This is a genomic window from Peribacillus deserti, assembly GCF_016909175.1.
Classification (GTDB): Bacteria; Bacillota; Bacilli; order Bacillales; family DSM-1321; genus Paraperibacillus; species Paraperibacillus deserti.
The window spans coordinates 1-113913 of sequence record NZ_JAFBFI010000002.1; the positions used below are offsets into that span (position 1 = coordinate 1).

At 38.2% G+C, this 113913-nt stretch carries 122 protein-coding genes, 2 tRNA genes, 4 pseudogenes, 1 riboswitch and 1 other annotated feature (1 of these 130 only partly in view); of the genes and pseudogenes, 91 read left to right on the forward strand and 37 right to left on the reverse strand.

Features of this window, described 5'->3' with window-relative positions; translation table 11 throughout:
- The first annotated feature begins 260 nt into the window (after window positions 1-260).
- Window positions 261-1150, forward strand: a pseudogene (locus tag JOC77_RS02145) (DMT family transporter).
- A gap of 81 nt (window positions 1151-1231) precedes the next feature.
- A complete protein-coding gene (locus tag JOC77_RS02150) occupies window positions 1232-1912 on the forward strand; it encodes an NAD-dependent epimerase/dehydratase family protein (RefSeq protein WP_204537954.1) in 681 nt (226 codons plus the stop codon).
- A gap of 69 nt (window positions 1913-1981) precedes the next feature.
- On the opposite strand, the gene yppF is transcribed toward JOC77_RS02150, so the two are convergent.
- Entirely contained in the window at window positions 1982-2158 is a 177-nt protein-coding gene (gene yppF / locus JOC77_RS02155; RefSeq protein ID WP_204537956.1) for a YppF family protein, read from the reverse strand.
- A gap of 629 nt (window positions 2159-2787) precedes the next feature.
- Here yppF and JOC77_RS02160 point away from each other — a divergent pair.
- The 4 genes from JOC77_RS02160 (at window position 2788) to JOC77_RS02175 (ending at window position 5504) form a co-directional block, all read left to right on the forward strand.
- Entirely contained in the window at window positions 2788-3495 is a 708-nt protein-coding gene (locus JOC77_RS02160) for a Na-translocating system protein MpsC family protein (RefSeq protein ID WP_204537958.1), read from the forward strand.
- Between the two features lie 99 nt (window positions 3496-3594).
- Window positions 3595-4287 carry a Na-translocating system protein MpsC family protein gene (locus tag JOC77_RS02165; RefSeq protein WP_204537960.1) on the forward strand — a complete coding sequence of 231 codons (693 nt, stop codon included), beginning with the start codon at window positions 3595-3597 and terminating at the stop codon, window positions 4285-4287.
- 129 nt (window positions 4288-4416) lie between these two features.
- Window positions 4417-4785 (forward strand): DUF2512 family protein, encoded by a 369-nt coding sequence (locus tag JOC77_RS02170; RefSeq protein WP_204537962.1) that lies wholly within the window; start codon window positions 4417-4419, stop codon window positions 4783-4785.
- Window positions 4786-4946: 161 nt separating this feature from the next.
- On the forward strand, window positions 4947-5504 hold the full coding sequence (locus JOC77_RS02175; RefSeq protein ID WP_204537964.1) for a histidine phosphatase family protein: 558 nt from the start codon (window positions 4947-4949) through the stop codon (window positions 5502-5504).
- 79 nt (window positions 5505-5583) lie between these two features.
- On the opposite strand, the gene JOC77_RS02180 is transcribed toward JOC77_RS02175, so the two are convergent.
- Window positions 5584-6243 (reverse strand): lysozyme family protein, encoded by a 660-nt coding sequence (locus tag JOC77_RS02180; protein WP_204537966.1) that lies wholly within the window; start codon window positions 6241-6243, stop codon window positions 5584-5586.
- Between the two features lie 293 nt (window positions 6244-6536).
- On the opposite strand from JOC77_RS02180, the gene JOC77_RS02185 reads away from it, so the two are divergent.
- The 3 genes from JOC77_RS02185 to JOC77_RS02195 all read left to right on the forward strand — a co-directional run bounded on the left by JOC77_RS02185 (window position 6537) and on the right by JOC77_RS02195 (window position 8217).
- A complete protein-coding gene (locus JOC77_RS02185) occupies window positions 6537-7022 on the forward strand; it encodes a nitroreductase family protein (protein ID WP_204537968.1) in 486 nt (161 codons plus the stop codon).
- Window positions 7023-7544: 522 nt separating this feature from the next.
- Window positions 7545-7724: a hypothetical protein gene (locus JOC77_RS02190; protein ID WP_204537970.1), complete on the forward strand. Its 180-nt coding sequence runs from the start codon at window positions 7545-7547 to the stop codon at window positions 7722-7724.
- A gap of 115 nt (window positions 7725-7839) precedes the next feature.
- Window positions 7840-8217 carry a YuzC family spore coat inner layer protein gene (locus JOC77_RS02195; protein WP_204537973.1) on the forward strand — a complete coding sequence of 126 codons (378 nt, stop codon included), beginning with the start codon at window positions 7840-7842 and terminating at the stop codon, window positions 8215-8217.
- A gap of 43 nt (window positions 8218-8260) precedes the next feature.
- Here JOC77_RS02195 and JOC77_RS02200 read toward each other — a convergent pair whose 3' ends face one another.
- Complete coding sequence (locus JOC77_RS02200; RefSeq protein WP_204537975.1) at window positions 8261-8779, reverse strand: two pore domain potassium channel family protein; 519 nt, start codon at window positions 8777-8779, stop codon at window positions 8261-8263.
- Between the two features lie 487 nt (window positions 8780-9266).
- On the opposite strand from JOC77_RS02200, the gene JOC77_RS02205 reads away from it, so the two are divergent.
- Window positions 9267-10616 carry a GntP family permease gene (locus JOC77_RS02205; protein WP_204537977.1) on the forward strand — a complete coding sequence of 450 codons (1350 nt, stop codon included), beginning with the start codon at window positions 9267-9269 and terminating at the stop codon, window positions 10614-10616.
- A 72-nt stretch (window positions 10617-10688) separates the two neighbouring features.
- On the opposite strand, the gene JOC77_RS02210 is transcribed toward JOC77_RS02205, so the two are convergent.
- Window positions 10689-11534: a MurR/RpiR family transcriptional regulator gene (locus JOC77_RS02210; RefSeq protein ID WP_204537979.1), complete on the reverse strand. Its 846-nt coding sequence runs from the start codon at window positions 11532-11534 to the stop codon at window positions 10689-10691.
- Between the two features lie 146 nt (window positions 11535-11680).
- Between JOC77_RS02210 and gnd the strand changes: the two genes are divergently transcribed.
- The 5 genes and pseudogenes from gnd to JOC77_RS02235 all read left to right on the forward strand — a co-directional run bounded on the left by gnd (window position 11681) and on the right by JOC77_RS02235 (window position 17084).
- Window positions 11681-12574 (forward strand): phosphogluconate dehydrogenase (NAD(+)-dependent, decarboxylating), encoded by an 894-nt coding sequence (gnd, locus tag JOC77_RS02215; protein WP_204537981.1) that lies wholly within the window; start codon window positions 11681-11683, stop codon window positions 12572-12574.
- 36 nt (window positions 12575-12610) lie between these two features.
- Window positions 12611-14155, forward strand: a complete 1545-nt coding sequence (gene gntK / locus JOC77_RS02220; RefSeq protein WP_204537983.1) for a gluconokinase — start codon at window positions 12611-12613, stop codon at window positions 14153-14155.
- Between the two features lie 237 nt (window positions 14156-14392).
- Window positions 14393-14606 (forward strand) — a binding site (T-box leader).
- A 100-nt stretch (window positions 14607-14706) separates the two neighbouring features.
- Window positions 14707-15896 (forward strand): annotated as a pseudogene (tyrS, locus tag JOC77_RS02225) (tyrosine--tRNA ligase).
- 229 nt (window positions 15897-16125) lie between these two features.
- Window positions 16126-16509 carry a hypothetical protein gene (locus tag JOC77_RS02230; protein WP_204537985.1) on the forward strand — a complete coding sequence of 128 codons (384 nt, stop codon included), beginning with the start codon at window positions 16126-16128 and terminating at the stop codon, window positions 16507-16509.
- A gap of 32 nt (window positions 16510-16541) precedes the next feature.
- Complete coding sequence (locus JOC77_RS02235; RefSeq protein ID WP_204537987.1) at window positions 16542-17084, forward strand: cysteine hydrolase family protein; 543 nt, start codon at window positions 16542-16544, stop codon at window positions 17082-17084.
- A 141-nt stretch (window positions 17085-17225) separates the two neighbouring features.
- On the opposite strand, the gene JOC77_RS02240 is transcribed toward JOC77_RS02235, so the two are convergent.
- Window positions 17226-17399 (reverse strand): hypothetical protein, encoded by a 174-nt coding sequence (locus JOC77_RS02240; RefSeq protein ID WP_204537989.1) that lies wholly within the window; start codon window positions 17397-17399, stop codon window positions 17226-17228.
- Between the two features lie 410 nt (window positions 17400-17809).
- The gene (locus JOC77_RS02245) at window positions 17810-17977 is read right to left on the reverse strand and encodes a hypothetical protein (RefSeq protein WP_204537991.1); all 168 of its coding nucleotides are present in this window, start codon (window positions 17975-17977) and stop codon (window positions 17810-17812) included.
- Window positions 17978-18258: 281 nt separating this feature from the next.
- Between JOC77_RS02245 and JOC77_RS02250 the strand changes: the two genes are divergently transcribed.
- Window positions 18259-19677: a Na+/H+ antiporter NhaC family protein gene (locus tag JOC77_RS02250; protein WP_204537992.1), complete on the forward strand. Its 1419-nt coding sequence runs from the start codon at window positions 18259-18261 to the stop codon at window positions 19675-19677.
- Window positions 19678-19853: 176 nt separating this feature from the next.
- Here the strand turns inward: JOC77_RS02250 and JOC77_RS02255 are convergent, their stop codons facing one another.
- The 5 genes from JOC77_RS02255 to JOC77_RS02275 all read right to left on the reverse strand — a co-directional run bounded on the left by JOC77_RS02255 (window position 19854) and on the right by JOC77_RS02275 (window position 25599).
- Window positions 19854-21062, reverse strand: a complete 1209-nt coding sequence (locus tag JOC77_RS02255; protein ID WP_204537994.1) for a sensor domain-containing diguanylate cyclase — start codon at window positions 21060-21062, stop codon at window positions 19854-19856.
- A 248-nt stretch (window positions 21063-21310) separates the two neighbouring features.
- Entirely contained in the window at window positions 21311-22132 is an 822-nt protein-coding gene (locus JOC77_RS02260) for an STAS domain-containing protein (protein ID WP_204537996.1), read from the reverse strand.
- A 361-nt stretch (window positions 22133-22493) separates the two neighbouring features.
- Entirely contained in the window at window positions 22494-23222 is a 729-nt protein-coding gene (locus tag JOC77_RS02265; RefSeq protein WP_204537998.1) for a YwaF family protein, read from the reverse strand.
- A gap of 300 nt (window positions 23223-23522) precedes the next feature.
- On the reverse strand, window positions 23523-24167 hold the full coding sequence (locus JOC77_RS02270) for a class D sortase (protein ID WP_204538000.1): 645 nt from the start codon (window positions 24165-24167) through the stop codon (window positions 23523-23525).
- A gap of 1 nt (window position 24168) precedes the next feature.
- The gene (locus JOC77_RS02275) at window positions 24169-25599 is read right to left on the reverse strand and encodes a processed acidic surface protein (protein ID WP_204538002.1); all 1431 of its coding nucleotides are present in this window, start codon (window positions 25597-25599) and stop codon (window positions 24169-24171) included.
- A gap of 214 nt (window positions 25600-25813) precedes the next feature.
- Here JOC77_RS02275 and JOC77_RS02280 point away from each other — a divergent pair, with 214 nt between their 5' ends.
- Window positions 25814-26251 (forward strand): GNAT family N-acetyltransferase, encoded by a 438-nt coding sequence (locus tag JOC77_RS02280; RefSeq protein ID WP_204538004.1) that lies wholly within the window; start codon window positions 25814-25816, stop codon window positions 26249-26251.
- A 74-nt stretch (window positions 26252-26325) separates the two neighbouring features.
- A complete protein-coding gene (locus tag JOC77_RS02285) occupies window positions 26326-27375 on the forward strand; it encodes a dipeptidase (protein ID WP_204538006.1) in 1050 nt (349 codons plus the stop codon).
- A gap of 192 nt (window positions 27376-27567) precedes the next feature.
- Here JOC77_RS02285 and JOC77_RS02290 read toward each other — a convergent pair whose 3' ends face one another.
- Window positions 27568-27738: a hypothetical protein gene (locus tag JOC77_RS02290; RefSeq protein WP_204538008.1), complete on the reverse strand. Its 171-nt coding sequence runs from the start codon at window positions 27736-27738 to the stop codon at window positions 27568-27570.
- A gap of 180 nt (window positions 27739-27918) precedes the next feature.
- Between JOC77_RS02290 and JOC77_RS02295 the strand changes: the two genes are divergently transcribed.
- The 5 genes and pseudogenes from JOC77_RS02295 to JOC77_RS21130 form a co-directional block, all read left to right on the forward strand.
- Window positions 27919-28329 carry a hypothetical protein gene (locus JOC77_RS02295; protein WP_204538010.1) on the forward strand — a complete coding sequence of 137 codons (411 nt, stop codon included), beginning with the start codon at window positions 27919-27921 and terminating at the stop codon, window positions 28327-28329.
- Between the two features lie 135 nt (window positions 28330-28464).
- Window positions 28465-29001, forward strand: a complete 537-nt coding sequence (locus JOC77_RS02300; protein WP_204538011.1) for a DinB family protein — start codon at window positions 28465-28467, stop codon at window positions 28999-29001.
- A gap of 492 nt (window positions 29002-29493) precedes the next feature.
- Complete coding sequence (locus JOC77_RS02305; protein ID WP_204538012.1) at window positions 29494-30171, forward strand: DUF975 family protein; 678 nt, start codon at window positions 29494-29496, stop codon at window positions 30169-30171.
- A gap of 202 nt (window positions 30172-30373) precedes the next feature.
- Window positions 30374-31183 carry a zinc transporter ZupT gene (gene zupT, locus JOC77_RS02310; protein WP_204538013.1) on the forward strand — a complete coding sequence of 270 codons (810 nt, stop codon included), beginning with the start codon at window positions 30374-30376 and terminating at the stop codon, window positions 31181-31183.
- Between the two features lie 163 nt (window positions 31184-31346).
- Window positions 31347-31594, forward strand: a pseudogene (locus JOC77_RS21130) (VOC family protein); the annotation flags it as partial.
- A gap of 113 nt (window positions 31595-31707) precedes the next feature.
- Here the strand turns inward: JOC77_RS21130 and JOC77_RS02315 are convergent.
- On the reverse strand, window positions 31708-32184 hold the full coding sequence (locus JOC77_RS02315; protein ID WP_204538014.1) for a YndM family protein: 477 nt from the start codon (window positions 32182-32184) through the stop codon (window positions 31708-31710).
- 241 nt (window positions 32185-32425) lie between these two features.
- Between JOC77_RS02315 and JOC77_RS02320 the strand changes: the two genes are divergently transcribed.
- Window positions 32426-32923: a GNAT family N-acetyltransferase gene (locus tag JOC77_RS02320; protein WP_204538015.1), complete on the forward strand. Its 498-nt coding sequence runs from the start codon at window positions 32426-32428 to the stop codon at window positions 32921-32923.
- Between the two features lie 30 nt (window positions 32924-32953).
- Here JOC77_RS02320 and JOC77_RS02325 read toward each other — a convergent pair whose 3' ends face one another.
- Window positions 32954-34072, reverse strand: a complete 1119-nt coding sequence (locus JOC77_RS02325; protein WP_204538016.1) for an NAD(P)/FAD-dependent oxidoreductase — start codon at window positions 34070-34072, stop codon at window positions 32954-32956.
- 540 nt (window positions 34073-34612) lie between these two features.
- Between JOC77_RS02325 and JOC77_RS02330 the strand changes: the two genes are divergently transcribed.
- The 3 genes from JOC77_RS02330 to JOC77_RS02340 are packed head-to-tail and all read left to right on the forward strand — an operon-like array spanning window position 34613 to window position 37036.
- On the forward strand, window positions 34613-35368 hold the full coding sequence (locus JOC77_RS02330) for a GTP cyclohydrolase II (RefSeq protein ID WP_204538017.1): 756 nt from the start codon (window positions 34613-34615) through the stop codon (window positions 35366-35368).
- Window positions 35361-36476: a bifunctional diaminohydroxyphosphoribosylaminopyrimidine deaminase/5-amino-6-(5-phosphoribosylamino)uracil reductase RibD gene (gene ribD / locus JOC77_RS02335; RefSeq protein WP_204538019.1), complete on the forward strand. Its 1116-nt coding sequence runs from the start codon at window positions 35361-35363 to the stop codon at window positions 36474-36476. Before JOC77_RS02330 ends, ribD begins: the two co-directional genes overlap by 8 nt.
- Window positions 36473-37036, forward strand: a complete 564-nt coding sequence (locus JOC77_RS02340) for a 5' nucleotidase, NT5C type (RefSeq protein ID WP_204538021.1) — start codon at window positions 36473-36475, stop codon at window positions 37034-37036. Before ribD ends, JOC77_RS02340 begins: the two co-directional genes overlap by 4 nt.
- A gap of 509 nt (window positions 37037-37545) precedes the next feature.
- Here JOC77_RS02340 and JOC77_RS02345 read toward each other — a convergent pair.
- Window positions 37546-37827, reverse strand: a complete 282-nt coding sequence (locus JOC77_RS02345) for a hypothetical protein (protein WP_204538023.1) — start codon at window positions 37825-37827, stop codon at window positions 37546-37548.
- A gap of 812 nt (window positions 37828-38639) precedes the next feature.
- On the opposite strand from JOC77_RS02345, the gene sigH reads away from it, so the two are divergent.
- Window positions 38640-39293 (forward strand): RNA polymerase sporulation sigma factor SigH, encoded by a 654-nt coding sequence (gene sigH / locus JOC77_RS02350; protein WP_204538025.1) that lies wholly within the window; start codon window positions 38640-38642, stop codon window positions 39291-39293.
- A 348-nt stretch (window positions 39294-39641) separates the two neighbouring features.
- Window positions 39642-39767 (forward strand): DUF6954 family protein, encoded by a 126-nt coding sequence (locus JOC77_RS21795; RefSeq protein ID WP_377337111.1) that lies wholly within the window; start codon window positions 39642-39644, stop codon window positions 39765-39767.
- A 159-nt stretch (window positions 39768-39926) separates the two neighbouring features.
- Here the strand turns inward: JOC77_RS21795 and JOC77_RS02355 are convergent, their stop codons facing one another.
- Both JOC77_RS02355 and cdaS read right to left on the reverse strand, forming a co-directional pair.
- A complete protein-coding gene (locus JOC77_RS02355; protein ID WP_204538027.1) occupies window positions 39927-40289 on the reverse strand; it encodes a hypothetical protein in 363 nt (120 codons plus the stop codon).
- A 187-nt stretch (window positions 40290-40476) separates the two neighbouring features.
- Window positions 40477-41100 carry a sporulation-specific diadenylate cyclase CdaS gene (gene cdaS / locus JOC77_RS02360; RefSeq protein WP_204538029.1) on the reverse strand — a complete coding sequence of 208 codons (624 nt, stop codon included), beginning with the start codon at window positions 41098-41100 and terminating at the stop codon, window positions 40477-40479.
- Window positions 41101-41304: 204 nt separating this feature from the next.
- Here cdaS and JOC77_RS02365 point away from each other — a divergent pair, with 204 nt between their 5' ends.
- Together JOC77_RS02365 and JOC77_RS02370 are read left to right on the forward strand one after the other, a co-directional pair.
- The gene (locus JOC77_RS02365; protein ID WP_204538031.1) at window positions 41305-41880 is read left to right on the forward strand and encodes a LemA family protein; all 576 of its coding nucleotides are present in this window, start codon (window positions 41305-41307) and stop codon (window positions 41878-41880) included.
- A gap of 1 nt (window position 41881) precedes the next feature.
- A complete protein-coding gene (locus JOC77_RS02370) occupies window positions 41882-42604 on the forward strand; it encodes a TPM domain-containing protein (RefSeq protein ID WP_239558554.1) in 723 nt (240 codons plus the stop codon).
- Between the two features lie 68 nt (window positions 42605-42672).
- Here JOC77_RS02370 and JOC77_RS02375 read toward each other — a convergent pair whose 3' ends face one another.
- Together JOC77_RS02375 and JOC77_RS02380 are read right to left on the reverse strand one after the other, a co-directional pair.
- Window positions 42673-43254, reverse strand: a complete 582-nt coding sequence (locus JOC77_RS02375; RefSeq protein WP_204538033.1) for a DUF2238 domain-containing protein — start codon at window positions 43252-43254, stop codon at window positions 42673-42675.
- 18 nt (window positions 43255-43272) lie between these two features.
- Window positions 43273-43839, reverse strand: a complete 567-nt coding sequence (locus JOC77_RS02380) for a DUF2238 domain-containing protein (RefSeq protein ID WP_204538035.1) — start codon at window positions 43837-43839, stop codon at window positions 43273-43275.
- A gap of 285 nt (window positions 43840-44124) precedes the next feature.
- Window positions 44125-44168: riboswitch (PreQ1 riboswitch) on the forward strand.
- A 57-nt stretch (window positions 44169-44225) separates the two neighbouring features.
- Between JOC77_RS02380 and queC the strand changes: the two genes are divergently transcribed.
- Genes queC through JOC77_RS02400 form a run of 4 tightly spaced genes read left to right on the forward strand, consistent with a single transcriptional unit; the run spans window position 44226 to window position 46630 of the window.
- Window positions 44226-44885, forward strand: a complete 660-nt coding sequence (gene queC / locus JOC77_RS02385) for a 7-cyano-7-deazaguanine synthase QueC (protein WP_204538038.1) — start codon at window positions 44226-44228, stop codon at window positions 44883-44885.
- 1 nt (window position 44886) lies between these two features.
- Window positions 44887-45363 (forward strand): 6-carboxytetrahydropterin synthase QueD, encoded by a 477-nt coding sequence (gene queD / locus JOC77_RS02390; protein WP_204538041.1) that lies wholly within the window; start codon window positions 44887-44889, stop codon window positions 45361-45363.
- Window positions 45356-46084: a 7-carboxy-7-deazaguanine synthase QueE gene (queE, locus tag JOC77_RS02395; RefSeq protein WP_204538044.1), complete on the forward strand. Its 729-nt coding sequence runs from the start codon at window positions 45356-45358 to the stop codon at window positions 46082-46084. Before queD ends, queE begins: the two co-directional genes overlap by 8 nt.
- Window positions 46085-46096: 12 nt before the next feature.
- Window positions 46097-46630, forward strand: coding sequence for a VUT family protein (locus JOC77_RS02400; protein WP_204538047.1), 534 nt, complete (start codon window positions 46097-46099; stop codon window positions 46628-46630).
- 411 nt (window positions 46631-47041) lie between these two features.
- Here the strand turns inward: JOC77_RS02400 and JOC77_RS02405 are convergent, their stop codons facing one another.
- The gene (locus JOC77_RS02405) at window positions 47042-47215 is read right to left on the reverse strand and encodes an asparagine synthase (protein WP_204538050.1); all 174 of its coding nucleotides are present in this window, start codon (window positions 47213-47215) and stop codon (window positions 47042-47044) included.
- Between the two features lie 139 nt (window positions 47216-47354).
- Between JOC77_RS02405 and JOC77_RS02410 the strand changes: the two genes are divergently transcribed.
- Window positions 47355-48365 (forward strand): serine hydrolase domain-containing protein, encoded by a 1011-nt coding sequence (locus JOC77_RS02410; protein ID WP_204538053.1) that lies wholly within the window; start codon window positions 47355-47357, stop codon window positions 48363-48365.
- A gap of 16 nt (window positions 48366-48381) precedes the next feature.
- Here JOC77_RS02410 and JOC77_RS02415 read toward each other — a convergent pair whose 3' ends face one another.
- Together JOC77_RS02415 and JOC77_RS21800 are read right to left on the reverse strand one after the other, a co-directional pair.
- The gene (locus JOC77_RS02415) at window positions 48382-48873 is read right to left on the reverse strand and encodes a methylated-DNA--[protein]-cysteine S-methyltransferase (protein WP_204538056.1); all 492 of its coding nucleotides are present in this window, start codon (window positions 48871-48873) and stop codon (window positions 48382-48384) included.
- Window positions 48874-49169: 296 nt separating this feature from the next.
- On the reverse strand, window positions 49170-49403 hold the full coding sequence (locus JOC77_RS21800) for a DNA glycosylase (RefSeq protein WP_377337113.1): 234 nt from the start codon (window positions 49401-49403) through the stop codon (window positions 49170-49172).
- Between the two features lie 369 nt (window positions 49404-49772).
- On the opposite strand from JOC77_RS21800, the gene JOC77_RS02420 reads away from it, so the two are divergent.
- Complete coding sequence (locus JOC77_RS02420; protein WP_204538059.1) at window positions 49773-50795, forward strand: NADH:flavin oxidoreductase/NADH oxidase; 1023 nt, start codon at window positions 49773-49775, stop codon at window positions 50793-50795.
- Between the two features lie 501 nt (window positions 50796-51296).
- Here JOC77_RS02420 and JOC77_RS02425 read toward each other — a convergent pair.
- On the reverse strand, window positions 51297-52826 hold the full coding sequence (locus tag JOC77_RS02425; RefSeq protein ID WP_204538062.1) for a DHA2 family efflux MFS transporter permease subunit: 1530 nt from the start codon (window positions 52824-52826) through the stop codon (window positions 51297-51299).
- A 336-nt stretch (window positions 52827-53162) separates the two neighbouring features.
- On the opposite strand from JOC77_RS02425, the gene JOC77_RS02430 reads away from it, so the two are divergent.
- The 8 genes from JOC77_RS02430 (at window position 53163) to JOC77_RS02465 (ending at window position 58945) form a co-directional block, all read left to right on the forward strand.
- Window positions 53163-53705: a hypothetical protein gene (locus tag JOC77_RS02430; protein WP_204538065.1), complete on the forward strand. Its 543-nt coding sequence runs from the start codon at window positions 53163-53165 to the stop codon at window positions 53703-53705.
- A gap of 116 nt (window positions 53706-53821) precedes the next feature.
- Window positions 53822-54175 carry a four-helix bundle copper-binding protein gene (locus JOC77_RS02435; protein ID WP_204538068.1) on the forward strand — a complete coding sequence of 118 codons (354 nt, stop codon included), beginning with the start codon at window positions 53822-53824 and terminating at the stop codon, window positions 54173-54175.
- Between the two features lie 542 nt (window positions 54176-54717).
- Window positions 54718-55413: a 2-phosphosulfolactate phosphatase gene (locus tag JOC77_RS02440; RefSeq protein WP_204538071.1), complete on the forward strand. Its 696-nt coding sequence runs from the start codon at window positions 54718-54720 to the stop codon at window positions 55411-55413.
- Window positions 55410-56189 (forward strand): phosphosulfolactate synthase, encoded by a 780-nt coding sequence (locus JOC77_RS02445; protein ID WP_204538074.1) that lies wholly within the window; start codon window positions 55410-55412, stop codon window positions 56187-56189. The genes JOC77_RS02440 and JOC77_RS02445 overlap by 4 nt, the downstream gene beginning before the upstream one ends.
- Entirely contained in the window at window positions 56186-56584 is a 399-nt protein-coding gene (locus tag JOC77_RS02450; protein ID WP_204538077.1) for a VOC family protein, read from the forward strand. Before JOC77_RS02445 ends, JOC77_RS02450 begins: the two co-directional genes overlap by 4 nt.
- A gap of 128 nt (window positions 56585-56712) precedes the next feature.
- Window positions 56713-57021, forward strand: a complete 309-nt coding sequence (locus JOC77_RS02455) for an iron-sulfur cluster assembly accessory protein (RefSeq protein WP_204538080.1) — start codon at window positions 56713-56715, stop codon at window positions 57019-57021.
- A 366-nt stretch (window positions 57022-57387) separates the two neighbouring features.
- Entirely contained in the window at window positions 57388-58266 is an 879-nt protein-coding gene (locus tag JOC77_RS02460) for a carbon-nitrogen hydrolase family protein (protein ID WP_204538083.1), read from the forward strand.
- 10 nt (window positions 58267-58276) lie between these two features.
- Window positions 58277-58945 (forward strand): GNAT family N-acetyltransferase, encoded by a 669-nt coding sequence (locus tag JOC77_RS02465; RefSeq protein WP_204538086.1) that lies wholly within the window; start codon window positions 58277-58279, stop codon window positions 58943-58945.
- Between the two features lie 105 nt (window positions 58946-59050).
- Here JOC77_RS02465 and JOC77_RS21490 read toward each other — a convergent pair whose 3' ends face one another.
- Window positions 59051-59182 carry a hypothetical protein gene (locus tag JOC77_RS21490; RefSeq protein WP_275585039.1) on the reverse strand — a complete coding sequence of 44 codons (132 nt, stop codon included), beginning with the start codon at window positions 59180-59182 and terminating at the stop codon, window positions 59051-59053.
- Window positions 59183-59633: 451 nt separating this feature from the next.
- On the opposite strand from JOC77_RS21490, the gene JOC77_RS02470 reads away from it, so the two are divergent.
- Both JOC77_RS02470 and JOC77_RS02475 read left to right on the forward strand, forming a co-directional pair.
- Window positions 59634-60434 (forward strand): EcsC family protein, encoded by an 801-nt coding sequence (locus tag JOC77_RS02470; protein ID WP_338047175.1) that lies wholly within the window; start codon window positions 59634-59636, stop codon window positions 60432-60434.
- A 313-nt stretch (window positions 60435-60747) separates the two neighbouring features.
- A complete protein-coding gene (locus JOC77_RS02475) occupies window positions 60748-62094 on the forward strand; it encodes a TrkH family potassium uptake protein (RefSeq protein ID WP_204538092.1) in 1347 nt (448 codons plus the stop codon).
- A 38-nt stretch (window positions 62095-62132) separates the two neighbouring features.
- On the opposite strand, the gene JOC77_RS02480 is transcribed toward JOC77_RS02475, so the two are convergent.
- Entirely contained in the window at window positions 62133-62888 is a 756-nt protein-coding gene (locus tag JOC77_RS02480) for a L,D-transpeptidase family protein (protein ID WP_204538094.1), read from the reverse strand.
- A 325-nt stretch (window positions 62889-63213) separates the two neighbouring features.
- On the opposite strand from JOC77_RS02480, the gene JOC77_RS02485 reads away from it, so the two are divergent.
- The 7 genes from JOC77_RS02485 to JOC77_RS02515 all read left to right on the forward strand — a co-directional run bounded on the left by JOC77_RS02485 (window position 63214) and on the right by JOC77_RS02515 (window position 70831).
- Window positions 63214-64149, forward strand: coding sequence for a manganese-dependent inorganic pyrophosphatase (locus JOC77_RS02485; RefSeq protein WP_204538097.1), 936 nt, complete (start codon window positions 63214-63216; stop codon window positions 64147-64149).
- 202 nt (window positions 64150-64351) lie between these two features.
- Entirely contained in the window at window positions 64352-65263 is a 912-nt protein-coding gene (locus JOC77_RS02490; RefSeq protein WP_204538100.1) for an ABC transporter ATP-binding protein, read from the forward strand.
- Window positions 65256-66080 (forward strand): ABC transporter permease, encoded by an 825-nt coding sequence (locus tag JOC77_RS02495; protein ID WP_204538104.1) that lies wholly within the window; start codon window positions 65256-65258, stop codon window positions 66078-66080. Before JOC77_RS02490 ends, JOC77_RS02495 begins: the two co-directional genes overlap by 8 nt.
- A gap of 193 nt (window positions 66081-66273) precedes the next feature.
- Window positions 66274-67824 carry a glycoside hydrolase family 55 protein gene (locus JOC77_RS02500; protein ID WP_239558555.1) on the forward strand — a complete coding sequence of 517 codons (1551 nt, stop codon included), beginning with the start codon at window positions 66274-66276 and terminating at the stop codon, window positions 67822-67824.
- A gap of 107 nt (window positions 67825-67931) precedes the next feature.
- Window positions 67932-68585, forward strand: coding sequence for a YetF domain-containing protein (locus JOC77_RS02505; RefSeq protein ID WP_204539141.1), 654 nt, complete (start codon window positions 67932-67934; stop codon window positions 68583-68585).
- A gap of 142 nt (window positions 68586-68727) precedes the next feature.
- Window positions 68728-69198 carry a hypothetical protein gene (locus JOC77_RS02510; RefSeq protein ID WP_204538110.1) on the forward strand — a complete coding sequence of 157 codons (471 nt, stop codon included), beginning with the start codon at window positions 68728-68730 and terminating at the stop codon, window positions 69196-69198.
- Window positions 69199-69751: 553 nt separating this feature from the next.
- Complete coding sequence (locus JOC77_RS02515; protein ID WP_239558556.1) at window positions 69752-70831, forward strand: sensor histidine kinase; 1080 nt, start codon at window positions 69752-69754, stop codon at window positions 70829-70831.
- Window positions 70832-71032: 201 nt separating this feature from the next.
- Here JOC77_RS02515 and JOC77_RS02520 read toward each other — a convergent pair whose 3' ends face one another.
- On the reverse strand, window positions 71033-71446 hold the full coding sequence (locus JOC77_RS02520) for a hypothetical protein (protein ID WP_204538116.1): 414 nt from the start codon (window positions 71444-71446) through the stop codon (window positions 71033-71035).
- A gap of 257 nt (window positions 71447-71703) precedes the next feature.
- Between JOC77_RS02520 and JOC77_RS02525 the strand changes: the two genes are divergently transcribed.
- Window positions 71704-72474 (forward strand): STAS domain-containing protein, encoded by a 771-nt coding sequence (locus JOC77_RS02525; protein ID WP_204538119.1) that lies wholly within the window; start codon window positions 71704-71706, stop codon window positions 72472-72474.
- A gap of 146 nt (window positions 72475-72620) precedes the next feature.
- Here the strand turns inward: JOC77_RS02525 and JOC77_RS21495 are convergent, their stop codons facing one another.
- Window positions 72621-72746, reverse strand: a complete 126-nt coding sequence (locus JOC77_RS21495; RefSeq protein ID WP_275585040.1) for a hypothetical protein — start codon at window positions 72744-72746, stop codon at window positions 72621-72623.
- 216 nt (window positions 72747-72962) lie between these two features.
- On the opposite strand from JOC77_RS21495, the gene JOC77_RS02530 reads away from it, so the two are divergent.
- Window positions 72963-73841 (forward strand): STAS domain-containing protein, encoded by an 879-nt coding sequence (locus JOC77_RS02530; protein ID WP_204538122.1) that lies wholly within the window; start codon window positions 72963-72965, stop codon window positions 73839-73841.
- A 221-nt stretch (window positions 73842-74062) separates the two neighbouring features.
- On the opposite strand, the gene JOC77_RS02535 is transcribed toward JOC77_RS02530, so the two are convergent.
- Complete coding sequence (locus tag JOC77_RS02535) at window positions 74063-74800, reverse strand: YhcN/YlaJ family sporulation lipoprotein (protein WP_204538125.1); 738 nt, start codon at window positions 74798-74800, stop codon at window positions 74063-74065.
- A gap of 500 nt (window positions 74801-75300) precedes the next feature.
- Here JOC77_RS02535 and JOC77_RS02540 point away from each other — a divergent pair, with 500 nt between their 5' ends.
- From JOC77_RS02540 to JOC77_RS02565, 6 genes are all read left to right on the forward strand, one after another.
- Window positions 75301-75921: an NUDIX hydrolase gene (locus JOC77_RS02540; protein WP_204538128.1), complete on the forward strand. Its 621-nt coding sequence runs from the start codon at window positions 75301-75303 to the stop codon at window positions 75919-75921.
- A gap of 177 nt (window positions 75922-76098) precedes the next feature.
- Window positions 76099-77361 (forward strand): LysM peptidoglycan-binding domain-containing protein, encoded by a 1263-nt coding sequence (locus tag JOC77_RS02545; protein ID WP_204538131.1) that lies wholly within the window; start codon window positions 76099-76101, stop codon window positions 77359-77361.
- A gap of 164 nt (window positions 77362-77525) precedes the next feature.
- The gene (locus JOC77_RS02550) at window positions 77526-78221 is read left to right on the forward strand and encodes a response regulator transcription factor (protein WP_204538134.1); all 696 of its coding nucleotides are present in this window, start codon (window positions 77526-77528) and stop codon (window positions 78219-78221) included.
- The gene (locus JOC77_RS02555; RefSeq protein WP_204538136.1) at window positions 78221-79282 is read left to right on the forward strand and encodes a sensor histidine kinase; all 1062 of its coding nucleotides are present in this window, start codon (window positions 78221-78223) and stop codon (window positions 79280-79282) included. The genes JOC77_RS02550 and JOC77_RS02555 overlap by 1 nt, the downstream gene beginning before the upstream one ends.
- Before the next feature lie 110 nt (window positions 79283-79392).
- Window positions 79393-80172: an ABC transporter ATP-binding protein gene (locus tag JOC77_RS02560; protein ID WP_204538138.1), complete on the forward strand. Its 780-nt coding sequence runs from the start codon at window positions 79393-79395 to the stop codon at window positions 80170-80172.
- On the forward strand, window positions 80147-82021 hold the full coding sequence (locus tag JOC77_RS02565; RefSeq protein ID WP_204538141.1) for an ABC transporter permease: 1875 nt from the start codon (window positions 80147-80149) through the stop codon (window positions 82019-82021). Before JOC77_RS02560 ends, JOC77_RS02565 begins: the two co-directional genes overlap by 26 nt.
- A 109-nt stretch (window positions 82022-82130) precedes the next feature.
- Here JOC77_RS02565 and JOC77_RS02570 read toward each other — a convergent pair whose 3' ends face one another.
- Window positions 82131-82283: a hypothetical protein gene (locus JOC77_RS02570; RefSeq protein ID WP_204538142.1), complete on the reverse strand. Its 153-nt coding sequence runs from the start codon at window positions 82281-82283 to the stop codon at window positions 82131-82133.
- Window positions 82284-82459: 176 nt separating this feature from the next.
- Here JOC77_RS02570 and JOC77_RS02575 point away from each other — a divergent pair, with 176 nt between their 5' ends.
- The 4 genes from JOC77_RS02575 (at window position 82460) to JOC77_RS02590 (ending at window position 84916) form a co-directional block, all read left to right on the forward strand.
- A complete protein-coding gene (locus tag JOC77_RS02575; protein WP_204538144.1) occupies window positions 82460-82630 on the forward strand; it encodes a hypothetical protein in 171 nt (56 codons plus the stop codon).
- An 82-nt stretch (window positions 82631-82712) separates the two neighbouring features.
- Window positions 82713-82786 (forward strand) — tRNA-Arg (locus JOC77_RS02580).
- A 150-nt stretch (window positions 82787-82936) separates the two neighbouring features.
- Window positions 82937-83956, forward strand: a complete 1020-nt coding sequence (locus tag JOC77_RS02585) for a tyrosine-type recombinase/integrase (protein WP_204538146.1) — start codon at window positions 82937-82939, stop codon at window positions 83954-83956.
- A gap of 258 nt (window positions 83957-84214) precedes the next feature.
- Window positions 84215-84916, forward strand: a complete 702-nt coding sequence (locus JOC77_RS02590) for a dCTP deaminase domain-containing protein (protein ID WP_204538148.1) — start codon at window positions 84215-84217, stop codon at window positions 84914-84916.
- Window positions 84917-84997: 81 nt separating this feature from the next.
- Here JOC77_RS02590 and JOC77_RS02595 read toward each other — a convergent pair whose 3' ends face one another.
- Window positions 84998-86113 (reverse strand): Shedu immune nuclease family protein, encoded by a 1116-nt coding sequence (locus JOC77_RS02595; protein WP_204538150.1) that lies wholly within the window; start codon window positions 86111-86113, stop codon window positions 84998-85000.
- Between the two features lie 584 nt (window positions 86114-86697).
- Between JOC77_RS02595 and JOC77_RS21135 the strand changes: the two genes are divergently transcribed.
- The 5 genes from JOC77_RS21135 (at window position 86698) to JOC77_RS02620 (ending at window position 89195) form a co-directional block, all read left to right on the forward strand.
- Entirely contained in the window at window positions 86698-86829 is a 132-nt protein-coding gene (locus tag JOC77_RS21135) for a type II toxin-antitoxin system HicB family antitoxin (RefSeq protein WP_239558587.1), read from the forward strand.
- 127 nt (window positions 86830-86956) lie between these two features.
- Window positions 86957-87478: a hypothetical protein gene (locus JOC77_RS02605; protein WP_204538152.1), complete on the forward strand. Its 522-nt coding sequence runs from the start codon at window positions 86957-86959 to the stop codon at window positions 87476-87478.
- Window positions 87479-88023: 545 nt separating this feature from the next.
- The gene (locus JOC77_RS02610; RefSeq protein ID WP_204538154.1) at window positions 88024-88254 is read left to right on the forward strand and encodes a hypothetical protein; all 231 of its coding nucleotides are present in this window, start codon (window positions 88024-88026) and stop codon (window positions 88252-88254) included.
- A gap of 15 nt (window positions 88255-88269) precedes the next feature.
- Window positions 88270-88695: a hypothetical protein gene (locus JOC77_RS02615; protein ID WP_204538156.1), complete on the forward strand. Its 426-nt coding sequence runs from the start codon at window positions 88270-88272 to the stop codon at window positions 88693-88695.
- 8 nt (window positions 88696-88703) lie between these two features.
- Window positions 88704-89195 carry a hypothetical protein gene (locus JOC77_RS02620; RefSeq protein ID WP_204538158.1) on the forward strand — a complete coding sequence of 164 codons (492 nt, stop codon included), beginning with the start codon at window positions 88704-88706 and terminating at the stop codon, window positions 89193-89195.
- Between the two features lie 405 nt (window positions 89196-89600).
- Here the strand turns inward: JOC77_RS02620 and JOC77_RS02625 are convergent, their stop codons facing one another.
- The gene (locus JOC77_RS02625) at window positions 89601-90149 is read right to left on the reverse strand and encodes a tyrosine-type recombinase/integrase (protein WP_204538160.1); all 549 of its coding nucleotides are present in this window, start codon (window positions 90147-90149) and stop codon (window positions 89601-89603) included.
- A gap of 905 nt (window positions 90150-91054) precedes the next feature.
- A complete protein-coding gene (locus tag JOC77_RS02630) occupies window positions 91055-91903 on the reverse strand; it encodes a hypothetical protein (RefSeq protein WP_204538162.1) in 849 nt (282 codons plus the stop codon).
- Window positions 91904-92828: 925 nt separating this feature from the next.
- Between JOC77_RS02630 and JOC77_RS02635 the strand changes: the two genes are divergently transcribed.
- The 5 genes from JOC77_RS02635 (at window position 92829) to JOC77_RS02655 (ending at window position 95917) form a co-directional block, all read left to right on the forward strand.
- Window positions 92829-93911: a hypothetical protein gene (locus tag JOC77_RS02635; protein WP_204538164.1), complete on the forward strand. Its 1083-nt coding sequence runs from the start codon at window positions 92829-92831 to the stop codon at window positions 93909-93911.
- 69 nt (window positions 93912-93980) lie between these two features.
- On the forward strand, window positions 93981-94601 hold the full coding sequence (locus JOC77_RS02640) for a hypothetical protein (RefSeq protein ID WP_204538166.1): 621 nt from the start codon (window positions 93981-93983) through the stop codon (window positions 94599-94601).
- A gap of 218 nt (window positions 94602-94819) precedes the next feature.
- Window positions 94820-95281, forward strand: a complete 462-nt coding sequence (locus JOC77_RS02645) for a helix-turn-helix domain-containing protein (RefSeq protein ID WP_204538168.1) — start codon at window positions 94820-94822, stop codon at window positions 95279-95281.
- A gap of 42 nt (window positions 95282-95323) precedes the next feature.
- Window positions 95324-95464 carry a hypothetical protein gene (locus tag JOC77_RS02650; protein WP_204538180.1) on the forward strand — a complete coding sequence of 47 codons (141 nt, stop codon included), beginning with the start codon at window positions 95324-95326 and terminating at the stop codon, window positions 95462-95464.
- Between the two features lie 379 nt (window positions 95465-95843).
- Window positions 95844-95917: transfer RNA gene (locus JOC77_RS02655), tRNA-Arg, on the forward strand.
- Window positions 95918-95993: 76 nt separating this feature from the next.
- Here JOC77_RS02655 and JOC77_RS02660 read toward each other — a convergent pair.
- On the reverse strand, window positions 95994-96242 hold the full coding sequence (locus tag JOC77_RS02660) for a hypothetical protein (RefSeq protein WP_204538183.1): 249 nt from the start codon (window positions 96240-96242) through the stop codon (window positions 95994-95996).
- A gap of 211 nt (window positions 96243-96453) precedes the next feature.
- Here JOC77_RS02660 and JOC77_RS02665 point away from each other — a divergent pair, with 211 nt between their 5' ends.
- Window positions 96454-96756, forward strand: coding sequence for a DUF3219 family protein (locus JOC77_RS02665; protein WP_204538186.1), 303 nt, complete (start codon window positions 96454-96456; stop codon window positions 96754-96756).
- Window positions 96757-96840: 84 nt separating this feature from the next.
- Window positions 96841-96987, forward strand: a complete 147-nt coding sequence (locus JOC77_RS02670; protein WP_204538188.1) for a hypothetical protein — start codon at window positions 96841-96843, stop codon at window positions 96985-96987.
- 637 nt (window positions 96988-97624) lie between these two features.
- On the opposite strand, the gene queF is transcribed toward JOC77_RS02670, so the two are convergent.
- A complete protein-coding gene (gene queF, locus JOC77_RS02675; protein ID WP_101641647.1) occupies window positions 97625-98122 on the reverse strand; it encodes a preQ(1) synthase in 498 nt (165 codons plus the stop codon).
- Between the two features lie 325 nt (window positions 98123-98447).
- Here queF and JOC77_RS02680 point away from each other — a divergent pair, with 325 nt between their 5' ends.
- Window positions 98448-98708 (forward strand): hypothetical protein, encoded by a 261-nt coding sequence (locus JOC77_RS02680; protein WP_204538191.1) that lies wholly within the window; start codon window positions 98448-98450, stop codon window positions 98706-98708.
- 35 nt (window positions 98709-98743) lie between these two features.
- Here JOC77_RS02680 and JOC77_RS02685 read toward each other — a convergent pair whose 3' ends face one another.
- Entirely contained in the window at window positions 98744-99637 is an 894-nt protein-coding gene (locus tag JOC77_RS02685) for an EamA family transporter (protein WP_204538194.1), read from the reverse strand.
- 173 nt (window positions 99638-99810) lie between these two features.
- Here JOC77_RS02685 and JOC77_RS02690 point away from each other — a divergent pair, with 173 nt between their 5' ends.
- A complete protein-coding gene (locus tag JOC77_RS02690; protein ID WP_204538197.1) occupies window positions 99811-100371 on the forward strand; it encodes an Ada metal-binding domain-containing protein in 561 nt (186 codons plus the stop codon).
- Window positions 100372-100754: 383 nt separating this feature from the next.
- Here JOC77_RS02690 and JOC77_RS02695 read toward each other — a convergent pair.
- Window positions 100755-101512, reverse strand: a pseudogene (locus tag JOC77_RS02695) (AAA family ATPase).
- Between the two features lie 258 nt (window positions 101513-101770).
- On the opposite strand from JOC77_RS02695, the gene JOC77_RS02700 reads away from it, so the two are divergent.
- The 5 genes from JOC77_RS02700 to JOC77_RS02720 all read left to right on the forward strand — a co-directional run bounded on the left by JOC77_RS02700 (window position 101771) and on the right by JOC77_RS02720 (window position 106450).
- The gene (locus JOC77_RS02700; protein ID WP_204538200.1) at window positions 101771-102031 is read left to right on the forward strand and encodes a hypothetical protein; all 261 of its coding nucleotides are present in this window, start codon (window positions 101771-101773) and stop codon (window positions 102029-102031) included.
- Window positions 102032-102527: 496 nt separating this feature from the next.
- A complete protein-coding gene (locus tag JOC77_RS02705; protein WP_204538203.1) occupies window positions 102528-103145 on the forward strand; it encodes an NUDIX hydrolase N-terminal domain-containing protein in 618 nt (205 codons plus the stop codon).
- Window positions 103146-103290: 145 nt separating this feature from the next.
- The gene (locus JOC77_RS02710) at window positions 103291-103701 is read left to right on the forward strand and encodes a phosphotransferase (RefSeq protein WP_204538206.1); all 411 of its coding nucleotides are present in this window, start codon (window positions 103291-103293) and stop codon (window positions 103699-103701) included.
- Window positions 103702-103775: 74 nt separating this feature from the next.
- Window positions 103776-104000: a hypothetical protein gene (locus JOC77_RS02715; protein WP_204538209.1), complete on the forward strand. Its 225-nt coding sequence runs from the start codon at window positions 103776-103778 to the stop codon at window positions 103998-104000.
- Window positions 104001-104101: 101 nt separating this feature from the next.
- Window positions 104102-106450, forward strand: coding sequence for an FdhF/YdeP family oxidoreductase (locus tag JOC77_RS02720; protein ID WP_204538225.1), 2349 nt, complete (start codon window positions 104102-104104; stop codon window positions 106448-106450).
- 164 nt (window positions 106451-106614) lie between these two features.
- Here the strand turns inward: JOC77_RS02720 and JOC77_RS02725 are convergent, their stop codons facing one another.
- Window positions 106615-107112, reverse strand: a complete 498-nt coding sequence (locus JOC77_RS02725) for a GNAT family N-acetyltransferase (protein WP_204538228.1) — start codon at window positions 107110-107112, stop codon at window positions 106615-106617.
- A gap of 115 nt (window positions 107113-107227) precedes the next feature.
- Here JOC77_RS02725 and recQ point away from each other — a divergent pair, with 115 nt between their 5' ends.
- The 6 genes from recQ to JOC77_RS02755 form a co-directional block, all read left to right on the forward strand.
- The gene (gene recQ, locus JOC77_RS02730) at window positions 107228-109363 is read left to right on the forward strand and encodes a DNA helicase RecQ (protein WP_204538231.1); all 2136 of its coding nucleotides are present in this window, start codon (window positions 107228-107230) and stop codon (window positions 109361-109363) included.
- 192 nt (window positions 109364-109555) lie between these two features.
- On the forward strand, window positions 109556-110008 hold the full coding sequence (locus tag JOC77_RS02735) for a hypothetical protein (protein ID WP_204538234.1): 453 nt from the start codon (window positions 109556-109558) through the stop codon (window positions 110006-110008).
- A 60-nt stretch (window positions 110009-110068) separates the two neighbouring features.
- On the forward strand, window positions 110069-110980 hold the full coding sequence (locus JOC77_RS02740) for an HD-GYP domain-containing protein (protein WP_204538236.1): 912 nt from the start codon (window positions 110069-110071) through the stop codon (window positions 110978-110980).
- Window positions 110981-111490: 510 nt separating this feature from the next.
- Window positions 111491-111949: a GNAT family N-acetyltransferase gene (locus JOC77_RS02745; RefSeq protein WP_239558558.1), complete on the forward strand. Its 459-nt coding sequence runs from the start codon at window positions 111491-111493 to the stop codon at window positions 111947-111949.
- Between the two features lie 73 nt (window positions 111950-112022).
- Window positions 112023-113420, forward strand: coding sequence for an aldehyde dehydrogenase (locus JOC77_RS02750; protein WP_204538239.1), 1398 nt, complete (start codon window positions 112023-112025; stop codon window positions 113418-113420).
- 97 nt (window positions 113421-113517) lie between these two features.
- Window positions 113518-113913, forward strand: partial view of an NUDIX domain-containing protein gene (locus JOC77_RS02755; RefSeq protein ID WP_204538243.1) — the 5' portion only. It continues 51 nt past the right edge of the window; only the first 396 of its 447 coding nucleotides appear in the window; its start codon is at window positions 113518-113520; the stop codon falls past the right edge of the window.

The following is a 113913-nucleotide window of genomic DNA, read 5'->3' on the forward strand; positions in this document are numbered from 1 at the left end:
GATTAAATAAAATGACCCCGGTACAATACCGGGATCATTTATTAGCAGCATAGGGCCTTTTTATTAAACTGTCCATTTTAGGGGTTACAGTTCAATTACGAGGGCCTTTTTATTCTGCAAACGGTTCTTGGCGTATAAACCTGCACAATACCTAACGCTTAGATCCTTATTAAATGAAAACAAAAATATGAGCAAATACCTTGGGATTTTTCCACATAGGAGTAAGATGAGATACGTATTGACTTCATGGAGGGGACAAAGTGGGAAATCTTTCACGAACACGAACAGTACTTATTTTTGCTTTTCTAGTCACTGTATGGGGCATAAACTGGCCTTTATCAAAGCTTGCCCTTTCGTATACTCCACCGCTGCTTTTTGCCGGTATAAGAACCTTATTAGGCGGTTTTATTTTATTATTCGCTGCCATTCCGAGGTATAAAAGATTAAGATTAAAAGAAACATCGCATTATTACGTAATATCTGCATTATTGAACATTGTAATTTTTTACGGACTCCAGACTGTTGGACTTTCCTATATGCCTGCAGGGCTTTTTGCAGCGATTGTTTTCATTGAGCCAGTGCTACTGGGCATATTCTGCTGGCTCTGGCTTGGAGAACAAATGTATGGTCTAAAAATTATCGGGTTATTCCTAGGCTTTGCCGGAGTGTTAGTCATAAGTACTGGAGGTTTTAGCGGTGAAATTTCTCCTATAGGAATTATGCTTGCATTAGGATCAGCGGCCGGCTGGGGATCAGGAACTGTATATGTGAAGAAAATCGGGGAAGAATGGATTCTATCTGGTTGGTTACTCTTCAGCTTTTAATAGGTGGTACGTGCTTAATTTCAGCAGGATCGGCAGTTGAAAGCTGGACAAACATAAACTGGGAAATTCCCTTTATTATGAATCTTTTATTTATTTCAATCTTTGTTATTGCATTAGGCTGGCTGGCTTTTTTTACATTAGTTGGGTCTGGAGAAGCCAGTAAAGTAGGATCTTTTACTTTTCTTATTCCAATAATAGCGATTTTGTTCAGTACTTTTTTATTGAATGAAGCCATTACGATCCAATTAATAATTGGCTTATTATTAATTGTGATAAGTATTTGCTGTGTTAACATTAATTTGCGTAAACAAAAGTCTAAGAGCTGAACATTATAACTTCTAATGGTTTGATCAGCCTTTTTAAGAGTTCATTTGTAACCGTTTATAAAGCAGGAGGGGGTAGTTTAGTTGAAAGAAAAAACAGCTTTAATTGCCGGAACTTCCGGTTTAATAGGAAGCGAGCTGCTTCAAATTTTATTAAATTCCAGAGAATATGGAGAAGTAATATCCTTAGTCAGAAAACCACAGAAAATTCATCATTCTAAGCTGACGGAGAAAGTCGTGAGTTTTGACCAATTAAACACTTATGATGAGGTGTTTTCTGTGGACGATGTATACTGCTGTTTGGGAACCACTATTAAAAAAGCTAAATCAAAGGATGCCATGTATAAAGTGGATGTCGAGTATCCATTATCTATTGCCCGGCTTTCAAGCAGTAAAGGGGCAAAACAATTTCTTATAGTGAGCTCAATGAATGCTAATCCCGATTCATTTATATGGTATTCCAAAATGAAGGGCCAACTAGAACAAGAAATCAAAGCAGTGCCATTTCCATCCATCTCCATATTTCGTCCTTCCTTGCTTTTGGGCAGCCGGAAAGAATTCAGGCTGGGAGAAAAAGTAGGGGCCGGAATGTATAGGGCTGCAAGCTTCCTTTTTAAAGGGCCACTTAGAAAATACAGAGCCATACATGGAAAGACGGTAGCTTTAGCCATGTATGAAACGGCTCAAATAGGCATGGATGGGATAACTGTGTACCTGTCGGAGGATATTGCAGCAAAAGCAAATGAACGATTCAATAGAATTTGATAAAAACAGCGTGCTGACGCAGATGGTTAATATTTATGCTGAATACCATCCGCTGCCGCATTAATCAATCTATGGCTTTTTTGCTCCTCGTTTATCCAGTTCACAAAAAATAAGTTTATATTCCCATATTGATATTTTTCCAATAATATACTGATTCTGAATATAATCAAGCAATTCATTAACATGTACGGGCTTACGGCTTTTAACATACTTAAACTGAAAAATTAATGCGTTTAACAGCAGCATACAATTCCTCCGAAATAATCGATTTTGGGCGCCGGAAACATCATAACATGGAAGATTTAAGAAATCTTTTTTTAGAAAATTTTAACTTCAGACAAAAAATTACAATTTTCACACATCCGCTTTTTCTCTTCCTTTTTGCAAAAAAAATCCTTTCCATATGATAAAATTGCATATATAATACATCAGTATACATAAAGGTGTGTAAAGCAAAAACATTAAAAAAACCGTTGAAAAGTTACTCATTTATCAATAAACTGTACTAGGATGAAAGAATAAATCGCTTTGATCTAAATGTAGAACATTTACTTACACAGCTTCTTGGATTTTGAATATTGGCGGAAAAGAACTAGACTATAGAGCTAGACTTAAGCCAAATAGAGGGCAGTAATTAATTACTCCTTCTATTTGGCTTTTTTGTTTTTTTTGGCGATGTTAAAGTTCAATGTTGTTTTCCTCACTAAGTTGATCTTCGTTTCAGGTACGAGACTACTGCGGGAAAAGCAGGTTAAGGGAGACCCCGCAGGCGTACACGTGAGAGGAGGCTCCCGGACCGCCCGCGGAAAGCGAGGCCTGTAGCGGAAATCAACAGACAAGTTTAACAGAGCTTTTTATTTAGAAAGGAGGCCAGGATGAAAGACATGTCTAAAAATATTCAAACTGAATTTAGCAGCTATATAGGCAAGCTGTTTAGAAACCAGTTTGGAAAAGGACCAGAGTCGGTATTCATTACTATTAGCGATTCTTTTTTATCCATCTACCTGAGAAACTTTTTATCACCTCTTGAAAAGGCGCTCCTGGTTCAACGGCAGGATCAAACTGTTTACCAGACAAGGGATATTATTATGAAGATATTAATACCTGAAATAAAGCTTCATTTTCATTCAGTGACTGGTTTAGAGATAAATGAAGTGTATTACGATTGGGACTTATTTAATAGAACAGGATTTATGGTAGGTCTTATTTCAGACCATGAAATAGATGCACGAACTTACCCAGGTCATGAAAAGGTGAACCAACTTATTGGAAACCTAAGTGAAAAGATTCAAAAAAGACCAATGAACATAACGTCTGCCTTTTTAAATCCCAAAACGCTTTTAATCACCAGACAAGGTGTTTTAACCATGGTTGAAAAAGAATTAATTTCGTCTGGATACATGGAAACATTAAGATATACAAAAAAAAATCTTGAGAGAACCATATTTTATAATAATGCGTTCAATTTTGATGAACTTCTGGATCAAAGGGTAGCTGACGTTTTTGTAGACTGGAATTTTCGTAACGATGAAAGCCATATAGTTCTTATACTAAGTCCAAATAGAAAGATTAAAACTGAGTAAATAATACGGGTTTAAGAATACCTGATTAGGGAAAACTTCATAGGAAACCTTATAAATATGGATGAAAGAAATAATGCTTTTATCTTAAGGGGAATCTTGATGGAAAATAAACCACCTGAAATAGCAATTGCAAGCTATGTAGGCAAACTACTGCGCGATAATTTTGGAAAAGGCCCAGAATCCGTTTATGTCTCAATTGCCGGTCCATTTATCATTATTCATATCCGAAATTTCATTTCACCGATGGAAGAAGCACTATTAAAGCAGGAAAATGAAAATGTTGTACAAAACACTCGAGAAATTGTCTTCCAAAGCCTTGTACCAGAGATTAAAGCCTTTATCAAGGGGCTTACCGGAATAGACATTAATCAATTTTATTTTGATTGGGGAATGAGTAACAAGTCCGGCGTCTTTGTAGGAATAGGCAACCCGTTAGACGAAAAGAGCGGTGTAATCAAGGAAGATTTTCCTGAAAAAGAAACACTGAACAGAAAAATTGTCGACATTAGCGCTGAAGCACAAAAAGCTCCCGAGTCGATGAAAACATTTTTAATGAATGATCGAATCCTGTTGTTCATACGTGACGGGATCCTTGTTACTATTGAAAAAGAACTGATTCGGCAAGGATACGGGAAGATCTTAAAGACGACAAAAAGGATTCTGGAAAAAAAGTTCTTACATAATTACGATTTTGAATCGGTAATAGACAGGAAAATTTCAGATATTTTTGTTGACTGGGATTTCGCTCTTGATAGAAGCGTAATCGTTTTTATATTAAAACCCAATATTTAAAGGCGGTAATGGGCTAGACTAATAATTAGGGCTAGACATAAGCCAAAACAGATTAGGTTACCTTCCTTCTGTTTTGGCTTTTTTTATGTCAATAACTTCAAGGAACAACAAATTCATGGAGGAGAAAACATGGAACATCTTAGACACTTATTTTATAAAGCACTCATCATTTTTCCCTTATTGGCGGCTTCACTGCTAACGACTACCCATATCCCCCTTCCTAAAATTTTTGTATTATGCACGATTATTTGGATTAGTAGTTATACTATAAGTGATTTAATGGTGCTGCCTAAAGAGGGTGTATTTGGAGCGATTCTAGTCGATTTCTTTTTAGTTTTCTTTATCGTTGGAATAGGTCTTGATATTTTTGGGATATTTGGATACAAAAATATACTTCTCACGATGCTAATCACTCTCCTAATCACCACAATAGAGGGAATTTATCATAAATACGCAGCCAAAGCTGTATCGAAAAATAAAGATTTATATGTTAATTAACTTGAATACAAGCAAGTCCGTCATTTTCAAAAGAATGACGGATTTTTTTTGAAAAAGGGAAGGCACCTAATAAATATTTCCGTTTTTATTACTCTACGCCTGATTTATATTAATGTATAGGTACAACACTTAGATTAAAAGGAAAGCTCGGTGAAGAATAAATGACCATCTTATATTTTGTTCGGCATGCTCATTCGGTATATAACTCAAATGAACTGCGCAGACCCTTATCGAATAAAGGAGCGATGGATTCCATTAGTGTTTGCGAATTATTAAAAAATGAAAGGGTAGACCACATAATTTCCAGTCCATATAGAAGAGCTGTTGAAACAGTTGAAACTCTCTCAATCTACCTGAAAAAAGAAATAGTCATTGAAGAATCTCTAAGGGAGCGTACTCTCTCAGAGGAGCCAGTAGAAGATTTCAACTATGCAGTTGAACAAGTATGGAAGAATGTTCATTTTTCGTGGGAGGGGGGAGAGTCCAATATTCAAGCGCAGCTAAGAGGAGTCCAGGCTATTTTACATATTCTGAATAAGTACGAGGGTGAACGTGTTGTTGTTTCTACACACGGCAACATCATGGTATTAATGATGAATTACTTCGATTCTACATATGGCTTTGATTTTTGGAAACAACTTGATATGCCTGACATTTATAAACTTACATTTGAAGGTGAAAAAATGACTGATGTTGAACATATCTGGACGAGACAGTAAGTAAAATAGGGAGCGAGCCTCTGGATCTAATTCACAAAATCGAACCTTCATGCAAGCTCTTAATCTCCCTTGAATTGCATTAAATAGCTTCATCCTCTACAAGCTTTGCCAGTGTAAGGCCAGGATTAATCGATTTAAGATTTTCTGCAACTTTTGTGCTGTAAGTAAAGTCTCCATAGCAGTAAGGATAGCGGAAATTATTCTTATTGCCTCTGCAGTTATATACATCAGGATTCTTTTTGACTTGCAGCATGGAAAATTGTTTGGCTAGATCTTCACTATGTTTACCGCCATGTTCTGCTACAAAATTGATATACCCTTTGCCCATATTGTAGGCTTGTATTATAGTAGGAAAATCAACTTGTTTCTTTCTTCCATATTCAAGGGTTTGTTCAAAATGTTTCACTCCCTGCTGAATACTTGTTTGAGGACTGGTTATTGTATTTGGTGCGAGGCCGGCTGATTCGGAAGACTGCATGGGATCACCGCCTTTGCCCTTGCTTTCCTGCTGCATTAGAGCTAAAAGGACAGGAGTAAAGCTATCTAATTTATACTTTTTAAGCTCAAGCTCTACTTGAGGGGAATACTTTTTCACTCCACTGAAAGGGTCATGCTTATAGGCTGAGATCCGGGTTTTGGTACTTGTTACCTCAATGATCCGCATAACTCCTGTAAATATCAATAAAATAAGGAGTATCGCAAAAAGGGGTTTAAGAGATTTCCGTTTTCGTTTTTTCATAGTTTTCACCCCAGTACTTTGCTTATAAAAATAGTATAATCCAAGTCTTATGCAGTTTGCATGAAATGTTATAAAAAGATGAACAGGATTCCCTCTATGTAACAGATTTTATCCACCTTTAATTTAATATCACCATATAGTAAAGTAACTTTATAGAAGTGAATCTGTGAACGGAAGTCTTTGGGAACTGAACATAAAATAGGAAACCAGAAGTAAGAGTGGACTTAGTTTAGAGATGTATACATATGTTTAGAATAAAATCGGAAGTTATCCGAAATAAAGGAGCAGATAGCATGGATATAGAAAAGCTTATAAGCAGCCGGCGAATAATAAAAAAATTTAAAGCAGAACCAATTGATCAAAATTTGCTGCTTTCCTGGCTCAAGACAGCAAGTATGGCACCTAATCATAGAATGACAGAGCCTTGGGAGATTGTGTTTATCGGCAGTGAAACTAGAGCTAAGTTAAATCATAAAACTGATTTTGGAAATGCCCCGACAGTGTTTGCTGTACTGTCTAACATAGGCTCCTTACAGCTGGTGCGGGATGAAAATATGGTGGCCGTTTCTTGCTTTATCCAAAACTTCATGCTGCTTGCCTGGTCAGCGGGAGTAGGGTGCTTCTGGTCTTCACTTGGTGTCTCAGCCCCGGTTAGACATATTTTAAATGTTTCTGATGAATATGAAGTAATCGGTATATTTGGTGCAGGTTATCCAGAAGAAATACCCGAAGCTAAAAAAAGAACGGAAATGGATGCGAAGATTACGTACTTATTATAAGATGCTCTCGGAAAATAAAGCACACTTTTACACTCTTGAAAGGATCAGTGATGATCCTTTTTTGGTTTATAATAAATTACATTCATTAACTTTCTATTCATGCAGAAAACCCATTAAAAATGAAAAATCCCTCTTAAATTTTGGAAAGTCCTCTTATATTTGGAATTTCCCCCTTAGTTTTCGATTTCCCCTCATAATTTGGTGAAAAACCCTCTTAAACGGCTGACGGCCATGTAGAAGTTTTGTATTGACTCCTTTAAATGACATATTTGTTGAAAAAAATGCTTTTCTTGACCATATGATAGGTGCTAATTACCGTTTCTCCTCTAACCAGCCTAATATTTTTCAATTCCTATAGACATAAAGCTATTTGCTAATACTTTTTGTATAGTGATTTAACGGGGCTTAGTAATTAGAACCCAGTTGTATTATAGATCATTCTTTTTTAAGAAGTAGTCCATGAATGGTTAAGTAATTTTTGAGGAAGATAATAAGGAAGATATAGTGAAGGGAGATATTTCAATGGAAAAAGATCAGCGTAAATCACATCTGATTCATTCAGAGGAACAGGACTTTAACATGATTACAGGAGAAGAAGATCCTCCAGGTGTTACGGGTTCCCTGTTAAATAACGAAAAACTGGCACATGAAATTAACGTAAAAAATGATCCTCGCTATGCTGAATATTATGACTCCTTATAAGGGCGGCCCAAAAGGCTGTCTTTTTTTTCGGAAATTATTTACTCTGTTTTCCTGAAAGTACCTTTCGCCCATTAACACATATAATGTGAAGAAGTGCGGCAAAGGGGAGTGTAAAATGTATTGGTATCACAATCAAAATCAAAATCATCAGGGAAATGTCAGTATGCCTATATCGGATTACTACTATATTAGGCAGCCGGCGTCACAGGACCCTTCTGATGTTAAAGCTTTACAAGCTTCTGCGGCCAGCTTCATTCCTTTAACCAAAGAAATACATCAGCTATTAACTGCAATTGCATACAAACCGCAATTCGCCCGTCAATTAAAGGAAGCGGGGGCACAGGGGAATGTTACCCGGGTCCAGAACCTGATCCGTTCCATACCGGTAGGCACTCCCTTTAGAGTCCATATTAACCCGGACGGAATTTCGGTTATATTTCTGTCTCCAACAGGGAAAACCTGCTTTGGAATAAATGTTTCACTCTGCTGGTAAACAAAGAGCCTGTGTGTATTATACTCACAGGCTTAATTGCAGTTTATTTCATTTTACTTACCAGCTTTGTTGTTAATATAGCCATAAAAATAGTATTGCTTATGAATCCAAGCAGCATTTCAGTTGCAGCAACAGAATTAGACAGGAGACCTACTGAAGTTATGTCGCCATAGCCAGTAGTTGTAAAGGTGGTGATGCTATAATAGAGAAAATCCTGGCCATTTAACCCTTTACCGGTAAAGGCCTGCCCCCCTTTAATCATATACACCTGAAGATATAAATTCGCATATGTAATGAGAATTAAGCACAAAAGCAAGCCTGAGCCTATAAAAATATTGGTCATCCGGGCTGAAGTAGAAGGTATTAACACAATGAATTCATATAGAAGATATATACAAATTAAAAGCATGAACAACAAGGCTGTTAAAATTACATAATTCCAATTTTCCAGTTTAAACTCAAAAACAGAAGTTAGAGTTAGAACTAAGATGAGGAGAATATTTAAAAAAAGGTACATATAAATTCTATTTTTTTTAAACTCTTTTTTATTGGACAACTTCATGCCGTTTCTCCCAGAAATAGTAGTTAACATAGGATTTACTAAAATAAGGATTTCATTCTGTTCTGCAATAAATTTTCATAGAGATCCGAATTCTATAAGGAGAAACTTGCTTACATTTAGAGATATCAACCATCTTATTTAATCCCTTGGCTAACTTAATATTGTCCCTAAGGATGTTATCAAATGACCTAAACACAGGATAGAAAGCTCTATTGTCTGAAAAGTAAGGGTGTATGAACTCTGTGTGGTCCTGCTGACTAAAGAGAGTCAGGTGAGCAAGGCTGTTATAAAGAGCAGAAGGCGGCTGGCATAGTCAGCGGCTTTTTTTTGAATTGGTCTAAATTGAGGGTTTTATAAAAATAAATATTTTTTCAGAAATAACTATTGATTTAAAAAATATTTTTTCATATAATCAAACAGAGATGAAAGTGCTTTCAAAAATTACTTGTTTTAAAAAACAGCTTAGGAGTTTAATAGGGGGATTATCATGTTATTAGTTATCGTATTGGCAGCAATTGTGGCTCTTTTGCTTTTAATAACAGTTGCGAAATTAAATCCGTTTGTAGCTTTGATTATTACTTCAATCGGGGTAGGACTTGCTACTGGGATGCCGTTGATCTCGGCAAATCCAGCGGAACAGCCTGGTATTATAGATTCTATTAAAACAGGTTTAGGTAATACTCTTGGGTTTCTTGCTATCGTTTTAGCATTAGGAACCATGCTTGGCAAGATGATGGCTGAATCCGGCGGGGCAGAGCGGATTGCCAAAACTCTGATTGCACGTTTCGGAGAAAAAAATGTTCATTGGGCGATGATGTTTGTCGCATTTATCGTTGGGATTCCTGTATTTTTCCAGGTGGGCTTTGTATTATTAATTCCTTTAGTATTTACAATCGCCCGTCAAACTGGTGTTTCATTAGTTAAAATAGGAGTTCCTTTAGTTGCGGGCCTCTCAGTGGTTCACGGTCTTGTTCCTCCACATCCGGCTGCAATGGCTGCTGTAGGAATCTTTAAAGCAGATGTAGGCCTTACGATTCTTTACTCCATTATTGTCGGGCTGCCAACCGCTATCCTTGCAGGCCCGCTTTATGGGAACTGGATTGGAAAAAGAATTCACAAAGAAGTGCCTAAGGAAATGGGAGACCAGCTGGTGTACTCGGAAGCAAGACAGCTTCCAGGCTTTGCAAATACAGTATTTACTGTGCTAGTACCTGTATTCTTAATGCTTGCTGCTTCTGTAGCAGACCTTGCTCTTACAAAGGGAAGCACAGCTTATCAATTCTTAAAATTCTTGGGTGATCCTGTTGTTGCTTTGTTAATTGCAACCGTTTACTCTTTCTTCAGCTTAGGATTCTTCCGGGGGCTTAGCCGTGAGAATGTATTGAAATTCACGAACGACTGCCTGGCTCCTACGGCTGGCATTCTCTTAGTTATCGGTGCAGGCGGTGCATTCAATAGGGTTCTTCTTGACTCAGGAATTGGGGAGTATATAGCAGAGCTTGCTAATGAATCTAGTATTTCACCTATTCTTTTAGGCTGGGGAATCGCAGCGATGATCCGTATCGCTACTGGATCCGCAACGGTTTCTATGATGACTGCTGCAGGAATTGTCGCGCCAATTGCTGCGGCAATGCCAGGTGTAAATATTGAACTTCTGGTGCTGGCAACTGGTGCCGGTTCACTCATCTTGTCCCATGTAAATGATTCTGGCTTCTGGCTTATTAAGGAATACTTCGGAATGACCGTTAAAGAAACGCTTCAAACGTGGACAGCTTTAGAGACCATTATTTCTGTTGCAGCACTTGCCTTCATTATGATTCTCGATTTATTCGTTTAAACTCTAAACTCTTGAAATAGGGTGTTAAATTAAAGAACCGCAGGTGCATGTTTGCATCCTGCGGTTCTTAATTTACATCCTCGTGTCAGAAATAGTATCTCTTATTTTGTCCAATGCTTTCTTTGCTTTATCTTTGTTAGCAATCATTAAATTGACGTATAAGGCATCAATTAAGCTTAATTGACCAATCCTAGAAGCAAGTGCTTCAGAGCGGTACTCGGTTTCTTCAGAGCTTGTATACAGCGCTACATTGACGTTTTGACTGATTGGAGATTTTGCAAACCCCGTAATGCCAATGGTTTTGGCACCGTTTTCATTTGCGGTTTTTAAGATGCGGATAGTATCTTTATTTGTTCCAGAGTGTGATATGACCACGGCCACATCTCTTTTGGTAAGCTGTGAAGCAGACATTAATTGAAAATGTGAATCTAAAAAAGAAAATGCTTTTATGCCCGTCCGCAGGAATTTATGGTAGGCATCCATAGCAATAACAGCTGATCCACCCGTACCGTAAAATTCTACTCTTTCAGCATTCCTTAGTAATTCAACGGCTGTTTGAATGGAGTTGTTATCCAAAAACTGAAGAGTGTTTTCTAAAGTTCTAATATTAGAGTGAAAAATTTTTTCAGCTATTGTCTTCTCGTCATCCTGCTCATGGATTTCCTCATGAATCTGCTGGATAGGGGACATCACTTCAGTGGCCAGGGCAATTTTCATAGCCTGGTAGCCCTTAAATCCCAGCCTTTTGCAAAAACGGAATACCGTTGCATCGGCCACCTTCAGGTCATCTGCTACTTCATTAATCGTACTATGAATAATTCGTTCTGGTTTATCGATTATATAATTAGCTATCTTTTTTTCTTTCTCGCTGAACCCAGCATAGAAAGATCGTATTTTTCCGATACAATTTTGGCTCATAAAGTGTTCACCCTTTAATTATTCATAAAAATAGTATAGCATATAATAGGATGCGAAAAAATATTTCTTGAAAACGATTGCAGAAAGAAAAAAATTTCGTATAATAAAATCATTGTGAAAAATTTTTTCAAAAAGAGGCGTATATAATGAAAATAGGATTAATTGGATTAGGCAAGATGGGTTATAACTTGTCATTAAATTTACTGGATAATAAGCATGAAGTAGTTGCTTTTGATGTAAATGCAGAAGCAGTTCAAAATATTTCAAAAGAAGGCGCAGAAGGTGCAGGTTCTATTGCTGAATTAGTAGAGAAGCTTCCGTCTCCAAAAGCTGTATGGATTATGGTTCCTGCAGGCCAGATTACTGAGCAGGTCATTACTGAACTAAAAGGGCTTCTTCATGCAGGAGATATTATAATAGATGGTGGAAACTCCAACTATAAGGAATCCATCCGCAGAGCTAAAGATGTTAAGGAAAACGGAATTCATTTTCTTGATACAGGTACAAGCGGCGGAATGTCCGGAGCTAGAAACGGAGCTTGTACAATGGTTGGGGGAAATAAAGAAGCTTTCGAGACAGTTGAACCTATTTTTAAGGATATTTGTGTTGAAAACGGGTACCTGTATGCGGGTGAAAGCGGAAGCGGACACTTTTTAAAAATGGTACATAATGGTGTAGAATATGGAATGATGCAGAGCATAGCTGAAGGCTTTGATGTATTGGAAAAAAGCCAATTTGACTTTGATTACGAGCAGGTAGCAAAAGTGTGGAATAACGGTTCAGTAATCCGGTCTTGGCTGATGGAACTTACTGAAAATGCCTTCTCTAAGGATGCACGTTTAGAAGGATTAAAAGGGGTTATGCATTCTTCAGGTGAAGGGAAATGGACCCTCGAAGAAGCTCTTGACCTGCAGGTTGCAACACCGGTAATCGCCCTATCGCTAATGATGAGATACCGTTCACTAGAAGAAGATACTTTCTCTGGAAAAGTAGTGGCAGCCCTAAGAAATGAATTCGGCGGACATGACGTCGTTAAGTGATTGATGAGTTATAAAGAGAGTAAGAGGAGGGAAGAAATGGGGAACTCCAAATATGTAATTGGTGTTGATATTGGGACAACCAGTACAAAATCTGTTTTATTTTCCGCTGAAGGATCCGTTATTTCAAGCTTTGGTATTGAGTATCCTCTTTTTTCTCCAACACCAGGCACGGCGGAGCAAGATCCTGAAGAGATTTTTCAGGCTGTAATTGGATCGATTAAGAAAACGGTTGAGATTAGCAGAGTAAATCCAGAAAGCATCATATGCGTATCATTCAGTTCAGCCATGCATAGTGTCATAGCAGTGGATGAAGAAGGAAGACCGTTGTCCCGATGTATTACTTGGGCTGATAATAGAAGCTCATCCTGTGCAGAAAAAATTAAAAAAGAGCTGAACGGACATGAAATTTATCTTCGAACTGGAACTCCGATTCATCCGATGTCTCCGCTCTCAAAACTTGCCTGGCTAAAGCATGAGAACGAAGAGCTGTTTTTGAACACTCATAAATTTATCGGAATTAAAGAATATGTTTTTTACAAGCTTTTTAAACAATATGTGGTAGATTACTCAATTGCCTCAGCGACAGGAATGTTTAATTTAAATGATCTAGCTTGGGATGCAGAAGCTCTGAATATTGCCGGTGTAACTCCAGAGCAATTATCAACTCCAGTTTCTACTACTCACAGCCTGACAGGGTTGGATGAAGACTATGCGAGTGCAATGAATCTGCTGCCTTCCACACCGTTTGTGGCGGGGGCTAGTGATGGGGTTCTTTCTAACCTCGGTGTAAATGCAATAGAGCCAGGTTCTGTAGCAGTAACCATCGGTACAAGCGGTGCTATTCGAACAGTTACTGACCGCCCTGTGACAGATCCAAAGGGAAGAATCTTCTGTTATGCGCTGACAGAAAATCATTGGGTAATCGGCGGCCCGGTTAATAATGGAGGAATGATCTTCAGGTGGGTAAGGGATCAGCTGGGTTCTGCAGAAGTGGAGGCAGCGAAGCGGCTGGGCAAGGATCCATACGAATTGCTGACAGAAATAGCAGCAAGGGTAAAACCTGGTTCAGACGGGCTGCTGTTCCATCCTTACCTCGCCGGAGAGCGTGCACCTCTTTGGGATGCCAATGCGAGAGGGTCATTCTTCGGCTTAGGTCTTCATCACAAAAAGGAGCATTTGATCCGCGCAGTACTTGAAGGAGTTATCTTTAATTTATATACCGTTCTGCTTGCATTAGAAGAATTAATCGGCGAGCCTGTGAAAATTCAGGCAACAGGCGGTTTTGCAAGATCAGAGCTATGGAGACAGATGATGGCAGATATCTTTAACCAGGAAGTATATGTGCCAGAAAGCTTTGAAAGCTCCTGCCTTGGTGCCGCCATACTTGGCCTCTACAGCCTGGGCGAAGTAGAATCTCTTGAAGTTGTGTCTGAAATGGTAGGTGCCAGCCATTATCACAAACCTATAAAAGAAAACGTAGAAGTCTATACAGAACTAACCCCGATATTCATTGAACTATCCAGGGTACTAACAGACGAATACAAACGCATTGCAGCCTTCCAGCAAAAATGGGTTCAATGAAAGAAAGCCGCTCCTTACCGAGCGGCTTTCTGTTTATGGGGACTGTCCCCATTTCCCGGATTATTTCCCGTATTTAAAAACAGGTGTGGTTAAAGGCTAAGAATGTCATAAGAGCTGCAAAGTAAAAACTAAACAGTTTGGGTTCATGGCTGGTTGATGTATATTTATCTGAATTATTTTCCAATTCATATTGTATCTCCTATGATTGATTAGGTAGAATAGTAAAAAATCAATAGCAGACAAGTTATGACAGGAATCAGTAGTATCTTATCTCCATGTTATAGAGAGCCGATGGGTGGTGGGAATCGGTACAAAGATAAGTATGAATTACCTCCTTGAACTTTCTTTGTGAAAAAAGTAGCTAAGAACGGCCCGAACCGTTATTCGAACTGAGCGGAAGAACATGTTCTTCAATAAGGGTGGTACCGCGTGAGTAAGCCACGTACCTTTTTAAGGGGCGTGTTTTTTTGTGTAAAAAAAGCAGGAGGGGATCAAAAGGATCGCATCATAGATAATTACCAGCAGACAAAAGAGATGAATTAGAAAGACAGATGGCCATTTATACAAACGGAGTGCACGAGATTCTACCTGTTAATGAATTAAAGGGGAAGATTGCTGCATCCCTGGCTGCGAATACACCGCTGAAGGTAAAATTGGGATTAGACCCGTCAGCACCCTGATGTTCACATAGGCCATACTGTAGTTCTTAACAAACTGAAACAGTTTCAAACGGGCATATCATCCAGCTGATTATCGGGGACTTTACTGGAAAAATAGGAGATCCGACAGGAAAGTCTACTGTTAGAAAGCAGTTAACGGATGAAGAAGTCAAGCACAATGCGAAAACCTACTTTGAGCAATTCAGCAAGATTCTAGATATGACTAAAGTAGAACTCTATTATAATTCTAGTTGGCTTTCTTCATTAAATTTTGAGCAGATTATTCATCTGGCAGGAAAGATTACTGTTGCCCGGCTGATGGAACGAAACGACTTTTCTGAGCGTTATACAGCTGGTAAGCCTTTATCGCTTCATGAATTTTTTACCCCTTAATGCAGGGATATGATTCGGTAGAATTAGCGAGCGACATTGAACTTGGAGGGACAGATCAGCACTTTAATCTCTTAATGGGAAGACATCTTCAAGAAAGCTTTAAGAAAGAAAAACAAGTGGTTATTTTACTACCGCTGCTTGAGGGCCTGAACGGAGTGGAAAAAATGTCCAAGTCAAAAGGTAATTATATTGGAATTGATGAACAGCCCAATGAAATGTATGGAAAATTTATGTCTATACCTGATGAGTTAATTGTAAAATATTTTAATCTTGTTACTGATTTACCTTTAAAGGAAAAGCAGGGCATACATCAAGGCTTGACGGAAGGCACACTTCACCCAAAGGACGCAAAAATGAGTCTAGCCAGAACCATTGTAGAAATGTACCAGGGGAAAAGCCGCAGCCATCTTAGCAGAAACGAACTTCACAACAATTTTTCAGAAAAAAGCAATCCCGGAAGATATTCCAGAGATTGAATGGAAGGGAGAAAACAGCATTTTGATCATAGATTTTCTGGTTAAATACAGGGACTCCAGCCTTCAAAAAGTGAAGCAAGAAAAATGATAGTAAACGGCGGAATAAAAATTAATGGGGAAAGGATTACAGATATAGCTTTTATCTTGAAAGTTGAACGTAACATGGTGATTCAGGTTGGAAAAAGAAAATTTATAAAGATAACAAAGAAATAGTCATTTAGACCAATTGAGGGGAAAAAGATATAAGATTATTTTAGATATAATCTAAGGTTCAAGGTCATGTTTGAATTTTTAATGGGAGGCATTTCTCTAGTTCTTTACATAGTGGAGTTCCGTTTATTTTCAGCAGAAATCTAAGATCCTTCTAACTAAATTACACATAAACGCGCCCCATTTGAGGAATAGTGAGTTGTAAATAAAACTCAGCATGATGGAGGTTATTATGAAGGGCTCTGAATTAAATACTGCACTGGATTTTAAAAAATTGACTATCATTCAGCTGCAGATCGTTTTAGATGAATTACAGAACCAACAGCCTGAAGAAAGAAAAAAATTAAAAATTCTTACAGCTGGCTCGATGATCGAAGCAGAGATCAGGACTCATGAGCCAGAAGAGAGGGAGACGGAGAAGCCCTTGTCAAAAGCTTTGATACAATCGGAAAAAAAGCCGCTGCTTGATATAACAAGTAAAGAAATGATTAATGTGCATGCAAATTTGTATCTGAAAAATGTGACACTTACACCATTTTCAGACCCCCGCTCAAGTGTCCAATTAGATGAGTTCGTGCTTTTCACCGATCATATTCTGGGAATAACTTTAACATAACGTCAAAATCATTTTGAGGGAGGGGACAAATTATGGGGAACGAAGCACTGCTCATAGTGGATATGAGCAACGATTTTGTAGCAGACGAAGGAACTTTAACAGTAGGAAAAGGGGCACAGGAGATCGTTCCGTATATTCTTAGTTTAGCAGACAGATTTCTGGCTGAAGGAAAAATAGTAGTAGTAACGATGGATGCACATGAGGAAAATGATCCGCATTTTGATTTATGGCCTGTACATAATGTTGCAGGAACGAAAGGGCAGCAACTCTATGGAGAGCTCCACGAATGGTTTCTACAGCAAAAAAATTCAGGCAAGGTATGGTACATTCCAAAAACGAATTACAATGCTTTTTTTAAAACTCCGCTTGCAGATCAACTGCGTAAGGCTGATATTGATACAGTACATGTAGTCGGTGTTTGTACGGATATCTGCAATTACCAGACTATTGCTGGAGCCAATGCGGAAGGATTCCATACTAAAATTCATAAACGGGGAGCAGCAACTTTTACAGACTTAGGAGAGACATTCATTAATCACATGAAGCTGTGTTTTCATACGGAAATTATTGAGTAGGATAAAAGAACCCCTCATGTTTTAAGCATGAGGGGTTCTTTTATAAGGGTACTTTTTCTGTCGTTTGCATAGACGTTAATGCTGAAGGGTGCGCAGATGTTTTGACCAAAGTCAACTTGAATGGAAGTTTCTTTTTTTAATTTATTTTTCACTTTCCCTGGAAGAGTCATTATTACCAGAAACGGCATTTCGCACACCGTACACAAGTGCATCTGTTGTCTGGTCCGCAGTCTTCATAACGCCGCCGTGGACCTGTTTGTTGGATTCATTACTTTTACTTCGTTTACTTTCTTCCTTGTTTTTTTGGTATTCCATATATTCACCTCCTGTATACTATGCTGTGCTAATTAAGGCGGGATATCCACAACGTATTAGATCAGGTCGGAATCCTAGTGGCAGGGTCTTTAAATTCCTGTTTTTCTAGGAATAATAGAAAAAATGAATCGTAAAAGTTCGTATAGCAGTATTCCGAAAAAAGGGATCAAAGTTGAATTGATGTGTGCAAAAAGGGAAGATAACGGATCAGTCTAATGTCTAGGAGATTGAATATTTGTAGAGTAGATGGATTCGAATTGAATAGCCCGGAATTCTGACAAAGCTGCTGGAATTTTAATCGAAGGTATTTTGATGAAAAGTAGATATGTCTTATTGGGATTATAGGGCAAGTGACTATTGGGTCTAGTGATCCTGCTGGGCTGGGTATAGGTCTTATACAAAAGAGGAGTTTAATCAGAACTGCTGGAAACCATTGTATTCGCTTTTAATTGTTCCTCGTTTTGCACGTAATCCATAGAATGTCGTCTTGAATTGGCTCCGGAGTATCTGTCACCAATGATCCAGATTAATAGTGCTATTAATATCAAGGATATAATGCATACCGCTGCCCAAATCATGTTATTCCTCCTATAAAAAGTATTCTTTAAATACAATATGCGCCTGGCTTTTGGATAAGTTCCTTTTTTTCTATATTTAAAGTTCATTGTTGGATTTGGCACTATTTTGATTGGAGCGTAAGGCTCCCGGACCGCCCGCGAAAAAGCGAGTCTTAGGAGGAAATCAACGGACACATTTAGACTTTAATAGAGCTAATACTCATTCGACACTCCTGCTTTTGCATAATTTTGTGCATCCTTCGCAATCTATCCATAGAACCTAAAAGGCAGGGTGAAGATTTTTGCAGAATGAATGGCTATCCATAATCCCGTTTTTAATTGTTATTCCCATAGCAATCATGACCAAGCAGGTGCTTCCAGGGCTGTTCGCAGGTTTACTAACCGGTTCATATTTACTAAAGCCAACGCTTTCCGGCGGGCTTGAATCAATGATAGGATTCTTGGTCAGGGGACTGGTAGATTCCGGTAATATTAGAATATTACTTTTCCTGTATGCATTTTCAGGATTGATTGGAATGATCAAAATTTCTGGAGGAATCAGGGGGTTTGTAGAAGAAGCTTCGACCAGAATACATACAAAAAGGCAGGCTTTAATTCTTACCTATTTGTCGACTCTTGGTACGTTTGCAGCACCGAGTTTTCGTTTTGTTACAATTGCACCCATTATGCGGGCACTGTTGAAAAAGGTAAAAATGTCCACCCAGGAACTGGGCTTTGTTATAGAAACGACTGCCACGCCCGTTATCGTTGTGATTCCTATTGCTACAGCATTTGTCGGGTATATGACTTCAATCGTAGATATTGCTGTGAAGAACGAACATATACAAGCGGACCCATATAAACTTTTTATCCAAAGTATCCCTTTTAATTTTTTTTCTTATGTCATGATTTTAGTAGGGATCTACTTAAGTTTTTTTCACCGTTCTCAATCCACGGAAGAAAGTGATCCAGACAAGATTGGGGAACAAACGGGTACGGATGAAGAAGACTGGCATGGCTGTGACCCGGCAGTAGGGAGAGAGCTGCCTTCTAAACCCTGGAATTTGCTAATCCCTTTATTTTTGGTCGTATCGTTAACACTCCTTTTCACATGGTGGGATGGTTATCAAAAGGAAAAGGCTCTCTTTGCAGCATTTATTAAAGCCGATGTGATGCAAGCAATGCTTGTCGCACTTTTATTAACGTCCATTATTTGCTTTGTTTTCTTAAGAATGCAAAAAATGAAAACCGCTGAGCTCATTAACAGCTTTCTAATGGGCGGTAATGAAATGATGAGTGTTATTGTTCTGCTGGCAGTTGTCTGGGGACTGTCGTCCGTTACAGAACAGCTTGGCTTTACCGAATTCATTACAAATCATGCTGGATGGATACCGCCGTCTATCGTTGTTCCGTTATTGTTTCTGTTTGGAGGCGCAGTTTCCTATTTTATAGGGTCAGCCTGGGGAACATGGGGGATTCTAATGCCTTTGGGTGTTTCTATGTCTTATGCAGCCGATATATCTTTGCCCCTGGTGATAGGTGCTGTTTTTGCAAGCGGCACGTTTGGAGCTTTTGCCTCCCCATTAAGTGATGATACCAATACCATTGCAAGAATCCTTAATTTATCCGTGATGAAATATGCACGGTATAAATTTAAGCCAGCGTTAATTGCAGCTGGAATCACTGCCATTTTATACAGTATCACCGTTTTTTTTATTTAGCATGAGAGGAAGTCCTGCATATTCAGCATATGAAAGCTTTAAGTAATATTGCGGGTTATGAGAGGATCTATACAGATAGGGAAAGACACAGGTAAATGGGTTTTATTGCAATGTAAGAGAACTGTTTAAAAAGCAGGCAGCGCATACATTCTGTAAAGAATGTATGCGCTGATTTTTTATTTTTTATTACTGCATCCCTTTTCATTTGAATATAAAACAAATTGATTCTTGCCGGTTCTCTTCGCCTTATATAAAGCGATATCTGCATTTTTCTTCAAGGTTTCGGAAGAATGAGCATGTAAAGGGTAGATGGCGCCGCCGCCGCTAATGGATACAATTATAGCTGTTTCACGGATATATATAGGATTTTGGTTTAAATAGGAGCATAAATCTTTAAACAGGGTGCTAAGTTCAATGGTTTCGGCGTTGGGAATGATAAACATAAACTCATCTCCGGCATAGCGGTAAGCTCTTGCCTTGCTGCCGCATAAGCTTTTCATGCCATTTGCAATAGCTTTCAAATATAAATCTCCTGCATGATGTCCATATTGATCATTAATATTCTTAAGTCCATCTGAATCTATCATCAAGAGGGAAACGGGAGCATCACTATTTTGAATAGTAGCCTCTAAGTCCGAATGGAAGGCTCTGTAGTTTCCTAATCCAGTCATTTCATCAGTAAGCGACATTTCATAATTCATGGTATACAGTCTGGCGGTAATAATGGAACTGATAACCTGATTGCCGATAATCTGCAGCAGATCCTCATGTTCTTTTCGGTAGGCAAATTCACGATTGCTTTGGGCTGATATAACTCCCTTAACTTGATCATCTATAACAAGTGGGACATATATGCAGGTATTTCCTTCTCCTTTGCCTATTATGTAATTAAATTCGTCTAATTCCTGAGCTGTTTTTCCATGGATCGTTTCTTTCGATTTAATTACTTTAACTGTAAAGCTGTTGTCATCAAAGGGAATTTCAACTGAATTCAAAAACTCTCCATCATCCATCATAAAAGGGATTTGAATTTTCTGATTTCCTTCCTCGTATAAAGCGATAAAAAAAGAATCTGTCGGCATTACTCGTGAAACGAGATGATAGGCTTTTTCCATAAGAACTTTTTCATTAAGAGTCTGCGAGCATGTACGCCCAAAATCATGAAGAATCCGCAAGTGCTCATTCAGCCAGGTCATATCGATTATTTTTTCATTAATATTGCTTAATTCATTCAAAATAGCAGAGAGGAGACTGCTGATATCTGTATCTTTTTGTCCCTCGTGAAGGATTTTAAAGGCAGACTCTTGTCTTCTATAATCAGTAGAACCAACTGACCGAACCAGGCTTAGAAATTCTTTATATTGCTCTATAGTTTTGCTTGCCATTTTTACACATCCATGTCTGAAACTTCTTTTAGTAGATTAGCAATAAGTTAATTTTCTATTAATTATAACATTTATTACCATGCTAAAACTATTAATATTGTTTTAATACAGCACTAAAGATACAGAAGAAGCCACTGCATTATTTCATTTAAATCGAATGACTAGCAAGAAACCTTTTATGTTACTCAAATCTTATTTTTTTTTGAAAACAAAGACTCTGCATGGAACCTTTACCGAAAAATGATCTGCTATTTATTTAAGGACTTTATGGCAAGATGAAGACTGGAGAAGGTGTGTACATCCTGAAAATCAATACCCAGGTTGACCATGGTCTGGGCTATTTCTGGACGGATGCCTGTTAGTTTCGCATCAATGCCAATCAGCTTAAGGGCAGAAATAACTTTAAACAGCTGAGCCGCCACCATTGTGTCTATTATAGGTACCCCTGATAAATCAATAATAATATACGAAAGATTCAATTCAGTTCCTTGGGATAAGGCCCTTTCCATTAATTGCTGGGCTCTTAGTGTATCAATATCACCAATAAGGGGAAGAACACCAATTTCTTCTGTCACCCGTACAATCGGAATGGTTAGATCATCCATCTCTTTTTCGGCTGCCTGCAGCAGCGCAGCATGGGTGCGTGAGTAAGACAAACTAAGCCAATGAACAGCCCGGTCTACCACGGAATCGAAACGAGATATGACATCATAAAGGGAGTCTAAAGAGAAATTCAGATTTTTTGCTTCATCTCTTATTATAATACCAATTGTCTCACGATAAAATCGGACTTCCTCAATAGCCAGATCAAGCGGAATCTGTAAATCTACGAGCAGGTTTACAATATTATCACCCCAATTTTTAAGGTGAAGATATGTCTCATCAAGATCTCTAGTGATAGAATTTGCATAAATTTCTATAAGATTCTCTCTCCAAATGGAAAGAAAATGATTTGTTTTAGCAGAATAAATGTGTTCATCCGCATTTTTTCTTTGTTCCGCAAGCTCTGCTTTCTTATTTAAAACAAGGTCAGCAATCGTTTTCAGCTGTTCATTTATTAATAGGCTCATATTTAGACTCCTTATAATCTATTAACATTCCTTATTTTACAAAATGTTTACAGTTTTTGTAAAAAACCACCAATACTTTTATTCTCCTTAAATTTATTTTTTCCTTTAGGTATATTAAATTTTCTACATTCTTAAAAAGGTGCCTAAATAGATTCTTAGTTTGGTAAAATAGTGTAAAAATATTTGCTATTTGGAAAATGCATCTAACCTTTTCCCGCTATCATAATCGATTATACTAAAAAGAGGCAGCTTCCTTATTGGAAGCTGCCTCTTTCACATAGGAATGTGTAACACAAAACCTTACTAGACCGAAGATTCCATTTCGAAATACATACTATATAGACTTATATTATTAATATCTTCATTTGTTTACCCGGAAAGGTCCATCTGCCGTTCTTTCTCTGAACAAAATCCATACAATCAAACTCAGTGCCGCTAATAATCCTTCAAGGGAAAGTATATACCACGGGTAGGGTCCCAATGAATCCAGTAAACTAGTACTTTCAGGTTTATGGCTTAAGAACATGTAATTGCCCATAACAAGCCTATTGACTCCCATCACGATTGGCAGCAGGGTATTCAGAAAAAGAAAAACTTTAATAACTGACGATAGGGTAGGTCTATAGCCAAATACCCACGTGAAATAGAGGGGGACCCAAATTATGATTAAATGTGTATAAAAGAAGTGGAAAAATCTAAAGTGGGGAAAATCAAAAATTAAAACAGGTGTGAATAAAGCCTGAGAAGCTCCCAGTAATGAGGTGAAAAGTAACAATTCATAAAAAACATAGCACCTGGTGATGAGAAGTGCGACAGTCAAGAACAAGCTTATACTGCAAAGCTCCAGCGGTAAAGATTGGGAGGCTGTCCATATTCCGTTTTGAATCATCCACAAGTGAAAACCAATTTCTGCAGCAAGCAGAGAAAGGGCTGTCACCCATTCCGTTTTCCTCAGCCCGCTTTGTCCGAGCTTTGTCCTATATAAAAATATGAATCCAGAAATAGTGAATAAAAGTAAAATTACCGTTATGTGGGATATTGAAAAGGCTTCAAAGGTATACTTCTCATTCGAGGCTTCAAGCCAATCCATCTCTTATCCCCCTAGTATAGTTTTTTGGATCATTATAACATGATGTAAAAGAATGATGGATTGGTTTTTTTAAAAGAGTGGTTTATTAGAAAGTCAGCTGTTATGGGGATTAGGTATGAAGTTTTCTATTAGCTATATATCGAACGGGCTCAGTTCTCTGAAATTCATACCAGACAATATATTTTTTTGTCTTCCGTTCAACAAAGCCTTTATAGCAGAATGAATTATATTTTTGCATAGAATCGAAGCATCTCAAAAGATAAAAAAATAACAAAAGAGAGGCTGGAATCCTCTCTTCTGTTAATTAATTTTCTTGTCAGCAAGATAAGCTGACAAAATGTATCGCTGAGGTGCTGAACCAATAAAATGAAAGGGATAACAAGTACTAACAGTAAGTGTTGCACGTGGTTTAGGGACAATTACTGTTCGATCATCAGCATCCACAATCCGTACTTTATTTACTTTATAGTGAAATTCACCTGCTGATGTCCGCACAATCAGTGAATCACCGTCTCCCACTTCTCCAAGATTTCTAAACACTGTATCACGATGTCCCGATAATACGGAATTATCTTTTTCGCCAGGGAGCACACTTCCGGCAAAGTGTCCGACTCCTTTTTCCAGTTCATCCTCATTTGTACCGTGGTAGATGGGAAGTGCAGCTTTTAATTTTGGTATATACAGTTCCCCTATTTCTTCACCGATTTTAGGCCGTACAGGATACAGCTCATTTTGATTCATCATTTTTCTTTTTTGCTTAGGCTTTGGAGGTGAATCTTTCTCTTTATCATCAGTAGAAGCGTTAGTTTGAAATAAAAAATACCCTTTTGCATATTTATAGACATTTGTTGTTGTTAATAACAAACCGCTGATAATTAGCAGCAAAGAGAGTGAAATAAGAAGCAGCCGCTTTTGACGGCTGTTTCCATTATTTCTTCCTTTCATCTCAGCTTGTCCTTACTTTGCGGTACATCATGAAGCCTGCAAACGCTAGTGCAAGACCAAGGAGGGCATTAGGAATATAATCCGAAGCAGTTTTCGGAAGTTTTGCACCCTTTACAGTTTGAATGGATTCATGCTTTTTAAACGTTTCTTTTTGCAGATGCTTAGGTTTTTCTACTTTAGAAGCAGCCCCGCCATTTGAGACTGTTTGCTTTACATCCTCGACTGATTCCTCAACCTGCTCCCCTGCATCAATGATGGTATCAGAGTCCACCATGTCACCAGAAATCAGCAGGTCAGCAAGGAGATCTCCGCCTGTTGTATAAAGAGTGATTTTAAGCTTAGCATCTATCAATTCTTTCATGTTTATCAAATCCAAAATGGATAATGAAGTTTCAGTGCCATTTTTAACTAAGCTGTAATCAGCTTTAAGCTGAAAGATGGATAAGAATTCATTATAAATGGCAGTCATTTCTGCGATTTCATTAGGTGAAATTTCTGTCGCGACCTCAAAGTCTTCAAAGGCCATCATTTTTTCAGCTAGTTCATCCAATCTATCCATAGTAACAGGATCTGATAATACGTCTTCTAAAGTTGTTAGATGTTTTTCTATATTCTCGAGTTCTTGTTCTGTTAGCCCAAGTTCCTCTTCGAATATTGGAAGAATATCCTCCGCAATCTCTTCATCCATTTCAGGGAGTTCCCCTTCAGTAAAGGTCCATATGTCTTCTTCTAATTGATCCATAAAGACATAGTTGTTGATATCTTTACCGTTTTCCTTCAATAAGCTGAGAAGAGATGTTTTATCCAAATCATAGTATTCATTAAAATAATCCAGGTTGCTTAAATTTGATTTTATAACATCACCCATGTATTCACTAAGCTCAGCAACGGATTCAAAGGTATCCAGGCTGTCTTCGAATGTTTCAAGATAGTTTTCTAGATCTTCCCTTGTTACTTGAAAGCCCCTCGTTGCACTAATTTTTGCTAAATAGCCTTCTAAATCCTGTTCAAAGTTAGGATCCTGTACAAATTCGCCTTCCATATATGTATAGATTGCGTCAGTCAGATCGTACACAAATACATAATCATTAAGTACTTCTCCATTTTCTTGCAGTAAGTTTACAAGACCGGCTTCATCCAGATCGTGCTCTTCATAAATGGACTTTATATTGCTCAGGTCTTTTCTTATGACTGTACCTAGGGACTGGCTAAGCTCATTTACCGATTCATAATCGGCTAGAGATTCGTCGTACGCTGCAAGTGAAACTTGGATATCTTCCCTCGTTACATCAAATCCTCTAATCCCGCTTACTTTCTTTAAATATTCGTCTAACTTTTGCTCAAAATCAGACTGCTTTGCAGCCATTGTCAGGTGAGGAAATAAACTCAATAACAATGAAAAAGATAATAAAATTGCCCCCAGTTTTTTCACGCTGTTCTCCCTTTCAACTTCTATATTTCTTGTATTCTAGAAGATTATAAAGGAGTAGTAATAATTATACAATGAGGATAGTATTACCAATTTAGAGGTTGATAAAAGTAAGAGATTTAAATAAGGAGTTTTTAAGATTTTTAGGTATGATTACAAGATCATACTAAGTAATATGGAATTAGAAGGGAAGGCTTGTTATTGAGGAGGGGGCTACTTGGTGGAAGTTTTACGAATTGAAGCGAAAGATACATATATTATAAGACATAATGTGCTGCGTCCTAATCAAACTATTGATGATTGTAAATTTCTAAATGATGAGGAGAACAATACCTTTCATTTAGGCGGTTTTATTCAAGGGGAATTGATTAGTATTGCATCATTTTATAAGGAAAAAAACTCCGGCTTTGACGATGAACATCAATATCGCTTAAGGGGAATGGCTACACTGCCACATTATCGCAGCAGAAAAGCAGGAAGCATCCTTATAAAAGAAGCTGAACTGTTATTACAGAGCAGGAAAGCAAGTGTCTGGTGGTGTAATGCAAGAACATCGGCAAGTGGTTATTACCAGAAGCTTGGATTACGGGTACATGGAGCGATTTTTGAAATAGACGGTATTGGCCCGCATGTTATGATGTATAAAAATTTGTAGAAACAATAAGCTGTCAAAACATTGGGCGGCCCTGATATGATAGAATAGACAGATAATTTAAAGGAGGCAGATATATGAATCATTTTCCTATTTTGGATGGTCATAACGATACACTTTTAAACCTTTATCATTCAGAAAGAGGGCTAGGCCGTTCTTTTTTTATAGAATCTGACGCTGGCCATATTGATCTTCCCCGTGCAGAAAGAAGCGGATTTGGCGGAGGGTTCTTTGCCGTGTTTACCCCAAACTCTTCTTACAAAATGGAAGCGGCAGAAACGGGCTTAGGGTATGAAATACCCCTGCCTCCGCCTATTGACCATGAATATGCCGTTCGTAAAACACATGCAATGGCTGCGAATTTGTTCCGTTATGAAGCAGAATCGAGTGGACGCTTCAAGGTGGTTAGAAGCTCAGACGAATTATCTTCCTGCATCGAGAAGCAAATCGTCGCAGCTATCTTTCATATTGAAGGTGCAGAAGCTATTGATACAGATCTAGATGCGCTCCATGTTTTTTATAAAGCAGGCCTCAGGTCACTTGGCATAGTATGGAGCAGACCAAATGCTTTTGGTGAGGGAGTTCCTTTTAAATTTCCATCTTCACCTGATATCGGCGGAGGATTGACAGCAGCCGGCAAAAATCTCGTCCGGGAGTGCAATAGCCTTGGGATCATGCTAGATACCTCGCATTTGACTGAGAAAGGCTTCTGGGATGTTGCCAATATTACTGATAAGCCTATTGTTGCTACACATTCCAATGCACATGCTTTGTGTCCAATGTCTCGAAACATTACGGATAAACAAATAGCGGCTATTGCTGAATCTGGAGGGGTAGTAGGGATAAACTTCTCAATCGGTATGCTTCGAAAAGATGGAGGGAGGGACGACAATACTCCAATACACGAAATAAGCCGTCATATAGAGTATATTGCTGGGAAATTCGGGATTGACCATGTGGCCTTCGGTTCCGACTTTGACGGCACAAACATACCTGCAGAGCTAAAAGATGTAACAGGTCTTCCAAAAATCATTCAGGATTTAAGGGAGAAAGGGTTTAGTGACTCAGATCTATTGAAGATATCTCATCAAAACTGGCAGCGTGTGTTGAAAAATACCTGGAAATAGTCTTATAGGGGACTTGCTCACTTCCTGATCACGTTACATATGGGTCTATTATTCTGATAAATGGTCAAGTTAAACAGCTATTGTTGATTCTTTCTTTATTCATTAGCTCTTTACCCGGCCTGATTCTTTACATAGGTATGCAGAAAAAGGAAGCTGACCTTAGGGCCGGCTTCCTGGAATGTGACGATACGATTATTCCCGGATCTCATCTAAATCTTTATGCACTTTCAAAAGGTTTGTAAGTAAAGATGTAAACCTTTTTTTGTCTTGATGTGGTGTTTCATCAAGCTCTTTTTTAATTTCATAACTTTTTTTTATTAATTCATTTATTTTTTGCTGTATTTTACAGTTAGAAGGTTTCATTGTTTTTTCTCCAATACTTCATTTTCTTAATATAATTTAACAGAAGAACATTACCAATAGATGTATTTTTTATTAAAAATGTATTGCAAAGTAAAATAAGTTGTTAAATTGGTATAAAATTACTCAGATATGAGTTTTAATAGAGTAAGAAAACTTAAAATTAATAAATAAGGTGATTGTTTGAAGGAAATAATTATTATCCAAAATATATGTGAAGAGCCTGTATGGGAAGATATTTTTTCAACAATTCTGATGTCTTGTGATGGCTTTGAATTGTCTTGCCCAGCAGATGAATTTCCTGATGAATGTATATACATAAAAGGTGCAGCACAGCATGCTGACGGCCTGATTATAATAAAAGGACAACTTGAGGATTATATAAAAAATATCTTCTATTTGTGCACTGAGCCTTCTTTTGATGGAGAAAAACCTTTGCTTTGGAACTTAAAGTTATACAAAAAGGATGTCCTTTGTCTGGCTGTAGAAAAATATGTGACCGGAAAAATACATATCAACCAGGATTTAATAAGTCATTTAAGGAAGAATGAAGTACCTCTGGAGTCATTATCATACAAATGGCTGCAGGAATGAATGCTGCTGTGCTATTAAGCCAGCAAAAATCAAATATTAAGTAAAATGTGTAAGTAATTTCTTGTTTATTCGAAACATTATACTGTCTGTTTAACAAAACAGAAAGATCATAGTTAAAAAGGAAGAAGGGTAATTATGGATATTACACCAGAAAAAAGTGAATATGCCCCCTATTATTCATCATATCTTAACCTGGTTCAGGATGCAGATATATTTAGCACACTTACTTTGCAAATGGCAAGCATGAAAAAAGAATGTAAAAAGCTGACAGACAAACAGGCTGCTTTTCGATATGCCCCACAGAAATGGAGCATTAAAGAAGTGATCGGCCATATTGCGGATACTGAGCGCATCATGAGCTTCCGTCTTCTGAGTTTTGCAAGGGGAGAAACAACAGTTTTGCCCGGGTATGATGAAAATACCTATGTTATGGAAGCTTCCTTTCATACTCAGTCCATTGAAGATCTGCTAGAAAATTATACTGCCGTCCGTTATTCTACCCTGCAATTATTAAAAAGCTTAAATCAGGAAGACTGGCTTAAAAAAGGGATCGCAAACAGTTCAGGAGTCAGTGTACGAGCGCTGGCAGCTATTATTGCAGGACATGAACTCCATCATAGGCAGATTATTAGAGATCGTTATTTGGAGTCAGATTCTTTCCCCACTACGTAATAAACAGATTTTATTAGTGAATCCGCACTAATTACTTTTTCCGCTAGGCAAAGTGTTTTTTTAAGAAATTGCTATATTATGCATGCTAGGGTGTTCAAGGAAAGAGAAAAAAAGGAACCCTGTCTAGAAAAAAGATTAATTGTTGTCTGTCTATTTGTTTAATTCTTTATGGCTTTAGGACTCGTTATTATCCGTTCTACTTCCAAAAATGGCCTCATGCGTGAGGCTCTTTATTTTGCTTCAAACCATACTTCACTTTAGTTTGAAGTGTTATTTAACAAGAGATTACAAATAACGTATAAAAATTGATTCATATCTTACCCTTTTAAAAATAGAATAATTTAAATGAGGTATAACCATTCATGCAGCAGGTTAGATTCAGGAAGTATAAGCTGCAAAAGTTATTGTAAGTCTTAAAATTCAATTTTTGCTCTGTTTACCGTCATTTAGACAAATCATGGTATAATCCTACTGGAAAAAGGGGGTGTAAGTGTGTCAATTTCTGAAATTAAAAATGAGGCAAAAAGGTCACTGAACGGCAAATGGGGAGCTGCGGTTTTAGTTACTTTTATTTTTTTCCTATTTAACACATTGCTGAGCTTTTTTGGTGAAATCTTGATTGCGGGGGGCTTAAATGAGTGGTGGAATCAAGAACAGACACCTATAGAAGCAAATCTGTTTAACATAATTTTATCGATCATTTTATTGCCATTATCTACAGCATTTTATTGGGTCTTTTTACATGTTTCCAGGCATGAAAGTATTAAAGTTTCCCAGCTGTTCACTATTTACTCGAATGGGAAATGGGTTCTGAAAATCATCGGAGCTTCTATTCTTATTGCTATTTTTTTAGTACTTTGGTCTCTATTATTGATTATTCCCGGAATCATAAAAAGCTTTTCTTACTCACAAACATTTTTTATTTTAAGAGATCGTCCAGAATTATCCATTCTTGAGGCTATAACTGAAAGTAAAAAATTAATGAAGGGCTATAAGTGGAAATTCTTCCTAATGAACCTTAGCTTTATTGGTTGGGCAATTTTATGTATTTTCACGTTAGGAATTGGGCTGTTATGGCTTGCGCCTTATGTTACAACCTCCATGGCAGTATTTTATAATTACCTTATCGATCATTATCAAGATCATGCTGATAAAGAAGCTATTATTTAAACAGCCTCCAAGCAAAGCCGATTATGGGAATCCATAATCGGCTTTTTCTTTTGAGAAAAATTCCATTTTGCAAAAGTTCTAGAATTTTTTAATTTAAATGGTTTATTGATGTGAAAATTATTTCGTAAGGTGTAAAATGTTGCTCATAGGAAACTTTTATGAGTAATACGCATAGTTTATAAAAAATAAAGGAGGAGAACAGATGGCTGAAAATGTATTGCTTGCTTTTGGATTAACTTTGTTCGCAGGTCTTGCAACAGGAATTGGCAGCTTGCTTGCTTTTTTTACTTCCACCACGAATACCAAATTTCTTTCTATAGCTCTTGGATTTTCCGCTGGTGTAATGATATACGTTTCGATGATTGAAATTTTCGTTAAAGCAAAGGATGCGTTGGTGGGTGCTATGGGGGTTCAATCTGGAAACTGGCTGACTGTCGCGGGCTTTTTTGGAGGAATGCTGTTAATTGCAATGATTGATAAATTTATTCCTAAGGCAGGGAACCCGCACGAACTAAAGAAGGTGGAGGAAATGACTTCTTCAGGAAAGACCGTAAAAGACCCGGCGCTCTTAAAGATGGGGACATTTACCGCCCTTGCGATTGCAATTCATAATTTTCCGGAGGGCATTGCCACGTTTACATCTGTCTTACAGGATCCAGCTCTTGGTATTGCAATAGCCTTCGCAATTGCTATTCACAATATTCCAGAAGGAATCGCTGTTTCTGTACCAGTTTATTTTGCAACAGGAGATAAGAAGAAGGCATTTAAACTTTCATTCTTGTCCGGCTTATCGGAGCCTATTGGGGCTATAGCGGCATATTTTATCTTAATGCCTTTTCTTAATGATGTGATGTTCGGAATTATTTTCGCAGCTGTTGCAGGGATCATGGTATTTATATCTCTGGACGAATTACTTCCCGCTGCGAAAAAATATGATGAAGATCACTTATCTATTTATGGGTTAATAGGCGGTATGGTCGTTATGGCACTTAGTTTATTGCTCTTCATTTAGAATGTAAGCAGCAAAGGTTGCTGAAGAAATTTAATGCCTGGATATGGACTGTTAAAAAGCGGTTCTATAACCAGGCTTTCTTTACAATTTAGAAAAACCTTCATATGGGTGTTGAAGTACAAAATCAAGCAAGTCCCATAGAGAAAAGTCCTGATCTATTGTTAAAATTCACCAGTCGTATACCCATTTGGCTTTTAGTATAGAAGAAAAGGACTACGACAGGGTATATGAAAAATTAGTTTTACTTAACGTTAACATTATTCCAGGGCGTCAGAGAGATACAAAGGATAAAAAATCGATTTATTTCACCGACAGAGACGGACATAAATTTGAATTTCACACTGGAACTTTGTTTGATAGAACCAGCTATTATAATGAGGAAGGAAAAAACATATGGGATTTTACATATAAAAAAGAGGCAGTTTCCTAACGGATTCTGCCTTTTATACATAATAAAGATTGATTAAAGGGAAAAACATGTAAAGATCTTCAAAGAGCTTATCCTATAAATAAAAAATATATGGTTAGTTATTTTTTTCATCTTCGTTTTCCTTTTTACTCCTTACGTCTGGACGTACCGGGGTAAGGTCCTCAGAAGCCTCTGTTTGAAAACGTGATGAACCTCTTCCTTTGCTCTGATGTCCCTTAGCTTGCACAGAACGATTGTCACCTCTAGGGATGATGCGATGAAAAATATATTCAAATAAAGTTACTCCAAGAGCTGCAGCCAGGGAGGCTGATACTAGGTTATCCTGGAAAGTTAAATTTCTGCTTAATAGCCAAATTAGAAAAAAAGCCAGTCCAAAATCAGCTGCAGTGGCAATTAAATTATTCGTTCTTCTTAAAATCACTAAATCGCCTAATATATAAGCAATTACAGTTAATAAAATCGATATGACCAGCACATCGAAAATCGAAAAGTTGTTAAATAACCCAAGAATAATGCCCAGCATAGAAAAAGTAGCGATAAACTTAATTAACAGCGGCAATATATGTCTCATTTCACATCTCCTTTTCCCTATATTGTGGCTGTCTAACTCTTAAGTATACTTTTATAATGTGAAAATTTTATTTGGAAACAATCCAGGAAGTATGTCTGAAGAGACAGTAAATGAGGGAATCCAGTTAGGATGACGCTTTAGAAGCTTATTTCTTGATGACTATACATTCAAATTTTATAAAATAATATTCAGATAATTTTCCATCTAGCTGCAAAATACACATTCGGTTAGGAGAAATCAGATGAGTACACGATCTTCTAATGCAATTGTAACGCTTGATTTCTATCAGCAAAAATTTAAAAAGCAAGTGGAGGAAGATTATTATTTAACGGAGGATCAGGCATTCTTTACTTCCCTTCCCAAAGATGCTATTAAATCTTACGATACAGCTGAAGACCGATATCCCATAGTCATATTGAACGGGACTCAGCCTGCTGGGTTTTTCATTCTTCACGGCTGGGAGGGTGTAAAGTCTTTTTATAGCAACAAAAGAGCTATTCTTATAAGGGCCTTTTCCATTCAAGCGGATTACCAGGGCCAAGGAATTGCCCATGAATGTTTTCGAAGGCTGCCGTCATTTATTAAGAAACATTTCCCCGATAAAAACGAGATTGTACTTGCAGTGAACCATAAGAATACAATAGCGCAGCATGTGTATAAAAAAGGCGGTTTTACAGATAAAGGCATCCGGGCAATGGGCAAAAGAGGAAGATCATATATTATGCATCTGTCAATATGACAAAAAGGAGCTGCAGACAGCTCCTTTTTATTAAGTCTCCGCCACAGCGCCGGCAGGGTCATACTTTCCAACATCAATATCACAATCAGCCCCCAATGCTAGCTTGGCAAGCTGTGTACCTAGGTAAGGACCCATTGTAAGACCAGAGGCTCCCAAACCATTTGCGGTTAAAATACCTTTCCAGCCAGGCAGAGTACCGATAACAGGCAGAAAGCCAGGCGTGAATGGGCGGAAACCGACTTTCGCCTCCAGAAATCGGCTTTCAGCTAAGCCAGGTGCGATAGCAAGGGCCTTGCTTAAAATCTCGTTCAAACCGCCAGAGGTAATGGTAAGGTCAAATTTGTCCATATTTTCATGAGTTGCACCTGCAACAATCCGATTATTCTCAAATGCAAGCAAATACTGATCGCTTGGCGGCATCACAACCGGCCAGCTGCCTGTATCTCCAAAAGGATACTCCAAATGAACGATCTGTGCTTTTTGAAAGTGTACATTAAAATGAATGCCCAGCGGCTGTAATAATCTATTTGCCCATGCACCAGCACACACAATGACTAAATCAGCTGCCATTATTTCTCCATTACACTGTACCCCCAAGACTTGATTTCCTTCAAAATAAAGAGAAGCATCAGCATGTATTAGTTCTGCTCCGTGTTTTTGGGCGGCCCTCAGCAGTGAATCCCGGAGCGCTCTTCCATCTACACGGGCAGCGCCGCTGATATGTACAGCACCATAACCCTCTGCAAGAGGGGGAAAAAGTGCTCTTGCTTCGTTTGGAGTAAGTCGGCTGATTGTTCCTATTTCCGGAGCTTCTTCTCTTCGCTTTACAGCTCTTTCTTCCATAGCAATCAGCTTAGCATCTTCTGTATGAATGCTTATAGCTCCAACTTTTGAATAACCTGTATCCTTTTCTCCATCTTCTATAAGTTCAGCAATCAAGGAAGGGTAATATCCCGCTCCCCCTTTTGCGAGCTGGTACCATGCTTGATTTCGCCGCTGAGACAGCCAAGGACAAACAATTCCTGCAGCTGCATCGGTAGCCTGACCCTTATCTTTCCGGTCAATAACGGTAACATTTGCACCTTCTTTAGCCAGCCTATATGCGGTTGAGGCTCCCATTATTCCAGCACCTACAACAATATACTTCATCTTATTTTACGCATCCTTTACATGTCTGTTAGCTTTCTTTTGTTCTACTTTGATACTTCCATACAAGTATCATTATAAATGATTCAGCCGCTGGGGATTATAAAAATGAACTGGTTACGTTTATTCGGCTGTTTTCTTTTATTAAATGGAGATATACGTCTTACTATTTAAGGCAGACAAGAGTAATTTTAACCTCCACAAAATGATACATTAACTTATTCAATTTGGCTAAGCTTCTTACGAGCAGTCAGCTCTGTTCTAAGATTGCGGCTAACCCAGCGTTTAGCCTATGAAAGAATTAGTATGTTCATTTAAGGTTTTCAATTCTTTAACCATTAATTATTTTTTAATGCAAAAGCATAAAAAGAGTACATAATCGCATAATCATGCTATTATTATGTAACCGCCATAGTTACAGCTTACTTGTTTAAGATTTCAATATTATGCTTAAAACTTTCTGACTTTTCAGGAAGGGTTTTTGATACTATAGTACTGGCTTAAAAAAAGCTGTCCATTAATAATAAAAGGAATGACCATACAATGAATCAAACAAAATTAGACCGAAAAGTACTTTCAATCTTAGAAAAAAAAATAAAGCTGATCCATACAGAAAAAGGAGCCATATATTTGGTTGGCCCCATCAGGCTTCCTGTTAATTTATATGGGGAGACTGTTATCTTTCAATGGTATAGCTGGTTAAACTCAGAAGAAGTATCAGAGGACTACGAACGAATAATTGATAAGCTTTCTTCGCAAAACCTGGCGGAACTACAGCAATCCAGTGTACTGGTTTATGGAGATTTCGAATTGAATGAAGACGCATTGATCCGCATGCATTCCATTTGTCATACCGGTGACATTTTTGGAAGTAAAAGATGCGACTGCGGGTATCAGTTAAAACAATCCATGAAAATGATTCAGGAACACGGAACAGGAGCTCTGTTTTATTTAGCGAACCATGAAGGAAGAGGAATTGGTTTATTCAGCAAAGCGATGGCTTATGTTCTTCAGGAAAATGACTATGATACGGTAGAAGCAAATGTTAATCTTGGCTTTGTGGATGATTCAAGAAATTACAGTGATGCCATTAAAGTGTTAAAAGCACTTAGAACTAAACCTGTTACTTTAATTACTAATAATCCAAAAAAATTGCAGGCACTGAAAGAATCAGGAATGCTAGTTTCAGGTCGGACTCCGATATGGGGAGATATCTCCGAGTTTAATGAAAAATATTTACAGACTAAAATACAGCGTTCGGGTCATCTAAAAGATGAAGGGACCTGTCCAAATGAGTAGCCACGAGTTTTATATGGAAACTGCGTTAAGGAATGCACAAGCTATGAAAGGGCAGACAGACCCGAATCCTTTGGTTGGGGCTGTAATCGTCAATGACAGCCGAATAGTGGGAATCGGTGCCCATCTGAAAGCAGGGGAGCCCCACGCTGAAATCCATGCTATACGGATGGCTGGCGAAAAAGCAAAGGGCGGTACCATTTATGTTACACTCGAACCCTGCTCCCATTATGGAAGAACCGGGCCCTGTGCAGTTGCTATAGTCGAAGCAGGAATAAGTAAAGTGGTCATAGCTGCCCTAGATCCTAATCCGATAGTTGCAGGAAATGGCGTGAAAATTCTCCAGGCCGCTGGAATTGATGTGGAAATTGGAGTTCTGAGGGATGAATCGGAAAAGATGAATGAGGTATTCAACAAATTTATTGTTGAAAAAATCCCTTTTGTTACGCTAAAAGCTGGAATAACGCTTGATGGAAAAATTGCTGCTTATACTCATGACAGTAAATGGATTACGTCTGCGGAAGCCAGACAGGATGTACATAAAATAAGAAATGAAAATATGGCGATTCTGGTGGGAGTTAATACAGTTATCAAGGATGATCCTGAACTGACTGCCAGAATTCCAAATGGACGTAATCCGATAAGAGTGATTATGGACTCCTCGTTATCTATTCCTTTAGAAGCCAAAGTTATTACGGATGAAAAAGCAGAAACATGGGTTTTCACCTCGCAAAATTTTAATCAGGATAAACGAAAAGTGCTTGAGAATTTAGGAATACAGGTTTTTGTAACAAATGGGGTGTCACAGGTTAATCCCAAGGAAGTTTTGAAAATACTGGGCGAAAGGCTTGTATCTTCCCTAATGATTGAAGGAGGAGGCACCATAAATGCCGCCTTTTTACAAAATAAGCTAGTGGACAAAGTTGTCTTGTATATGGCGCCTAAACTAATAGGCGGCCGAGATGCAGCCACGTTCTTTGAGGGAACAGGAATTGACAAAATGGCTGATGCGATCGAGCTTGAAGATATAGATGTTGTGAAAATCGGAAAAGACTTTAAATTTACAGGCTATCCGGTTTATGAAAAAAGCTTACTAGGAGAAGAAAGATGAAGTTTGGATTTGATATTGATGATACATTAATCAATTTGCGTGAACATGCTTTTCACATTTATAACCGCAGACTGAACAAAAATGTCGGTTTAGATGTATATCATGCTTTAAATACCGTGGAAATTCACGAAGCCTTCGGTCTATCAGCAGCAGAAGGTAAAAAAATGTGGAACAGTTTATTACATGAAATTTACTATACATCCTGCCCGCCGCTTACAAACGCGGTAGAAACTTTACAAGAGCTTGACAAACAGGGTCACGAAATTTACTATATCACCGCAAGACCCAAAGAACATGAAGAAGGTACAAGAAAATGGATGACTCAGCAGGGTTTCCCTATGCAAGAAGGCAGGTTCTTTTGCGGAATGAAAGATGAAGAAAAGATTCAAATCATCCGTAGTCTGAAGCTGGATTATTACTTTGACGACAAACCCGCCGTTCTCGAAACATTATCTTCTGAGAAGCTAAAAGTCTATGTCATGAACCAGTCCTACAATCTGCATATGAAAATACCCCGTATTACAAGCTGGTCAGAATTAAAGGATATAATTACAAAATAAAGAATTTAGAGATCTGGATTGAACCAGGTCTCTTTTTCAAATTGGTTTTATGAGCTCTATATTAATTTAGGATGGCTGCACTTGTTAAATGGCTGCTCGAATGGCATACAGCCCGTACTTGTGGCTTCAGTGTGCGAGTGGCAGGTTGCTCCATGCGGTTGACTGCTCGCGTGACTGGGATTTGCTCTTAATATTAAAAAAACTGCTCGCAAATCACAACATTTGCTCGTAAAGGGGTTGATTGCTCGCAAGTGTTCCCATGTTACTCGGAAGACTGAGAATTTGCTCTTAAACATTAAAAAGCTGCTCGCAAACCAAAATACTTACTCCCAAAGCGGCAGCCTTCTTGACATTAATGGAAAATCCTACTAGCAGCCACCGTTTCTCACTCTTTCCTCAAGCACAGATCGGTAAATGGCTGAGCATTCATCCGTAATAAACCAGGTAAAGTCATATACTTCTATAAGAAAACAAAGCCTGCCCTGAAAACAGGGCAGGCTTTGTTTTGGTTAGCGGTAACCGCCGCCATATCCTCCGCCGTAACCGCCGCCATAGCCATACCAAGGATAATAAGGGTACGGATAGTAAGGTCGCGGGCGAGGATAGTAATACGGATAATACGGATAATATGGCCTCGGTCTTGGTCTTGGACGAGGACGGGGATAATATTGACCATACCCTCCACCGTAGCCGCCGCCATACCCTCCGCCGTAACCACCGTATTGTCTTTCATCGATTTCCTGCTGCTGATAATTTTCATCTATAATTTGATAGGGCATATATTCCTCCAAGTGAATACCTCCTATATATACTTACTCTTTCCCTAGTTGGACTAAAGCTTCATAGCAAAAAAGAATGGATGGGAAGAGTATAAAATATTAATATTCTTCTTAGAGTTATTTGGCGCCTGTACCGAAATCAGAAGTTAATTAAAAAATAAGGCTTTATTAAATTTCAATGGGATTATGCCACTATGTAAACTTCGCTGCAGGCGCGAAACTCCTGCGCGAGAATGGGGTCAAGGGAGACCCCCGCAGGTGTAAACGTGAGAGGAGGATCCCGGACCGCCCTCGAAAAAGCGAGTGCCAGTGGAAATCAACAGGCAAGTTATATAGAGCTTAATCTTTGTTTTATTTCTGTGGGACTTATGCCTTATATAATCCAGATATTTTGAGAATTATCGCGCTATAAACTAAAAAAACCTATAATATTTAGAGTGATTAAAAATTGGAAATTTCCTGCTTTTGCGGGAAGTTATCTGGAGAGGTATGGTATATCGCTAGAAATTTGGACTGATTCATATGACAACTATTGTCAACAATAGTCGATATTTGCTGATATCTTTAAATGCTTCTGTGGGTTAATATAAAGTTACATATTAATAGTTTTTGTAACTTACTAGCCTGGTGACCTGGAGTCTTAGAACAGGGTATAACCTGCCTTTTATGCTCCTAGCTTAGGAAATGTAATGAAATATTAAAATACATAACTGTGCTAAGCTAAAAATAACTCCTAAAAACCTTCTCGATCAATGGGCCAGCTGGGAGGTTAGGTATCAGTTATTAAACATCAAAAACTCATCTGAATTAGTGGGGGGATATGAGTGAGTGTAGACTTCGGAGTAAGGCTGATTGATAATTTTGCTAAATTAGACGATGAAGCATTAGTGAGACGAGTGCAAAGCGGTGATGGTGAATCTTCTGAAATATTGATTAATAAGTATCGAAATTTTGTTCGTGCCAAAGCAGGCCCCTATTTTCTGATTGGAGCAGATAAAGAGGACATCATTCAAGAAGGAATGATCGGACTTTTCAAGGCTATTCGAGATTACAAAGAGGACAAGCTTACTTCATTCAAGGCATTTGCCGAGCTATGTGTAACCAGGCAAATTATAACTGCGATCAAAACTGCTACGCGTCAAAAGCATTTTCCACTGAATTCATATGTTTCTTTGGACAAGCCAATTTATGACGAAGAGTCAAATCATACCCTTATGGATGTTATACCAGCTGCTAAGATTATGAATCCTGAAGCCTTATTTATTAATCAGGAGAATGCGGATGATATTGAATTAAAAATGGCAGCATTGCTAAGTGATTTAGAAAGAAGAGTACTGGCTTTGTATATTGATGGCCAGACTTATCAGGAAATTTCAAATGAATTAAACACCCATGTGAAATCCATTGATAATGCCCTTCAAAGGGTAAAAAGAAAATTAGAACGCTATCTGGAGCTTAGAGAAGTGATCCACAGCTGAATTGTATATTTTACTCTAGAGACGATTTTCCCTTATGGAAGATCGTTTTTCTTTTGCACGAGCTTACATGAACCCGAGGGATTCTCTTGTTCGTCCCTGAAACTTTACGGCTAATTTTAAGACTATTGGGAAATTCTCATTCCATTTGTTCTGAGGCAGAAATGATGTTTAATTTATTAAAGAGTCTTTTAGTTACCGCAAAAAACTTGGGTGGATATCAGAATAGATCCATAACGCAGGGTGCGGACTGTGGGATGTTTATATAAAGATACAAAAAGGCCAAATAAAGCTGAAGAATGGTGAGAAACTTGACTATTGTTATATCGGTATTCTATACAGTACTTTTATTTGTTAGTTGCATTTTTTGGCATTGGACCGGTTCTATTCGCGGATGGAGCGACGATAGAAAAATTATTGACCATTTTACTCATACACTTGCTGGTTGTTAAAAAGCTGAGAATAGCTTGTCCCTAGGAAACATTTCCACTTCTTATGGGAATGTTTTTTTATTTATCAGTCTAATAGGGAGGAAGGTTATATAAAATTAATTTCTGATATTTCAAGGGATTTATTACAAAACACAAAAGTAAGCGATATAAGGTTTTCTTATACCGCCTCATTTATATCTATTTATTAATCTTGTTCTTGGTCTTGATCCTGGTTTTGGTCCTGGTCAGATTCAGAATCTGCGTCTGAGCGGGATCGAACTCTAGATCTGGAATCAGAATCTACATTAATATCGATACAGAAATCCACTCTTGCGTTACCGCTGTTAATAATTTTGGAATTTGCATGTGAGCTGCTTCGGTTATGGTTTTTTAGATCATTATCACTATCATTGTTATTATCTGAACGGTTTTTTGAATCGATTTCATTATCTACGTCAGAGTTTACTTTAGACCGATTCCTTAAATCATTGTCAATCGTAAAATCGACATTTGAATCCGAATTTGACCTTGAACGGCCATTGTTGCGATTTCGCCTATTTTTAGCCATGATTTATCCCCTTTCACTTTTCTAAGATTAATTTATTCAGAATCACAGGAAAAGGAATGGACAATAAACCTATATAAATGGATTTTTCTCAAGTATTTTAGACAGCAGGCTATCTCGCCGCCAAACTAAACTCATGTAGGAACAGGGGAAAGGGACTGCACCCGATATTTAAATTCCGCATCTTTGGTTAGTGTGTTGTCTGCAAGTTTGAAATAGGATAAAGCCGTCCGTTTAAAGCAAACGACACCTTGCCAGTTTCTTCGGATACTACTAATACAAGTGCATCGGTTAGTTCTGACAATCCCAGGGCAGCCCGATGGCGTGTACCGAGTTTTTTTTCGATAATGACTGCTTGAGTTAAGGGAAGAACATTTGATGCAGAGACTATTTGGTTCGCCCTGATTAAAACTGCGCCATCATGAAGAGGATTGCCAGGATAGAAAATGGTTTCCAGTAATACGGAGGTCAATGGCGCCCCGACCATCATACCTTTTTGAATGAAATTCTCCAGAGAGTCAGTGCGTTCAACCACTATTAAGGCACCATATCGATTCTTAGATAAATTTTGGATAGCAGCTGATAGATCTTCAAATTTATCAGTAAACGCAGATAGGTAGCAATTTAAGTAAAATGTGGCTGCGGCTGACTCGATATTGAGAAAGTTTGATTTGATGTCTTCAAGTTTGCCGAGTAGACAATTATTTTCGCTGCCAAGAACCAGAAGGCTGTCTTGCAGGTCAGCCATTATAGAATGAATTCCCTCTACAATTTTTATTTTTAATGGAGAGAAATCACAATTAATTTTATCCAAGAAGGAGACCTCCTTTATTAATTATCCGATATCTTCAAAGTGTATACTTTATGGCTAGTATTCGTCATTTTTATCTGTGTAATCTAGCAGAAAATTTTCCAATCTTATCCGATGCTCTGCCGGGTAAATAATTTGGTTTAAAAGGGGTTGTGAATAGGGAAATCTAATTAAAATACAAATTACAGCTTAGAATGGAGTGGAATTATGGCTAAAAGGTCACTGGGACCAATTATTATTATAGTTGGTATTATTATTGTTTTAATTCTGATGTTAATGGGAAGCTATAATGGCTTTGTAAATGCGGAAGAAAATGTAGATCAATCCTATGCTCAAATAGAGAACCAGCTGCAGCGCAGGCTCGATTTGATTCCCAATCTGGTGAATACTGTTAAAGGATATGCTGCACATGAAAAAGAAACGATTCAGGCTGTTTCAGATGCAAGAGCCCGTCTTGCAGGAGCAAGATCCCCGGAAGAAGAGGCTACAGCTAATGCCGAGCTCTCATCAGCGCTGAGTCGTTTGCTTGTTGTAGTCGAAAATTACCCGAATTTAAAGGCGGACAAGCAGTTTACCCAATTAATGGATGAACTGGCTGGTACAGAGAATCGTATTTCAATTGCCCGCCGTGATTATAATGATCAGGTATCTTCTTATAATAAAAAGGTAAAACGGTTCCCCGGAGCATTGGTAGCTGGAATAACCGGCTTTGACCAGAAAGAGTATTTCAAGGCCGACCCAAGGTCTCAGCAGGCACCAGCGGTTGACTTTGGAGGAAAGTAACATGGGCGGCAAAAAAGGCTCTGTTTTTTTCATTATATCAATGCTTTTTGTTTTGATGTGCGGCAGAGCTGAAGCGGCTGCTCCGGATCCTATTCCGCGTGCTTCCGGGGATATATATGTCCAGGACATTGCCAATGTTCTAAATCCTAATGAAGAAGCGCAATTAATGCAATTGGGGCGCACTATAGAGGACCAGACAAGTAATCAGATTGCTGTACTCACAGTGAGTTCTATTGGAGAGGAAGCAATAGAGGATTATGCTAATCGAGCTTATCGAGAATATGGCCTGGGAACAAAGGAAGAAGATAATGGCGTATTATTAATAGTCGCCATGAAGGAAAAGAAGATTAGAATTGAAGTGGGCTATGGCCTCGAAGGAATCATTCCTGATGGCAGAGCTGGCAGAATTATAGATGAGAATGCGGTTCCAAGCCTTCAGGCAGACCAGCCGAACATCGCAGTCATGAAAACATATGGGGCGATTGCGAATGCCGTCTCAGGAGAAGAGAGTAAAAAGGGCGGAACACCTGCACAGGAAAATGGCAGCTCTATTCCATCATGGCTCTTAATTTTGATTGCAGTCGCTTTTATTATCCTTGATTTTATGTTTTTTGGCGGCACACTTACCTTTTTCCTGCTTTCTATTTTCTCAAGAGGCGGAGGAGGTCCCCGGGGTGGTGGCGGCGGGTCCTCAGGCGGAGGCGGAGCTAGCCGCGGCTGGTAATTGTATGATGAAAAACAGTAAATTCTCATTGGAATTTACTGTTTTTTAATTTTATAATCCCAAATAAATCAAGTGATTTTACTCTTAAGTTTCTGCTTCGTTCTAATTCCAGACCACACGGCAACGGCAAGACCTCCGAGGCCGTCCGAAATGAGGTCGCTCATCGTATCTTTGTTTCCACCACCCTGCAGGGTCATATTAAACAACTGATCAGAGGCAAACTCATAGAATTCCCATAAAACACCGCCAAGAACAGCAAAAGAAAAAGTAAACAGAAAAACGAACCAGGGGGAGATCATATTCCCGGCACTTCTATAGGAAAGCCGCTCGTATAGAGCAACGCCTGTGAAGCCTAATAGAGCGCCGCTAATTGCATGGAGAAACGTATCCCACCAGCCAAGCCCATACCAGCCTCTAATCGAACCTAAATATTGAGAGGCGAATAAAAAGATCAAATAACTAAAAGTCAGCGGAACATTAAAGGTTAGCTTTGTGAATAAAGCCAGAAGCAGGGGGATCGCTCCGCATATAATTCCACCGGCTGCTACGGCAGCTTTAAAAGAGGCTCCTGCTGTATAAAAATATATACTTAAGACCGCCATGAATATAACATAGATGATGCTGGCTATAGTGATAAGTTTTCTGTTCATGGTTCTCCTTTTCATATTTTAAAATTTTTGCTTTCTAAATAGAGCATAAGAAGCTATGGCCAGTGCTCCGGCAAAACCAGAAAGCAAGTCATACATGGTGTCCTTATTACCGCCTCGCTGCATGGTCTCTGTATAATAGAGGTCTCCGAAAAACTCGTATATTTCCCATAAAACGCTTGCTACTAATGCTAGGGAGAGAACAAAAAGAAATATGAGGAAACGTGAAGTCATTTCAAGAGCCGGCTTTGGGATGAGAACTTTTATTAAAGTAATCGCAATAATGCCCATAAATATCCCTTTATAAAGATGGAGAGACGTGTCCCACCATGGTACATGCACATAAAATTTTGCGATCGATCCTAAGAAAGTAGAACAAAAGATAAAAACGTAGTAAGCAACAATTTCAGGAATATTAAATGGATTTTTTTTCAGTAAAAGTAAAAACAGCGGCAGTCCGCTGACAGCTATTCCGCCGAGCCCAACCCGCCATTTAGAAGGATCATCCTTCACAAGAAAGTAGATAAATAAACCAGCCATAAACAACATAAAAACTACTGAAAGTACAATTATGACTTTTTGTTTCATAGTTCACCTCACTAACAATTATGTCCAAATATTAAAGGTTAAAATCAAATAATTGGACAGTTGGTTGAATTAAACCGCTTAAACGAAGCAGTGATATCCTTCTCTATAAATAGTCAAATGAAAAATAAAACGGTAGGATCTCAATCCTCGCGACGCTTATGAGAATAAAGACATGTCTTCACAGCATATGATTAAAAAAACTCTTTCGTTTTAATAAAATTATGTTATTATAATTAAGTTGAACTTAAATTAAATAAACCGTACATTTTTTTTAGAAAAGTTATGACGGGAGAGGTTCTTAGCTACCCTCTTTAAAAAACTAAGGAAAAACAGTGCTGCTTTTCTTTAGCTGCACTGTTTTTTTCGTTAAAAAGGAGAATTTGTTTATGAAAAAGGATAAAGCGGTTGTTGTATTCAGCGGGGGCCAGGATAGTACTACTTGTTTATTCTGGGCTTTAGAACAATTTAAAGAAGTAGAGGCTGTAACGTTCGATTACAACCAGAGACACAGACTGGAAATTGATTGTGCAAGAAATATTACACAAGAGCTTAATGTCAAGCATCATATTCTCGATATGTCGTTATTAAATCAGCTTGCACCAAATGCCTTAACGAGGGACGATATCCCAGTCCTAGATGGGGAAGAAGGAGAATTGCCCAGCACTTTTGTACCGGGAAGAAACTTGCTTTTCCTTTCGTTTGCCGGGATTCTTGCCAGGGGAATTGGAGCAAAGCACATTGTTACAGGGGTATGCGAAACAGACTTTAGCGGATATCCAGACTGCCGCGATATGTTTATCAAATCACTTAATGTGACTCTTAATCTATCAATGGATGAAAACCTGGTCATCCACACACCTTTAATGTGGCTGAATAAAGCGGAAACGTGGGAAATGGCAGATTCGCTTCAAGCTTTTGATTTTGTCCGGGAAAAAACCCTCACATGCTACAACGGAATTATAGCCGACGGCTGCGGCGAATGCCCTGCCTGCAAACTAAGGGAAAATGGGCTGAATGAATATCTGGCCTCCAAGGGAGAGTTATAGAATGTACGGATTCCGCATCGTAGATAAACTTCAAAAGTTTCATGAGGATATTAAAATAGAGCAGCTCAAATATCATTCAAAGAGGGTAATGGTGAGCAAGGAATTCACCTTTGACGCTGCACATCATCTTCACAACTATGAGGGGAAATGTATGAACCTTCATGGACATACGTACAGGGTTATATTTGGGATCAGCGGTTTTTTGGATGAAAGAGGGCTGGTTATCGATTTTGGTGATATTAAGGAAATCTGGAAAAACGAGATCGAAATATTCCTCGATCACCGATATATCAATGAAACGCTTCCTCCCATGAATACGACAGCTGAAAACATGGTTGTCTGGATTTACGAAAAAATGAAAACTGCCCTACAAAATAGAGAAGAGCAATATGATGGAGCTAGAATAGAGTTTGTACGGTTGTATGAAACTCCAGCAAGCTTTGCCGAAGCTAGACGGGAGTGGATGGAACTTGAGTAAAATACCTGTTATGGAGGTTTTTGGACCAACCATCCAAGGTGAAGGAATGGTTGTTGGACAGAAAACCATGTTTGTACGAACAGCTGGATGTGATTATTCCTGCTCATGGTGTGACTCTTCTTTTACCTGGGATGGAACTGGCAAGCACCTGATTACTCAGATGGAGCCAGATGAAATATGGGCAAAACTAAAAGAAATAGGCGGAGAAGGCTTTTCTTTCGTAACGATATCTGGAGGGAACCCGGGACTGCTTAAAAATCTTAACGAGTTCGTCATGCTCCTAAAAGAAAATCAAATAAAGATCGGTTTAGAAACTCAAGGGTCGAAATGGCAGGAATGGATGATGGAGATTGATGAACTGACGATTTCCCCTAAGCCCCCAAGTTCTAATATGATTACGAATTTTTACAGTCTGGATGATGTGATTACAAAACTTAGTTCCCCTGAATTTGAAGGGAATATTAGTTTAAAAGTGGTTGTTTTTAATCAAGAAGACTATGAGTATGCTAAACGAATACATCAGAGATATCCGCATATTCCTTTCTTTATGCAGGTCGGAAATGATGATACAGCAACCGAGGACAATTCAATGCTTATCTCGCATTTACTTACTAAATATGAAGAGTTAATAGAACATGTTATGAAAGACAATGAACTAAAAGATGTAAAAGTACTTCCTCAGCTTCATGCTTTAATATGGGGCAATAAAAGGGGAGTCTGAGAAGGAGAAATTATGTTAAGAATCCTGTTATATTTAGTGGCCATCGTTGCAGCCAATGTGGTGACTGCATCGTTTGATCCAATGGAATTTGGAGTTTTCATTGTTCCAATGGGAACTCTTCTAATAGGGGCAACATTTATTTTGCGGGACCTTGTCCAAAATAAATATGGAAGAACAAAAACGTACCTTACAATCGGGGCGGCACTTATTCTTTCGGCGTTAGTATCCTTCCTCTTGGATGATACCTTATTGATTGTTCTTGCTTCTGCCATTTCATTCGCCGTGTCAGAGACTACAGACACCGAGATTTATTCAAGATTAAATCTACCGATGAGCTGGAGAGTTTTCTACAGCGGACTCGTTGGTGGAATACTAGATTCCGCGATCTTTGTTATTATCGGCTTAAGTCCGCTTGGAGCAGGATTCCTGCCATGGGAAGCAGTCCCAGCAGCCATTCTTGGCCAGGTTATTGTCAAAACAGTTATTCAGGCCATTGGTGCAGGAATCCTTTCTGGAGTGTCTGGGAACAAACAGATATCAGCTTAAACAAAACCCCCTTTGATAAGAAAAGGGGGTTTTGCTTTTTTTATACGATGCCTCTGTTATAGAATAATGATTATTTAAACTTAACACAATTAAGCAGGTAACTAGAAATGAAACAAAAATTTATTGAACGTGTTATGGGACCTTATTTTTTCGTATATGAAGTGTCTCGCTTATTGAAAATCTAATGATCTAGTACAGCAAAAATCATTTAATCAGCCAGTAAACAACTTTATGGGGGTAAATCCAAATTTTTTTCGAGGGTTAAATGGAATTTTATGGGTCAATTTCGTTCTTATGGTTTTTCTCAACCTGGTCTATCCCCTCATCTATAATGGGGGTGCTGGCTGACAACCAGGCGAACAGGTTTTATACCAGCTTAAAAGGAGCACTATTATGTGCTCCTTTACTAAACTAACGACGATGTTCAACAAGGTCAATGACTCCAAGCACCATATGGGCAAGACCAAAGCCGAAGACAGTATTTGCAATCATTTTATTAGAGCCCTGCATTTGTTTCATGGTATAACCAGCAGCTGTAACGGCAGTGCCTAAAGCGGCAGGAATTAAGCCTTCACGAACGTTCATGGTTACATACCTCCATCGATGTTAGTAGTGCAAAAATACACCATTCTTAGTTTACCGTTTCTATGGCAATTTACACATAAATTAAAAGGAAAGCTGTTGTATTTTGTCGAATTAAAGGTAAAGAGAGGGGGCTTCACAAATGAATATAAAATTTGAACCATTAATCACCTGGGTAGAAAATATCAAAGAACGAAATCATAGTTCCGCAGCAGCTCTGGTTATCATAAAAGATAATGAAATCGTCCTTGAACACTACAGCGGTTATCATTCTAATACAGATCTGGCAAGGAAAGTTACAGCAGAATCGCAATTTAATGTGGCGTCAGCTAGAAAATCCTACTTAGGTCTAGCTGTGGCTTACGCATTATATGAAGGTAAAATAAAGAGTCTTGATGATCATGCTGCTCATTACATGGACGACGTAGATCATGATTTACTGGGAAATAGCACCATTCGCCATTTCGTGACTCATTCACATGGTCTGCATCAAAAAGAGGATGGAACCATATACAGAGAATTTGAACCAGGAGAAAACTGGGCATATAGAGGAATCAATGTTTTATTAATAAGCAGGCTTATTGAAAAGTTGTATGGGAAGAGCTTTCCGGAACTTTTGAAGGAAAGAGTTTTTTTACCATTAGGATGGGACCAGACCGGCTGGCATACAGAGGATACGGATGAGCTGGTAAAAGTTATCATAGATCCGGAACAAAAGGGTACAGACAAGCTGGGTGATAGTAAGGACGGTTCTCAATCTAATCTTTATGTGTCTGCCAGAGAGTTTGCTTATTGGGGAAACCTTCATTTGAATCATGGTAATGTAAATGGCAGGAAGATTGTCCCTTCTGAGGTCATTCATCTTGCAACACAAATTCAAAGTCCATGGTTTAAAGATAAAGAACTTCCACATAATGGGATATTCTGGTATGTGAAGGCTGAGCCAGCGGCAAGAAGCGAAATCGGCGACAGAGTTCCCAAGGGCGCTTATCAAATTCTAGGAATAACAGGTCCTGCTATACTAGTGATTCCCGAATATAATGCAGTGGTCGCTAAGATGTACAACAAACGCTATAATTATGGCGGAGAAAACTACCTGCATTATTTGAGAGAGTTCAGCAATATTGTTTCAGATACGTTCAAAAAGGTATAAGAAAACCCAATCTGATCTACACGATTGGGTTTTTATGCTTATTTAAGGAAACTTTTTCATGGTTTAAAAGCCATTCCTTACGCCAAATACCTTCTGCGTATCCTGTAAGCTGGCCTCGTGAACCAACTACACGGTGGCAGGGAATAACAATTAGAAGCTTATTTTTGCTATTTGCGTTTCCAACAGCTCTTACTGCTTTTGCACTGCCTGTCTCATATGCAATATCCATGTAAGAACGAGTACTGCCAAATGAAATGGTATTCACCTGCTCCCAGACCTTTTTCTGAAAGGGAGTTCCACGTTTTTCTAATGGAAGAGAGAAAGAGATTCTAGCTCCTTTAAAATATTCTGCCAATTGAGTCAAGGCCTCCCCTATTATAGGATGCTGCAAGCCTTGAGCTGGCAGGACTGTTCCTCTCTCTGAAAAACGAAGGGAAAGGATGTGCCTGTCAGTGGATTCTATTTTAATCAGGCCGATCGGCGACTCATAATAACCTGTATATATCATTTTAAAAGCGACCTCCAAAGGTAAAATGCTGCATAGGCTTTCCATGGTCTCCAGGCTGCAGCCCAGGTTTCTATCTCTGTTATCCCAGGTTTATGCCCGAGCCTGAGAATATTCTTTAATGCATGATGCAGACCCACGTCAGCAATAGGGAAAGCATCCGGTCTTCGTAAACATCTCATCATAGTATAATGTGCGGTCCAGGGACCTATTATCCCCTGATTGCAGTCAGCTTCCTTTCTATTTCATTAACAGGAAGTATTTGCAGCTTTTTTTTTTGGACAGCTGCCCCTCAGCAATCAGGCGGAGTCCTTTATATTTAGGGTGGCGTGTAAAATTGTATTCTTTTCTGACAGCTTATAAAACGGCTCCAAATTCCTATCTAAATCAAACCAATCTTCAATATAGAGTACAATTTCTTCCCGCACTCTGGAATCAGACCAGCCCATTGGAAAGGTAACCTTAAGGTGATCGTTCTCTCTGTTTAAACAGATGAGTACTGGGACATTTTGTACCATAACAGTTTTTGTTATAGATTTTTTCCAGCATCAATAACATGTAAAATTTCATTATGGATAAATATACCATGCTGTCTCTTATTGAAAAATCCTTAATAGGTATTAATAAACAATCTTCCATTTCTGTGAACAGCATCGATAAACCTCCACTGTTTTTTATCTACATGTTAATCAAAATTGCAAGCCTTGGCAATTGCATTCTTGCTTTGTAATTATTAAATGTCAGGGAACACTACATAAAAGAGGGTCATTAAACTTTAGAAAGTTTTTCAAGTCTTTTAATTTGCTATCAGAGATTTTGGAATGTAAAAATGGTAAGTATCCCTTTGCTCTGAATTGAGGATATTTTAAAAAGGGAATCAACAGGAAAGGAAGTTTTGCAATATGCCCACTTTATTAGATTCCTTTGAATTGAAAGGACTAACATTAAAAAACCGGATGGTTATGCCTCCTATGTGCCAGTATTCCGTAAAGGCCAAAGATGGTATCCCTAATGACTGGCATTATACTCATTATACCAGCCGTGCTGTTGGAGGAACTGGTCTTATTATAATGGAAATGACGGATGTTGAACCAGATGGACGGATTACGGATTATGATCTTGGAATCTGGTCCGATGACCACATCCCCGCCTTCAAAAAAATAATAGAGTCCTGCCAGAGCTACGGCTCAAAAGTAGGTATCCAAATCGCCCACGCCGGCAGAAAGGCAGAAGATGCCGCTGTACCTGTCTCATCTTCAGCTATACAGTTTTCGGATCGATATAAAGAGCCGCGTGAACTGACAACTGATGAAGTACAAGAAATGGTTGGCAAATTTGAAGCCGCATTTAGAAGAGCAGTAAAGGCAGGAGTAGACACCATTGAAATTCACGGAGCTCATGGCTATTTAATTCACCAGTTCCAATCTCCTCTTACCAACAAAAGAACAGATAAGTATGGAGAAGATAAAGCCCGATTTGGAATAGAGATCATTGAGGCTGCAAAACGAGTAATGCCTGAATCCATGCCATTGATTCTCCGCATTTCGGCAGTAGAGTATACGGAAGGAGGATATGACCTCGATTACTCCATTGAACTGATTAAGCGTTATAAGGAAGCGGGTGTCGATATTCTCCATGTATCCTCTGGCGGTGAAGGAACATCTGGTCCAGCCTCAGCAGGTCCGGGTTATCAGCTTGATTTCGCAGCTGCAATTCGAGAGGCAGTTAACATCCCTACTATAGCTGTCGGCCGGATGGAGGATTATGAGTTAAGCGGACAAGCCATCAGAGAAGGTAAAGCGGATCTGATCGCAGTAGGACGAGGAATGCTGCGCAATCCTTTCTGGGCTAATGAAGCATCCATAGCGCTTGGAGGGGAGCCTTTAACTCCTGAACAATACAGGGCCGCATATAGTATCCGATAAAAAAGTTGTCTAAACAAGAGCGTGAAACATAATATTATTATGTAAATCTCTTTCGCTCGATTCCTATATCACTAAAGAGGCAGCAATATACCTTTTATTACAGTGAAAGTGTTGGAAGGAAAAACACTCGAACAAAACGAGCACTGGTTAAGAAGATGACCGTGCTGTATCAGAGTCGTTCGAGGTGGACGCAGACAAAGTGTTCCTTTTTTTCGAGGATTTAGAAAATAGACAACTACGGCAAGCAGGGAGAGCTTTATTCTTTTCTAGATAAATAAGGTTCATTATATCCACTATTGAAATAGATGAAACGGCTAGCCTATAGGCAGCCGTTTCTTTTTTTATTTGCTATGCATACAAAGTTCCTCACATTGATGCACATTTATTCATTTTGGGGTGTAAAGTATTGGTTTTGACATATAATTTTTGAAAAATAAAACATATAACGGACCAAAATAGAAAGACTTCCGTTGTACAGCAAGATACAATGGAGGTCTTTCTTTACTCTAGCAGTTTCCTCGCTCCACCGCGAAGCCTTGTGCGGGATTCTATGTTTTCACGGCGTTTCGTGATTACATCTTCTTTAGGTGAGGTGCGCTTAATAAAGAAGGCCAGGATAAATGCAGCTGCTGACAGCCAGGCAGCTATCAGGAAGGCATCGTTTACTCCCATTACCGTTCCCTGGTTTACTGCTGCAGCCATCGCTTCTTTGTTTTCCGGCGAAATCTGCTGATGCCTTATAATTTCTTTGACATGCAGGGCCCCATTATTAGTCATGATCGATACGAAAAAGGCCATGCCCACTGCACCTGCAATCATTCTCAATGTGTTTACCATGGCTGTTCCATGTTTGTTTAAATTTAAGGATAACTCATTTAATCCTGCTGTAAAGATAGGCATAATCAATAGAGACATCCCAAACATACGCGCCGTATAGATGGTTACTACGTAATTGAATGAAGTATCTGTATGCAGTCTGCTTAGACCATAGGTCGTAATAATGGTTATACCTAGACCTATAACAGCCAGCCATTTGGCGCCATACTTATCAAATAATCGGCCTGTAATCGGAGACATAATTCCCATTACGATGCCTCCGGGAAGCAGCAATAATCCGGACATTAAAGGAGAGAAACCCCGTACATTCTGCATATATATGGGCATTAAGATCATTCCTGAAAACATCGCCATGGTTACAATAATGTTAATGATCGTTGTTAAAGTAAAGATGGGGTAGCGAAAAATCCGAAATTCAAGGATAGGAGTTTCCACTATTAATTGCCGCCAAACAAATAGAGTTAAACTTATTCCGCTAATCGCAAATAGGAGAGCAACTTCTTTGCTGGCCCAGCCTCTAGTGCCTGCCTCAGTAAACGCATAAAGAATGCCTCCGAAGCCTATTGTTGATAAAATGACTCCGAGAATATCGAGCTTCGGCCTTCCGGTTTTTGTAACATTTTTTACTAAAAATATGGCCGCCATTAGATTGATGAATGCAAAAGGAAAGATAATGAAAAAGAGAACTCTCCAGGAATAAGTCTGTACGATCCAGCCCGCTAATGTGGGACCGACAGCAGGAGCAAAGTTTATGGCTATCCCGAATATACCCATCGCATATCCCCGCCGGTTTGGGGGAAACAAAGTGAATATCACATTGGTTATAAGCGGAAAGAGAATGCCTGCCCCGGCAGCCTGTACAACACGGCCTGCTAGAATAATTGAAAATGTTGGTGCAATGCCGCATATGAACGTCCCCGCAGTAAACAGCCCCATGGATGCAAGATAAAGCTGCCGGGTGGTATATCTGTTCATCAAGTAGGCGGTCACTGGAATAACGATTCCATTTACTAGCAGGAATATAGTGGTCAGCCAGTTTGCGGTTGCGGCAGATATGTGCATCTGATTCATGATTTGCGGCAGCGCTATATTAATCAGGGTCTGATTTAAAAAAGCCACTACTGCTCCGGCTATCATGACAGCAAAGATTGGCCCTATACGGATGGATGAATCAATTGCTTCATTTTTATTCATAAAATTTTACACACCACCTATGAAAGAAATACGTATATACGAAGCACCAAAAGACCTGAACTATATAGTTCCCGAGCTATAGGTCTTTAATCCAGCCAGGGACAAATAGCTGCCATACTTTTCATACATAAAATAAAATGAGAGGAAATTAGTGGCTGGGAAAACGGAATGATCGCACCGGTAGAGGCAGTTATGAGTCCGGCACGACTTATTAAACCTGCAGAGAGAGTCAAACCCATGTATTAAGTACCTAATTCTACTTGCCCAACCTTTATGGAAAACGTCTCCATTTTTTAATGCGTCTCATATGATAACGCAGAAAGGAGGAGTCTTTTTTTGCAGAGAGTAGTGATCTACAGGAATTATAGGGGGTATGTGTCAAAACAGCTGGTGCAGAAATGGCTTCATATTATGACTCTAATTTCCGATAAACTTTTCATGACCGATAACGTGAAATGGTTGAAAATAGATAGTATTAAAAAAGACGAATCACTTCCATTCACCTTTTTTAAAGAATCTGACGGGAATTTTATATTTCGGCTTGAATATCAAAGGTTAGAAAATCCTAGCCAGGACTTAATAAATGCTATTGAATTTCTTTTCATTCAAGGCAATGTCCAGGGTGAAAAGCATGAAATTTGTGGAGATAACCGAACGATGATTGAGTTTGAAAGTAAACCTGATTTATTTCATACAAAAGAAGAGAAACAGGATTCTTTCTTGCTTTTATTGCAAAAAGAAACGATGCTGGGCAATCTTTCGCTTCTGCTTGAAAAGTTTCAAATAGCCAAAGATTGTGGCGATACATCAAGGACAGAGAAGTATCGGCGTCAGGTGATGCAGCAGATACAGGAACTCAACCAGTTTCCTTCAAGTTAATGAGAGGAACTTTTTACGTTTAAAAATCAATTTGTCCTCCTCTTTTTAGACGAATAGAACAGAAATCCCTTTCATATATTGTACACGTAACAAAGTAACTTCTTGGAGGGATCGAGATGAGTGCATCTGTGGCATCAAGTGAAAGATTAAGAACCTACTTAAGAGAATGTGCAGAAGCCTGTAACGCATGTGCAGAAGCCTGTGAGTATTGTTATAGAGAGTGTTTGCGCAGTGAAGATGTCAGGCGGGAAGCTTTGAGGCTTGTCAGGGATTGTGCAGATGTATGTAATCTAGTCCGTCAGCTTATAACCCGGGAAAGCGCTTATTCAAGAGTTCTATGCAGTGTGGCAGCTAACATATGTGATGCATCTGCCAGGGCTTGTGAGCAATATGAAGATGATTATTGCAGAAGATGTGCAGAAGCGTGCAGAAGATGTGCCGATGCCTGCCGGGAGCTTTGTATAAATTAAATTAGAAATTAGGCATGTTACACGAATGGATTAACAGAGCAAATATTTATTAAGATCCTCTATTTCCAGGAGGATCTTTTTTATCAATTCTTACACCGTGCCATTATATATACGGCGTTGTTAACTCCCTCATAAAAAAGAATCTGCTTACACATTGCGTAACATTTAATTTATCCTTCCTAATTAGTTACCCCAAAAAGTCCAGTAAGGCTCTCTTATATGAACGTATATACAAAATCCACAAAAGAGATGGCTTACTACTCTATTAAACTCCCCATTATTTGTCTCTTATTAATTAGTCCTGAGGGTTAATAGACGTACATTATAAGAAATTGCTTTCTGCCAGGCCATTTTTCTTTGAAATTTCTCAAAAGGCTGCAGTCAGGCTCCTTTTATCCTTTCTGCTAAGAATACACTTTTGGTTTTTTTACCAAGGAAGGGCTTGAGCACATGGCACCCATTTCTGCCGGGCGAATATACTTTTTAGTGTAATACAGTTGATATGACTGTAGCTCTCAGTAACGCAGAAGGAGAGGGAGCAGGTGGGAATTCATATATTTCAGGGTCACGAACCTTCACTGAAATCTTCATATATCAATGTGGTGATTGATGTGATACGGGCTTTTACGGTAACACATCATGCTTTTATACAAGGAGCTGCAGGAATCCTGCTCGCAGGCAGTGAGGAGGAAGCCTTTAGGCTGAAACAGAAAAATCCTGATTTTCTTCTCGCTGGGGAGGCAGGGGGTCTTCCTATTGCAGGATTCGATTTAGACAATTCACCTGCCAATGTGTTCAATTTCGATTTGAAGAACAAATTTTTAATTCAGAAGACCACAAACGGAGTTACAGCAACATTGAACTCATTGGATGCCCAGTATGTGTTTGTAACTGGTTTTTCAAATGCAAAAACCACTGCAGAGTTTATAAAAAACAAGCTGATGGATCCTAATTCCGATCAATTGGTTAATATAATTGCTTCCCATCCAGAGGGAGACGATGATCTCGCATGTGCGGAATATATAGCAGGCATTTTGCAAGGCCAGTGTTCCTGTTCTGCGGAGGAGGCTGCTGAAAGAATCAAACATTCGCATGCTGCTCAAAAGTTTTTCGACGAAAGCAATCCCCAGTTTAATAAAGAGGATATGGGTTTTTGTATGAAAGAACTGGCAGAAGGCTTTGTTATGAAAGTCAATTATAATGACAGAATACCGATGATTGAGAGGGTAAACGTGTGAATATCGAAGGACTTCATTTGCCTGAAAGGACATGCAAACCAAGGAAGCATGGAATCACAATATTAATCGATAACGGCGTGCCGGAAAATTTATTTAAGGATACCATTGCTAGTGCGGGCAAGTATATAGATTTCGTCAAGTTCGGCTGGGGTACCTCAATCATCACGTCGCGGCTTGAACAAAAAATTAGTTTCCTTCAAGAACATAAGGTGGATTCTTTCTTCGGAGGAACTTTGTTTGAAAAATTTTTAAGCCAGAAAAAGGTAGATGAGTTTCACCATTTATGCACCCGCTATGGGTCAGCTTTTATAGAGATATCAAATGGTACTTTAAATATTTCCAATAGAGAAAAATCGAGATTTATTAAAGAATTCTCAAATAATTTTATTGTGTTCAGTGAAGTTGGCCACAAAGATTCCGTCATTTCAGGATTTCAAGATTCCGACGAATGGGTGGAATATATTCAGGAAGACCTGGAAGCCGGAGCTTATAAGGTAATCACAGAGGCCCGGGAGAGCGGTACTAGTGGATTATGCGATGATAAAGGGGAAATGCGCCTTGATATTGTAGACAGGATCTTACAGTCAAGGATTAATATAGAGAAGATAATTTTTGAGGCTCCCAATAAAAAACTGCAAACATCATTTATTAAACTTGCAGGCCCTAATGTAAATCTGGCTAACATCCCATTCACCGATCCTATTTCCTTAGAAACTCTCCGCTTGGGACTACGATCTGACACTTTTTATACCTTTCAAGAGGGGGAAATAGAATGAGAGATACTAATAAAGTTTTTCATCTGGCGATTCCCTGCAAGGACCTGGATGAAACCGTTGATTTTTATGAAAAATTGGGCTGTACGCTGGCAAGAAGATATGACGACCGAGTAACATTTAACTTTTTTGGTGACCAGGTGGTATGCCACTTAAATCCAGAAAGTGTAGATGTGAGGCCTAAAATGTATCCCCGACATTATGGAATTACATTTACCGATAAAAAAGAATTCGATCAAGCCCTTCATTTTGCAGAGGAGCAGAAGCTGCCCTTTTTCCAGGAGCTGATGGTCAGGTTTAAGGGAAAGAAAGAAGAACATATCACATTTTTCCTGGTCGATCCGGCTAATAATTTACTGGAGTTTAAATATTATCACGATATTGAAATGGTATATTGACTATATCTTATAAAGCCATTCCTGTTAAAAAGGATGGCTTTTTACTTGCAAGGATTAGGAGTAATTATTTTTATTTTTGCTAAAAGAGGTGGATAATAAGACTAACAACAAATAGAGGTGACCAATAGATGAAGTGTAAAATCAATAGAAATGCTGCTAAAGTGATTAAAAAGATGCTTAATGAAGAAGAGGCAGCTGCCGGAAAAATGATCCGGGTCATTGTAACTGAAAAACATGGCGACCATGCCCACTATGCCTTAACATTTGATACACCAACAGAAAATGATGTGATTGTAAAAACAGACAAAGAAATCGATGTTCTTCTTGATAAAAGAGATGATTTCTTAGATGGAGTCTGGATTCAATTCTTTTATGTTCCTAAAGAAGAATTTGTTATTACAAACCCATCTAAAGGCAGTCATTCTCATCACCATTAATTTCACCGTGCACAACTCAGCCAGGGACAAGTTCCCTGGCTTTTGTTTGTCTTTTATAATAAAATGGCCCGTCGATTGACACATACGGCTCCTTTTTGAAGCTAGCAATATGACATTTGATACATTCATTTTGAGGATATGACGCTTAAAAAATGATTTTCGATGCGGTAAAATAAGTAAAACTACTAATATATTCACCTGGCATTTTGACCCTTACATAGTAAAAATTTACGCCTTCGGCTGAAGCTTTTTCTATAGTATACTTTTTGTTACTATGTAACTAAAAAGTGTGTACTTGTCAATCATCTGAAATTATCTAATAATATCGTTATTGCTTACGGACAAGAAATAAAGTGGGGTGTTTCTATGCAGTTAAGGGTTTCCGCAGTACAATATCAACTTCATACTATAAATTCCTTCGAAGAATTCGAAAACCAGGTTGAACATTATGTAAAAACGGCAGCGGAATCTGATGCCGAATTTGTACTTTTCCCCGAATTTTTTACAACTCAGCTCATGTCAATTGACAATGAATATGGGGAAGCCTTAACAATTGACCACCTCCCAGACTTTACTGATCAATATCGTGCGTTATTTATCAGGCTTGCGATGCAGACAAACATGCATATTATTGGAGGGACCCATGTAATACGCAGGGAGGGGCGTCTCTATAATGTCGCTCATTTATTCTATCCTGATGGCAGAGTAGCAGAGCAGGCAAAACTTCATATTACCCCGACCGAAATAAATGAATGGAACATGTCTGCTGGCGAGAGTCTCGAAGTCTTTGAAACAGAAAAGGGCACGATTGCCATGCTTACCTGTTATGATATCGAATTTCCTGAAATCGTGAGAATGGCAAAAGCCAAAGGTGCCGATGTAATATTCTGTCCATCCTGCACCGACGACCGCCACGGTTTTCATCGTGTCAGGTATACAAGCCATGCGCGTGCAATAGAAAATCAAGTATATGTAGTCACTACCGGTACGGTCGGCTTACTTCCAAAAGTTGATTTTATGCGGGCTAATTTTGGCCAGGCGGCTGTCATCACACCGAATGATATATCTTTTCCTCCCAGCGGTTTAGCAGCTGAAGGTGAAATTAATCAAGACATGATTATCACAGCTGATCTTAACCTGGAGCTTCTGTACAAAGTGAGAGAAAGCGGGTCTGTTACAACCTGGCGGGACCGGAGAACGGATCTTTATGGAGATTGGGAAGCAAAAGCCAAAGTGCTTGTCTAAGGGGGCAGCTATGTATCACAAGGAATTCTTCGTGTTCGATGGTGATAAGCCTATGAAGGCAATAATCCGAAATTACACAGAAAGTGATTTTTCCAGCTTAATAGAGATTCAGCGGGAATGTTTTCCGCTTCCATTTCCTCCAGATTTATTATGGAATACGGAGCAGCTTTCCAATCATATTACTCATTTTCTGGACGGTGCCCTATGTATAGAGATCGAAGGTACATTAGCAGGTTCTATGACAGGATTGCTTATAGACCTTGAAAATGATGATAGAGATCATACATGGGCAGAAATAACAGATAACGGGTATATCAGGACCCATAATCCTAAAGGAAATACCCTATATGTGGTAGATATCAGTGTCCGGCCTCCATATAGAAAATTAGGCATTGGAAAATGGCTGATGCTGTCGATGTATGATGTAGTTATTCAGCATGGTCTCACTAGGCTCCTGGGAGGCGGAAGAATGCCAGGATATCATAAAAAAGCAGAAGAAATGTCACCTCAAGCCTATCTAGAGGCTGTAATAAAAGGTAAGCTGAAGGACCCTGTTATCACCTTCCTTCTTCGCTGCGGCAGGACACCTGTGAGAGTAGCAGCAAATTATTTAGATGATGTGGAATCTTGTCATTACGGTGCTCTAATGGAATGGAGAAACCCATTTAAATTACTTTAGTATTACGCCGTGCTTTCAAATAAATCTCCCTTATAGCTCGATATGATTGCTGCTTTGAAAGTGGTAACAAAATATCTTTATTTCCCTTTTAATAATATGCTATTTCTATAAGATTGTTGCTTTTAACTGGTATTGTGATACCAAAATGGTTGATAAAGAGTTGATCTTCGCTGCAGGTGCGAGACTCCTGCGGGAGAAGCTGGTATTGTCCAGCTCCGGACTGACACCTTCGGTCATAAGCCAATCCGCCATCAAAAGGCAAAAAGCGCCTTTCGCTGCCGCTTGTCTTATGCCTGTCAGGTGTCTGCTTTTCTAGTGTGATCCTACTTCAATTAAGTTAGTTCGTGAAAAGCACCGTCCTCCGCTTTTCTATCAGGTGAGACCCCACAGTCGCTTAAGCGACGAGGAGGCTTACCGCCCGCCCCGCGGAAAGCGAGCATCCTTTCGCTGCAATCAACAATTCAATTTGTTTGGATGATAGCAACAAAATTTACGAAAACAGCCTAATAATATGAAACCAAACCTTCTGTCAATAGATAGAAGGTTTTAGTTTGCTTCGTTGAGTTAAAAAAACCACAGCACTGGCTCTTATCAAGACAAAGCAGCTGGTGGATTGGAGAAAGGTGTAAATAGCAGCAGAAAAAGTGTAGAATAAGCACAAACACTAGCAGGAATGAAGGTGAAAAAAGTGGAATCTAAAGAACAATTACTGCGAGAGCTTGAAATGATTAAAAAATGGGAAGATGATCAGAGCGGCGTGTGGTTTTGGGACCGGATCGGACGCCTTCCATTTAAAATTCTGGACAAAATTACTCCCTCTTTTATCCATAAAAAAATGGGGAATCTTCTTGACGAAATCGGAGGGTACATTCAATCCGGCGGCAGGTATTTAATCAGCAAGGAAAGGTTATTCAGCAGAATTCAGGATCATACTGGACAAAATGTGGAGAAGCTTTCCGATATTCGCAGTATACCAATCAAGCCGCTGGACGAAGTGACTGCTGAGCTGATCGGCCAGCGAAAAAAATTAGCGGCCTTTCAGGGGGCAACCACAGGAATTGGAGGAATGTTTACACTTGCTCTCGATATTCCGGCCATCCTGGCGATATCATTAAAAACTTTACAAGAAATTGCTATTATATACGGCTATGACCCTGATGAAAAAAGCGAGAGAATTTTTATTGTTAAATGCCTGCAGTTTTCTTCAGCAGATATTGTCGGCAAACGAGCCATATTAAACGGACTTTCTGAATATAACCGCCAATCGGATTCCTCAGGGGAAATGATGTCACAGCTTCAAGGCTGGCGGGAAGTCGTTTATACATACCGAGATTCTTTTGGCTGGAAAAAACTATTTCAAATGGTGCCTGTAGCAGGACTCATATTTGGAGCGATCTCCAACCGTTCCATGATCCGGGATCTTTCAGAAACAGGATCGATGCTGTATAGAAAAAGAAGAATAATCGAAAGATTAGAAGAGATGGATTAATTAGAAGGTTTAAAGTTATGAAACGCCATCCAGAGCAGAAGCCTTTTAGCTCTTTATCTTGAAAGATCGAATCTCCCTAGCAATCTCTATCGGCATTTTCCTTAAATGGTGATAAATTGACACCTGCCTGTAATCTGGCTTATGACAGATAAAAGGTTACTTTGACAACAGTGGCTTTTTACTATAAATCAGAAAATACCCGAAATATTACATGAATGAACATGCGTCCTTAACCGAGCATTGACTCTGTATATATGTTAAAATTCCGGGTATATGGTTTATTATCTAAAGCTCGTTTTGAAAGGACAGCAATATGAAGACAAGATTGCTTAACAAATTAAGTCCCGCTCAATTAATTATTGTTTATTATGTGGTTTCTGTTACTATTTCTACTATTTTATTGAACCTTCCGGTGTCGTTGAAACCCGGAGTCGAATGGGAATTTATTGATATACTATTTATGGCCGTCAGCGCAGTTAGTGTTACAGGTCTTTCTGTTGTTGATGTCGGTCAGACATTTAGTACCACAGGCCTTTTTTTATTGATGTTTGTTCTGCAGTTTGGGGGCATAGGCATCATGTCTTTGGGAACTTTTTTCTGGTTGATTCTAGGAAGGAAGATAGGACTAAAAGAGCGGCAGCTTATTATGACTGACCAAAATCAAACAAAGCTTTCAGGGCTGGTTAAATTGCTGATACAAATCGTTCAGATCATTTTATTTATTGAAATTGCAGGAGCAATTATTCTTGGTCTTTACTTTTTGAACTATTTTCCTGATTGGAAAGAGGCCTTTTTGCACGGCTTATTTTTATCGGTAAGTGCTACTACTAATGCTGGTTTTGATATTTCGGGAAGTTCCATGATCCCCTATGCAAAAGACTACTTTATCCAAATCATTACGATTATTTTAATTACACTGGGTGCCATTGGATTCCCTGTATTAATTGAGGTCAAGGAATACTTTTCGAGAAATCATTATCCGTATAAATATCGTTTCTCACTTTTTACAAAAATTACGTCATTTACTTTTGGTGCTCTGATTGTGGTGGGAACTGTTTTAATTTTCCTTCTTGAAAGAAATGGTTTTTTTACGGATAAAACCTGGACAGAAACCTTCTTTTATTCTTTATTTATTTCTTCTAATACAAGGAGCGGCGGGCTCACTACAATGGATGTAAACCAATTCTCGGAACCAACCACACTACTGCTGAGCTTCTTAATGTTTATAGGCGCCTCTCCAAGTTCAGTCGGCGGCGGGATTAGAACCACTACCTTTGCCATTATGTTTCTGTTTGTTATTAATTTTGCAACAGGTAACAGGGCGATTAAGGTCTTTAAGAGAGAAATATGTGAAGAAGATATTTATAAAGCAGTTGCGGTAATGACAATGGGGTTGACTATGTGCTTTTTGTCCATTTTTATAATGACAATAACAGAGTCACTAACCATATCGGAAATTATCTTCGAGGTATGTTCCGCTTTCGGGTCTGTAGGGCTGTCATTGGGAATTACTGCAAAGCTGAGCTTTACCGGAAAAATAGTGGTCATGATCTTGATGTTTATAGGAAGAGTCGGTATCATTTCCTTCTTATTCATTATCGGGCGGCAGGAAAAGACAGGCCATTATCAGTATCCAAAGGAAAAAATTATTATTGGCTGATAAAAAAACGGCATCCGGTTTGAGATGCCGTTTTTATCTTATTTCAAGCCTAGAGCTTTTTTAGTAGCTGTTCCGACAATTCCATCTGCTTTAATGCCCTTTTTTTTCTGAAAAGCGATAACAGCTTTTTCTGTGTTGGAACCGAAGATTCCATCTATTCCTTTTGTATTGTAGCCTAAAGCTGTTAACTTTTTCTGCAGAGCTGTAACTTCAGCTCCGCTGCTTCCTTTTTTTAGTACTTTTGAGACAGGTATAGGAGGAGCGGGCTTTGCGGTGCCATTCACCTTAAATCCATAAGAAGCAGCAATGCTGTTAAATGGCTTTGAAGATGAGGTGATTACAACCGGAGTGTTAACAGGGACCTGGCCAAACAGCCACTCAACTTCATGATCGTACATCCTGATGCACCCGGCACTCGCATAGGTGCCTATGGAATTAGGATTATTGTTTCCGTGAATAGCATAGGTAGTTCCCCAAGTCTGCCGCGCATTCAGCCCCAGCCAGCGGTTTCCGAGAGGATTCCTGGGATCTCCGCCTGGTATATGTCCTGAATAATAAGGCCTGTTTACTATTTTGTTCACAATTTTAAACTTGCCCTCAGGTGTGTACGACGGCTGTCTTCCCGTCGCTACACGAAACACTTTTGTTAAAACTCCACTTTTATAATAGGCAAGCTGGTTATTAGTTTTGTTGATAATAATTAACTTGCTTTCCGCAGCAAGACTGGCGGTTTCACCAAAGCTAAAGACTGCAAGAAAAAAGAGCACAAAAAGGATAAAACATTTTTTAAACAAAAATTTCCCCCCTAACTTTTTATTTCCGTTTATCCTATGAGAGGAGGGGGGTGAAACTTTACAGTTTTGTTAAAAAAGTTACAAAATGGTTTTCAAAAATTTAGGATACATAAAAAAAATGGAAAATGCTTTGTGATAGGAATAGAAATAGATATAATAAAAACATTGGGTAAAGTCATTCAAGCAAGTTTTATATAAGGCATTTAGGAATAGCTTTAATCCTAGGCTCTCTGGCTGATCAATTGAATTACTTTATACAGGTAGTGTATTAAAAGTACCAGCTTTAGAGGTCAATCATTTTATACATACAAGGAGTAATGAAAATATGGAAAAAGTATTAATCTTCGGTCATAAAAATCCTGATACGGATACTATTTGTTCGGCCATTGCTTACTCGGATCTAAAGAAACAGCTTGGTATGGATGCAGAACCGGTCCGCCTTGGACAAATCAATGGGGAAACTCAATTTGCCCTTGACCATTTTAACGTCGAAGTTCCACGCCTGATCGAAACGGCTGCAAACGAAGTAAAGTCGGTTATTTTAGTTGATCATAATGAACGCCAGCAAAGTGTAACTGATATTAATGATGTACGTGTATTGGAAGTAATTGACCATCACCGCATTGCAAACTTTGAAACAAGTGATCCATTATATTATCGCGCAGAACCGGTAGGCTGCACGGCTACCATTTTAAATAAATTATACAAAGAACATGGTAAGGAAATCAGAAAAGAAATAGCCGGTCTTATGCTGTCTGCTATCATTTCAGACTCATTGCTATTTAAGTCGCCAACTTGTACAGAAGAAGATGTTGCAGCTGCGCGTGAATTAGCCGAAATAGCAGGAGTAGATGCGGACAGCTATGGTTTAGATATGCTGAAAGCAGGTGCAGATTTAAGCGGAAAAACGATCCAGGAACTCATTTCACTAGATGCCAAGGAATTTGAAATGGGCAGCAGCAAGGTAGAAATTGCCCAGGTAAACGCGGTTGACACTGATGAAGTATTGTTGCGTAAAGCTGAGTTGGAAGCTGCGATCACCTCTGTAATTAACGAAAAGAAGCTGGATTTATTCCTATTTGTTGTAACAGACATTTTAACAAATGATTCTGTTGCATTAGCAATAGGTGAAAAAACAAATGCAGTAGAAAAAGCGTATAATGTCAGTCTTACAGATGGAACCGCCCTATTAAAAGGTGTTGTATCACGCAAAAAACAAATCGTTCCTGTTCTGACAGATATATTTAACAAAGAAGTATAACTATAATGGTATTTAGCGGGCCGGCATTTTATGCCGGTCTTTTTTTATGAGAAAAGGGAAAAGTGATTGGGGCAAAAATCAAGAATTGACGAGTCTCACCATTTATATTACATTTTGGAAGATAATAGTAAAAAAAGACTATTATATTGTGCGCGTTTTTTAAGGGGTGAAAGAGAAGAATAGCAGGAAAGGGTGCACCTAAATGTCATTAATATATGTGTCAAAATTATCTAAACGATATGGTAATGAACTGATTTTAAAAGATGTTAACTTCAAAGCCGATGAGGGAGAAATAATCGGGCTGCTAGGGCCGAATGGTGCTGGGAAAACAACCTTTATCAGGCTGCTGAATGGTGTCATTCATTCTGATTCAGGTACTATTACTGTGTCTGGATTTAACCCGGCTGCTCAAGGTGACGAGGTAAGGAAAATATCCGGAATTGTTACAGAAAGTGCAGGACTTTATCATCAAATGAGCGGAAAGGAAAATCTTGAGTTCTTTGCAGGTATTTACAAAGTAGGGGCAGCAAAAGACCAGATCAGCAGGCTATTACGTTTATTTGATCTAGAGGAGCATCAAGCCAAACTTGTGGGGGCCTATAGTACAGGAATGAAAAAGCGGCTGGGACTCGCAAAGGCTTTATTGCATAATCCGAAGATTTTATTTCTGGATGAGCCTACGAATGGATTAGACCCAGAAGGAATACGAATTGTTTTATCTTATTTAAAGAAATACAACAAAGAAACCGGAACCACCATTTTGATTTGTTCCCACGTTTTGCATCAATTAGAAACGGTTTGCACTTCATTCGCGTTTATGGATCGTGGGACCATAGTAGAACAAGGCCGTCTTAAAGAATTGGAGGAAAAATACATTAAAGAGTTAGAAATTACTCTTGAAACTCCTTTCCCTATCGAACCATTACATAACATTCTAGGTTTTGAATGTTTAAGAAAAAGTGATTCATACATAACTATCAAACTTCGGAGCAAAGAGGATATATCCGTTTTATTAAAAGAAATTCTAAAAAGTCATCCAGTATATTCAGTAGTCCACGAGAATAATAGTCTGGAATCGATCTATTTCAATATCCGGGAGGGTGGGAATGGATAAATCTGTTATTTTGACACTGGTTAAGAAGGACATAATTGACATTAAAAGGAGCAAAAGCTTATTTATCACTTTAATAGTCATTCCTGTCATCTTCTGTGTTGCTATTCCTAGTATCTTATCTGCAGCTGCCCTGTTTGCTGATATAGAAAATATGCTGGATGCTGAATCGCTGAAGCTGATTCATTCTGTGCTTGGAAAAGTGGAGCAAACAGCCGGTTTAGAAACAATCAATCAACAATTTTTCTATACAGCTATTAATTACTTTCTTCCTGCTTTATTTCTGCTCGTCCCGATCATTACTGCATCTGTATTAGGGGCTAATAGTTTTGTAGGAGAAAAGGAACGCAGAACGTTGGAAAGCTTATTGTTTTCTCCGATTTCCATGAAGGAGCTTTTTATTGGTAAAATCACAGCTTCATTTGTACCTTCTTTCGCTGTTTCGGCGGTCAGTTTTTTAATAAGCGGAATCATTATAAATTCAGCAGGATATCTTTTATTTAATGAATGGATTTTTCCTTCAGCGAATTGGATCATTCTTATACTTTGCTTATCTCCTCTGGTTACTATGATGACAATCTTAATCAATGTGATCATATCTTCAAAGGTTAAAACCTTTCAGGAGGCCCAGAATATAGGCGGGGTCATCGTGCTTCCTGTTATTGGGATGTTAGTCGGACAATTGTCAGGAGTGTTTTTTATCGGGCCTGAATTTTTGCTGGCCATATCTATTGTGATAGTGGTAATCAATATCATTATGTACAAAAGGATAACAAAGCTTAGTGATAGAAATTCTTTATTTGAAAATCAAATTGGATAATTCATTATGCAGCCGGTTATCATAATAAGCTGAGGAAAGACCGATTTTTTATTGGTCTTTTTGTATGTTATTCATCATTGTTTTATTATTTTCGCTTTTTTTTCATCCAGGTAGTGTGTATTTTCCGCTTAAGCTGGTTATTACCTATCAGACCGGGAATAATCCATATAGAAAAGAATCGAGGTGGCAGACTTTGTATTTGGATAAAACGCATGATCCCGGCCGAAATAGGGATATTATTATAGACTATACCGGAGTACAAGACCTGCAGCAGGCCGTTGAAGAAACAGAGGAGCTCTTCAATCGGTTTAAAAATAAACCCGCTCCTGCCAGACATACCCCTATGAAAGGTCTAAAAAAACTGCTGTCACTATTTTTGATCAAAGCTGCACATATACGGGAAACAGATTGGGATTCTACACAAGTGGACAGCGGCGGACGAGTTTTCCCAAAATGGAAAACCATACTCGACCTGGAATATCAAAAGCTGCATAGTAAGATTACACACGAAGTATATGTAACTGATTACGGAGCTAAAGGCGATGGAATAACAGATTGTACAGAGGCATTTAAAAAGGCCATAGGAAAAGGGAACGTAAAGGTCATTATTCCAGAAGGCACTTTTGTCACAAGGGGAATTAAGCTGCCTTCCTGGACTATCATAACTGGCCTGGGGAAAGGAAAAAGTGTTCTGAAGCTTCATCCTGAGGCAGCCAGAAGCGAATGGGTAGTTACCAATAAAAACCATTTCAAAGGAAACCGGAATATTGCCGTAGAGAATGTAAGTCTGGATTGGAATGCAGAGCGCCTGCCGCCGGGAATTCGGACGAGTGCGGGCAACAATCGTTCCAGCTGCCTGCTTTTTGCTAATGTTACATATGGCTGGGTCAGAAACACAGAGGGAATGAACCCGGGTCTTCATTGCTTTGACATTTCTTCCACTATATACACCTACTTAGGAGATGGAACCCGCTCCCGCGGCGGCAGCAGATATATTTGGCTGGACCAGCTGACAGGCTTTGGCTTTGGAGATGACGGGATAACTACTCATCATAGTGATGATATTCTGATTAGTAATTGCCATATGTGTGACCCAAGCGGCAAAGCACATAAAAAGGGCTTTTCCAATTCAAATGGAATTGAAGTAGATGATGGGTCAAGAAATGTCTGGCTGATCGATAATTCAACAGCCCGCTGCTTTGGAGGAGTAGAAATAAAAGCACATCACAATGCTTCTGCTGCAACCAATGTCTGTATTATCGGACATTTATCCATAAATGATAATCGTTCTTTTAATTTTAGACATATTGGACATCATAAGGCGGAAGATCCTGAATCTCTTACAGCCTATAATATAAAAGCTACAAATCTAGTGTCCATAGCTCCGGTATATTCGGAATTATATGCAGGGTCTAAACCGCGTGGAATGGTCATATCAGGCTATAAGAATGTGGCAGTGAACCGTTTCACTTTAATTGGAGATCCAGATTATGACTACTTCGGTGAGCCGGTCATTACTGTACAATATAGAGCCAGAAACGTAATTTTACATTCTATTGAAATGAGAGAATTTAAAAAGGCAGGAAAGTACATTAAAGTGTTTGGCGGTGAACAGCGGGCAGACTCCGTATATATAAAAAATGTAGCAACAGATCATGTAAGTGATCCAATCCTAGTCGGGGAAGAAGTAGCAGATATCCGTATTCATAATATTGAGGCGAGGACTGACTTTATCAAAGCATAGAGTAAGATCGTGGTTAATTAAAAGATTGTTATATGAGCATGCGTTTTTAAATTCATTAAATAGGGAATAAAAAGGAATGCTTAATCATGCAGGAGGTCTTTTCTTTGATGATTTATCCAACGATTGTTTTAAAGCTGTTTATAGGACTGGCAGCTCTAGTATTAGTAACAAGATTATTGGGAAAAAAACGTATGTCACAAGTAACACCTTTTGATTTTGTCTATGCTTTAATCCTTGGGGGAACAGTCGAAGAAACGATTTATCATATGGATCATACAATTCCCCAAATGCTATTTTCAATAGCTGTGTGGGGTATATTAATTTACACGGTTGAAAAGCTCACACAGAAGTTTGATGTGCTTAGAGCCCCCTTAAAAGGCACGAGCCAGGTTCTTATTAAAGGCGGGAAAGTCAGTATCAGCGAGCTTGAAAGAGCCAACCTGGAGCTTGAGGAGCTAAGGGGTATGCTGAGGCAAAAAGGGGTTTTTTCACTAAAAGAAGTTAATTATGTGTTTTTAGAAAACAGCGGAGAAATTAGTGTTCTGAAATTCCCTGATATGCCTGTAATTGAAGAACCCTCGGTGCTATTAGTGAACGATGGAAAGGTGCATGAGGGAAATTTAAAGGAAGTTGGAAAAAACATGGAGTGGCTTACGGAAAGCCTGAATCGTGAGGGTATTCATCAGATTAAAGATATATACTATGCAGAATGGTCTAAGCCGGAAGGTTTCTTTGTCAAGAAGTATGAACATTGTTTATAGGTAAATCAGCAATTTGAAAATTTCTTGCTTAGGGACAGGCTGTTAAGTGACTGAAGATTTATTCCCCAGTTTTACATAGCTTAAAATAACAATGTTCATGCTATAATAGAAGTTATACAAAAATAGTTTACCTGGAGGCAGCATGTTAACATTTGAACAAAAACTTGCAATCATTGAATCCTTTCCTGAATTAGTTCGTAAGGATGTATCACTTAAACGCGTCAATTTCCATTATGAAGAGAGTCTTAGTGACAAGAAAAACGTGGTGTATCATTTACATCCAAACGGCAACGGGTATGTGTATGGCGAATACCTTAATGGATACGAGACCGATCAAAAAGGAATGGTGAACATTAGAGATTTTTCCGAAGATGAGCTGAGAGCGATTTTAGAAAAATCCATCGAGTCTCTATCTGAGGAACCGGAAAACGAGACATATGGGGATTCCGATTCACAAGAGGAACGCTGGATGAACAAAGAAAATCAATCTCTCATCTTAGTGAATGAAGATGATATGTGGAATGTTTATGCTGGCATGAATCTAGATGGTACATTTCCCTCTTATAATGAAGCAAGATCTTATTTGGAAGAAGAAGGATTTTCAAAAGTATAGTAACCCTTACTAAGATGAGCTGTATTACTACAGCTTATTTTATTTGAATGATTAACGTTCACAATTATATTCAGCAGATGGCTTCTTGATAATATCCGGATTCAGTAGAAGGGTTTTATCGATTTTAAGCACGCCGATTCTCTATAATAGCAAAAATAAAATGTAATATTGTAAGCAGAGAAAAAGGAAAATTTTTAATAAAAATTAAATAATTGTCATAATGTTTTGAAAAAAGTTAAATACTTATAGTAGAATAGAAGAATAAGAAATTTGTAATCTTTTGTCTTATAATAATATATACATAATGGTAAATAAACATCGAACAGCCGGAGAGTGCTGCAGCCTATATAATTATCCCTTTTGGACGGTGGATGAAGTGGATATAACAAAACATTTATTGTTTAATCTTTCGTTGCTAATGGTGATTGCTTTTTTTTCGCTTGTTTGGTTTGAAAAAAGAAGCAACTTAACCTTTTCTAGATATACTTCGATATTTTTCTTTGTTTTTTCTTTGTGGATATGTTTTGCTGTATCATTCTCATCTGGAGAGGCCTTGCTTTTTGATTTGAGAGAGATTCCCATTGTGATTGCTGGACTCTACCTTGGGATAGGGCCATTAATTTCTGGTGTCTGCATCCTGATGAGAGGATTCTACGGGATTGACACCGGTTTTTTTGTCAACATAGCGCTATATGGAACGCTTGGAGTTATCATGTGGCGCCTGCACCCATGGTTCAAGAAAATAAGCCCCAGGAAGCGGATTTCATCTTCCGTATCTCTAGCAATAGTGATTAGTGCGCTTACTGTCATTTGCATGGAAGTCATGAGTCCTCCTGCTAATCGGTTAGATGCGTGGTTTGGGTATTTGGTTATACCTCCGCTTGGTATTGGAATATGTGCGTTTTTTATTGAATTTATCAGACGGAATATCCTTATGTATCAGCAGCTGGTGAAAACTGAAAAGCTTGAGGCGGTAGAGCAGATGGGCGCAGCGATCTCACATGAAATTAGAAATCCCCTTACAGCAGCTATTGGTTTCGTCCAGCTTTTGAAGGAACCTTCTCTTCCTATGAACAAACGTGCAGAATACCTGAATATCGTAGGAGAAGAACTTCAATCTGCTGAACGGGTCATACAGGATTACCTCACATTCTCCAAGCCGGCTTTAGAATACCTTGAAGAACTTAATGTAAAAAAAGAACTGACTCAGGTAATAAATATTCTTAGGCCTACGGCTAACCAATATTCTGTACAAATTACTACAAACTTTGCATTAGTAGGCACCATTAGAGGCGATCGGCAAAAATTTCAGCAATGTTTCTTGAATGTAATAAAAAATGCGATAGAGTCTATGCCGAATGGAGGCCAGCTTTCTATCAGCACTCAATTCAGTGAATATGATATCACCATTCAAGTGTCAGATACCGGAGTAGGTATGTCAAAGGAACAGCTGCAAAAGTTAGGGGAGCCTTATTATTCCACTAAGGGGGCTAAAGGTACCGGTCTTGGCATGATGGTCGTATTTGGCATAGTAAAAGCAATGAATGGTACGATTCAAGTCGATAGTGTGGTCGGAGCTGGAACCACTTTTGTCTTTACATTCCCTAAAATGATGAAAAACGAGCGTTTTTAAGGCTGTTTGTTTACATAACTATGTAAATAAGTTATAAGTTGAATCGTGCCCAAAAGCTCTTTGCTCATTTCCACCTTCACCAAGAAATGCAAGCTGGCAGAGCAAAATCCACGCTTCTGAAACAGTTAAATATATGTGTTTACATCATCCATAAAATAAAGCGAGATAAGGCAGTCCCTATCTCGCAAGGATATTACATGTTTAATCATCTTGGTTTTGATTCTGTTCCTGATCTTGCTCAGAATCAGAATCTGCATCCGCCCGGGAGCGTACTCTAGATCTAGAATCAGAATCTACATTAATATCAATACAGAAGTCGACTCTAGCGTTGCCACTGTTAGAAACACGGGAATTTGCATCTGAATTGCTGCGGTTGTGGTTTTTTAGTTCATTATCGTTATCGTTGTCATTATCATTATCATTTCTTGTATCCACATCATTATCTACATCTGTATCAACGTCAGATTTATTGTCTAAATCGTTATCCACTTCAAAATCCACATCTGAATCGGAGTTAGAACGGCTGTTAGAACCCCCATTACCATCATAACCAAATCCATTAAAATTGTTTTCTTCATTATTACGTCTGCGCCCGTTATTTAACCAGAATGTCATGATTTAACCCCCTTTCCACTTCCTAAAATAATGTATTCAGCAATAGGGAAAATGGTTAGGGACTAATACCTACTTATGATTGTTTTATTTAAATTACTGAACAACAGGATGTTATTGAATAAAAAACTAAATTACATAAATATGGATTAATGGAAAGAATAAATATACGACCTTTCTGGAGAAGAGGCTTGTATTTCAAAAGTTCAAATCATGTATGCTATAATGAACATACTTTATTCAGAGATAGGTGAAATCTTATGGCTGCAATTGGTCAACTTCCTGATACAATAAGTTTGAGTAACGCTATTGACAGTATTGGGGAAACTGTAATAATTGCTGATAAAAATTATAATGTGTGCTGGATGAATTCTAAAGCCGTAGAATTATTATCAATAATTGCCCCTTTATACGGTTTAACTGATGCAAACGACTTAATCGGTCTAAACATGAACCATTTCCACAGAAAACCCGAGCATCAGAATAGAATTATGGACACACTTAAAGATGGACATCGTACACGTATTACCATTAAGGATAAATTTGTTGCTGACATCGTTATATCCGTTATAAAAAATAAAGATTTCTCCATTGAAGGTTATGTTGTAATGTTAATGGATGTAACCACTAAGGCAGAGGAAGAGCAAAAAAAGGAACGCTTGATTCAAGCATTATCTATACCGATATTAAGAGTCTGGAAGAAAACCATTGCACTGCCGCTAATTGGAGAATTTGATACCGACCGGGCAGACAGGCTTATTTCTTCCGTCTTGAAAGAATGTGCTGCTAATGGAATTCAGTTTGTCTTAATTGATCTTAGTGGATTGTATAATTTTGATTTACACATTAGAGGTCAAATACAAAAATTAATTGATTGTTTAAAGCTGATTGGCACTGAATGCATCATTGTCGGAATTACACCAGAGCTTGCACAATCAATTATCCAGCTCGAAAATTCAATTCCTACGTTTAATTCAGCTCATGCCGGTCTTGAATATATTATTAACCGCCAGTCATCATCCAAAGAGTAGCCAGCAAATTTGCTGGCTTTGTTTTCTAGGGTTAGTAAAATGACTTTAATGATTCTTTCTTCCGAATCATTCTAACCTGGCTTAACAACGTGAAATCTTTTAATGAATCAAAAAAATGATCCCCCTATTTCGAGGGGGATCATTTTTTATTTCTTTTTTGGAAGTCCCATGGATTGGAGCTGGGTCATTACTTGCTGTCTTGAATTTTTATTTCTCAATAAATATGCAGCTCCTAAGGCGAGGGAACTCATCATCATTTTTTTACGATCCATAATGTTGTCCTCCTAGTGTGTGATTTTAACGCATATTAGAAAATACCCTGCAGTTAATAAAATAAACGTATACTAAGAGATGAAACATCTTTGTAACTGAAGTGAAAAGGTATTGCATTTATCTTCAAGAAATATGAAATATATGTTTATAGTGCTGTGGATAGGGTATAGAAAATAAGTTGTAAATATTTCGTAAACGGAAAGGTTTGATTATGAATGACAGCAGGATCAGTAACATCACAGCCCCGCATTAAGTCTTTCCGTAACTTTGATGAAGCAGCTGAAAATATTCTTCAATTTATGAGTAAATTAATTCATATAAATACATTGTTTGTTGCAAAGAATGATAAGCTTACAAACCAGATTTCAAATGTTATAAATAGGGATATACCGTTATTGGAAAGAGGGGTACAATGGCCTTTTGAAGAGACACTTTGCAAATTGAGTGTGGATAAGGGCAGTACAATTCTGATTATAGAGGATTTGAACAAGAGTCCACTGGCTAAAAGTCTTACTGTCACTCAGAATTTAGGAGGCGGCAGCTTTATTGCTATTCCAATTTATTATGAAAATGGGGAAAATTACGGGACGATTTGCGGCCTTGATCAAAGACCATTTGAATTCACAAATGATCATATAGAGTTATTTGAAAACATGGCTTCTGTTTTAACTTATGTACTTGAACTTGATAAAGCTAACCAACAAATTAATGAACTTTCTGTTCCGATTGTATTAATTGCAGAAGGCGTTGCCATCCTTCCAATCATCGGAGACATAAATGAAGAAAGAGCAGAAATCATTATTAAAAACACTTTGGCGAGCAGTACCGAGTTGTCACTGCAATATTTGATAATCGACTTATCAGGCATTGTCCAGATAAATGATACAGTGGGTCATCATTTACTAAACATCGTAAAAATGCTTAAGCTGATAGGGGTAACTCCAGTGCTTACAGGAATTAGACCAGATCTCGCTGTTAAAGCTGCCAAGATTAATGGAGAACTCAGTCATATCACAATTAAGAATAATCCTCAGGAAGCGCTGGCTCATATAGGATTCTACTTGAATCACAGCTATGCAGCTGGAAGGCAGTGACACTGTCGAATGCCCAGGCTTGGATTGCAGGAAAAAAAGATATAGGGAACTTGAATTTCAATAATATACAATAAAGGCACTACCCGTTGTATTCTCCTTAATAAATATCCATCTTGCAGGTCCTCCTTAACAAGCGTCAGGCTGTGCAGCCTTTTACGCAAGGCTAAACAAAGGGTATGAAATGTAAAAAGAGCCGCCAGTCAAAACTGGCAGGCCCGTTTTTATCTTCCGTTAAAAATCCCGCGTACATAGTTGTTAAAGTTATCAAATAACCCGTCATTGTTTCCGTTTCTCATATCATTATCGAAATCGCCAAAGCGGCCATAAACTTCGTTGTCAAAAGAAACATATACTTTATGGATACTTTTATCTGTTTCACGTACTTTGTCAGCGATTTGCTGTTCGCGCTTTGTGGAAACTTTACTGTAGTTTTTGTCTCCGTTATTACCATTATTGTTATTGTTGTCAGTCATGTTTCTGTCGTCATTATTTATTCCAACGTCGTCACCAAGTCTGTTTCCATCACCGAATCCTCCGTACTGACCCATTCCATTATCATCGTCAGTAGCAATGTCATTGCCGATGCCAACATCTGTATTTCCTGTTGTACCACCGTTTCTGTTGCCGATATTGTTGCCATTTTCACCGTTTCTGTTACCCATCATACCATCATTTCCGTTGTTGTTTCCGTTATTGTCGTCTTGATTTCTAACAGCAACATAAGCTTTATTACCTGTAACAATTACATGAGCCTGGTCGACTGAACGAAGTTCTTCAACCTGTTTCTCAATGCGGTTTTCATTTCTAAGATTTTTGTTGCCATTACCAACATCATTTCTAATTCTTGTTGCTTCATTATTCCCACGGTTATTGACACCATTATCGTTGCCATTGTTTCCACAGGCAGATAATCCCGCAAGAACAACAAGAAAAGAGAATATAACCCAAACTTTTTTCATGATTTTCACTCCTTATAGTTTACAGTTGCATGTTTAGCTTGCCTTACTTACTCTCTAGTATGCAGGAATCGAGATGACAAAAAATGGAGAAGGGTGACACTGCCTATACGAGGGATAAAACAAAATTAATGGGGTAAATCAGGATTTTGGAGGGGTAAATAGAATTTAAGGGGGGAATTCAAATTTGGATGGGTAAATTCAAATTTATGGGGATACTCCAGATACCTGAGAATATGTTATTGACTTACACCAAATCCTGTTTTTGTGGAATTACTTTCTTAGTTCGTTTTCGGCCATCTGGATTTTAAAACGAATGTAAACTTCCGGTTCCAGAGACAGCTGGTTAATTATAGACCCAAATCTGGCTAAAGCTCGGTTCATTGGTTTTTTCTCATCCAATAAAGGTTAAAACATAAGTAGATTGAATTGATACCAGAAGTAAAATCCATTATTGTAAATAACATAGATAACAAAGCTTGCTTTGTGATGAGGTGATTTGTATGGAACTGGAGAACATTTTCGATAAGCTTAAAGAGCATACACCTACAATACTGGGGAGTGAGAGGTTTTCAAAGTATGCCGTCCTGCTTCCTTTAATGAAAAAAGAAGGTGAGATTCACGTGCTTTTTGAAGTGCGCTCTCTAGAGATGAGAAGGCAGCCGGGAGAAATATGCTTTCCAGGCGGCAGAATTGACTCTAATGACAGTGATGAAAAAGGTGCTGCTATTAGGGAAACTGTTGAAGAATTAGGTATTCCTAAAGAAAATATTGATAACGTTTATCCGATTGATTATCTAATTTCTCCATATGGTATGATCGTTTATCCTTTTGTAGGCTGGATTGAAAGGCCAGAAGATATTAAAGTTAATCCAGCAGAGGTAGGGGAGACCTTTACAGTTCCGCTTACCTTTTTTTTGAATTCGCCTCCAAAAATATATAATGTTAACTTTAAGGCAGAGCCAGAAGATGATTTTCCAATCGATTTATTGGTGGGCGGTGAAAATTACCAGTGGCGGCCCCGGCAGCTGGAAGAATACTTTTATTTATATGAAGATAAAGTAATTTGGGGGCTGACTGCAAGGATTCTTTCCCATTTTATAGAGGTATTACATAAGAGTTAGTCCCTGCTGCCTTGCTTAAAAGAAAGCCATTGACCGCCATATGACCCAAACCTATCCATTTCCTCCGCTATAAGGCGGAGTTTTTTTTATGGAAATGTACATAGTATCGAAACCCTAAAGTATATTAATGATTTAATTAAATATGATGTTATAAGAATATAAAAAGGTGTGGTTTATATGGCTGTTCACACAGTACGAACAGGTGACAATCTATGGGCAATATCACAGCAATATGGGGTATCAATTTCCACAATTACAGAAAGCAATGGACTCCAGTCCGCGAAATTAACCCCTGGCTTAGCCTTATACATACCCGTAAATGACGAGCCCATACGAGTTTACCGGGTAAAAGCAGGTGATAACCTGGCTCAAATTGCTTCAAGATTTAATACCACTGTCCAGGCAATCTTAGCTCGTAATCCTTCTGTAACTCCAGCTCGATTAGTAATTGGGCAGACATTGGTCATTCCTTCCCCAATTAAACTTAGTCTAGAGACTCTCGGCTTTATTGTGCCATATAATCGCGAGGCTTTTCTTGCTGGGCTGCCTGCTATTAGCCAGCAGCTGACTTATTTAGCAATAGCTGCCTTTGCATTTACTGAAGAGGGATATGCTTATGTGGAATTAAATGATACAGGAATAACCGCTAGGAGCAGGCAGCTTGGCATTATTCCTCTATTAATGGTTAGGAACTATCGTAATGGTAACTTTGATGCTGAACTTGCCGGAACGGTTCTTGGAAACCCGGCTTACCGCCGTAATCTGATCGCAAGCCTGTCAACATTAGCCAGGCAGCGGGGGTATGGAGGAGTAAGTATAGACATAGAATTTATCCCACCGGCAAGACGAAATGATTTTAATCTCTTCCTAAGAGATCTTAAAGTAGAATTAGGGACCCTCATCCTGCAGGTAAACGTACATGCCAAAACGGAAGATATTCCTACTAACCGTATAATAGGTGCGTACGATTATAGAACCATTGGCAGTATTGCTGATCTAACGGCAGTCATGACGATTGATTATGGATATCCCGGGGGGCCTCCGGATCCTATATCGCCAGTATGGTGGCTGGCACAGGTAATCCGATATAGCATAACTCAAATTAACCCGCGAAAGCTGCTAATAGCCATGGCTTTATATGGATATGACAAAGATGCTGGCACTAATGCAACCAGGGCACTCTCTGTACTCAATGCCCAAAATCAGGCTATTACACTTGGAGTTCCAATCCAATTCAACACCGCTGCCCAATCCCCCTTTTACCGCTACCTGGCAGAGGCTGCAGAACACGTTGTCTGGTTTGAAGACATCCGAAGCTACATCCAAAAAATCAACCAAATAGACTTATATGGCTTGCGAGGCACCACACTCTGGCAGCTAAGCCTGCAAGCTCCCCAGCTCTGGGCATACTTAAAACAGAATACCACTATCATAAAATAATAGTCAGGGACACCCCCTTTATGGGGACTGTCCCTATTTGCCGTACTCTTTGTCTTAAGGGATGCTCTCTTTAAAGAGAGCTGTCTTTATTTCCCAGTCTTATGATAGAGTATAATTATTCAATATTATTATTTTAAGAGGATGGATGATTTGGAGCTGATGTTATGTATAAGATTATGATAGTGGAGGATGACAGCAAGATTTCCTCCATATTATCCTCACATCTTGAAAAGTACGGGTATACACCTGTTCTGCCTTCGAATTTTAAGGATATAAAAAAGGAATTTATGCTAAGCAGCCCGCACTTAGTTCTGCTAGATGTGAACCTGCCATATTTTGATGGTTATTACTGGTGCAGGCAAATACGGATGTTTTCGAATATACCGATCATTTTTATATCAGCCAGGGTTGGAGAGATGGACCAGGTGATGGCTATTGAAAACGGCGGAGACGATTATATAACAAAACCTTTTCATTTAGATGTGGTGATGGCCAAGATAAAGGGAACGCTGCGGCGGGCATATGGTGAATACTCGATGTCTAATGAACAAGAGGTTATCCAGATAAATGATCTATACTTATACCCCTCTCAGCATAAAGCAGAACGGAACGAGTACAGTGTGCAGCTGTCTAGAAATGAATATATTCTTTTGGAATCACTGGTAAAAAGAATGAATGAAACGGTTGCTAGAGAAGACCTTTTAGAAGCGCTTTGGGACAATCAGGCATTTGTAGACGATAACACTCTTACCGTAAATGTAAAGCGAGTAAGAAGCAGGCTCCAAGAAATGGGAATAAAAGATGCGATACAAACAAAACGGGGCATAGGTTATTCCTTTTCACCGGAATGGAGAGAATAATGGGCTGGAAGAATTACATGTTAGACCAATTGGTTTACATTTGCGTCTATTGGTTTCAGGTTCTGCTGGTTCTGCTCATCGTTCAGCTTGATTTCTTTGAAAGGAAGCATTCCCTCGGTACAGTAAATATTCTATACATCCTTTTCTTAAGCTTATTTATCTTTTCTGTGTTCATCCTGATCGACTATACCTTAAAGAAAAAATTCTTCAATAAAGCTAACCAGTTCTTGAATGATTCAGGACAGCCAGGAAAAACTGCGGCCTTGGATTATGGGGGTACCCGCGAGCAAAAAGAATTTGTCCGGATTCTGAAAAAATTACAAAGTACATATCTCACATCCTTAATGAAGAACGAAAAAAAGCAGCAGGAATATTTGCACTTTATGAATGTATGGATTCATCAAATGAAAACTCCTGCTTTTGTTATATCACTGCTTTTAGAAAAAGAAAGGAAAAAAGAAATGGAAGCTGCTGAAATTCTGGAGAGTATAAGTCAGGAGAATGAGCGGATCCTGCAGGGCTTAGATTTAGTACTTCATGTGGCCAGATATAATGAATTTGAGAAGGATTATAAGGTTGAATATCTCGAGCTGGAAACGTTAGTCAGAAATCTGATCAACGTAAATAAAAAGGTATTTATCCGGCATTCTATCTACCCAGTCTTTGAAAACAGGGCTGAAAATGCCTTAGTTCAGAGTGATAAAAAATGGCTTGAGTTTATTATTCATCAGCTGTTAAATAACTCAATTAAGTATACGAAGCTCAAAGATAGCGATAAAAAACAGATTTTATTTTTAATTAAAATAGAAAATCATCAAACCATTTTATCGATAAAGGACAATGGAATCGGAATACCCAGAAAAGACATAAAAAGAGTATTCGAGCCTTTTTTTACAGGTGAAAATGGACGGGTCACACATGAAGCAACAGGGATGGGCCTGTTCCTTACTAAGCAAATATGTGACAAGCTGGGGCATGGTGTACAAATTTCCAGCACAGAAGGGCAGGGGACAGCTGTTACTATTCTATTTTCTAATGAGCATTCGTATTTTGATTTATAAAGTGACAAAATTGTAAGATAATTACTTTGCTTTGTAAGGAAAATCGATACCTTCTCTTTCCATATTTTCTTAAGATAAAGGTACAAGGAAAAAGGAAGGAGTTATTTTATATGTTCATGCTTGAAGCTAATAATGTTAGTAAAATTTATTGCAATTCAAAAGGTGCAATGGAAACAAAAGCTCTAAAAGGTATCGATATCAAGGTTGAAAAAGGGGAATTCGTAGGGGTTATGGGCCCATCGGGAAGCGGAAAAACAACTCTTCTAAATGTGATTGCCACAATAGACAGGATGACTTCAGGCGAAATATACATTAATGGGTCACAGCCGCATGAGTTAAAAAAGCGGGAGCTTGCTAAATTTCGCCGAACAGAGTTAGGGTTTGTTTTTCAAAATTTCAACCTGCTCGACACCCTGACAATAGGCGAAAACATGCTGCTTCCCCTTACACTTGAAGGCATTCCAGTAAATGTAATGAAGCATAAGCAGAGGGAAATCGCTCAAATTCTTGGTATTACAGACATCCTCGAAAAACGTACCTATGAGGTTTCAGGCGGCCAGGCACAGCGTGCAGCTATAGGGAGAGCCATCATTCATTCTCCTTCCATTGTATTGGCTGACGAACCGACAGGGAATTTAGACTCGAAATCTTCTCAGACCGTCATGGAGACTCTCCAGAAAATCAATCATGAAAAGCAGGCAACCATCATGATGGTAACTCATGATCCGTTTGCGGCAAGCTACTGTGACAGAGTCATTTTTATAACAGATGGAGAGCTTTATAACCAAATATACAAAGGCGACAATCGTTCTGCTTTTTATCAGGAAATTATCAACGTTTTGTCCATGTTAGGGGGAAGTACACATGACTTTTCTGCAATTCGCCCTTAACAACATAAAACGAAATGCTAGATCTTATGCGGCCTATATGCTCTCGAGCAGCTTTTCTGTGATGATTTTCTTTTCCTTCGCAATGTTTATCTTTCATCCGGATGTCGAAAAAGGATATATGGTCCAGACAGCAAAAAGCGGTATGCTTGTGGCTGAATATATCATTTTCTTTTTCTCTTTTTTCTTTATTTTTTATTCGATCAGCACATTTTTAAAAATGAGGAATAAAGAGTTTGGGGTTTTAATGATCCACGGCATGAGTAAAAGACAATTAAATTCCCTGATTTTCACGGAAAATGTGCTGATCGGGCTGTTCTCCATATTAGTCGGAATAGGCGTAGGGCTGATATTCGGTAAATTGTTCTTCATGCTGTCCGGTTATGCAATGGGGCTCAAAAGCCTTTCCATGTATATACCCTGGACTGCCATGATTCTTACCATAGCGGCGTTTATGATTATGTTTGTAATTGTCTCTTTTATGACTGTGCTCTTTGTAAAAAGCAGTGAAGTCATCGGGCTGTTAAAAGGAAGTCAAAAGCCAAAACCCGAACCTAAGGCTTCTTTGAAGCTGTCAATATTGTCTGCGATGACTATTGGGGCGGGCTACTATATGGCTGCTATCGCAACTATGCGTACGGTTGCTATTTTCATGCTGCCGGTTGCTTTTATAGTCATTGTCGGAACCTATTTTTTATTTTCTCAATTAAGTGTGTATCTGTTAAAAATGCTGAAGAAAAACACCTCTTTTTATTATAAAAGAACAAATATGATCACTCTATCTTCACTGGTGTATCGGATGAAAGACAACGCGAGAATGTTTTTTGGAGTTACCATTGTAACAACTGTAGCGTTTTGTGCAGTGGGAACAGTCGTTTCCTTTACTGGAACAAAAAAAATCGAAGTTCTTAATGCATTTCCATTTGCTTTTCAGTTAACGGAATACGAGGGCAGTGATCAAAAGCAAAAGTTCGAGAGTGATCTAGATAAGGAAAACGTTACTTATAATAAAGTGGAAACTGAAACAAAGATCTTACCTGTAACAGGAGCCTCCAAAAAACAGGCAGGATTTATAAAAGAGAGTATCTACAACAAGGCGGCCAAAGCCGTTGGCTATAAGACGGTAAGCTTGAAGAAAGGGGAGTCGGCCTGGATCCAATCATCATACGAAGCCACACTGGATAAAAAGCTGCCTAAAAGCATTTCTATAGAAAACGGCCAAACTTTTACCTTGAAAAAGCCTATAGATAAAAGTGTTTACACACAAAATGTTTCAGCCTCTTATTCGAATTATGTTATACCAGACTCGGATTACTCCCGTTTGACAACCAATCAAACAAATTCTATTACTGGCTATATCGTAAAAGACTGGGAACAAACGGACTCCATTAATGAAGAAAAATACAATAAAAAGGGAAAAGTTGAACTAATATCCCGGGCTGAAGTTTTTCATATGGTTAAACAGATGTACAACATCATGCTGTTTGTAGGGTTATTTATCGGAGTGGTATTTTACCTGTCCTCTGTAAGCTTCCTTTATTTCCGGCTGTTTTCCGATTTAGAAGGAGACAGGAAATTTTACGATGCCGTTTCAAAAATTGGCCTGACAGACAAGGAAATCAAAAAAGTCAGCAGCTTCCAGATTGGATTACTATTCTTTGTCCCATTCGTCGTCGCTGCCATCCACACATCCGTAGCCTACACGGCCCTGCAGGAATTCTTCCAGGCATCCATACTCGGCCCATCCATGCTCGTCATCGGCTGCTTCTTTGGCGTACACACTCTGTATTTCCTCATCATTAGAAGCCGATACCTGGCCCAGCTGCGTGGACTGTCCACATTTCCCGAGTAGAAATCACCAGTCTGCAGGGACAGACGTTTTTCCCGAGTTTCAAGCAGGAGGGGCACACTCATTAGTGATAGGAAAAGAGCTGGCTCAATGGGCCAGCTCTTTTACATTCCTATTTCCTTAAGTTTTCCTGATCTTTCATTCTGTGCTGCTCATCGGGTACTCTCCCGGCATCTCCCGAAGGAGCCTGAGCATTATTGCCATAATCCTGGTACTTTCTTTCTGCTTCCATTAAGGACTTTTTCTGCTTTTCTTGTTCTTTCATGGTGGACCCTCCTTAAATGTGTTTGGATTCCTTTTTCCTTTCTGTACCCTATAAAACAACATATGTAGCAGCCGGTCCCGTTTCCTATAATCGATGAAGGAGTTTTGCCTTTATCTGGCGAAATAGGAGGGAAGCTTCGATAGAATCTGCATAAGATATAAAAAGGGGGAGAGTCAATGACAATCCTGGGTTATTGTTTCTGGTCTGCCGTGATCATTATCGGGGGAACTGGTTACTGGATGGAGCGCAAATATAAAACAAAGGCACCAGAAAAAACGGAATTCCAAGTTCAGCAGGAGGAAATCATAAATCGTCATTCACAATATAATTCCTTTGGCGGTGACTGAAGAAGTTTTATTAAATTTTATTCAATCAACTTTGTTGACCATTCCAGAGTATTCTAATATAATAAGATTCTAATGAAAAATTGTTCCAGTAGCTCAGCAGGATAGAGCGACAGCCTCCTAAGCTGTAGGTCGTGAGTTCGAATCTCTCCTGGAACGTTAACTTTTATACAGTCTAACCCTTGATATGACAAGGTTTTGGACAGATAAGGGATGCTAACACAGATTATAACACTGTGGGAGTATCCCTTTTTTTATCCCTACATTGTTCTGCTACCTCCTTTACCTAACATTATTGGAGGAGAAAGTATGACAAAGAAGAATAGTATTTTTGAAGTTAAGGCAGACATTTCCCTTTTTAAACAAGGATCAGCCAAAGTTGGTATACAGGAAAAGCTCTTAGATACATCATCATCTACAACAGCATCAGCCAATGAGAAAGATGGCAGAGACTTAGACAGTATAATGGAAATCATTATACAGCAGATGAAAGTTAGTGGTTATAGAGAAAGAACTATTACAGACTATCTCACTTATATGGCTCATTTTAGGAAGGCTACACATGTAGAATACCTTGAGGATATTACAACAGATACCATTTATCTTTGGCTTGGTTCTATGAATGTGTCTAACCAGACCAAACTTACAAGGTTAAAATGTCTAAAGGCTATTCTAGGCAGATGTTTTAATAATGGATGGTTTAGCTCTAAGTTTTGGCATGGCATTAACATTAAAGTAGATAAACAGGTTAAAAAAGGTGCAAAGAAAGATGATATAATGGTTTTATTGTCTTTGTTAGACCTAAATACCTTTATTGGATTAAGAGATGCTGTGGCAGTTTTTACTCTTTATAAAACAGGAGTAAGAATCAATACACTTGGGCAACTCCAAGAGAGACACATTGACTTTGAGAATAAATTACTTTGTATGGATGGGACAATTTTAAAAAACCATAAAATTTTAAAGTTACCCCTTGATGATGAATTACTGCATTTGTTGAGGGTTCTTATCAATCAGAACAACAAAATTAGATCATACTATGGTGAACAAAACTCTTATTTATTCATTGGTTACAAAGGAACATCCCTTAATACAAAGTCTACAAATAATGCTATCTCAAAGCAGTTAAACAAATATGCTAAAAAGTATGGCTTAAATAACATTAATCCCCATGCACTTAGAAGGGGCTATGCAAAGAGCTTGTTAGACAAAGGAGCTAACCTTGCATTAATTTCTAAAGCTCTAGGACATTCAAATTTAGCTGTAACAACTCAGTATCTAGATTTAGATGTTGAGGAAGTTGCAGATAATTTAAGGGATTTTTTATAAGGTATCTTCCTCCTGCTATTTTGGCAGGGGGATTTTGTTTATTATATTCTTAGATACCACTACAGGTAAAAACCAATAAGTTACTGTAAGAGACTAACATTTAGTGACTTTTTTTCTTCACACTTGTTCAACTGTTATAGTAATCTATTTTGTGATAATATTTACATATTATGCTAATATTTCACTTTGAAACAAATTTGGTTTTTGTCTGAGGTTTCAAAGTAACCTATATGTTTTTTCACTCTTGGAGGTAAGTCCATGCTGCTAAGTAATAATGATATAAAAAGAGAAATAATTAAAACTAAAAACATTAGTATTCACCCTTTAATTGTGGAGAATATTAAAGGCAGTTCTATTAATCTAACTGCTAGTCCCCATGCTTGGGATATTAAGACTAAAGAATCTGTTGTCAATGATAAAAAGAAAAAAATTACTATTAAAGCTAACTCCACTGTATCTATATTTACCCAGGAAGCACTGTGGGTATCAAGAAGAATAGGAGGTACATATCATCCTAGAGTTTCTATGGTAGCTAAAGGGTTAAGTAATATTTCAACTACTTTAGACCCTCAATGGTATGGACTCTCTCTTGTGACTGTAAGTAATACTACAGATCAGGATATAGTGATAAGAGTAGGTGAAGCTTTTGTTTCTGTTATGTTGTATTACTTGAATACTCCTGCTACCAAAGGGATAATAGATAATCAGGCTAGTAGACCAGATTTATATAGCAAATTTAATCTTACTGATGATGATGAGGAGTTTCTAGCTCTACAATGGCATAGAAATTTTCATGGTATTCTTGAAAAGATGAAGAAATCTGAGAGTTACCAGTATCTTTTAAAGGATAAAACCAGATTTAGAAGAAGTTTATTTACTTTACTAGGGCATCCATTAATAAGTGGCAGCATTGGTGGTGTTATAGCTGGTGCAATAATTTATTACCTAAAGATGAATTGAGTACAGTAGGCTAAGAAGTGGACTGCTAAATAATCAGGATTTTGAATAAAAGAAAGAGGAGAGAACATTTTGACTCTCTCCTTAGTTTTCTGACAATAAATCAAGTAATAATTTTACCTTCTTAAACAGTTCATCAAATGTAATGATAGTTACATTCTTCATTTCTTTTCTATACCACTCAAATGACTGCAATTTCTGTTCTTCCAAGTCATTCATTTTTCCTGCAATTACTACACACATGGGATTAAAAACCTTGAAATCCTCATCAGAACTTCCTCTTAAAGCAGTATATTCTCTTTGTAATGATTCCTTGTATCCTAGTACCTGAACAATTGCTCCAGTTAAATCACTGTGTATAGAGTAAATATTTTGCCTGTACTTACCAGAAAGTAAATCAGTGTTTGGTGTTTTAATCTCAATTAAAGCTACATCTTTTGATAAATCATTCTGAAACATGAAATCTACTACTTTTCCACCTTTATTGCCAATTCCCTTACCACCAACATAGGCTTTGTCTTCAAATAGTAACATGGGGCTGGCAAAAATTTGGCTTAACACCCATGCATTTTCACTAAATACCCTTTGCCAAAACTCTTCATCATTATTGTCTGAATTATCATGCCATACCTTTAATAATTTTCTAATGTTTGTAATTCCAATCAGGTTATTTAGTTGGTCTAATTCATTTCCCTTAACTTCTAGTAATCTTGAAATTATATCCTCTGAATTTTTAGTATTAGCCATCCATTCAAATGTTTGCTTGACTAGTTCTTGTTTATTTTCATCTAGCAGAGTTTCAAATAGACTGCTGTCTTTTTTGAACATTTCAATAACCTTTTGCAATTGGTTGTCAGTCTTAGTAAACATGCTCCATCCTGGAATTATGCCATACTCTTTATGTATTTTGTAATAAACATCTGCCTCAGTCATTAGTTTGAGCATTTCATCTGATTTTAACTCTAGTTTAATTCCCTCATATGCTCTAAGAGAAGTAAGGTTAAAGTCTTTAAAATCTTCCCAATCATCATCTTTTTTCTTCTTTTGAAAAATAAAGCAACCATTTACTGGTGCATTTATATCTTTTTGATTGTTTACTATTTGTGGTCTAAATAATAATCTAGTTAAGTGATTTTCCCTCAAAATAATGTCAGTTCCCATTGCAGAATCCCTTGATGTTGAATTCAATGAGATATTCATCCAATCCCCTCCATTTACAAATATACTTAAATTGTACCATTTTACTAAAAACAAAATTACAAATAAATACAATTTTCAATTCAGCCCCTCCTTATAATAATAGTTTTATCATCATAATGTGGAAACAATAAGTGTACAAAGACAATGGTATGATAACTAAGGAAGAACAGATGCTTATTTCTAGATATCCTGATGATATACAGGAACAGCTTAAAAAGGTATTGCAAAAACAAAAGAAATGTCTATAACCTTTAGCTCTGATACATGGATTGGATATTTGGAGCAGGGATGATTAGAGATAAACTTTGGCAAGTCAGATAGTAAAAGTGATTGTAATAGGTAAGCTAAACACAGCTAAAATGGGTAGGCTTTTACTTGAGATGGCTGAAGGTATAGTAGAAAACCTCTTCAAGAAGAGCTAGAGCATGATGGTAGGTTAGAGAATTTTAAACAGTTTCCAAAGGGAACAAGGTTAAAAGCTAAGGTCAGATAGTTTAAAGGGGGGGGAATCAGATGGCTCTATATAGTTTTTATTCACTTATTGAAAAAGCTGAGGATGGAGTTTATCTGTTACTTTTCCTGATCTGGAAAATTGCTTTACAGATGGTAGAACTTTTGAAGAGGCAGTAGAAATGGCTCAGGATGTTTTAGGTACAATGCTGAGCTTTGCTGAGGATCAGGAAGAACAGATACCTATTCCAAGTAGGCAGATATAATTACTGTACCTGATGATGGTGCTAGTTTAGTACTACTATAGATACTGATAACTTTAGGGAGGCTGTATAAGCTTTCCTTTTTTTGTTGTATTATAGCATCAAGGGATATTTTGGAAGGATGATATACATGGAGTTTATGGAGATTGTAAAGGCTGATGCCTTTTGGGGGCTAGTTGGTGCTGTAATTGGGGGAGCTGTAAGTATTATAGCTACTGTGATGCAGATCAAAGCACAGAATAAAGCTCAAGAAAAGCAAAAGAGAGAGCAGCATGATAAGACAATGACAATAATAGTTAGGTTTATTAAAAATGAGGTTAGACATAATTATGAGGTCTTAGAGGAAGTTAATAAAGAGTTTTTTCCTTTAGAGATGATTAAGAATTTTACCTATGATGAGTTTATACAGGCTTTCAGGAGTCATTATATCAAGGAAAGATTTGAATTTGAAACTGACCACTATGATAAGTTTAAATATGAGATTGCTTATATGGAGAACAGATTTGCTAATGAAATCATTGATTTTTATGACATGTTTGAGATGATAAGGTCTGAGGACTACAGGGAATGGTCAAAGGAACAATTTGAAAATTTTAAAGAAACCTTAGTGGACTTAAATTTCTTTATTCATTCAGATTATGACCATTGGTAAGAGGCATTGACAGTAAGAGGGCTATATAGCACTCCTTTTTATGTACAGTAAAGTACATCAGGTTTTTTTAACCAGGATTTGAACAGCATAAAACACCAAACTTGTGACAAAGTCCTACTGCTTTTTGTTTATTTTGCAGTTAGAAGGATGATACTACTTTGAGAAGTAGTCAATGGAAGGTTGGTATCTAGAGATGGAGACTAAAAAATACTCACTTTATAAAAATGGGATACATCTACATGATTTTGATACTATGACTGATTGTGCAAAATGGTTAGAGAATATAATTGGAGGCTCCTTGAATCAGGGCTTGAGCAGGATTAGAGATGGCAAGTGGACTCCTGAGGAAAATTCACAGTTATTTGGCTAAGAGGTAAAAACTAATAAGAATAACAGTAGGAGAGGGCTGAGGCTCTCTTTTTTTCTTTTCTAATTGTAATAACAGTATTAGGGGCTAAAGCCTACTCTCCTCATTATGTTTGTTGTAAAATAGCACAGATAGGGACAATAAGATTTGCTTAATAAAAAAGAAAGGCAGAATTTTCATGTTGGTCTTGCTTGGGGTAATTCTTATATTTATTGGTCTTATTTCTGCAATATCCATATTTATTAATGGATATAAAGAATTAAAAAAAGAAGAAAAGAAAACATCAAAGGGATTATTTATTATTGTAGGTTTATCTGAGATACTCAGTCCAAGCAGTCTTAGTGGATTGGCTTTCTTTTTATCACTTGTGGCTATTTTAATTGGCATTGTAATGATAACAAGTCACTAAACAGGAGGATATAGAATGAGCATAGTAAATTATCTGGGATGCAATTTTACATTGCATTTAAGTCCTGATGATAGTGATGAGAAAATATTAATTGGTGACTGTTTTTCAGATGAAGAAAACAGAGAGAATGTAAAGAAACATTTTACTACTAAGTATGTGTATGAAGTTTTTACTAATCATTTTGTTGGAATGTGGTTTAATAAACACTATAAAAAAGAATATTTAAAAAGTAATACAGAATCACAAATTAGCTTTCTAGCATTGTGTAAGCTATTAGATAGTTATATGAAGGATAGAGAATATTGTGAGTTTTATACTTGTTGGGTTGGAGATGAATTAGAAGAAAGAAATGTTGAATTAGATCAAACAATAAATCTCAATAATTTTGACATCAATAAGGTACAAATATATGAGAAAACACTGCTAACATTAAAAAAATAGGGTGAGGTATGGAGACTTGGCACAAAAACCAAATTACTAAGAAAAAATTACTGAGATACCTTTTAACTGGTGGAATATTTGTATTGTTATTTCTTATTTTTACTACCCCAATTTTAAAAATGCCAGTGAGTTGGGCAGATTTTTTAGGTCTAATAAAAACAGAACCAAGTTATATTCCTTTTGAATATAATAAAAGTTATATGGCTGCAACTTCCTGTGGTAGGAATTGTCAAACTGTGGAATATCATTATACAGTAACAAAAACTGAACTTGTTGTAACAGCTACTGAAAAAGTAAGTTGGTACAATGACCCTAAGTGGGATAAAGAAACAAAAATTAAGGGAACAAAATATTACTACCAAGATAAAAATCAAAGGCAGTACCTATACTGGAAAGAAGATAAACAAGAGATAGAATTAGAAATTGAATATAAGGGTGAAAATAAATTAACTAAATCAGAAATTGTAAGGATTGCAAACTCTGTAAAACCTGGTAGGTAGTTTTAAGGCTCATACAGTCCAGTAGCAGTCAGGAGCTGGCTGAGTCTGCTGATTCCTCTTTAGTTATAAAAAATAGGATGTAATTATATTTTTAAGAATTGGCATTTTTACCATAGGGGTATTCACCTTTTAGGTAAGTGTGTAAATACTGAGGGATACTTTAGTGTTACTGATAATTAACAGCTCCATATACTTCCTCCTGAGTTAAAAAAATTAGGTTATACTTGTTAAATAAGGTACTCCACAGGGCATAGGTATGTGCTTGGGGGTGTATAGGGGGCCAAAGCTGACAACATCAGGTTTAGTAGTCTTAAAGGTAATGTAAGCTGCTTATATCAAGCTTAAAATTATACAAAGTAAAAGACAGACACTTTAACAGCATCTGCCTGAGCTTACAATATCTATTTATATTCCAATGGATAAACCTGTAGTGACTTTATTTGCCTCATCTTGAGTAATTCCAATGTACCTTAATGTTACTGCTTGTGAGCTGTGATTAAAGATGTATTGGAGCAGAGCTAGGTCTACATCCTGCTTGTAAGCTATGTAACCAAAAGTCTTTCTAAGGCTGTGACAGCTTAGTGTAATGCCTACCATATCTCCTGCATGAGCTACTATTCTGTGAGCCTGAACCCTGCTTATAGGCTTACACCTGTCCTTGTTACTGTAAAAAAGATAGTCCACTTGAGTTAAACCCTCTGCATCTACATAATCCCTTATCAGTAGCTGTAGCTTTGGGTTTAGCTGTATTATCTTTTCCTTATTGGTTTTTTCCTCTCTGTCTCTCCAGATACCTTTCAAGCTGTCCTTTACATTAGCCCTCAGTATGTCAGAGATTCTAAGTCCTGTATTAAGACTGTAGGCTAAGAGGAGGTACTGCTTAGAACCTTTCTTATAGACTTCCATAACATCCTTTATCAGTTTCAGATCAGTAATTGGCTGAGCTGTATTCATATGGCAGTTTCCCCTTGTATTTATGTAATAGTTAAGACTCAATATGTTACATTTCTAACTGTCATTAACCATTATAGCAGAGAAAGGTTGGTATATAAACATATAGGAGGTAACATAATTACATTGTGTTACATTTTTCTAAAACATCATGAAAGTAGTAAGGAGCAGGGCTACATTGGCTATAATTTCCTCTTGCTGTTACTGATTCTGCTACAAGATGAGGAAGGGAATACTCCCCAAATACTTATACATTTAGGGTTACAGCCTTAACACCTTACTCTTTTGTTATTTATTCTGAGAGGAGGAGGCATATACAGGGCTTATCCTTTACCTATTGTTATGTATATAATTTAAAAATAGCAGGAGGGAGGGAGTTGATCTGCCTGTGGTGTGAATTATTAAGCTATCTCCTATGTTACTCAGATTTTTACTACAAACTACTGTAAAGCCTTATACATCAAGGGTTTAAGCCCTCTAACTGTCCTCTAATGTTACTCTATTTCCTGTATCCCTAGAGTCTCCTTACAGCCTAATATTTGTCCTCAACTGCCTCATACAGCCTCTCTTTTATATGTATATTTCCTACAATAATCTATCTAATTTCCTGTCTGTCTATACTGTCTTAACTGTCCTAACTGTCATACCAAAAAGTATAACTACCTCCCCCCTATGCTTAACTGGATGCCCTATACTTAGGCAAAAAAAGAGAGCCTCATCAAAAGAGAATTAACTCTAATGACAAGGCTAAAAAAGATGTTTAAACTACTAGCATATGCCTAACACCTAAAGGAGTTTTACTGCTTTACATGATGACTTAACACCTAGAAACAGAGAGAGACTCATCTAACCTTTTACAGCTAGAGGAGGACTCCCTTATTAGTCATCCCAGGACTCCCTTTTAAAGTTTACTGTACATTATCAGGAGTAACATAAAACTCATATCCTAAAGTCTTAGGATTTCCTGCTTTTCTGTAGAATACAAAAGGATTAACTTTGATCTGGTACTCCTTAGCATATCCTGTCTTAATCCTTGCAAATACAAATTTATTATCCCAGACAATACTAGCTAACTTAATAGCTGTCTTTTCTCTGCTCAAGCCTACTGCATCAGCAAGGTCTTTAATTGTAAGGTGCTTTACTTGGCTGTATTCTCTCTCAGAAGGATTAACAGCTAACATATTGCTATCATAATGAATGAAAGGAATAGTTTTATACATAAAGCCAATATCAGCAGGTTGTATTTCTTCTTGAGCATATACAGCCTGTAGAGTATCCATAAAGACCTTTACAGCTCCATCAGTCTTAATCTTACTATTAGCTCCTCCTGAGCCTTTTCTAAAGCAGTATTCATCTGAAATAAAATAAGCCTTATGACTTTTGCCATAAAGCTCTACTTTCTCCTGATAGACAATACCTTTATCTTTTAACCTCTTTAGCAGTCCTCTCAGAGTATTATCAGATTTAATCTTTAATACATCCTGTAGCTCTAATGTAGTCATAGGCATTTTGCTATCTGCTGATACCTTTAACATATTCTTATAATCAATGTATGTTTGCATTACTAGAAAGTATCCTAAGTCTTTATTATTCAATTTAGCAAGTCCTCCCTCAATAGCATCCATCTGAGTAAACAAAAAAGGAGCATCTGATTTACTGATCAGTGACTCCCTTTTCTTATGCTCCTGATATGCTCTTTGCTGAGCCTCAGTCCTGTATGATGCTACCTCTATAATTTCTCCTGTTTCAATATCCATTAACTGCTTTGCCATAGTAATACATCCCCTTATACTTTTCTCATTTTTTTAGCCTCCATCTCTCTCAGTTAAGGTCTGTCTCCCAAAAGACCTGTAAAAAGTTTATTAGCTTTCTACACTACTATGTCTAAGTAAAAGGTAAGGAATAAAGTAGATTATTGATATTTATTTTAAAAATTAAGGATTAGCTGCTTAACTGTCTCAAGAGCAAAACATAAAGCCTAAAGGCTTGGAGCAAAGCTCCCTAACAATGACTTAAAAGACTAGAGGTATTTATAAGGGCTTATACAACAGGAGGGATATAAGGGCTTTGCCCAACTGTCCTAACTGCTATAAGGGCTGAGATATTGTATTAAAGAAAAGGATACTAAGCAGGTCTATTAATTATTGTTGTTAGGACTGACTGTAAGGAGGGACTAAGGCTGATAAGCCTAAAGCTCTTTGTAGTTATTTCTATAAGATAAGAGAGATTCTTTTTTGCTTAGAATGGCTGTATCCCTTATGGCTCTAAGGATGAGAGGGCTTTTTGTCTGAAATAAAAACCTCAAAAAAGGTCACAGATTTAGCCTAAAAACCTCAAAAAAGGTCACAAATGTTATGGGCTTTTGCTGATGAAATTACTACAGGATAGCTTAAAACAGGTAAAAAAGGTCACAAGTGACAGGGAAAGTACATCTTTTCTTTGTACCAGTTTCTTGTATGTAACTTAACAGCTTTAAATAACTGTCTTAAATAACTGTATTAAGACCTTAAATAATAAGTCACAATCCTGATCCTTTCCTCTATTGGTATTAGTAAGAGTTAATTTCCTAAAATACTTCCTCCAGGTACTTTATTTGGCCTCTAGCAGTCAGACAATAATATGTAGAGGATGATATGCAGGAATTAAGCTCATCCCTAACCACAAAAGAGGAGGAATTACACAATGTTAAAGTTTGAATTTAAAGATGCTACTCCTGAGAAAAAGCAGGAAATGCTCTCAGAGATAATTAGTAAATACAATGTTAGTAATAAGAATGAATTGATACAGGCTCTAGGTCATGCTCAGGCAGTTTTAGACTGCTCACAAGAGGAGTTTGCTTCTCATCCATCAGTAAAGATCAGCACTAGGACATTGAGGACTCATAAGAAAGAATATCTAGACCTTTATGAATTGGCAGTGATTAAGTATGAGCCTACAGCTGAGCTTAAAGATGTAGATGGAGTAGTAAATGATGATGTTTTAGAGAGTGTTTATCAGAACTTGCTAGTAAGGCTACAGAGTAACAAAACATCTACTAAGGACTTAGCTACAATCCTTGAATACTTTGGCATTACAGCTAATGAGTTTAAGCAATATGCTACTTTTAGAAATTCAACTATGAGAGCTTATTTAGCTGATAACCTAAAGGCTATTGTGACTGATGAGGATGCTAACTTACTTATTAAATCAGTTATTGTAGAAAGTCCTTACTTGTATCAGGGTACAGAAAAAACTCTAGGCAATACTTACAATGCTCAGATCATTGACCTTGATAATCCACTGGCAAGGCTTGAGGCTCAGACATTAGGGCTTATGTTTATGAGTTTGTTTAATGGTAATGTTACTCCTGCTTTTGTTAATCATGCTCAGACATTGAGGCTACTAAAGCTGTCAGCAGGTATTAAGGATGTAAATGAAAACTCTTATAAACAGTTTGAGAGAATGGATGGCAGACAGCCTACATTAAAATCTCTTACTCCTTTGATGGAAAAGGACTTAATAGAGGTATTTGGTAGAGAGCAAGGCATACAGATGTTTGCTGATTTTAGCAAGGTTAAGGACAAGGCAGAGACTAAAACAGCTATTAAGCTCCCTGATTATGAGACTGTAGCTGATGACTATGAAAACTATTTGAAAACATATACAGAGACAAGTAACAAGCCTTTGAAAGTATTGTTAGCTAGGTTGGATGCTTGGTCTGAAAAAGAAAGGTATGCCTCTATAACTAATAAGTATCAGGACTTTCTAGAGGTTAATGAGGACTAAGCAAGGCTTGAGGATTAAGAAAGACTAGCAATATAAAAAACTAAAACATTAAAAAGGGGATTATTACAGATGACTAACAAAGTAGAATTGACTAAACAGATGACAGGCAAAGTAGCAGAGGTTATGGAGGCTCAGGAGGCAGTATTTTCTTTCTTAGATGAGATTGAGGAGACAGTAGCTGAGGGAGCTGAGGCAGTAGAGCAGATGGCTCAGGTTGTACAGGCTAAGAAAGAGGCTATGACTACCTCTACTGAGTTTGGAGAGGTTAAGTTAGCTCAGACAGAGATTAACTCTCTAGAGGAGGATATGGAGCTGCTAAAGCAGATTAATGATAATAAGGCTAGGGCTATGAAAGCTACTCTAGAGGATAAGGCAGAGGCTTTCTTTGTAGCTCATAAAGGAGCAGTATTTTTCTTTGGCATTGTAGATACTCACTTTGTAGCTAATACATCACTGGCAACTATTGCAGAAGATGAGCAGACTCTTACAGGCTTTGGAGATGACTTAGCTAACAGCTTTTCATCAGTAAGAATGATGTTACTAGATGAGAATATTGTAGCTCAAGAGAACCAAAACAGATTGTACAGAGGCATTCACTTAGGACAGGCAGGAAAGGTAACAGAGCTAAGGGCTTATCATAGTCTAGTTAGAGGCTATGCAAGAGAGCTAAAGGCTAAAGGTACTTTGTAAGAAAGCAGAGGCTGAGAGAGACCTCTTAGGGAGACAGACAGCACCAACTACCTAAGGAGGAAATAAGATGTTTGAATTTCTAGCACAAGGAGCAATAACTTTAGTTATTTACTATAAAGTTATTCCCTATATCTTTGCACCAAAAGAATGCAAATAAGACTGATCAGGAGGCTGAGAATGCCTCCTTTTATTAATTCATCATAAGGAGCTGTATACAGATGGCGAGGACAAGGTATGTAAAGGCAGAGGCTGAGTTAGTAAGGCAAAGAGAGGACAGGCTAGATAACATTCTCTTTGAATGTTTGGAGATTATGAAAATGCCTGAGAAATGGGCAATAGATAGACAAGGTAACTTTAATATTGTTTATCCTCATCCTATGGTAAAAAGAGAGGCTAACAGGATAGAGGGCATACAGTACCTCCCTCATAAGAGCTACAATCTCCCTATTGTATTGTTAGAGAGGTTACTTTATTGGGAGGAGATAACTAAAGGAATAGCTCTAAAAGGTAATAGAAAGCCTTATACAAAGGTTACTCCTAATATGGTGGCTGAGATAGTTAAGCTAAGGGAGCAGGGCTTAACTATGGGTAAGATAGCTAAACAAGTGGGAGTATCAGAGCATTCTGTAAGGCATTATCTTAGAGCAGGACAGAAGCAAATTGAGGCAGTAGCTAACTAATAGCTATTGTCTCTCTTTTTTGAAAGGAGAGGTGGTCAGGATATGGATAAAAAGTACATTGAGGGTAATCACAGCTCTAAGAAAGAAAAGGGCAAAGATAAAGGTAAGTCAGCTCTACAGAAAATAAGCTCTGGTCTTTCTAAGCAGCAGGCTGAGAAAATGCTGATCATAGCAAGTAACTAAGGGTGGGAGCTTTGCTCCTGCTCTTTTTTTTGTGCTCTATGTCACAGCCTGTTACAGTTAGGGAGTTATATTCCAGATTTAGAATATTTCATCACAAGGAGATAGAGGCAAAGAAGGAGAAGGGTGTCAAAACTGAGGACATGTTATGCAGGAGACTCTAAGAATGGCTGTGGGAGTGCATGTGATAAAAAAGCAAGAATACAGTAAATATGTACTTGATAACTAGAAAGCTGTAAGGTATTCTGTTAAATGAGGTAATAGAACTTTGTTAGGGATTTGTTCTAATCCCTATATATATATATTGTAGACTCACAGTGAAAACTTAATCTGTGCAAACCCTTGATATGCCTGTTGTTTGGCTGATAAGGGACAGCATCTTGTTCCAGTAGCTCAGCAGGATAGAGCGACAGCCTCCTAAGCTGTAGGTCGTGAGTTCGAATCTCTCCTGGAACGTTATATTGGAAAAGCCATGTTAGAACAAAGGCCCTGAATAAGGGCAGATGTTCCAGCATGGCTTTTTATTTCGTTTTCATAAAGGGTACTCCATCTTCTTCACTAACTGAGTTATTTCAATATTTTCGTTATAAACTACTTTAACGATTTCCGTATCAGTGGCATAGCCGGTTTGCTTTTTTATTTTTTGAATCCATTCATATGCAGTTTGAGCGGCAGCATGATCTGGGTTTTGATGAAACTTCTTTGAATTGACAGGAAAAACTCCCTTTTGCAGAAAACGGGTTCCATGGGCATGCATAGTCACTTCAAGGCTAATTTGCAAGTTAATCTTCCTCAACATGTTTTTTTTTCTTATTTTATTTTTCTTAAAATTAATCTTCTTATCAAAAAGATATATATATCTGCAGGCTGGGTATACCAATAAGATAAATGATTTACGAGTTATTTTGGCATATTGACTGTGACTGCCGTGTGGTTATAGTAAAGCAGTAACAGGCGTACTTTTCATTCCATTATAAGGAGCTGCACTTCCTATGGCACAACAAGTGATTTTAAATAATACTACATTAAACGTTTCAAATTTTAAGGAAGAAACAATTAATCAAAATGGACAAGACCAGCATAAACTAAGCTTTGATTTTCAAGTAACACATGAGGAGTACCATGATATAACAACTCTTCTTTATGAACAGCATTTTGATATAAGAGTTCCAGAGAATAACCTGGATTTTAGAGGATCAATCTGCAATTATTGGACTTCTTTTACTAACTTATACAACACCGGCGCAGTTGGCGATTTTCACCTTGAGCTAATTGAAACGGTAAAAGAGTCTTAATCTTTTTTTATAGAACATTATTGTATTATTTATTAAAAACTCCAGAATTACACATATTATATGTGAATACTGGAGGTGATACATATGGAACAAAAACCGGAACATTACGATGGCTCTCCGCTTGAATTTTTTATGGACGATTTTTCACCCGCGCAGCAGCCATTTCAGATAACCTCTGAAATGAGAGCCAGCATAAGCGGTAACCCTTATACATTTGAAATAAACGAATAAGCGATTCGATAGCAAAGAGAAACTATGGCATTCACTTCGGTTTGCCATAGTTTCTTTTTGATTTGATTTAGGAAATAATCTATTGCTATGTTTATCCATAGATAACTAAAAGAGGAAAAGCACGATCGTAAACATACAAAAAAGTCCTCATTACCTAAATGCAATTTTATAATACCCAATGTATCAAATCATTTCTTCAATCTATATATCAAAGGTGTTAGGAAAATGGACGAAATGAGCCATAATGAAAGAATAAAGTAACTTATTAAGCGGACAGCCACAAGGAAATGCATTATGGTGGATTAGTCTTAACCACCATATATTAGCCTCTCAGTTAATGAGCACAAAACATAAAATTGATTATCTATTTTACAAATCGAAGTTTGATGAAAAACATTAATCTAAATAAAATTAATATGGCAGTATACGCTTACCAGGACATGAAAATATATAAGAAACAGGGCTGAATACCATGGGTGCGGTCTCCTTAATTAAAGGAGTGAACAATTTAATTCTCTGCTGGCCGGCGAATTTTGTTATATTCCAAGTGAATTTCTTGTAGCAGTATAAAAAAAAGAAAACCTATTGTATAAAAGTCACAGTAGGTTCTCTTTTATTGATTTAATCTCTTATTCCCTTACCGATTATCAACCTTCTCCGGATATAAGTCATGATTCATCAGGCGGTAATTAGCCATTTCCTCATATTTTGTTCCTGGTTTGCCATAGTTTGTATAAGGGTCAATGGAGATGCCGCCGCGTGGAGTGAATTTGCCCCATACTTCAATATATTTAGGATCCATGAGTTTGATTAAATCGTTCATTATAATGTTCATGCAGTCTTCATGGAAATCTCCATGGTTTCTGAAGCTGAACAAGTATAGTTTTAAGGACTTGCTTTCGACCATTTTCACATCCGGAATATAGCTGATGTAAATGGTGGCGAAGTCAGGCTGTCCTGTGATTGGGCATAGGCTTGTAAACTCGGGGCAATTGAATTTAACAAAATAGTCACGGTATGGGTGTTTGTTATCGAATGATTCAAGAATTTCTGGTGAATATTCAAAAAGATATTTCGTGCCCTGATTGCCAAGCAATGTTACATCTTGTAATTCGTCTTTTTGTCGTCCTGCCATGTAAATAGCCTCCTATGTTTTAAATCCCATATGTTATAAATATTAAAAGGAGAAGTATTTCATAGAAAAATAAAAACCATATCTAATAAAAAGATACGGCTTTTTGCATATGCCATAGTTTTTTATAGAGGGTATCTGCTATGAACCTCTCCCTTAAATCGGGAGTATATTTGTTTTTTATACCTGAAAAATTATATATGACAAAGAAAAATATTTCAATACAAAAACTTATTCGAGCGTGTTAAATCATATTTATGAAGCGAATATATTGGATAAATCCGGGGAAAATAAGCTTCATTCGCGGTCGAATAGAGGAGGCAGAGGGATGTACCTGGAAGGACAAATTATATCTGGAGAATTTGATCAGGAAACTCAAGTTTTTTCGCTGAAAAAGGTCAAGAATTTTTATACTGAAACGAGTCTGAAAGAAAATCAGGTTGGTCATTTATACAATTATCTAAAACTGCATGAGGGTGATACGGATGGGCAGATTGTTACACTTTATGACCAAATGCTGGTAAGACTTTCGTCCGAAGAAGTGAAGGTGCTCATAGGTGAGCTTGAGAGAATTCAAAGTATGTACTAAAAAGCTGCCTTGGCCTGAGGCAGCTTTCCTTGCTTTTAAGCTGTTTTTCTTTCGCTGGTTCTCCCTTTTTTAACCCGTAGATCCGTTACTAAAATGATACTTGCCAAAATAATAAACATCCCAATAATAGTGTTGAAATGTATAATTTCGTCTAGGAAGATTACTCCCCAGGCTACTCCAAACAGAGGAACGAGAAAGGTCACGCTGGTCGTTTTAAGAGCTCCGGTCTTATTAATTAAATAGAAAAATAAGATATAAGCCATCGATGTACAAACAACTGCTAATGCTATTACAGATAGGAAGGCCTCTGTTGATGGAAGTTTTTCTGGCAGAGTAAAAAGAGCAAATGGAATCAGGACAATCCCAGCTCCTAACTGCTGCCCAATGGCCAGATCAAGGGGCTTAGCATCCTGAAAGTTTTTCATAATATAATTGCTTGCAATTCCGTAAAAAAGAGCTGCGCCTACACAGCATAAGGCAGACAGAACAAAAATTATACCTGTCGAACTCTCTCCCCAGCCAGCTAAAACAGCTACGCCCGCTATTCCCATAATCATTCCTGCCACTTTTTTTAAAGAAAGGGGAGTCTTAAACCAGAAAAATGCAACTAATGCTGTAAACATGGGCGTAGTAGCATTGATAATAGACGCTAAAGAAGCAGTTAAATGCAATTCAGCTGCTGTAATAAAAACAAAAGGGAAAGCAGCATTAAGTGTTCCGACTATAAGATATTTTTTCCAATGAGCTCTAAAGCTGAATCGATACCGGATTACTGCGGCATATAGCAGAAGGGCCAGCGCAGCAATTAAGACCCTTAATTCAACTGTAACGAAGGGGCCAAATTCCGGAGATGCAATACGAATAAATAAAAAGGAAGCTCCCCACACGGCAGCAAGTGAAAATAAGGCCGCTAAATCTTTACTAGACACACAAACCAGCTCCTAAAGACAAAAAAGTAATGTTCAATTATATATTTCACTATTGATTGTAATGGAATCGGCATTCTAATTCGTTTCAATTCTTGCTCTTTAATTTTTCTGCTGCACACACATCTGCAAGCCATGTTAAACTTAACATAAAAAGAGAAAACAAGTCGAACGGGGTGAATGAAATAGAAGAAAAAATTTGGAATACAATCGTTAATTGTGATTCGCAGTTTGATGGCGTTTTTTATTACGGAGTTATCACAACAGGCATTTATTGCCGTCCTTCCTGTAAATCTAAAACACCCAATAAAGGGAATGTTAAAATTTATAATACGACAGAACAAGCAAAAGAGGATGGACTCCGTCCGTGCAAAAGGTGCCGGCCTGATACAAATGTCAAAGACTCTCCCAGTGAAATCTCGGTGCTGCATGCAAAGGATTTATTGGAAAATCATTATATTGAAGACTGGACTTTAGAGGAGTTATCTGAAAGGGTCTATTCCAGCCCGTTCTGGCTTCAGCGAAGGTTTAAAGAAATGGTAGGGATGTCACCATCCAGATATTTGACCAAGCTAAGAATTGCTTCGGCAAAACAGCTTCTTTTATCAACTGACTTAACCATCATTACCATTGCTTTACAAACCGGATTTAAGAACTCTTCCCATTTTTCATCCGTTTTTACTAAACAGACTGGGATGCCGCCAAGTACCTTTAGATCAATCATGAGGCAGCAGTAACCTGATAAGACTGATCTATATCAATATCTTATTCTATTAAAATGGTGACACTAGGATGATTGATCTGCTTCAATTTGCCAAGTTCTTTCTAAATCTGCTGAGTAAAAAAAATCGAGACACACGAAGCATATAGTTCAATTAAGAAAAGAACCATGGTTTAAAAAGCTTCTTAAGGATTACAGATATGAGTATATCATTAACCACAATCGCGACGTGCACAGCTATCTTGAAAAAACAGCAAATATAAAGCTGCTGCTTCATAGTGAAGAAGAAAGAATGAAGTTTATCGATCTTGTGAAAAGAGAGCATAGAACGTATACGAATTTTGTATAATGGCAGCTTCACCATTTTTTATACACAGGTCTTTTTTACACAGGTTTGTGTTAATCCTTAAATAAATGATGCAGCATCCGATCTTTATCGTCAAAAACTGTTTCATGAGAATATAGTGGTTGGTAGCTTCCAAGTCAACTTCATATATTCCTTCTTGAGTTAATTCTAAAATTTTTGCATCTGGAAAGGCCATGATTATTGGTGAGTGGGTTGCAATGATGAATTGTGAGTCATCATGGACCAGTTCGTTGATTCGGGCGAGCATGGAAAGCTGGCGTATCGGCGAAAGTGCGGCCTCTGGTTCATCAAGGATGTATAACCCTTTTCCATTGAAACGGTTTGTAAAGGCAGCAAAGAATGCTTCACCATGTGATTGCTCGTGGAGAGATTTACCTCCAAAAGAGTCAATTACTTTTCTTCCACCTTCATCTTCTCTATCCATTTCCTCTATGTTTGATGCCACATTATAAAACGTTTCCGCTCTAAGAAAAAAACCGTCCTTTGGTTTTTTTACACCTTTAATTAATTTCACATATTCTTCCAAGGTAGAATGAGAATTAAAGGTAGTGAAATTAAAATTAAACGAACCTCCTTCTGGATTAAAGCCGGCTGCAATAGCTATTGCTTCTAGAATTGTTGATTTCCCCATGCCGTTTTCTCCTACAAGATAGGTTACAGAAGGGTGAAAAGCTATTTCCCGCAGGTCTTTTATTGCAGGCAGGTTATAAGGATTGCTGTCAAAGGAAACCATATTTTCCCGTTTAAGCCTCATTTTTTTTATATAAGGTTCATTGAAAATGTTCTCCATATATACACAACCTTTTTTACATTAAATATAACATGTAGAATTGACTGCTTATAAAAAGAGTTTATATTTTAGATTGAAATTTAATAACCAGGCAGCTGAAACTAGAAAAGTTATAGCAGAAAGTTTAAAAAGATGGCTATAAGTCAGAAAATTTGTAATCCAACTGTAATGTCGTTTAAGGCCTTATTCTGTTATAATTTGTATAAGCTTTAAAAAGGCTTTTAAGTATCCCTAACATATGAAAGGGGGAGGGGTATTTTGGAAATTAGCCAAATAAAAAAATTATTAGAAGACCTTGCTTGTTCACCATATATGGAAAGCAGAGTGTCTCATACCCTAAGTCATAAGGATAAGCAAATGCTTGAAATTAGCTATCAGGGTGAAAATAGAACTTATCAAATCGTTAAAATTGAAAATCAAAGTGTCGAGCATTATGCGGATGTAAATTCAGCAGCGTTGGCCATTTCAACTATGATAAATCACCAATTAAAAACAGAATATATGAACCTTATACATTAAAAAAACCTGCTGATTCTACTTTTTAGCAGTTTTTTTTTATAGTGAATTTATTTCTTGTTTGCTTTCCCTTTGTGGAAAAAGTACTGCAGTGTGCTAGGACTATTGCTTGCGTATCGAAGGTCTGTAAATAAGATCTCAGTGCTAAATCATTGGGTCTGCGCGAGTACCAGATCTCAGTACTAAATTAGTTTAAGTCTGCGGAAGAAATTAGATCTCAGCGCTAAATTAGGGATGGTCTGCGCGAAAAACCAAATCTCAGCGCTAAATTAGCTTGGATCTGCGTGAAAATCCAGATATAGCGTGGAACACCTGGAGTCTAATCACAAAACTAAATCAGCGCAAATACAGTATGCTATTGGCTTTGCATCATTTCTTACATAAAAGGAAAGCCGTAAAATTAAATTGCTTAGAAGGGTTTATATTGTTAGTTAGCACTTTATTTTTATATGTAACGTACTGAATTTATAATCATACTAGTTTAAGGCGGTGAATATTTGTGTCTAATAAATGGCTTGAGTGGGCGAAACAAATCCAGTCCCTGTCCCAGGCTGGACTCACATACTCAAGGGACGTATACGATAAAGAAAGATTTCAGGCACTAAGGGAGATCAGTGCAGAAATGGTATCAGAACTCGCTGGCACTCCCATCGAAAATATTCGTGAACGATTCACAAATGAAACTGGATATCAAACTCCTAAAGTAGATGTGAGAGCGGTTATTTTTCATGAACAAAAGCTGCTTCTCGTCAAAGAAAAACATGATCATCTCTGGGCTTTGCCGGGGGGATGGGCCGACATAGGCTTAACCGCAAGTGAGACAGCTGTAAAGGAAACCAGGGAAGAAACCGGCTTTGTAGTTAGTCCAAGCCGGCTTTTGGCAGTGCTGGATAAGAAATGTCATCCCCATCCTCCTTCGCTATTTCATGTATATAAATTTTTTATTCTCTGCGAGCTTGAAGGTGGGGCAGCGGCACCAGGACTCGAAACTTCCGAAGTGCGTTTTTTTGCAGAAGACAATCTTCCGCCGCTGTCTATTGCAAGAAACACAGAAGGACAAATTCAATTAATGTTCGAATATTTAAGAAATCCTTTAAAAGAAACTCTATGTGATTAGCTATTTGGAGGGAAAGAGATACAGATCAGGACTATGCTTGATGAGCTTGGTATAGATGCTGTTTCAAGCACACAGATAAACGGCGGAAGAGACAGCTCTGTGTGGAAAATAGAGACAGCAGAAGGAGCTGTATATAGCGCTTAGATTGCTGCCAAAAGAGCGCCATCAGCAATTCTTAAATGAGAATGAATTAATTAAAACCGCAGGCGCGCATGGATTAAAAGTTCCAAAAATATATTCTATCAATCTATGTGAAAGTACATCTGTTATGGTAATGCAATGGCTTAAAGGGCGGAATCTATATGAAGAGCTGCGAAATCAACCCCAATCTGCAGAAAAACTAGGGGCTGCTTTTGGCAGGGAACAGGCAGCCATCCATAGTATAAGGTCTTCTGTGCTGCTGGAAAACGATTGGTTAAGTCCTAAAACAAAAGAAGAATCCCAGCTTGTACATAAAATCCATGCACAGTTTGGTCCTTTGACAAAAGTTTTCCTTCACCTTGATTATCATCCGCTGAATGTACTCACTGATGGACAACAATCACCGGCATATTAGATTGGACAAATGCTTCCTTTGGTGATCCTAAATTCGATTTGGCAAGGACACTGTCCATATTAAAGCTGATGCATATGCGAACTGAATCATCGCTTGGGGAAGATTCATCGGTTATACCGAATTTTGTTAGAGGTTGGATGCAGGGATATCAAAGTGCATCGGGTCATTCGATTTCCGAGTCTTCGTTATTCGATGCCTGGTCCTGGATCCGCATGAAAAATGATATGTATGGCGATCTTTCCATTGAAGAAATTTCTATGATTGATAAGCTGGCTGCAATGGCTCTTCAACCCGATTAATATTAACGGCTTATTTCAGCTTAATCATATTAAAAATGTAAGCGGTTTATATGAAGCTGCCTGAATAATTTAAACATAGATATAAAAAAGGGAGAATCGGTATGGGGAAAACTAAACACACAGGTCCTATTAAACTAGACACAAGACCGGAGCCCTCTTTATGGGCAGGACTTGCGCCTTTGGGGATTGGCAGGATAAAGCCTCATCATGTGAAGGATTCACTAAAAGCAGCCTGGGATAATAAAGATAATCTGCCTTATGCTTATCGAATATTAACAGAGGGAGTCTGCGATGGATGTGCCCTGGGGGTCTCTGGTTTGCGGGATCAAACGTTGCGCGGGCCGCATGTGTGTACTACTCGTCTAAATGTACTGCGGCTAAATACGATGGGTGCTATTGATGATAAATGGCTTGAAGATGTGGAAAGCATGAAGAAGCTGAATAGTACAGAGCTTAGAAAGCTTGGCCGGATTCCATTCCCATTATCCAGAAAAAAGGGAGAAAAGAAGTTTACCAGAATAACATGGGATGAAGCGCTCAACAGAATTGCGGCAAAAATTAAATCTATTAATCCGAGACAGCTCGCATTTTACTTAACGGCCCGCGGTATAACCAATGAAGTTTATTATACAGCTGCTAAAACGGCCCGTTTCCTCGGAACTAACAATATAGATAATGCTTCACGGATATGCCATTCTCCGAGTAAAACGGCATTGAAAAGATCATTGGGAATCGGGGCATCCAGCTGTAATTATAAGGATTGGATTGGTACCGATGTACTGGTCTTCTGGGGTTCTGTAGCAGCAAACAATCAGCCGGTATCCACTAAATATTTATACGCCGCTAAAAAAGCCGGGACGAAAATCATTATGATTAATCCATACCGAGAGCCTGCGATGGAAAACTATTGGATACCGTCTATCCCTGAAAGTGCACTGTTTGGGACAAAAATCGTAGATGATGTATATCAAGTAAACATAGGCGGCGACATTGCTTTTATGAACGGAGTGATGAAGCACTGGATGGAAATGGAAAGGGAAAGCCGCGGTTCAGCGGTTAATCATCCATTTGTCAATGAACACACAAATGGATTTCAGGAGCTAAAGTATCACTTAATGAAACAGGAATGGTCCGAGCTAGAGAGTTCATCCGGAGTGTCCAAAGAGAGAATGCTTGGGTTTGCCCGCCTGCTTGCGGATGCTGCCACCGGCGTATTCGTTTGGAGTATGGGCCTGACTCAGCACAGATTTGGTACAGATAATATTTCACAGGTGGTTAATCTCGCTTTGCTGCGGGGTTTTCTGGGCAGAGAAAAATGTGGGGTGATGCCGATCCGCGGACACAGCGGTGTACAGGGTTCCGGTGAGATGGGCGCTGATCCATTTGTTTTGCCTGGCAGTGATTTTAATGAAGAGAATGCTGTTAGAATGGAACAATTGTGGGGGTTCCCAGTCCCAAGATGGCAGGGGGATTCTATTGGACAGACTCTTGAAAATGTCTTGCTCCGAGAAGACCATGAAAGAAAAGTTAAATTGTTTTACACGAGCGGGGGCAATTTTTTAGAAACGATGCCCGACCCTGAGGCGATGATGCATATCCTCGAAAGTGTTGAAATGCGTGTCCATCAGGATATCATTTTTAATACGTCCACGCTTGCTGATGCAAAGGAAGAAGTAATAATTTTGCCAGCAATGACCCGGTATGAACAGCCTGGAGGAGGAACTTCCACCAGTACGGAAAGAATGGTGTACTTCAGCCCGGAAATTGAAGGTCCAAGAATAGCAGAAGCAAGGGCAGAGTGGGACATATACATAGATCTTGCTTCAAGAGTACATCCAGAAAGGAAAGAGCTGATCCAATTCAACAATGCGCAGGAAATTCGAAGAGAGATTGCGGCTGCAAATCGTAATTATGATGGCATCCAGGTTTTAAAGGAAAAGGGGGACTTTTTTCAATGGGGAGGTGCCTGGCTTTGTGAAGATGGAGTATGCCCTACGCCAGATGGCCGGGGTAGTTTACTTCCTATTGAAATTCCTCAAAACAGAAAAACAGAGGGTCAGTTTTATGTAACTTCACGCCGAGGAAAACAATTTAATTCTATGATCTACAGTGAAAAAGACCCTTTCAATGGCGCTGGCCGATATGACATCTTAATAAATCAAGCTGATGCGGTAAAACTCCGGATACAAGAAGGGGAATCCATCGTAGCCTGCAATAAATTCGGTACCTTTCAAGGATATGCCAAATATGGAGAAGTAAAGCTGGGCAATATTGCTGTGTATTGGCCTGAAGGAAATGTACTGCTTCCAAAGGGAGTATTTGAAAAGTATGCTAAAATTCCTGAATATAACACAACAGTTATTGTTGAAAAAGCGGAAACCTTTCATGCCCATAAGGATAAAAGATATGTTGAAAGGCGAATTGAGGAGCTGGAGCTGGCAGTGGAATAAGAGGTTGAGAGGGAAAGTCTGCTATTCTTGAGGTTTAGCAGGATTCTTGAGATATTTGCAGAATTCATGGTATTTATGCAGGAATGTTGAAAGTAGAGTGGTTCACAGGTCTTCTTATAGAGATGGGAGAGCTGCTTAAAAACAAAGCAGCTGTCCTTTCTCAACTATATAAACAGTACCATATGCTCTTCATCGTAATAGGTATTCCCGATCTTCAGTGCACGTTTATCTTCTCCATACACTACAAAGCCAAGAGAAGTGTAAAGACCTTTTGCAGCCATGTTTCCAGTTACGACAGTTAAGTAAATTTGTTCAATGCCGCTTTGAGTTTTTGCAAGGCTGATTGCTTCTTCCATCAGCTTTCTTCCTGTTCCGCTGCCTCGATAATCTTCTTGAACATACATCGCAAAGATAGAAGCCCGATGTTTCAATTTTAATTTTGTTTCTGTTACAAGGTTAACTATCCCTATCAGATTTTCTCCTTCAAATGCGCCTATTGTAAACACATTCTTAGATTGAATTCTGTTCTCGAAATCCTCTATTGTTTTATCTTTTTCCTCTTGATAGCTTGACCCAAAAGCTTCGGGATTTTTTTGCAAAGCCTCAAGCCGAATACGTCTGTATGGTTCTGCATGCTGAGATCCCAGTCTTTCAAGTTTCATATTTTCACTCCTTAACTATGTACTGGATGGTTACCATATCAATCATAGCTCATTTCATATACAATAAGTGTGGCGATCAAAAGATTAATAAAAAATATTTAGGAGGCAGCGCAATATGCTTGACCAAGCCAAAAATATACTTAAAAATTATTTCGGCTACAGCCAGTTCCGCGCAGGCCAGGAACAGATCATAGAAAATATTTTAACAGGTAATGATACGGTAGGAATTATGCCTACAGGAGGCGGGAAATCTATTACCTATCAAGTGCCTGCCCTTGTTTTGGAAGGAATAACGCTTGTCATTTCACCGCTGATTTCCCTGATGAAGGATCAGGTTGATGCACTCGAACAGGCAGGGATTTCTGCAGCTTATATAAATAGCTCGCTGTCTTCCTCTGAAATCAGCGAGAGAATGGATGAAGCCGCGTCAGGAGATATTAAACTCTTATATCTAGCACCTGAGCGGCTGGAGTCACAGTTATTCCTGAATGAATTATTAACTCTTCCAGTATCACTTGTTGCAATTGACGAGGCGCATTGTATCTCGCAGTGGGGCCATGATTTCAGACCCAGCTATCTTCGTATCCAAACACTATTTCATAAATTTAAAAAAAAACCCGTAGTTCTTGCCTTAACAGCCACTGCCACTCCTCAGGTTCGAGAGGATATTTGTCAAACACTAAATATTCCTGAACAATACACGGTTATTACCGGATTTGAACGGTCCAATTTAAGTTTTACATTAATTAAGGGCCAGGACAGAGATAAATATTTAATGAATTATCTCAAACAAAATGAATCTGAAGCGGGCATTATATATGCAGCCACGAGAAAAAATGTGGAACAACTATTTGAAAAACTGCAAAAAGCCGGCATTACAGCAGGGAAGTATCACGCTGGAATGAGCAATGACGAAAGAAACCGCGAGCAGGAGAAGTTTTTGAATGATGAAATTTCTGTCATGGTTGCTACCAATGCTTTTGGAATGGGAATTGACAAAAGCAACGTCCGGTATACCATTCATTATCAGGTACCAAAGAATATGGAGAGTTATTACCAGGAAGCCGGCCGTGCCGGAAGAGATGGCCTGCCAAGTGAATGTATCCTGGTTTTCTCCGAGCAAGATGTACAGCTGCAGCGGTACCTCATAGATCAGTCCGAATCAATCTCCCATAAGCAGAATGAATTAGAAAAACTTCAGTTCATGAGGGAATATTGCTACACGGAAAAATGTCTTCAGGGTTTTATCATGAATTACTTTGGTGATCGCGATATCAAACCTTGCGGAAGGTGCAGCAATTGTCTGGATGAACGAGTTTCAGTAGATGTCACCAGGGATGCCCAAATGGTTTTGTCCTGTATTATAAGGATGAATGAACGTTTCGGAAAAACAATGGTCGCTCAAGTGCTTACAGGTTCGTCTAACAAAAAAGTATCAGAATTCGGATTTAATAAGCTTACAACCTTTGGTCTTTTAAAAGACCGGAGTGTCAAAGAGGTATCTGAATTTATTGATTATTTAACTTCAGAACAATTTATTGGAGTGACCGGAGGCCAGTTTCCTCTGTTGTTTGTAACCGATAAGGGAAAGTCCGTCCTTAAGGGGAACAGTAAGGTAAATAGAAAAGAAACAATTCAGGTTATAGAAGTAGTTAAAGCAGATGGTCTATTTGAAAAACTGCGAAGTCTAAGAAAAGAAATAGCAGCAGCTGAAGGGGTGCCGCCTTTTGTCATTTTTTCAGATTTAACCCTGAGAGACATGTGTGCTAAGCTTCCTGTTACTCTTGATAATATGGGTGAAGTGAAAGGCGTTGGAGCCCAAAAACTTGAGAAATACGGAAAACCTTTTTCTGAAAAAATACAAGAGTATCTTCAGGAACATCCCGAACACGAGCCAATTGTGGAAATTGTACAGGCACCCCCTAAGAAAAAGAAGAATGCTGGTACTGAGAATTCCTACCTTGAAAGCTATGATAAATTTATGGCGGGCGAGACAATTAAAGATATTTCAATAGAAAGGGATCTCTCTGTAAATACGATTGAAAACCATATAATACGCAGTGTAGAGGAAGGGAAATCCTTGAACTGGGAGGAAATTTGGACAAAAGATCAGGAGAACGAAATAGAAGAGGCTGTTCTGAAAACGGGTACGGACTTTTTAAAACCAATCAAAGACTTGCTTCCTCCTGAGATCAGTTATTTTATGATCAAGTTATGGCTTGTGAAGAACAAAGCTGGCCAAACTCTATAATCTATTAAAATTTGACATAAATGTGTACAAAACCCCTAATGATATTGCGAATTATAGTAGATTAAGTATATAATAGGTAAAAAATGCTATATTTAAAGAAAAATTCAAAAATGTGAAGGTTTTGGCTGAAATAGAGGTTCATTTTTTGGTCAGCCTGCTTCATAGTTTTGACTACCATTAGGGGGAAAAATTATGTTAAAAAGAAGTTTAGCTGCTGTTTTCGCTTTGTTATTTACATTCTCTTTCGGGTCAATGGCATTTGCGAGTGAAGATACTCAGACAGACAGCACCAAAGGTTTAGAGATTATTGAAAAAGCTAACCAAGAAATTGATAATTTAATTAATCAAGCTGTTGAAGTAGGCGCTGAATTACAAACCGAACACCTAGAGAAAATTACACACCTGCAAAACGATGCAGGTCTGACAGATATTGAAAAAAAAGAAAAAATTACTGAAGAAATCCAAAAGTATAATGCAGCATTAGATAAGCTTATTGTCGAGCTGCAGGACAAAGCCGTAGAACTAACTAACAAGGGCATTGAAGACGCAGCCCAGTATGGTGTATATGGAGTATGTGAATGGAAATTAGTTCAAATCGCAGACCGGACTGTTTGGGTTGACCCAATTAAGGTATTTGGATTTTAATATCAACAACGAAACGAGTCTTTTTGCGGGACTCGTTTTCATTTATGGGAGTAGGTAACTATGGAAGGGCTACAAATAAATAAAAATGGCGAGAGTATAGAAAATATTCTTTTAGGATCAACAGAATTAAGACTTCTTGGAAGCAAAAAAAATCTTGAAATAATGCACCAGACTGTATTTAAGGATAATATGTTTTATCTTTATCCAAGCGACGATCCGGAAGTAACCGAGTTTATATACATTTTAGATGGGATAATGGCAGGAGATATAAATAATAAAGCCGTAGAAATAAGGGCTGGTGACTATTGTTTAGTAAATGGTTTAAAGGAAATTGTACATTTTACAGCTATTACAGATGTTTCTTACTTATGGATCATTACAGAACCAGCATACTCCCATATAACTGACCATATAAAAAATTTAAGAGAATTTGTGACAAGAGTAGAACAAAAAGATAAATATACCTATCTTCACAGTGAGAGAGTCGCTAAATACTCTATAAAAATTGCAAAAAAACTTAAGCTCCAAAAGGAGCAGGTGGAGAATCTGTTTTTAGCCGCTGGTTTCCATGATGTGGGTAAAATAAATGTTCCAGAAGAAATCTTAAACAAACCTGGCCGCTTAACTGATGAGGAGTTTGACATCATAAAAAAACACCCGGTAGACAGTGCTAAAATGATTAAGCATATCTACAGCGGTAAAATTCTAGAAATAATCGAACAGCATCACGAAAGGCTGAATGGATCTGGCTATCCATATGGACTGAAAGAAAACGATATTCTTCATGAAGCAAAAATTATAGCTGTTGCCGACACCTTTAATGCCATGACAGAAGACCGTGCATATAGAAAAGCATATTCTGCTCAATACGCACTTGATGAAATAAAAAGCATGATTGGGACGCATTATGACGAAGAAGTTGTTTCGGCTTTTGAAGCTGTGTTATTGGAAGAAGGTAGAATTTCAAAATAAAAGCGCATGTTATAATCTCGGCGGCTTAGAAAAACCAACAAGGACTCAAATCATTGGGCCTTTGTTGGTTTTTTTAATTTCCAGTTATTTTTCCGAAAATCTCACTTACTTTATTTCTTTCTTTCTAAGTTAAATTCACATCCAAAGTCCTCAAATTATTAGTCATCTGTTCAGACTGTCAACATAGCCATCTTCAAGTGAAAAATTCACGAATCCACATCGCTCTAATTTCTCCTTCATCCTTCAGTGCTTTAAGAGCAACAACAACCTCATATTTCGGTGTTTCCGGAAGTGGATATAAACAAGTAAATATAATTTGTAGATAGTCTTTTAAGAGATCTTATATATTCCATTAAGTATTATTCCTGTCTTTATAATAGATAAAAGATTTATATGTTTCATGTGTCTAGTAATAAAGTGAAAGAACCAGCATTTACGGAGAATCGAAAATCAGTATATACTAATATTAACATTAAAAAACAAGGAACCTAGTAACAGGGGGATAAGAGTTTGGGAAACATTATGGAAGCCGCTGTTTCGGATTCATCCGAAATACTTACATTGCAGAAGAAAGCCTTCCTTAGCGAAGCGGAACTGCTTGGAAATTATGATATTAAACCTCTCCATGAGACTATATTATATGTAGAAAAAGCATTTCAATTGAATACTGTTTTAAAATTTGTTGTAAACGGACAAATTGTCGGTTCCGTAAGAGCTTTTGAAAAAGAGGGAACTTGCTATATAAGTAAACTAATGGTTCATCCTGAACATCAAAATAAAGGAATAGGAAGAGAGCTTATGCTTCATATTGAAAGCATGTTTCCAGAAGTTAGATATGAATTGATTACAGTTAAAAAATGTGCGAAAAACATCTCATTTTATGAGAAATTAGGTTATAAGGGTTATAAAACCAAAAAGCTTGAGGGAGAAGAAGCTTTATTTTTATGTATGGAGAAAAAGAGACATTAGAGGCTGCTTATGCAGTTTAAATCCTAAAAAGGTTTCTATTTCCTCAAATTTAGTTAAGTGAGGTCCAAACTATATGGAGCCAGCTGTAAAAGAAACAAGTCAAAAAGAAATTAAAGAAGTCCTAAATAGGCATAAGGAATATTTTAATAAACAATGTACTAAACCGATTGATTTCCGTATCGAACAGTTAAAAAAATTAAAGCAGTCAATTAAAAACAGTGAGCAAGACATCTTTGATGCGTTAAAAAAAGATCTGAACAAATCTGAATTCGAATCCTACCTCACGGAGGTTGGGATCTTGTACTCGGAAATTGACTTTACCTTAAAATCTGTCCGGAAATGGGCAAAACCCAAAAAAGTAAAAACAGCATTAACCCATTTCGGATCCAAAGGGTACATTATCCCTGAGCCTTTCGGGACCGCCCTTATTATTGCTCCATGGAACTATCCAGTTCAATTGGCTTTATCTCCCCTTGTTGGTGCAATAGCAGCCGGCAACACTGCCGTCATTAAACCATCAGAACTTACGCCGAACGTGTCAAAGGTTATTATCCATTTGGTCAGCACTGCCTTCTCTTCAGAGTATATTTCTGTAGTTGAGGGAGGCGCCGAAACAAGTCAATCTTTATTAAAGCAGGAGATGGACTATATATTCTTTACGGGCAGCGTGAATGTTGGAAAAGTAGTGATGGAAGCTGCATCCAAACGGCTTATTCCGGTCACACTCGAATTAGGCGGAAAAAGTCCTTGTATCGTACATAAAGATGCCAATATTAAGCTGGCGGCCAAAAGAATTGTATTTGGCAAATTTACGAATGCAGGACAAACGTGTATTGCCCCTGATTATCTGTTTGTTCACAAAGAAATCAAAGATGAATTGATTTCATCCATGAAACAAGTAATCACAGAATTTTACGGGCATACGCCTATTGCACATGACAGCTATGGGAAAATTGTAAATTCTTCTCACTTTAAGCGGCTTCAGGGATATCTCAACAATGGACGTATAATAATAGGTGGAGATTTTGATGAAAGCAGCCTGAAAATAGCACCTACGATAATGGACGATGTGGATTGGAAATCACCTGTTATGCAGGAGGAAATCTTTGGTCCAATATTCCCTGTTCTTGAATATAGCGATATAACAGACGTCATTATGTCAGTTAACAAAAGGCCGAAACCGCTCGCATTATACCTTTTTACCCAGAGCGGGCAAGTAGAACGCAGCATAACAGGAAGCATTTCATTTGGAGGCGGATCCATCAACGACACTCTTATGCATATAGCCACCCCTTACCTGCCATTTGGAGGGGTGGGAGAAAGCGGCACAGGAAGTTACCATGGAATGAGCAGCTTCCAAACATTCTCCCATTACAAAAGTATCCTCAAACAAACCAATGCATTTGATTTTACATTCAAATACCCTTCTGCCAAACATGGCTTAAAGATCATGAGAAAACTTTTAAAATAAGGGGACTGCCCCTTATTGCCCGGAGTTCCAGATCTTGTGCATCAGTATTTTTTTGGGGGGGGGGGGGACATCCCCTATTTCCCTAGGAGGTTGTTTTATGTTTATTGTAAATGTTGAAGGAGCCATTTTTAAGGAGGATTTATGGCTGATTATTAAGAGGAGTTTACTGGAGGAGCATGCTGCCGGCCTTTTAACCTTTGTTGAGGGGAAAGTGGATGAGGAAGGGTTCTCATCAGATATATTGGAAACGAGTTTGAAACGAGAGATAGCCGAGGAAGTAGGAGTCAGCATTAAGAACCCGTGTTATATAAACAGCAGCTCTTTCATTGCTGATGACGGAAGCCAGGTAATTAATATCGTATTCCTTTGTGAGTATGAAAGCGGCGAGGCTTACCCAAAATGTCGGGATGAAGTAGAATCTGTTATATGGATTTCTTATGAAGAGATCAGGAATCATCCTCAGTCACCGCTATGGTTGTTAAATAATTTGAAG

Bases quoted from the DNA above. Each gene is read 5' to 3' on its own strand.
- yppF (WP_204537956.1), bottom strand. From the start codon at position 2,158: ATGCTGCTGTTAAACGCATTAATTTTTCAGTTTAAGTATGTTAAAAGC.
- JOC77_RS02160 (WP_204537958.1), top strand. From the start codon at position 2,788: ATGAAAGACATGTCTAAAAATATTCAAACTGAATTTAGCAGCTATATA.
- JOC77_RS02165 (WP_204537960.1), top strand. From the start codon at position 3,595: ATGGAAAATAAACCACCTGAAATAGCAATTGCAAGCTATGTAGGCAAA.
- JOC77_RS02170 (WP_204537962.1), top strand. From the start codon at position 4,417: ATGGAACATCTTAGACACTTATTTTATAAAGCACTCATCATTTTTCCC.
- JOC77_RS02175 (WP_204537964.1), top strand. From the start codon at position 4,947: ATGACCATCTTATATTTTGTTCGGCATGCTCATTCGGTATATAACTCA.
- JOC77_RS02180 (WP_204537966.1), bottom strand. From the start codon at position 6,243: ATGAAAAAACGAAAACGGAAATCTCTTAAACCCCTTTTTGCGATACTC.
- JOC77_RS02185 (WP_204537968.1), top strand. From the start codon at position 6,537: ATGGATATAGAAAAGCTTATAAGCAGCCGGCGAATAATAAAAAAATTT.
- JOC77_RS02190 (WP_204537970.1), top strand. From the start codon at position 7,545: ATGGAAAAAGATCAGCGTAAATCACATCTGATTCATTCAGAGGAACAG.
- JOC77_RS02195 (WP_204537973.1), top strand. From the start codon at position 7,840: ATGTATTGGTATCACAATCAAAATCAAAATCATCAGGGAAATGTCAGT.
- JOC77_RS02200 (WP_204537975.1), bottom strand. From the start codon at position 8,779: ATGAAGTTGTCCAATAAAAAAGAGTTTAAAAAAAATAGAATTTATATG.
- JOC77_RS02205 (WP_204537977.1), top strand. From the start codon at position 9,267: ATGTTATTAGTTATCGTATTGGCAGCAATTGTGGCTCTTTTGCTTTTA.
- JOC77_RS02210 (WP_204537979.1), bottom strand. From the start codon at position 11,534: ATGAGCCAAAATTGTATCGGAAAAATACGATCTTTCTATGCTGGGTTC.
- gnd (WP_204537981.1), top strand. From the start codon at position 11,681: ATGAAAATAGGATTAATTGGATTAGGCAAGATGGGTTATAACTTGTCA.
- gntK (WP_204537983.1), top strand. From the start codon at position 12,611: ATGGGGAACTCCAAATATGTAATTGGTGTTGATATTGGGACAACCAGT.
- JOC77_RS02230 (WP_204537985.1), top strand. From the start codon at position 16,126: ATGAAGGGCTCTGAATTAAATACTGCACTGGATTTTAAAAAATTGACT.
- JOC77_RS02235 (WP_204537987.1), top strand. From the start codon at position 16,542: ATGGGGAACGAAGCACTGCTCATAGTGGATATGAGCAACGATTTTGTA.
- JOC77_RS02240 (WP_204537989.1), bottom strand. From the start codon at position 17,399: ATGGAATACCAAAAAAACAAGGAAGAAAGTAAACGAAGTAAAAGTAAT.
- JOC77_RS02245 (WP_204537991.1), bottom strand. From the start codon at position 17,977: ATGATTTGGGCAGCGGTATGCATTATATCCTTGATATTAATAGCACTA.
- JOC77_RS02255 (WP_204537994.1), bottom strand. From the start codon at position 21,062: ATGGCAAGCAAAACTATAGAGCAATATAAAGAATTTCTAAGCCTGGTT.
- JOC77_RS02260 (WP_204537996.1), bottom strand. From the start codon at position 22,132: ATGAGCCTATTAATAAATGAACAGCTGAAAACGATTGCTGACCTTGTT.
- JOC77_RS02265 (WP_204537998.1), bottom strand. From the start codon at position 23,222: ATGGATTGGCTTGAAGCCTCGAATGAGAAGTATACCTTTGAAGCCTTT.
- JOC77_RS02270 (WP_204538000.1), bottom strand. From the start codon at position 24,167: ATGAAAGGAAGAAATAATGGAAACAGCCGTCAAAAGCGGCTGCTTCTT.
- JOC77_RS02285 (WP_204538006.1), top strand. From the start codon at position 26,326: ATGAATCATTTTCCTATTTTGGATGGTCATAACGATACACTTTTAAAC.
- JOC77_RS02290 (WP_204538008.1), bottom strand. From the start codon at position 27,738: ATGAAACCTTCTAACTGTAAAATACAGCAAAAAATAAATGAATTAATA.
- JOC77_RS02300 (WP_204538011.1), top strand. From the start codon at position 28,465: ATGGATATTACACCAGAAAAAAGTGAATATGCCCCCTATTATTCATCA.
- zupT (WP_204538013.1), top strand. From the start codon at position 30,374: ATGGCTGAAAATGTATTGCTTGCTTTTGGATTAACTTTGTTCGCAGGT.
- JOC77_RS02315 (WP_204538014.1), bottom strand. From the start codon at position 32,184: ATGAGACATATATTGCCGCTGTTAATTAAGTTTATCGCTACTTTTTCT.
- JOC77_RS02320 (WP_204538015.1), top strand. From the start codon at position 32,426: ATGAGTACACGATCTTCTAATGCAATTGTAACGCTTGATTTCTATCAG.
- JOC77_RS02325 (WP_204538016.1), bottom strand. From the start codon at position 34,072: ATGAAGTATATTGTTGTAGGTGCTGGAATAATGGGAGCCTCAACCGCA.
- JOC77_RS02330 (WP_204538017.1), top strand. From the start codon at position 34,613: ATGAATCAAACAAAATTAGACCGAAAAGTACTTTCAATCTTAGAAAAA.
- ribD (WP_204538019.1), top strand. From the start codon at position 35,361: ATGAGTAGCCACGAGTTTTATATGGAAACTGCGTTAAGGAATGCACAA.
- JOC77_RS02340 (WP_204538021.1), top strand. From the start codon at position 36,473: ATGAAGTTTGGATTTGATATTGATGATACATTAATCAATTTGCGTGAA.
- JOC77_RS02355 (WP_204538027.1), bottom strand. From the start codon at position 40,289: ATGGCTAAAAATAGGCGAAATCGCAACAATGGCCGTTCAAGGTCAAAT.
- JOC77_RS02365 (WP_204538031.1), top strand. From the start codon at position 41,305: ATGGCTAAAAGGTCACTGGGACCAATTATTATTATAGTTGGTATTATT.
- JOC77_RS02370 (WP_239558554.1), top strand. From the start codon at position 41,882: ATGGGCGGCAAAAAAGGCTCTGTTTTTTTCATTATATCAATGCTTTTT.
- JOC77_RS02375 (WP_204538033.1), bottom strand. From the start codon at position 43,254: ATGAACAGAAAACTTATCACTATAGCCAGCATCATCTATGTTATATTC.
- JOC77_RS02380 (WP_204538035.1), bottom strand. From the start codon at position 43,839: ATGAAACAAAAAGTCATAATTGTACTTTCAGTAGTTTTTATGTTGTTT.
- queC (WP_204538038.1), top strand. From the start codon at position 44,226: ATGAAAAAGGATAAAGCGGTTGTTGTATTCAGCGGGGGCCAGGATAGT.
- queD (WP_204538041.1), top strand. From the start codon at position 44,887: ATGTACGGATTCCGCATCGTAGATAAACTTCAAAAGTTTCATGAGGAT.
- JOC77_RS02400 (WP_204538047.1), top strand. From the start codon at position 46,097: ATGTTAAGAATCCTGTTATATTTAGTGGCCATCGTTGCAGCCAATGTG.
- JOC77_RS02405 (WP_204538050.1), bottom strand. From the start codon at position 47,215: ATGAACGTTCGTGAAGGCTTAATTCCTGCCGCTTTAGGCACTGCCGTT.
- JOC77_RS02410 (WP_204538053.1), top strand. From the start codon at position 47,355: ATGAATATAAAATTTGAACCATTAATCACCTGGGTAGAAAATATCAAA.
- JOC77_RS02415 (WP_204538056.1), bottom strand. From the start codon at position 48,873: ATGATATATACAGGTTATTATGAGTCGCCGATCGGCCTGATTAAAATA.
- JOC77_RS02420 (WP_204538059.1), top strand. From the start codon at position 49,773: ATGCCCACTTTATTAGATTCCTTTGAATTGAAAGGACTAACATTAAAA.
- JOC77_RS02425 (WP_204538062.1), bottom strand. From the start codon at position 52,826: ATGAATAAAAATGAAGCAATTGATTCATCCATCCGTATAGGGCCAATC.
- JOC77_RS02435 (WP_204538068.1), top strand. From the start codon at position 53,822: ATGAGTGCATCTGTGGCATCAAGTGAAAGATTAAGAACCTACTTAAGA.
- JOC77_RS02450 (WP_204538077.1), top strand. From the start codon at position 56,186: ATGAGAGATACTAATAAAGTTTTTCATCTGGCGATTCCCTGCAAGGAC.
- JOC77_RS02455 (WP_204538080.1), top strand. From the start codon at position 56,713: ATGAAGTGTAAAATCAATAGAAATGCTGCTAAAGTGATTAAAAAGATG.
- JOC77_RS02460 (WP_204538083.1), top strand. From the start codon at position 57,388: ATGCAGTTAAGGGTTTCCGCAGTACAATATCAACTTCATACTATAAAT.
- JOC77_RS02465 (WP_204538086.1), top strand. From the start codon at position 58,277: ATGTATCACAAGGAATTCTTCGTGTTCGATGGTGATAAGCCTATGAAG.
- JOC77_RS21490 (WP_275585039.1), bottom strand. From the start codon at position 59,182: ATGACCGAAGGTGTCAGTCCGGAGCTGGACAATACCAGCTTCTCCCGC.
- JOC77_RS02475 (WP_204538092.1), top strand. From the start codon at position 60,748: ATGAAGACAAGATTGCTTAACAAATTAAGTCCCGCTCAATTAATTATT.
- JOC77_RS02485 (WP_204538097.1), top strand. From the start codon at position 63,214: ATGGAAAAAGTATTAATCTTCGGTCATAAAAATCCTGATACGGATACT.
- JOC77_RS02490 (WP_204538100.1), top strand. From the start codon at position 64,352: ATGTCATTAATATATGTGTCAAAATTATCTAAACGATATGGTAATGAA.
- JOC77_RS02495 (WP_204538104.1), top strand. From the start codon at position 65,256: ATGGATAAATCTGTTATTTTGACACTGGTTAAGAAGGACATAATTGAC.
- JOC77_RS02505 (WP_204539141.1), top strand. From the start codon at position 67,932: ATGATTTATCCAACGATTGTTTTAAAGCTGTTTATAGGACTGGCAGCT.
- JOC77_RS02510 (WP_204538110.1), top strand. From the start codon at position 68,728: ATGTTAACATTTGAACAAAAACTTGCAATCATTGAATCCTTTCCTGAA.
- JOC77_RS02520 (WP_204538116.1), bottom strand. From the start codon at position 71,446: ATGACATTCTGGTTAAATAACGGGCGCAGACGTAATAATGAAGAAAAC.
- JOC77_RS02525 (WP_204538119.1), top strand. From the start codon at position 71,704: ATGGCTGCAATTGGTCAACTTCCTGATACAATAAGTTTGAGTAACGCT.
- JOC77_RS21495 (WP_275585040.1), bottom strand. From the start codon at position 72,746: ATGGATCGTAAAAAAATGATGATGAGTTCCCTCGCCTTAGGAGCTGCA.
- JOC77_RS02530 (WP_204538122.1), top strand. From the start codon at position 72,963: ATGACAGCAGGATCAGTAACATCACAGCCCCGCATTAAGTCTTTCCGT.
- JOC77_RS02535 (WP_204538125.1), bottom strand. From the start codon at position 74,800: ATGAAAAAAGTTTGGGTTATATTCTCTTTTCTTGTTGTTCTTGCGGGA.
- JOC77_RS02540 (WP_204538128.1), top strand. From the start codon at position 75,301: ATGGAACTGGAGAACATTTTCGATAAGCTTAAAGAGCATACACCTACA.
- JOC77_RS02545 (WP_204538131.1), top strand. From the start codon at position 76,099: ATGGCTGTTCACACAGTACGAACAGGTGACAATCTATGGGCAATATCA.
- JOC77_RS02550 (WP_204538134.1), top strand. From the start codon at position 77,526: ATGTATAAGATTATGATAGTGGAGGATGACAGCAAGATTTCCTCCATA.
- JOC77_RS02555 (WP_204538136.1), top strand. From the start codon at position 78,221: ATGGGCTGGAAGAATTACATGTTAGACCAATTGGTTTACATTTGCGTC.
- JOC77_RS02560 (WP_204538138.1), top strand. From the start codon at position 79,393: ATGTTCATGCTTGAAGCTAATAATGTTAGTAAAATTTATTGCAATTCA.
- JOC77_RS02565 (WP_204538141.1), top strand. From the start codon at position 80,147: ATGACTTTTCTGCAATTCGCCCTTAACAACATAAAACGAAATGCTAGA.
- JOC77_RS02570 (WP_204538142.1), bottom strand. From the start codon at position 82,283: ATGAAAGAACAAGAAAAGCAGAAAAAGTCCTTAATGGAAGCAGAAAGA.
- JOC77_RS02575 (WP_204538144.1), top strand. From the start codon at position 82,460: ATGACAATCCTGGGTTATTGTTTCTGGTCTGCCGTGATCATTATCGGG.
- JOC77_RS02585 (WP_204538146.1), top strand. From the start codon at position 82,937: ATGACAAAGAAGAATAGTATTTTTGAAGTTAAGGCAGACATTTCCCTT.
- JOC77_RS02590 (WP_204538148.1), top strand. From the start codon at position 84,215: ATGCTGCTAAGTAATAATGATATAAAAAGAGAAATAATTAAAACTAAA.
- JOC77_RS02595 (WP_204538150.1), bottom strand. From the start codon at position 86,113: ATGAATATCTCATTGAATTCAACATCAAGGGATTCTGCAATGGGAACT.
- JOC77_RS02605 (WP_204538152.1), top strand. From the start codon at position 86,957: ATGGAGTTTATGGAGATTGTAAAGGCTGATGCCTTTTGGGGGCTAGTT.
- JOC77_RS02610 (WP_204538154.1), top strand. From the start codon at position 88,024: ATGTTGGTCTTGCTTGGGGTAATTCTTATATTTATTGGTCTTATTTCT.
- JOC77_RS02615 (WP_204538156.1), top strand. From the start codon at position 88,270: ATGAGCATAGTAAATTATCTGGGATGCAATTTTACATTGCATTTAAGT.
- JOC77_RS02620 (WP_204538158.1), top strand. From the start codon at position 88,704: ATGGAGACTTGGCACAAAAACCAAATTACTAAGAAAAAATTACTGAGA.
- JOC77_RS02625 (WP_204538160.1), bottom strand. From the start codon at position 90,149: ATGAATACAGCTCAGCCAATTACTGATCTGAAACTGATAAAGGATGTT.
- JOC77_RS02630 (WP_204538162.1), bottom strand. From the start codon at position 91,903: ATGGATATTGAAACAGGAGAAATTATAGAGGTAGCATCATACAGGACT.
- JOC77_RS02635 (WP_204538164.1), top strand. From the start codon at position 92,829: ATGTTAAAGTTTGAATTTAAAGATGCTACTCCTGAGAAAAAGCAGGAA.
- JOC77_RS02640 (WP_204538166.1), top strand. From the start codon at position 93,981: ATGACTAACAAAGTAGAATTGACTAAACAGATGACAGGCAAAGTAGCA.
- JOC77_RS02645 (WP_204538168.1), top strand. From the start codon at position 94,820: ATGGCGAGGACAAGGTATGTAAAGGCAGAGGCTGAGTTAGTAAGGCAA.
- JOC77_RS02650 (WP_204538180.1), top strand. From the start codon at position 95,324: ATGGATAAAAAGTACATTGAGGGTAATCACAGCTCTAAGAAAGAAAAG.
- JOC77_RS02665 (WP_204538186.1), top strand. From the start codon at position 96,454: ATGGCACAACAAGTGATTTTAAATAATACTACATTAAACGTTTCAAAT.
- JOC77_RS02670 (WP_204538188.1), top strand. From the start codon at position 96,841: ATGGAACAAAAACCGGAACATTACGATGGCTCTCCGCTTGAATTTTTT.
- queF (WP_101641647.1), bottom strand. From the start codon at position 98,122: ATGGCAGGACGACAAAAAGACGAATTACAAGATGTAACATTGCTTGGC.
- JOC77_RS02680 (WP_204538191.1), top strand. From the start codon at position 98,448: ATGTACCTGGAAGGACAAATTATATCTGGAGAATTTGATCAGGAAACT.
- JOC77_RS02715 (WP_204538209.1), top strand. From the start codon at position 103,776: ATGCGAACTGAATCATCGCTTGGGGAAGATTCATCGGTTATACCGAAT.
- JOC77_RS02720 (WP_204538225.1), top strand. From the start codon at position 104,102: ATGGGGAAAACTAAACACACAGGTCCTATTAAACTAGACACAAGACCG.
- JOC77_RS02725 (WP_204538228.1), bottom strand. From the start codon at position 107,112: ATGAAACTTGAAAGACTGGGATCTCAGCATGCAGAACCATACAGACGT.
- recQ (WP_204538231.1), top strand. From the start codon at position 107,228: ATGCTTGACCAAGCCAAAAATATACTTAAAAATTATTTCGGCTACAGC.
- JOC77_RS02735 (WP_204538234.1), top strand. From the start codon at position 109,556: ATGTTAAAAAGAAGTTTAGCTGCTGTTTTCGCTTTGTTATTTACATTC.
- JOC77_RS02740 (WP_204538236.1), top strand. From the start codon at position 110,069: ATGGAAGGGCTACAAATAAATAAAAATGGCGAGAGTATAGAAAATATT.
- JOC77_RS02750 (WP_204538239.1), top strand. From the start codon at position 112,023: ATGGAGCCAGCTGTAAAAGAAACAAGTCAAAAAGAAATTAAAGAAGTC.